General features: G+C 43.7%; 95 protein-coding genes and 4 tRNA genes (1 of these 99 only partly in view). 32 read left to right on the plus strand and 67 right to left on the minus strand.

From position 1 onward, the window contains the following. Positions 1 to 22 precede the first annotated feature (22 nt). The 8 genes from hisS to L4C38_RS05215 form a co-directional block, all read right to left on the minus strand. Positions 23 to 1,291 (minus strand): histidine--tRNA ligase, encoded by a 1,269-nt coding sequence (gene hisS / locus L4C38_RS05180; RefSeq protein ID WP_428796478.1) that lies wholly within the window; start codon positions 1,289 to 1,291, stop codon positions 23 to 25. Positions 1,292 to 1,326: 35 nt separating this feature from the next. After that, entirely contained in the window at positions 1,327 to 2,445 is a 1,119-nt protein-coding gene (ispG, locus tag L4C38_RS05185; RefSeq protein ID WP_428796479.1) for a flavodoxin-dependent (E)-4-hydroxy-3-methylbut-2-enyl-diphosphate synthase, read from the minus strand. Between the two features lie 8 nt (positions 2,446 to 2,453). Beyond that, a complete protein-coding gene (rodZ, locus tag L4C38_RS05190; protein ID WP_428796480.1) occupies positions 2,454 to 3,428 on the minus strand; it encodes a cytoskeleton protein RodZ in 975 nt (324 codons plus the stop codon). A 406-nt stretch (positions 3,429 to 3,834) separates the two neighbouring features. Then, a complete protein-coding gene (gene rlmN, locus L4C38_RS05195; RefSeq protein WP_428796481.1) occupies positions 3,835 to 4,959 on the minus strand; it encodes a dual-specificity RNA methyltransferase RlmN in 1,125 nt (374 codons plus the stop codon). Between the two features lie 186 nt (positions 4,960 to 5,145). Next, positions 5,146 to 5,574: a cysteine desulfurase sulfur acceptor subunit CsdE gene (gene csdE / locus L4C38_RS05200; protein WP_428796482.1), complete on the minus strand. Its 429-nt coding sequence runs from the start codon at positions 5,572 to 5,574 to the stop codon at positions 5,146 to 5,148. An 8-nt stretch (positions 5,575 to 5,582) separates the two neighbouring features. Further along, positions 5,583 to 6,392, minus strand: coding sequence for a tRNA cyclic N6-threonylcarbamoyladenosine(37) synthase TcdA (gene tcdA, locus L4C38_RS05205; RefSeq protein ID WP_428796483.1), 810 nt, complete (start codon positions 6,390 to 6,392; stop codon positions 5,583 to 5,585). 115 nt (positions 6,393 to 6,507) lie between these two features. Then, positions 6,508 to 7,611: a murein transglycosylase A gene (gene mltA, locus L4C38_RS05210; protein ID WP_428796779.1), complete on the minus strand. Its 1,104-nt coding sequence runs from the start codon at positions 7,609 to 7,611 to the stop codon at positions 6,508 to 6,510. A gap of 78 nt (positions 7,612 to 7,689) precedes the next feature. Continuing rightward, positions 7,690 to 8,118 (minus strand): DUF2850 domain-containing protein, encoded by a 429-nt coding sequence (locus L4C38_RS05215; protein WP_428796484.1) that lies wholly within the window; start codon positions 8,116 to 8,118, stop codon positions 7,690 to 7,692. A gap of 159 nt (positions 8,119 to 8,277) precedes the next feature. On the opposite strand from L4C38_RS05215, the gene argA reads away from it, so the two are divergent. Beyond that, positions 8,278 to 9,615: an amino-acid N-acetyltransferase gene (gene argA, locus L4C38_RS05220; RefSeq protein ID WP_428796485.1), complete on the plus strand. Its 1,338-nt coding sequence runs from the start codon at positions 8,278 to 8,280 to the stop codon at positions 9,613 to 9,615. Between the two features lie 203 nt (positions 9,616 to 9,818). Beyond that, positions 9,819 to 9,998 carry a hypothetical protein gene (locus L4C38_RS05225; RefSeq protein ID WP_428796486.1) on the plus strand — a complete coding sequence of 60 codons (180 nt, stop codon included), beginning with the start codon at positions 9,819 to 9,821 and terminating at the stop codon, positions 9,996 to 9,998. Positions 9,999 to 10,053: 55 nt separating this feature from the next. Here L4C38_RS05225 and recD read toward each other — a convergent pair whose 3' ends face one another. The 4 genes from recD to L4C38_RS05245 form a co-directional block, all read right to left on the minus strand. Next, positions 10,054 to 12,186: an exodeoxyribonuclease V subunit alpha gene (recD, locus tag L4C38_RS05230; RefSeq protein ID WP_428796487.1), complete on the minus strand. Its 2,133-nt coding sequence runs from the start codon at positions 12,184 to 12,186 to the stop codon at positions 10,054 to 10,056. Then, a complete protein-coding gene (gene recB, locus L4C38_RS05235) occupies positions 12,183 to 15,818 on the minus strand; it encodes an exodeoxyribonuclease V subunit beta (RefSeq protein ID WP_428796488.1) in 3,636 nt (1,211 codons plus the stop codon). The genes recD and recB overlap by 4 nt, the downstream gene beginning before the upstream one ends. Before the next feature lie 273 nt (positions 15,819 to 16,091). Continuing rightward, complete coding sequence (recC, locus tag L4C38_RS05240) at positions 16,092 to 19,547, minus strand: exodeoxyribonuclease V subunit gamma (RefSeq protein ID WP_428796489.1); 3,456 nt, start codon at positions 19,545 to 19,547, stop codon at positions 16,092 to 16,094. Between the two features lie 163 nt (positions 19,548 to 19,710). Further along, positions 19,711 to 20,682, minus strand: a complete 972-nt coding sequence (locus L4C38_RS05245; protein ID WP_428796490.1) for a TDT family transporter — start codon at positions 20,680 to 20,682, stop codon at positions 19,711 to 19,713. A 108-nt stretch (positions 20,683 to 20,790) separates the two neighbouring features. Here L4C38_RS05245 and L4C38_RS05250 point away from each other — a divergent pair, with 108 nt between their 5' ends. Both L4C38_RS05250 and L4C38_RS05255 read left to right on the plus strand, forming a co-directional pair. Beyond that, a complete protein-coding gene (locus tag L4C38_RS05250; RefSeq protein WP_428796491.1) occupies positions 20,791 to 21,693 on the plus strand; it encodes a LysR family transcriptional regulator in 903 nt (300 codons plus the stop codon). Positions 21,694 to 21,928: 235 nt separating this feature from the next. Further along, positions 21,929 to 22,237 (plus strand): YebG family protein, encoded by a 309-nt coding sequence (locus tag L4C38_RS05255; protein ID WP_428796492.1) that lies wholly within the window; start codon positions 21,929 to 21,931, stop codon positions 22,235 to 22,237. Between the two features lie 77 nt (positions 22,238 to 22,314). On the opposite strand, the gene vexH is transcribed toward L4C38_RS05255, so the two are convergent. Next, on the minus strand, positions 22,315 to 25,434 hold the full coding sequence (gene vexH, locus L4C38_RS05260; protein ID WP_428796493.1) for a vibriobactin export RND transporter permease subunit VexH: 3,120 nt from the start codon (positions 25,432 to 25,434) through the stop codon (positions 22,315 to 22,317). Continuing rightward, a complete protein-coding gene (locus L4C38_RS05265) occupies positions 25,434 to 26,486 on the minus strand; it encodes an efflux RND transporter periplasmic adaptor subunit (protein WP_428796494.1) in 1,053 nt (350 codons plus the stop codon). The genes vexH and L4C38_RS05265 overlap by 1 nt, the downstream gene beginning before the upstream one ends. A gap of 272 nt (positions 26,487 to 26,758) precedes the next feature. Here L4C38_RS05265 and L4C38_RS05270 point away from each other — a divergent pair. The 5 genes from L4C38_RS05270 (at position 26,759) to L4C38_RS05290 (ending at position 28,446) form a co-directional block, all read left to right on the plus strand. Then, a tRNA-Tyr gene (locus L4C38_RS05270) sits at positions 26,759 to 26,843 on the plus strand. Positions 26,844 to 26,935: 92 nt separating this feature from the next. After that, a tRNA-Tyr gene (locus L4C38_RS05275) sits at positions 26,936 to 27,020 on the plus strand. 83 nt (positions 27,021 to 27,103) lie between these two features. Beyond that, positions 27,104 to 27,188 (plus strand) — tRNA-Tyr (locus L4C38_RS05280). An 83-nt stretch (positions 27,189 to 27,271) separates the two neighbouring features. Beyond that, positions 27,272 to 27,356 (plus strand) — tRNA-Tyr (locus tag L4C38_RS05285). 337 nt (positions 27,357 to 27,693) lie between these two features. Then, positions 27,694 to 28,446: a copper homeostasis protein CutC gene (locus L4C38_RS05290; RefSeq protein WP_428796495.1), complete on the plus strand. Its 753-nt coding sequence runs from the start codon at positions 27,694 to 27,696 to the stop codon at positions 28,444 to 28,446. A 53-nt stretch (positions 28,447 to 28,499) separates the two neighbouring features. Here L4C38_RS05290 and phoU read toward each other — a convergent pair whose 3' ends face one another. The 7 genes from phoU to phoB all read right to left on the minus strand — a co-directional run bounded on the left by phoU (position 28,500) and on the right by phoB (position 37,718). Further along, positions 28,500 to 29,198, minus strand: coding sequence for a phosphate signaling complex protein PhoU (phoU, locus tag L4C38_RS05295; RefSeq protein WP_428796496.1), 699 nt, complete (start codon positions 29,196 to 29,198; stop codon positions 28,500 to 28,502). A gap of 173 nt (positions 29,199 to 29,371) precedes the next feature. Further along, positions 29,372 to 30,190 carry a phosphate ABC transporter ATP-binding protein PstB gene (pstB, locus tag L4C38_RS05300; RefSeq protein WP_428796497.1) on the minus strand — a complete coding sequence of 273 codons (819 nt, stop codon included), beginning with the start codon at positions 30,188 to 30,190 and terminating at the stop codon, positions 29,372 to 29,374. A gap of 2 nt (positions 30,191 to 30,192) precedes the next feature. After that, positions 30,193 to 31,839, minus strand: coding sequence for a phosphate ABC transporter permease PstA (gene pstA / locus L4C38_RS05305; protein ID WP_428796498.1), 1,647 nt, complete (start codon positions 31,837 to 31,839; stop codon positions 30,193 to 30,195). A 24-nt stretch (positions 31,840 to 31,863) separates the two neighbouring features. Continuing rightward, entirely contained in the window at positions 31,864 to 34,050 is a 2,187-nt protein-coding gene (locus L4C38_RS05310) for an ABC transporter permease subunit (RefSeq protein ID WP_428796499.1), read from the minus strand. Between the two features lie 682 nt (positions 34,051 to 34,732). After that, the gene (locus L4C38_RS05315; protein ID WP_428796500.1) at positions 34,733 to 35,701 is read right to left on the minus strand and encodes a PstS family phosphate ABC transporter substrate-binding protein; all 969 of its coding nucleotides are present in this window, start codon (positions 35,699 to 35,701) and stop codon (positions 34,733 to 34,735) included. Continuing rightward, a complete protein-coding gene (gene phoR / locus L4C38_RS05320; protein ID WP_428796501.1) occupies positions 35,698 to 36,996 on the minus strand; it encodes a phosphate regulon sensor histidine kinase PhoR in 1,299 nt (432 codons plus the stop codon). Before phoR ends, L4C38_RS05315 begins: the two co-directional genes overlap by 4 nt. A gap of 32 nt (positions 36,997 to 37,028) precedes the next feature. Continuing rightward, a complete protein-coding gene (phoB, locus tag L4C38_RS05325) occupies positions 37,029 to 37,718 on the minus strand; it encodes a phosphate regulon transcriptional regulator PhoB (RefSeq protein ID WP_428796502.1) in 690 nt (229 codons plus the stop codon). Positions 37,719 to 37,987: 269 nt separating this feature from the next. Here phoB and rdgC point away from each other — a divergent pair, with 269 nt between their 5' ends. The 3 genes from rdgC to L4C38_RS05340 all read left to right on the plus strand — a co-directional run bounded on the left by rdgC (position 37,988) and on the right by L4C38_RS05340 (position 40,721). After that, complete coding sequence (gene rdgC / locus L4C38_RS05330) at positions 37,988 to 38,902, plus strand: recombination-associated protein RdgC (protein WP_428796503.1); 915 nt, start codon at positions 37,988 to 37,990, stop codon at positions 38,900 to 38,902. A gap of 161 nt (positions 38,903 to 39,063) precedes the next feature. Next, a complete protein-coding gene (gene trhP, locus L4C38_RS05335) occupies positions 39,064 to 40,464 on the plus strand; it encodes a prephenate-dependent tRNA uridine(34) hydroxylase TrhP (RefSeq protein ID WP_428796504.1) in 1,401 nt (466 codons plus the stop codon). 2 nt (positions 40,465 to 40,466) lie between these two features. Then, entirely contained in the window at positions 40,467 to 40,721 is a 255-nt protein-coding gene (locus tag L4C38_RS05340) for a YfhL family 4Fe-4S dicluster ferredoxin (RefSeq protein WP_075710065.1), read from the plus strand. 53 nt (positions 40,722 to 40,774) lie between these two features. On the opposite strand, the gene L4C38_RS05345 is transcribed toward L4C38_RS05340, so the two are convergent. The 8 genes from L4C38_RS05345 to queA form a co-directional block, all read right to left on the minus strand. Beyond that, positions 40,775 to 41,083, minus strand: coding sequence for a hypothetical protein (locus L4C38_RS05345; RefSeq protein ID WP_428796505.1), 309 nt, complete (start codon positions 41,081 to 41,083; stop codon positions 40,775 to 40,777). A gap of 244 nt (positions 41,084 to 41,327) precedes the next feature. Then, positions 41,328 to 42,200, minus strand: coding sequence for a penicillin-insensitive murein endopeptidase (gene mepA / locus L4C38_RS05350; RefSeq protein ID WP_428796506.1), 873 nt, complete (start codon positions 42,198 to 42,200; stop codon positions 41,328 to 41,330). A gap of 31 nt (positions 42,201 to 42,231) precedes the next feature. Further along, the gene (locus tag L4C38_RS05355; protein ID WP_428796507.1) at positions 42,232 to 42,564 is read right to left on the minus strand and encodes a DUF1904 domain-containing protein; all 333 of its coding nucleotides are present in this window, start codon (positions 42,562 to 42,564) and stop codon (positions 42,232 to 42,234) included. A gap of 138 nt (positions 42,565 to 42,702) precedes the next feature. Continuing rightward, entirely contained in the window at positions 42,703 to 43,650 is a 948-nt protein-coding gene (gene secF, locus L4C38_RS05360; protein ID WP_428796508.1) for a protein translocase subunit SecF, read from the minus strand. Between the two features lie 14 nt (positions 43,651 to 43,664). After that, positions 43,665 to 45,521, minus strand: a complete 1,857-nt coding sequence (gene secD / locus L4C38_RS05365) for a protein translocase subunit SecD (RefSeq protein ID WP_428796509.1) — start codon at positions 45,519 to 45,521, stop codon at positions 43,665 to 43,667. Between the two features lie 20 nt (positions 45,522 to 45,541). After that, a complete protein-coding gene (yajC, locus tag L4C38_RS05370) occupies positions 45,542 to 45,868 on the minus strand; it encodes a preprotein translocase subunit YajC (RefSeq protein ID WP_428796510.1) in 327 nt (108 codons plus the stop codon). Positions 45,869 to 46,061: 193 nt separating this feature from the next. Further along, on the minus strand, positions 46,062 to 47,195 hold the full coding sequence (tgt, locus tag L4C38_RS05375; protein ID WP_428796511.1) for a tRNA guanosine(34) transglycosylase Tgt: 1,134 nt from the start codon (positions 47,193 to 47,195) through the stop codon (positions 46,062 to 46,064). Between the two features lie 327 nt (positions 47,196 to 47,522). Continuing rightward, positions 47,523 to 48,575, minus strand: a complete 1,053-nt coding sequence (gene queA, locus L4C38_RS05380) for a tRNA preQ1(34) S-adenosylmethionine ribosyltransferase-isomerase QueA (RefSeq protein WP_428796512.1) — start codon at positions 48,573 to 48,575, stop codon at positions 47,523 to 47,525. A 238-nt stretch (positions 48,576 to 48,813) separates the two neighbouring features. On the opposite strand from queA, the gene L4C38_RS05385 reads away from it, so the two are divergent. Together L4C38_RS05385 and L4C38_RS05390 are read left to right on the plus strand one after the other, a co-directional pair. Beyond that, a complete protein-coding gene (locus L4C38_RS05385; RefSeq protein WP_428796513.1) occupies positions 48,814 to 50,754 on the plus strand; it encodes a HAMP domain-containing methyl-accepting chemotaxis protein in 1,941 nt (646 codons plus the stop codon). Positions 50,755 to 50,997: 243 nt separating this feature from the next. Then, entirely contained in the window at positions 50,998 to 51,441 is a 444-nt protein-coding gene (locus L4C38_RS05390) for a CBS domain-containing protein (RefSeq protein ID WP_428796514.1), read from the plus strand. Between the two features lie 156 nt (positions 51,442 to 51,597). Here the strand turns inward: L4C38_RS05390 and aceA are convergent, their stop codons facing one another. The 3 genes from aceA to L4C38_RS05405 form a co-directional block, all read right to left on the minus strand. After that, complete coding sequence (gene aceA / locus L4C38_RS05395) at positions 51,598 to 52,908, minus strand: isocitrate lyase (protein WP_428796515.1); 1,311 nt, start codon at positions 52,906 to 52,908, stop codon at positions 51,598 to 51,600. Positions 52,909 to 53,007: 99 nt separating this feature from the next. Continuing rightward, positions 53,008 to 54,645: a malate synthase A gene (gene aceB, locus L4C38_RS05400; protein WP_428796516.1), complete on the minus strand. Its 1,638-nt coding sequence runs from the start codon at positions 54,643 to 54,645 to the stop codon at positions 53,008 to 53,010. Between the two features lie 583 nt (positions 54,646 to 55,228). Continuing rightward, complete coding sequence (locus L4C38_RS05405; RefSeq protein WP_428796517.1) at positions 55,229 to 56,134, minus strand: hydrogen peroxide-inducible genes activator; 906 nt, start codon at positions 56,132 to 56,134, stop codon at positions 55,229 to 55,231. 198 nt (positions 56,135 to 56,332) lie between these two features. On the opposite strand from L4C38_RS05405, the gene L4C38_RS05410 reads away from it, so the two are divergent. The 3 genes from L4C38_RS05410 to mltC all read left to right on the plus strand — a co-directional run bounded on the left by L4C38_RS05410 (position 56,333) and on the right by mltC (position 59,745). Further along, positions 56,333 to 56,941, plus strand: coding sequence for a peroxiredoxin C (locus tag L4C38_RS05410; protein WP_428796518.1), 609 nt, complete (start codon positions 56,333 to 56,335; stop codon positions 56,939 to 56,941). 496 nt (positions 56,942 to 57,437) lie between these two features. Further along, the gene (gene dapD / locus L4C38_RS05415) at positions 57,438 to 58,469 is read left to right on the plus strand and encodes a 2,3,4,5-tetrahydropyridine-2,6-dicarboxylate N-succinyltransferase (protein ID WP_428796519.1); all 1,032 of its coding nucleotides are present in this window, start codon (positions 57,438 to 57,440) and stop codon (positions 58,467 to 58,469) included. 160 nt (positions 58,470 to 58,629) lie between these two features. Further along, positions 58,630 to 59,745 carry a membrane-bound lytic murein transglycosylase MltC gene (gene mltC / locus L4C38_RS05420; protein ID WP_428796520.1) on the plus strand — a complete coding sequence of 372 codons (1,116 nt, stop codon included), beginning with the start codon at positions 58,630 to 58,632 and terminating at the stop codon, positions 59,743 to 59,745. Positions 59,746 to 59,813: 68 nt separating this feature from the next. Here mltC and L4C38_RS05425 read toward each other — a convergent pair whose 3' ends face one another. After that, entirely contained in the window at positions 59,814 to 60,998 is a 1,185-nt protein-coding gene (locus L4C38_RS05425) for an NnrS family protein (RefSeq protein WP_428796521.1), read from the minus strand. A 317-nt stretch (positions 60,999 to 61,315) separates the two neighbouring features. On the opposite strand from L4C38_RS05425, the gene L4C38_RS05430 reads away from it, so the two are divergent. After that, positions 61,316 to 61,873, plus strand: a complete 558-nt coding sequence (locus tag L4C38_RS05430) for a gamma-glutamylcyclotransferase family protein (RefSeq protein ID WP_428796522.1) — start codon at positions 61,316 to 61,318, stop codon at positions 61,871 to 61,873. A 196-nt stretch (positions 61,874 to 62,069) separates the two neighbouring features. Next, positions 62,070 to 62,735, plus strand: coding sequence for a hypothetical protein (locus L4C38_RS05435; protein WP_428796523.1), 666 nt, complete (start codon positions 62,070 to 62,072; stop codon positions 62,733 to 62,735). A gap of 65 nt (positions 62,736 to 62,800) precedes the next feature. Here L4C38_RS05435 and L4C38_RS05440 read toward each other — a convergent pair whose 3' ends face one another. Beyond that, on the minus strand, positions 62,801 to 63,724 hold the full coding sequence (locus tag L4C38_RS05440; protein ID WP_428796524.1) for a LysR family transcriptional regulator: 924 nt from the start codon (positions 63,722 to 63,724) through the stop codon (positions 62,801 to 62,803). A gap of 116 nt (positions 63,725 to 63,840) precedes the next feature. On the opposite strand from L4C38_RS05440, the gene chrA reads away from it, so the two are divergent. Beyond that, on the plus strand, positions 63,841 to 65,001 hold the full coding sequence (chrA, locus tag L4C38_RS05445) for a chromate efflux transporter (RefSeq protein ID WP_428796525.1): 1,161 nt from the start codon (positions 63,841 to 63,843) through the stop codon (positions 64,999 to 65,001). A 40-nt stretch (positions 65,002 to 65,041) separates the two neighbouring features. Here the strand turns inward: chrA and L4C38_RS05450 are convergent, their stop codons facing one another. The 14 genes from L4C38_RS05450 to L4C38_RS05515 all read right to left on the minus strand — a co-directional run bounded on the left by L4C38_RS05450 (position 65,042) and on the right by L4C38_RS05515 (position 77,552). After that, entirely contained in the window at positions 65,042 to 66,058 is a 1,017-nt protein-coding gene (locus L4C38_RS05450) for a tetratricopeptide repeat protein (RefSeq protein ID WP_428796526.1), read from the minus strand. Positions 66,059 to 66,089: 31 nt separating this feature from the next. Further along, on the minus strand, positions 66,090 to 67,034 hold the full coding sequence (locus L4C38_RS05455) for a type II secretion system F family protein (RefSeq protein WP_428796527.1): 945 nt from the start codon (positions 67,032 to 67,034) through the stop codon (positions 66,090 to 66,092). A gap of 3 nt (positions 67,035 to 67,037) precedes the next feature. Beyond that, the gene (locus tag L4C38_RS05460; RefSeq protein WP_428796528.1) at positions 67,038 to 68,006 is read right to left on the minus strand and encodes a type II secretion system F family protein; all 969 of its coding nucleotides are present in this window, start codon (positions 68,004 to 68,006) and stop codon (positions 67,038 to 67,040) included. 11 nt (positions 68,007 to 68,017) lie between these two features. Beyond that, on the minus strand, positions 68,018 to 69,373 hold the full coding sequence (locus L4C38_RS05465) for a TadA family conjugal transfer-associated ATPase (RefSeq protein ID WP_428796780.1): 1,356 nt from the start codon (positions 69,371 to 69,373) through the stop codon (positions 68,018 to 68,020). Between the two features lie 78 nt (positions 69,374 to 69,451). Beyond that, on the minus strand, positions 69,452 to 70,663 hold the full coding sequence (locus L4C38_RS05470) for an AAA family ATPase (protein ID WP_428796529.1): 1,212 nt from the start codon (positions 70,661 to 70,663) through the stop codon (positions 69,452 to 69,454). A gap of 12 nt (positions 70,664 to 70,675) precedes the next feature. After that, complete coding sequence (locus tag L4C38_RS05475; RefSeq protein ID WP_428796781.1) at positions 70,676 to 71,203, minus strand: TadE/TadG family type IV pilus assembly protein; 528 nt, start codon at positions 71,201 to 71,203, stop codon at positions 70,676 to 70,678. Beyond that, complete coding sequence (locus L4C38_RS05480) at positions 71,203 to 71,694, minus strand: TadE/TadG family type IV pilus assembly protein (RefSeq protein ID WP_428796530.1); 492 nt, start codon at positions 71,692 to 71,694, stop codon at positions 71,203 to 71,205. Before L4C38_RS05480 ends, L4C38_RS05475 begins: the two co-directional genes overlap by 1 nt. Position 71,695: 1 nt before the next feature. Continuing rightward, entirely contained in the window at positions 71,696 to 72,976 is a 1,281-nt protein-coding gene (locus L4C38_RS05485; protein WP_428796531.1) for a TadE/TadG family type IV pilus assembly protein, read from the minus strand. 47 nt (positions 72,977 to 73,023) lie between these two features. Further along, on the minus strand, positions 73,024 to 73,257 hold the full coding sequence (locus tag L4C38_RS05490; RefSeq protein ID WP_428796532.1) for a hypothetical protein: 234 nt from the start codon (positions 73,255 to 73,257) through the stop codon (positions 73,024 to 73,026). Positions 73,258 to 73,266: 9 nt separating this feature from the next. Then, a complete protein-coding gene (locus L4C38_RS05495; protein WP_428796533.1) occupies positions 73,267 to 74,736 on the minus strand; it encodes a type II and III secretion system protein family protein in 1,470 nt (489 codons plus the stop codon). A gap of 7 nt (positions 74,737 to 74,743) precedes the next feature. Beyond that, positions 74,744 to 75,496, minus strand: a complete 753-nt coding sequence (gene cpaB, locus L4C38_RS05500) for a Flp pilus assembly protein CpaB (RefSeq protein ID WP_428796534.1) — start codon at positions 75,494 to 75,496, stop codon at positions 74,744 to 74,746. Positions 75,497 to 75,513: 17 nt separating this feature from the next. Then, on the minus strand, positions 75,514 to 76,824 hold the full coding sequence (locus L4C38_RS05505) for a DUF8689 domain-containing protein (RefSeq protein WP_428796535.1): 1,311 nt from the start codon (positions 76,822 to 76,824) through the stop codon (positions 75,514 to 75,516). A gap of 19 nt (positions 76,825 to 76,843) precedes the next feature. Beyond that, positions 76,844 to 77,344, minus strand: a complete 501-nt coding sequence (locus L4C38_RS05510; protein WP_428796536.1) for an A24 family peptidase — start codon at positions 77,342 to 77,344, stop codon at positions 76,844 to 76,846. A gap of 22 nt (positions 77,345 to 77,366) precedes the next feature. After that, positions 77,367 to 77,552 (minus strand): Flp family type IVb pilin, encoded by a 186-nt coding sequence (locus L4C38_RS05515; protein WP_428796537.1) that lies wholly within the window; start codon positions 77,550 to 77,552, stop codon positions 77,367 to 77,369. A 312-nt stretch (positions 77,553 to 77,864) separates the two neighbouring features. Here L4C38_RS05515 and L4C38_RS05520 point away from each other — a divergent pair, with 312 nt between their 5' ends. The 3 genes from L4C38_RS05520 (at position 77,865) to L4C38_RS05530 (ending at position 81,714) form a co-directional block, all read left to right on the plus strand. Further along, a complete protein-coding gene (locus L4C38_RS05520) occupies positions 77,865 to 78,581 on the plus strand; it encodes a helix-turn-helix domain-containing protein (RefSeq protein ID WP_428796538.1) in 717 nt (238 codons plus the stop codon). A 174-nt stretch (positions 78,582 to 78,755) separates the two neighbouring features. Continuing rightward, positions 78,756 to 80,444 (plus strand): AMP-binding protein, encoded by a 1,689-nt coding sequence (locus L4C38_RS05525; RefSeq protein WP_428796539.1) that lies wholly within the window; start codon positions 78,756 to 78,758, stop codon positions 80,442 to 80,444. 364 nt (positions 80,445 to 80,808) lie between these two features. Next, positions 80,809 to 81,714: a LysR substrate-binding domain-containing protein gene (locus L4C38_RS05530; protein ID WP_428796540.1), complete on the plus strand. Its 906-nt coding sequence runs from the start codon at positions 80,809 to 80,811 to the stop codon at positions 81,712 to 81,714. 6 nt (positions 81,715 to 81,720) lie between these two features. Here L4C38_RS05530 and L4C38_RS05535 read toward each other — a convergent pair whose 3' ends face one another. After that, positions 81,721 to 81,924, minus strand: a complete 204-nt coding sequence (locus L4C38_RS05535) for a DUF1127 domain-containing protein (RefSeq protein ID WP_428796541.1) — start codon at positions 81,922 to 81,924, stop codon at positions 81,721 to 81,723. Between the two features lie 98 nt (positions 81,925 to 82,022). Between L4C38_RS05535 and L4C38_RS05540 the strand changes: the two genes are divergently transcribed. Continuing rightward, a complete protein-coding gene (locus L4C38_RS05540; protein WP_428796542.1) occupies positions 82,023 to 82,946 on the plus strand; it encodes a LysR substrate-binding domain-containing protein in 924 nt (307 codons plus the stop codon). 85 nt (positions 82,947 to 83,031) lie between these two features. Here the strand turns inward: L4C38_RS05540 and fusA are convergent, their stop codons facing one another. Both fusA and radA read right to left on the minus strand, forming a co-directional pair. Continuing rightward, a complete protein-coding gene (gene fusA, locus L4C38_RS05545) occupies positions 83,032 to 85,119 on the minus strand; it encodes an elongation factor G (RefSeq protein ID WP_428796543.1) in 2,088 nt (695 codons plus the stop codon). Positions 85,120 to 85,509: 390 nt separating this feature from the next. Then, on the minus strand, positions 85,510 to 86,889 hold the full coding sequence (radA, locus tag L4C38_RS05550) for a DNA repair protein RadA (RefSeq protein WP_428796544.1): 1,380 nt from the start codon (positions 86,887 to 86,889) through the stop codon (positions 85,510 to 85,512). Positions 86,890 to 87,024: 135 nt separating this feature from the next. Between radA and L4C38_RS05555 the strand changes: the two genes are divergently transcribed. Next, a complete protein-coding gene (locus tag L4C38_RS05555) occupies positions 87,025 to 89,367 on the plus strand; it encodes a PilZ domain-containing protein (protein WP_428796545.1) in 2,343 nt (780 codons plus the stop codon). 86 nt (positions 89,368 to 89,453) lie between these two features. On the opposite strand, the gene serB is transcribed toward L4C38_RS05555, so the two are convergent. Beyond that, entirely contained in the window at positions 89,454 to 90,434 is a 981-nt protein-coding gene (gene serB, locus L4C38_RS05560; protein ID WP_428796546.1) for a phosphoserine phosphatase, read from the minus strand. A gap of 152 nt (positions 90,435 to 90,586) precedes the next feature. Between serB and L4C38_RS05565 the strand changes: the two genes are divergently transcribed. Continuing rightward, positions 90,587 to 91,189: a YtjB family periplasmic protein gene (locus tag L4C38_RS05565; RefSeq protein ID WP_428796547.1), complete on the plus strand. Its 603-nt coding sequence runs from the start codon at positions 90,587 to 90,589 to the stop codon at positions 91,187 to 91,189. Positions 91,190 to 91,241: 52 nt separating this feature from the next. Here L4C38_RS05565 and deoD read toward each other — a convergent pair whose 3' ends face one another. From deoD to L4C38_RS05595, 6 genes are all read right to left on the minus strand, one after another. Further along, positions 91,242 to 91,961 (minus strand): purine-nucleoside phosphorylase, encoded by a 720-nt coding sequence (gene deoD / locus L4C38_RS05570; protein ID WP_428796548.1) that lies wholly within the window; start codon positions 91,959 to 91,961, stop codon positions 91,242 to 91,244. Positions 91,962 to 92,023: 62 nt separating this feature from the next. Then, positions 92,024 to 93,244: a phosphopentomutase gene (locus tag L4C38_RS05575; RefSeq protein WP_428796549.1), complete on the minus strand. Its 1,221-nt coding sequence runs from the start codon at positions 93,242 to 93,244 to the stop codon at positions 92,024 to 92,026. Between the two features lie 58 nt (positions 93,245 to 93,302). Then, entirely contained in the window at positions 93,303 to 94,631 is a 1,329-nt protein-coding gene (deoA, locus tag L4C38_RS05580) for a thymidine phosphorylase (protein WP_428796550.1), read from the minus strand. Between the two features lie 235 nt (positions 94,632 to 94,866). Continuing rightward, positions 94,867 to 95,646 (minus strand): deoxyribose-phosphate aldolase, encoded by a 780-nt coding sequence (gene deoC / locus L4C38_RS05585; RefSeq protein WP_428796551.1) that lies wholly within the window; start codon positions 95,644 to 95,646, stop codon positions 94,867 to 94,869. Positions 95,647 to 96,174: 528 nt separating this feature from the next. Further along, positions 96,175 to 97,458 carry a NupC/NupG family nucleoside CNT transporter gene (locus L4C38_RS05590; protein ID WP_428796552.1) on the minus strand — a complete coding sequence of 428 codons (1,284 nt, stop codon included), beginning with the start codon at positions 97,456 to 97,458 and terminating at the stop codon, positions 96,175 to 96,177. A gap of 208 nt (positions 97,459 to 97,666) precedes the next feature. Beyond that, positions 97,667 to 98,434: a TatD family hydrolase gene (locus L4C38_RS05595; RefSeq protein ID WP_428796553.1), complete on the minus strand. Its 768-nt coding sequence runs from the start codon at positions 98,432 to 98,434 to the stop codon at positions 97,667 to 97,669. Between the two features lie 325 nt (positions 98,435 to 98,759). Here L4C38_RS05595 and L4C38_RS05600 point away from each other — a divergent pair, with 325 nt between their 5' ends. From L4C38_RS05600 to L4C38_RS05615, 4 genes are all read left to right on the plus strand, one after another. Next, a complete protein-coding gene (locus tag L4C38_RS05600; protein WP_428796554.1) occupies positions 98,760 to 99,755 on the plus strand; it encodes a BMP family lipoprotein in 996 nt (331 codons plus the stop codon). Positions 99,756 to 99,868: 113 nt separating this feature from the next. Continuing rightward, positions 99,869 to 101,431: an ABC transporter ATP-binding protein gene (locus tag L4C38_RS05605; RefSeq protein WP_428796555.1), complete on the plus strand. Its 1,563-nt coding sequence runs from the start codon at positions 99,869 to 99,871 to the stop codon at positions 101,429 to 101,431. Then, positions 101,428 to 102,552: an ABC transporter permease gene (locus L4C38_RS05610; protein ID WP_428796556.1), complete on the plus strand. Its 1,125-nt coding sequence runs from the start codon at positions 101,428 to 101,430 to the stop codon at positions 102,550 to 102,552. Before L4C38_RS05605 ends, L4C38_RS05610 begins: the two co-directional genes overlap by 4 nt. A 2-nt stretch (positions 102,553 to 102,554) precedes the next feature. Continuing rightward, the gene (locus L4C38_RS05615; protein ID WP_428796557.1) at positions 102,555 to 103,520 is read left to right on the plus strand and encodes an ABC transporter permease; all 966 of its coding nucleotides are present in this window, start codon (positions 102,555 to 102,557) and stop codon (positions 103,518 to 103,520) included. Positions 103,521 to 103,539: 19 nt separating this feature from the next. Here L4C38_RS05615 and L4C38_RS05620 read toward each other — a convergent pair whose 3' ends face one another. The 3 genes from L4C38_RS05620 to L4C38_RS05630 all read right to left on the minus strand — a co-directional run bounded on the left by L4C38_RS05620 (position 103,540) and on the right by L4C38_RS05630 (position 106,071). Further along, positions 103,540 to 103,686, minus strand: coding sequence for a DUF5363 family protein (locus tag L4C38_RS05620; RefSeq protein WP_428796558.1), 147 nt, complete (start codon positions 103,684 to 103,686; stop codon positions 103,540 to 103,542). Between the two features lie 70 nt (positions 103,687 to 103,756). Then, the gene (gene yaaA / locus L4C38_RS05625) at positions 103,757 to 104,530 is read right to left on the minus strand and encodes a peroxide stress protein YaaA (RefSeq protein WP_428796559.1); all 774 of its coding nucleotides are present in this window, start codon (positions 104,528 to 104,530) and stop codon (positions 103,757 to 103,759) included. A 110-nt stretch (positions 104,531 to 104,640) separates the two neighbouring features. Further along, positions 104,641 to 106,071, minus strand: coding sequence for an alanine/glycine:cation symporter family protein (locus tag L4C38_RS05630; RefSeq protein ID WP_428796560.1), 1,431 nt, complete (start codon positions 106,069 to 106,071; stop codon positions 104,641 to 104,643). A 691-nt stretch (positions 106,072 to 106,762) separates the two neighbouring features. Here L4C38_RS05630 and L4C38_RS05635 point away from each other — a divergent pair. After that, a complete protein-coding gene (locus L4C38_RS05635) occupies positions 106,763 to 106,945 on the plus strand; it encodes a DUF3545 family protein (protein ID WP_428796561.1) in 183 nt (60 codons plus the stop codon). Between the two features lie 47 nt (positions 106,946 to 106,992). Here the strand turns inward: L4C38_RS05635 and L4C38_RS05640 are convergent, their stop codons facing one another. The 3 genes from L4C38_RS05640 to nfo form a co-directional block, all read right to left on the minus strand. Further along, the gene (locus tag L4C38_RS05640) at positions 106,993 to 107,544 is read right to left on the minus strand and encodes a hemerythrin domain-containing protein (RefSeq protein ID WP_428796562.1); all 552 of its coding nucleotides are present in this window, start codon (positions 107,542 to 107,544) and stop codon (positions 106,993 to 106,995) included. 148 nt (positions 107,545 to 107,692) lie between these two features. Further along, the gene (gene ung / locus L4C38_RS05645) at positions 107,693 to 108,379 is read right to left on the minus strand and encodes a uracil-DNA glycosylase (RefSeq protein ID WP_428796563.1); all 687 of its coding nucleotides are present in this window, start codon (positions 108,377 to 108,379) and stop codon (positions 107,693 to 107,695) included. A gap of 172 nt (positions 108,380 to 108,551) precedes the next feature. Continuing rightward, positions 108,552 to 109,442 carry a deoxyribonuclease IV gene (nfo, locus tag L4C38_RS05650; protein ID WP_428796564.1) on the minus strand — a complete coding sequence of 297 codons (891 nt, stop codon included), beginning with the start codon at positions 109,440 to 109,442 and terminating at the stop codon, positions 108,552 to 108,554. A 325-nt stretch (positions 109,443 to 109,767) separates the two neighbouring features. On the opposite strand from nfo, the gene grcA reads away from it, so the two are divergent. Then, positions 109,768 to 110,145: an autonomous glycyl radical cofactor GrcA gene (gene grcA, locus L4C38_RS05655; RefSeq protein ID WP_428796565.1), complete on the plus strand. Its 378-nt coding sequence runs from the start codon at positions 109,768 to 109,770 to the stop codon at positions 110,143 to 110,145. A 116-nt stretch (positions 110,146 to 110,261) separates the two neighbouring features. Here grcA and L4C38_RS05660 read toward each other — a convergent pair whose 3' ends face one another. The 3 genes from L4C38_RS05660 to carA all read right to left on the minus strand — a co-directional run. Then, positions 110,262 to 111,044, minus strand: coding sequence for a TSUP family transporter (locus L4C38_RS05660; protein WP_428796566.1), 783 nt, complete (start codon positions 111,042 to 111,044; stop codon positions 110,262 to 110,264). A gap of 115 nt (positions 111,045 to 111,159) precedes the next feature. Further along, positions 111,160 to 114,390, minus strand: a complete 3,231-nt coding sequence (gene carB, locus L4C38_RS05665) for a carbamoyl-phosphate synthase large subunit (RefSeq protein WP_428796567.1) — start codon at positions 114,388 to 114,390, stop codon at positions 111,160 to 111,162. A gap of 16 nt (positions 114,391 to 114,406) precedes the next feature. After that, on the minus strand, positions 114,407 to 115,343 hold the 3' portion of the coding sequence (gene carA, locus L4C38_RS05670; protein WP_428796568.1) for a glutamine-hydrolyzing carbamoyl-phosphate synthase small subunit. It continues 203 nt past the right edge of the window; 937 of the gene's 1,140 nt are visible here — the last part of the coding sequence; its start codon lies off the right edge, out of view — the gene reads right to left on this strand; its stop codon occupies positions 114,407 to 114,409.

Genomic DNA, 115,343 nt, shown 5'->3' on the forward strand with positions numbered 1-115,343 from the left:
ACTTTTTAAAACCTAAATTTAATTAGATAAACTCAGCCAATTTTGCCATAACGTCGGCTTGGCTGTAAGTCTCTTGCGTTCCGCCTACCAGATCTTTCAGTACTACGGTGTTGTCCGCAACTTCGTTTTCACCTAGCACTAGCGCAACAACAGCACCTACTTTGTCAGCACGTTTGAATTGTTTCTTGAAGTTGCCGCCGCCAAAGTGGTTCATTACTCGTAGACCCGGAACATGTTCACGCAACTGTTCAGCCAACTTCATGCCCGCCATCATAGTACCTTCACCCGCCGTGACTATGTAAGCATCAACACTGCGGCGCACTTCGGTCAGTCCTAATGTTTCAAGCATCAAAACAAGGCGTTCAAGACCCATAGCAAAACCGACTGCTGGTGTCGCTTTTCCGCCAAGTTGCTCAACAAGACCATCGTAACGACCACCACCACAAACGGTACCTTGTGAACCTAGGCTTTCCGTGATCCACTCAAATACGGTGCGGTTGTAGTAGTCAAGACCACGAACTAAACGCTCATTGACTGTGTATTCGATGCCTGCTGCGTCAAGAAGTTCACACAGACCTGCAAAATGTTGCGTTGACTCTTCATCTAAATATTCTGAAAGTCGTGGTGCATCACCTAAAATAGCCTGAATGTCTGGATTTTTCGTATCCAGTACACGTAGTGGGTTAGTGTGCATACGACGCTTACAATCGTCATCTAGAACATCCATATGTTGCTCTAGGAACGCAATTAGTGCTTTGCGGTAATTAGCGCGCGCCTCTAGTGAACCGATCGAATTTAGTTCCAGACGTACGTGTTTGTCGATACCAAGTTCACGCCAAAGACGTGCAGTCATCATGATCAGCTCTGCATCAACATCAGGACCATTAAGACCAAACACTTCAACACCACATTGGTGGAATTGACGGTAACGCCCTTTTTGTGGACGTTCATGACGGAACATTGGTCCCATGTACCATAAACGTTGTTCTTGGTTGTATAACAAACCATTTTCAATACCTGAACGCACACAACCTGCGGTGCCTTCTGGACGCAAGCTTAAACTGTCACCATTGCGATCGTCGAAAGTGTACATCTCTTTTTCAACGACATCAGTCACTTCACCAATTGCGCGACTGAATAGATGCGTCATCTCAACGATTGGCATGCGCACTTCATTGTAACCGTATGCGCTAACTACGTTCTTCACTGTATTTTCTAGCTTCTGCCACAGTGGTGATTGAGTTGGGAGACAGTCGTTCATGCCTCGAATTGCTTGAATTGTTTTTGCCACAATAATTACCGTAATTTGAATGACTTCGTTGAGATTTATTTCTGCACTTTAATATCAATGCGGTTGCTCTCATCCATGATGGAGGCTTTCGCACGGATCTTTGCTTCTAGTTGGCGAACGAGATCATCGTTATCAAAACGCTCTTTCTGACGTTTGCCATCTTCGTAAAATGCACTTTTCTTATTGCTGCCCGCCAAACCAAGGTGCGATACCTCTGCTTCACCGGGTCCATTAACTACACAGCCGATGATCGATACATCCATTGGAGTAATGATATCTTCAAGGCGTTCTTCAAGCGCATTAACCGTACTGATCACATCAAACTCTTGACGAGAGCAGCTAGGACAAACAATGAAGTTGATACCACGAGAACGAATACGCAATGATTTTAAAATATCAAAACCGACTTTGATCTCTTCTACTGGGTCTGCGGCTAAAGAAATACGGATCGTATCACCAATACCTTCAGCCAATAACATACCAAGACCAACCGATGATTTCACTGCGCCTGCTCGTGCACCACCCGCTTCGGTGATACCCAAATGAAGTGGCTGATCGATTTTCTTCGCCAATAAACGATATGAATCTACAGCGAGGAAAACATCCGACGCTTTCACACTCACTTTGAATTGATCAAAGTTAAGACGATCAAGAATATCGACATGGCGCATCGCCGATTCAACTAATGCTTCTGGCGTTGGTTCACCGTATTTCACTTGGATTTCTTTTTCCAGTGAGCCGCCGTTTACGCCGATGCGAATTGGAATATTGTAATCACGAGCACAATCAACAACTGAGCGAATACGCTCTTCGCTGCCGATGTTACCTGGATTAATGCGTAAACAGTCAACGCCGTATTCCGCTACTTTGAGCGCAATACGGTAATCAAAATGGATATCCGCAACCAGCGGTATATTCACTTGCTGTTTGATCAGTTTGAATGCTTCTGCCGCATCCATGGTTGGAACAGACACGCGTACAATATCAGCACCGACATTTTCCAGTGCTTTAATTTGTGCAACAGTCGCTTCCACGTCTGTTGTTTTGGTGTTTGTCATGGACTGCACCGCAATCGGTGCGCCATCACCAATAGGCACATCGCCCACATAAATACGAGTCGATGAGCGACGTTTAATAGAGGATTCGTGATGCATAATAATATTTAAGGTAAGGTGAATCGGGCTGCTTTGCCTGCAGTATACCCAGAAAGGTCGACAGGTTCACTCGCTAATGTAATAGAAACGTTTTCCGGCGCACCTAAAATGATGTTGTAAGGCTTCTTACCTTCAACCGTTACCGATTCTCCAGCGCCTTTGATGCCATTAAGTATTGTCTTACCCGTAGCATCTTTAACTTGAACCCAACACTCATCATTAAAGCTCAATTGCATGCTGTTACTGTTATCTACATTGGTAGCCACAGTTGGTGCTTGCGTTTGGGCATCAGTTACTGCTGACTCTTGAGATGTCGCCTGCGCACTATTGACTGGCACGGCTTCTAAACTTGGCAACGTAGTGTCACTACTAGTCGAAGGCGTGTTCTCTTCTGCAGCAGGTGTAAACGCTTCATTGTTTGACGCTGGTTGAACTTCCTCAACAGCATAATCAGAAGGCTGAATTGTTCTTTCAATTTCTAGCGGTTGATTGACCGTTTCGGTAACTAGTGCAGCATCGTCTTCACCGGTCAATTCCACCACATCTTTTTGTTGATTTTGCCACCACCAAATTGATGAAATAGCAACAATAACAATCACAATACCCCAAGTAATCGCCATGATGCGACTATCATGCCGCTCACGATTAGTTTTACGTGAGAAGCTTTTCATCTCTTGTTCTTGTGGCGGTTGAGAACCGATACTTTCGTCTAGTGCTGCCAGCACCTCACGTTCATCGACACTGACGACCTTTGCGTAAGAGCGTAAATAGCCACGAGTAAAGGTTGCAACTTGGTCTGGTTCAAATTCGTTATTTTCGATCTGTTCAATCATCGCGACACGTAAGCGCAGACGATCGGCAACCTGCTTTTTAGATAAACCAAGCTGTTCACGCTTTTGTTTAAGTATCGTGCCTGGTTCAAGATGAACGGTCTTGGTCTCAGTGTTCTCTTCAATAACTGGTGTCGGTTGATCTGTATTCATATTGTTGTGTCTCTCGTTTTACTTTAGGTCAACCAGTCTTAGTTATTTTTAGTTAGTAGCCAGTAAAAACCCAATGTATGTAAATTTGTTAACTTGTTTGTCAATTTAGAGGCATCTTGCTAGCAAGATTGGGGTTACGTTCCCAACAAACAGGTTACACCTATTCCCTATCGTTTGTGAAATTATCAGATATTACGCTAAGGGTATAACTGTTAATTCTAATAGATATAAAACATGAAACAACACAATCAGGTTAGATAAATTACAGCAAGCTCAAGGTTTTTCTAAAAACTGACATTTTTTAGTAAGATAAAACCAACAAACTGCGATAAATATTGATTTTTATAAAAATAATTTGCAACAAAAAAGCCAGAGCATTGCTCTGGCTTAATGACTAAATTCATTTTTATAGCGCTTTAATGTCGATTTCTTCGCCTTTCGCGGCTTTTGCCAATGCGGTACGTTTAGTTCGATCAATTACATCACCTACCAATTGACCACATGCAGCATCAATATCATCACCACGAGTTTTTCGTACAGTGACAGTGAGATCATACTGCATAAGCGTCTTTTGAAAGCGATCAATGCGTGAATTGCTTGGCTTGCTGTAAGGTGAGCCTGGATAAGGGTTAAACGGGATCAGGTTTATCTTACATGGCGTATCTTTCATCAGTTCGGCCAACTCACGTGCATGGTCCATGTCATCATTGACATGATCAAGCAACACGTACTCTACCGTTACTTTACCGCGGTTTGCGTTTGATGCCGCTATGTAACGGCGAACAGAAGCAAGAAAATCTTGAATATCCCATCGGTCGTTAATTGGCATGATTTCGCTGCGTAACTTATCGTTTGGCGCGTGTAATGAAATAGCCAAAGCAACATCTACATTTCCTGTCATCTGATCTAAACCAGAGACCACACCAGAAGTTGATACTGTAACGCGGCGCTTAGATAAACCAAAACCTAAATCGTCCAGCATGATATCTAATGCTGGCAGTAGATTTTTCATGTTAAGCAGCGGCTCACCCATGCCCATCATTACTACGTTAGTAATAGGACGACGCCCCGTCTCTTTGTGCAGACCGACCTCGCGTGCAGCACGCCAAACTTGTCCAATAATCTCAGAGACTTTCAAGTTGCGGTTGAAGCCTTGTTGCCCAGTTGAGCAGAATTTACATTCCAGCGCACAACCAACTTGAGAAGAGACACACAAAGTCGCGCGGTCATCTTCAGGGATGTATACTGTTTCAACATCTTGATCACCAACTCGCATCGCCCATTTGATGGTGCCATCTGATGAGTGCATTGCTTCTGAAACAACTGGCGCTTTAATTTCACAACGCTGTTTCAGCTTTTCACGCAATACTTTATTGATGTTATTCATGTTGTCGAAATCATCAACACCAAAATGGTAGATCCACTTCATCACCTGTTCGGCGCGGAATGCTTTTTCATTTAATTCTTCAGCAAAGAATTTACGCAATCCTTGGCGATCAAAATCGAGCAGGTTGATTTTTTCAGCGGTCATGAAGCCTCTCAACAACGGAACTTTATATAAGGGCGCGAATTTTACTGCCTTTAGCCGATGACAACAAGTGTGACAAGGGTCTGTTTTTGCTAAGACATTAAATTTGCAATGATTAAAATTTGAACAACAACTGTGTACTGCTGATAAATCCCGCAAACTGGCGGGATTTAAAGGGAAATACTGCGATTAAGCAGAAACTTGTTTGATCTGTTGCACGATCGCTTTTAAGCCATTACCACGTGAGGGGCTTAAATGAGCAATCAAGCCTAACTGTTCGAAATAGTTATCGATATCGAAAGCTTGGATTTCATCTTGTTTTTTTCCGTTGTAGGCGGCAAGTACTAATGCAATCAAGCCACGTACAATGCGGGCGTCAGAGTCGGCACAAAAATACCACTGACCATCAACTTGCTCGCTGACTAGCCACACTTGGCTTTCACAACCAGAAACAATGACCTGCTCAGATTTCAGTTCGTCTGGCATCACTGGCAGTTTTTTACCCCATTGGATAACTTGGCGATATCGGTCTTCCCAGCCACGCATCGTTTGCATAATTTCAACAATTTGCACGGCGGTAATTTCAGTACCAAATGGGCTTGAAGGAAACGTTGACATAACCACTCCTACTTCACGTGCTTTTGAACAAGCTTTTCAACAATGCGTGATACCGCGACAAAACCAAAGGTTGCTGTAACAACCGTTGCCGCACCAAAGCCACTAGCACAATCCATCCGCTTAGGACCTTCAGCCGTCGCCTTCACACCACACACAGAGCCATCAGCTTGTGGGTATTTAAGTTGCTCCGTTGAAAATACACAGTCGATAGAAAATTTTCGCTGTGGGTTCTTAGGAAAATTATGATGACGACGCAGGGTGTCTTTAATTTTCTTCGCTAATGGATCTTGAATGGTTTTGGTTAGATCCGCCACTTTAATTTGTGTTGGATCCGTTTGGCCACCAGCGCCACCAGTCGTAATCACTTTAATTTTATTGCTGCGACAATACGCCAATAACGCAGCTTTGGCTCTTACGCTATCAATAGCGTCCAATACGTAATCGAAATCTTTCGATAGGTATTCGTGCTGGTTTTCTGGCGTAATAAAATCGTCAATTAAGTTAACTTTACATTCTGGGTTAATCAGCTTAACGCGCTCAGCCATTACTTCTATTTTGCTTTGCCCTACGGTGCCACTCATCGCATGAATTTGACGATTAATGTTAGTCACACACACATCGTCCATATCAATCAATGTTAGTTCACCAACACCAGTACGAGCCAATGCTTCTACAGCCCATGAACCTACACCACCAATACCAATCACACACACGTGTGCAGCACGGAGAATTTCCACTTCGCTGTTGCCATATAAACGGCGAGTACCACCAAAACGTTGGTTGTAATTATCTGAAGCTGGAGTGTCTAATTCACGCATAATTTGAGCCCGTAAATCGGTTACAAAAACAAAGAGTGCGATTTATACGCACTCTTGATTTAAAAGTCTAGGCTCGCTAAACATTATCCCTAAATACGGGTTGCCTGCCCCTCGCCTAGTTTGCCTTCTCTGGTGGCATAGCCCAAGGCGCTTGAGTTGGTGAGTTCTCTAAGCCTAGCTTCCAAACTCGACCAAAATGCTTATAGTGGCCAGCTTCTGTACCCGCTCGTGGTCCCATACCATGATAGAGGTCTAAGTGGTTTTGTTTTACCGCACCGCCGGTATCCAGCACAATGAGCAAACGCAGCTGATGTGCACCACTCCATGTACCATCTGCATTGAGTAATGGTACTTCGGCTAAAATTGGCGTTCCCATTGGTAGGATAGAGCGATCACCCGCTACCGATGCCATTGCAAGTAGTGGGATTCCTGCAGAACCCGTTACTGGTGCATCAGCCCGCGGTGTAAAAAACACAAATGAAGGGTTTTGTTCTAATACTTCACGAACAGTCGCTTCGTCGTTCGCCAATACCCAATCTTTGATCGCTTTCATCGACATCTTTTCGCGTGGTACTTCACCGCGCTCAATTAAGACTCGTCCAATGCTGACATAGGCTCTGTTATTTTTGCCACCGTAAGCAAAGTATTCCAGCGTATCGTCATCTTCAAAATGAACAAAGCCACTGCCCTGCACTTCCATCAAAAACGGGTCTATCATATTAGGCGCGTAACCAAGCTCTAATCCTTGACCGTCTAATGCTCCTGCATAAATTTCAGCACGAGTAGGGCAGTTGGTGTCACAAACGGGTTTTGCATAGACTGGGTATTTGTAGGTTTCATTAGCCTCATGGCGCAGCTCCATAACAGGCGAGAAGTAGCCAGTAAAAAGCACGTTACCTTTTTTATCGCCGCCGCCTAACTGAGCAGTTTGAATGCCGAATGTCATCAACTGACTCGGGTCACCGCTCTCCAGCGCCCATTCACTCAACTTTTCATACAAAGGCTGATAAATTTTCGCCATGGATGGCGATTTTTCTACCACTTTTTCGGCTTGTTTATCAAACTCTGTAAAGTCTCGAGTAGTGTTTGATTCAACCAGCTCCGTTTGATTGAGAGTCGAATCAAACTCTTGGTCAAAGTATTGCTGTGCTCGATCTGTTGGCTGAGCACAACCAAATAGCAACGATGCGGCTGCTAAAGGGAGGAATTTTTTCATTATTTTAGAATCCATTAACACGATACTCCGAGCATGACAAACTCTTAACATCAACGTCAATGTTATCGGAGTGAATGCGTGTTAATTTAAAGAAGTTTTGACAAAAACAGGCTGATAAGCCCCATCGACTTCCAATGTCATTTCATTCCAGTTTTCAAATTCAAATTTGAATCGACGTTCTTGGTTACCATGTTGATACACCAGATAGTCACCATCAAATTGAAAATCGGTATCCACTACCCCACCTTCAATGATGATACCTGATTGATTTACCAACAATCGATCAGCTTGATAATGAGCGACATCTTTCTCCATCCAAGTGCCATAGATAAGCGATTCTGGATGAGCCATTTGCTGATACTTCCCATGTAACAGCACCGCACATTGAATAATAATATAAGTACCGACAATCACACCGAGCCAAACCGAAACCTCCATCCATCTATTTTTGAATGAAAACAATCCCTGTTTTTTTTCCAGTTCCGTTTTATTTTTTACTGTAGCGTTCATAACACTTATGCCTCACGGAAAAATGCTCTATAGCACGCGTGTTGCAAGGTCTCAATGCAATATTGGGGTTATTGGACATCAATTCCAAAAAAAACCTTGCCTATTTCAGAATAAATTTGCACTATAATTACATACTAATTCATCTAAAATGGACTTTCTGTGAAAATACGTAGTACGGCGTTAGTAAAAGGATTTCGTCAATCAACTCCCTACGTCAACGCTCACCGCGGAAAAACCGTGGTGATCATGTTGGGTGGTGAAGCCGTCGCTGATGGCAATTTTAAAAATATAATCAGTGATTTAGCCCTACTACATAGTTTAGGCGTTAAAATTGTATTGGTTCATGGTGCGCGACCACAAATCAACTCTATCTTATCAAACAACTCCGTAAGTAATGCTTATCACAAAGGGACTCGAGTTACTGATGAGCAATCTTTGCCACTAGTTATGCAAGCAGCAGGGCAATTGCAACTTGCAATCACAGCTCAGCTTTCTATGAGCTTGAGCAATACTCCCATGGCAGGCACGCAACTCAATGTTGTAAGCGGAAACTTCGTTATTGCCCAACCACTTGGCGTGGATGATGGCGTCGATTATTGCCACAGTGGACGCATTCGTCGTATTGATATAGAAGGCATTAATCGCATGTTAGAGCAAGGCTCTATTGTGTTATTAGGTCCTATCGCTAGTTCTGTGACCGGAGAGTCTTTCAACTTACTCTCTGAGGAAGTTGCAACTCAAGTGGCAATTAGGCTCAACGCAGATAAGTTGATTGGCTTTTGCTCTGCACAAGGTGTTCTTGATGAACATGGTGAGGTTATCGCCGAATTGGTACCACCTGAAGCTGAACAAATTTTGAAAAAATTTGAACAAGATATCGACCAAACAGATGACAGTTCATCAGGTACATTACGCTTTTTACGCGCTGCAATCACCGCATGCCGTGCAGGTGTACCACGTAGCCACTTGGTGAGTTACAAAGAAGATGGCGCTTTAATTCAAGAGCTATTTTCTTTGGATGGTATCGGAACGCAAATTGTTTACGCCAGTTCAGAACGAGTCCGGGTGGCTAAAATTGATGATATCGGGGGAATTTTGGATCTCATTCGCCCGTTGGAACAACAAGGCATCTTAGTTCGCCGCTCACGCGAACAGCTTGAACAAGAAATTCACCAATTCACGATTGTCGAAAAAGATGGGCTGATCATTGGCTGCGCGGCGCTGTACCCCTATGTACAAGACAGCATGGCAGAAATGGCTTGTGTAGCAATTCACCCTGAGTACCGTGATGGTAACCGTGGTCTTATTTTACTCAACCACATGCGCCAGCAATGTAAACAACAGGGTATTGATCAGTTATTTGTACTAACCACTCACAGCTTGCATTGGTTTAGGGAGCAAGGGTTTTATGAAGTTGGCGTCGAGTCTTTGCCTTCGCAGAAAAAAAACCTATACAACTATCAAAGAAATTCGAAAATACTCGCGATTCGGACCTGAATTCAGCAAAGCAATCAAAAAAGGACCATTTTGTTATAGTACTTTAGTCTAATGCTGCAATTATGCGCTTTATTTCACGCCTATAGTTGTATAAAATTCGCTCGCTTTCAAATAAGCATGATTGGAATCACATTAACTAGCTATGCTAGACCGCACGGAATGCTTTAAGTAGATATAAATAACGTCAACTAAGAGCTAATATAATGAAAACCGTAATTTGCAACTCACTACAAAGCTTTTGGGATATGGCAGAAAACGAACTGCTAACGGATCTTAATGTCCATTGCGTATTTCCTGTCACCGATAATTTAAAAAGCTTCATCCTCAACTGCCAAGCACAATACAAAATCCGTTACATCTCATTTACTAGCGTATTTAACTAAGTTGTCACCTTCGCTTTGCCAACGATGACCAAGGATGGTTTTTAATCTTCGCTCTTTACCCTTTTAGCCTCTCAACCAAACCACTGGCTCTTTCTGTCATCACTTTGATCCCACGCTTTACCACTTCCGGTTCCGCATACAGCGCTAAACGCTTTTTAGCTCGCGTGATCCCCGTATATATAAGCTCACGAGTTAAGATCGGGCTGAACTCTTTAGGTAAAATCATTAAGGTAAATTCAAACTCACTACCTTGAGATTTGTGAACTGTCATCGCATATGCTGTTTCATGATCGGGAACACGACTCGGCAGAACAGATTTCACGCTGGAATCAGGCAACTCGAAAAACACTTTTAAACGCGGTTCTTCTAACGAATCATCCCAAATACAAATACCGATATCACCATTATACAAACCCAATGCATGATCATTGCGTGTAATCATGACAGGTCTACCGTGATACCAAAGCTCATCTTGCGTTTGAATAAGGTTACGAGCGACCAAAGCACGTTCGATGCGTTGATTCAAACCTGTCACGCCAAAGTCACCTTCACGTATTGCACACAGCAAACGACACTTTGCAAACGCATCTAGACCGGCTTTAGCCAACTCGGTTACCGATTCGATCTGCCCGTTTTCTGGGTGCAATTCTCGTTTGGCAATGCGTTTTAAGTAACCGCTGTACTCAGTTACCATGGTTTGAATCAACTGATTATAGTGCTGCATATCCAATCGATATTGCGCGATATCGTCAAAGCCTCGTTGCCATACCGCATCAAGCTTGAACGCAGAACCAGAGTTAACCGCTTTCGCTAATTGACCAATGCCAGAGCGTGCATCAAAACGGTAGCTCTTTTGCAGCATACATAAGCTATCACCAACTCTGCTGCCCTTGCTATGACTCTGCGACAAACTCGTGTAGCCTGATAGTTGGGCGATCAACTCGCCTTGCTGCGCACTGTAACCATATTGATTAAATGAACAAATATCGCCTAATATTGCCCCCGCTTCTACCGACGCCAATTGGTCTTTATCACCGAGCAAAATCAAGCGAGCGTGTTTCGGTAATGCATCGACTAGCTTATACATCATGGATAAATCCACCATGGATGCTTCGTCCACCACTAAAATATCTAAGTGCAGAGGGTTAGCTTGATTGTGGCGAAACTCGGCACTATTCGGCAACGCACCCAGTAAACGATGTAAAGTACTTGATTCAGTTGGGATCGCCGCTTTAAGTTCAGGGCTCACTGGCAGTTGGTCAACGGCTTTACCAATCGATTCAGTTAGGCGCGCGGCAGCTTTACCTGTCGGTGCCACTAGCTTGATGGTTGGCATGCTGCCAGCGCTCTGAGATTGCTCAATCAACGCCGCCAACAACTTAGTTACTGTCGTTGTTTTGCCCGTACCTGGACCTCCTGAAATCACAGCAAAACGCTTAGTTAGTGCAATCGCAGCCGCGACTTTCTGCCAGTTAACACACACAGCCTGAGGAACGAGCTCATCTAGCGACGACAGTTGCTCAGCGCGTGACGCTTGTAATAAAACTTGCTCTATCGCGTTCCAATCGAACTGACTATCATCAACCACATCCAAATGATCACACACCATTTGCTGCCGCTGAACTTGAGTTAAACCACCTGATTGCGTGGCTTTACTTAGTGCCGAATACAAAAAGTGATAGCTACGGGCAAAGAGATGATCAAGTAACTCTGATAGCTTTTGTACTTCTGTAGGCTTTAAGATCACTGGTGTCCCAAAGCTCACTAATCTCTCTGCTAAGGTAACTTCGTAATGCCAATATCGATGTAAGTAAACTCGCTCACCATCAAACACGAGTGGTAACGCTTCTACCTGATTTGCACTGTCTTGACTAACATAAGATTTCGCCACCCAAGCCGATTGAGTTAACAGCGTTTGCCAATCAATCGGCAGTAATCGTTGATTAATCTCTAATGCCGCCTCACCAAACACACCCAATTTTGCAGCCAGATCTGTCGGTTGCGCCTGCGCATCTCTTAACGGCAAACAAATATGTCCTTTACCCAACTCACTACTAACAACACCCGCTATAAACGCCAACTCAGCGCTTTGCGATTTACTGAAAATAAAGCGAGCAAATTGATAGTCAAGCTGACGGATTGAGCCTTTTTGGGCTAAGCGTTGTAAGGTTTCGAGTAAAATCTTCATAGATCTAGCACCATTTGTCCGGCTGAGTTACCACACACATCAATTGTCTCACCATCAATCAGTTGGTCTAATTCGCTTAAAAATTGCAGGGTTGGTTTGGCGAAGAAAATACCATGCTCCCCTTCGCCATCCAAGCCACGTAAAAACAAATAATAAGCACCGCCGAAATGCTGTTCATACGAGTAATTCGATACTCGGCTACGCAGAAACCTGTGCAGCGCGAGCGCATAAATTTGATACTGGAGATCATAACGATGATCCGCCATCGCATGGCTCAAAGCTTCACCATGATAGTGATAAATGTCGTCGCCAAGATGATTCGATTTCCAGTCCAATACATAGTATTTACCTTGGTGTTCAAAGACTAAGTCTATGAAACCTTTCAACATACCTTGCACCGTTTGAAAACCTAAATCCCCTGCTTTCGCTGACAGTGGGTCGTTACGCTGAATAACTCGGTTAAGCTCTGCCGAAGCAAGTACTTCAATCGGCAGTAGGAATTCCATCTCAACCAATCGTTGTGAAGCACTCTTCTGATTCAATCGTAAATCTTTACCATCTAATGGCGTAGCTAATACTGTATCCACCAGTTGCTGTAAGATTGGTAGCCATTCAAGGTCGAGTTGTTCACTCTCCATTAACGTGAGAATTTTTTGCTGATTACCTTCACTATTGGCAGGCTCAGTAAACTCCACTTCTTCAAACAGTGTGTGTAAGAACGTACCGGGTCTCGCACCACGCGGGAAAGTAAAAATTGAACGCTCTGGCTCAACAAGCTCTTGCTCATCTTGCTCTTGTGATGAATCGACATCCAATCTAAGCAGATCACTCGAAGCGTCATCGCTCAAATATTGTGAGGCATGGTGTGAGCCTTGCTTGATAAGGCCAGAATAACTCGTCATACGCCAACTGCGGTCTATCTCCTGCCCTAACTCACGTGCACATAACGTTTCAATCACAGGGTCATTGGCGACAAAAGACTGTGGGTGTAATTCCGGCACCCCGCTCGATTCAACGCAGTTTAAGCCTTTGGTATGTTTATCAATCGCAGTGGTTAAATCGCTGATACTACCTGCTTGACCGTTTTGCAATAAATAACCCATTGCGCTGTTGTGCACACCGGTAGGCTCTTTGGTAGAGCGACCATTTCGCAGTGGCGCTGCACCAATAAAACAACCGTAAACGGCACGGGTTAACGCCACATAAATAAGGCGTAAATCCTCGGCTAAACGTTCTTTATCTGCTTGCGCAAGAGCCTCTTGGTTGTGAGTAATGTCTAAAATAGTTTGTTCGGTTTGCGCATCGTAATACTTCGCTTCGCTTGCCTCGCGATAGCTCAAAACAAACGGCAAGAAAACCAGATCATATTCCAACCCTTTCGATTTATGGATAGTAACGATCTGCACCAAATTTCGTTCCGACTCTAAGCGCTGAATTTGATCATCACTGCCACCTAACCCATTTTGGGCATCGCTAATGGCTTGCGCTAACCAGCGTAATAAACCGTGGTCACTGTCTAGCTCACTGCTGGCTTGCTGCAACAACTCGCCAAGGTGCATTAAATCGGTCAAGTTGCGTTCGCCACTCTCCTCTTCAAGCAGCCTCTCAGCAATATGACGTTTACTCATCACCGCGCGTAGCATCGGCAATACACCGCGTTGAACCCATAATTTCCGATATTCTTTAAACTCGTTAACGGCGTTTTCCCACGCGGTTTCATCGTTATTCAATGCATCCAAACTGCCTGCATCAAGGGCAAACAACTCAGAAGCTAGGCTCGCTCGTAACGCACGATCATTTTCTGGGGTTAATACAGCTTGCAGCAAGCGTTGAACATCTTGCGCAACTAGGGCGTTGAAAACACTATCTCGGTTAGATAAATAAACACTGGCAATCCCCTGTTTAGCAAGTGCCTGCTTAACCATGCGACCTTCGTTACCAGTACGCACCAATACGGCAATATCTCCCGCTTGAATCGCGTGCTTGCCTTTTGCGGTATTAAAGTGTGCTGCATCCTGCTGAGATGCGCTTAAAATCGTCTGAATTTGATTCGCCGTCGCTTGCGCCATTGCATCTAAATACACGCCTTTCGCTAGCGGTTTGTCTTCCGCTTCTTGTAACCAGTATGTCAGTGCTGGTTGCGTGTTGCCGTTAAGTTGCCAAGTACGTAACTCAGCAGTAGGGCTCGCTGAGACCGGGAGAAATGGAATATCTTGATCGTAAATAAAGGCACTATCTGCTAGAGAAAATACTTGGTTCACAGCCGCGACCATATCAGCACTGGATCGCCAGTTGGTACTCAGCGTGAAATGTGATGAAACCTGGTTTCTCGCTTTGATATAGGTAAAGATATCTGCGCCACGGAAACCGTAAATCGCCTGCTTTGGATCGCCGATCATAAACAAGCCACATTCAGGGTTTTGTAGATAAATGCGGCTAAAAATGCTGTATTGCAGAGGGTCAGTATCTTGGAATTCGTCGATCATCGCGACAGGATATAATTGGCGAATCCTTTGCGCTAATAAGCCCAACTCATCAGCGTCTATTGCCGCTGAAAGATTGGTCAATAAGTCATCAAATGATAACCATTGTTTTTGTTGCTTAGCTTTCGCCAACATTACCCGACATTGCTCAATCGCATGTGCCAACAACGGTGCTTTTAAACTAATTGGCTGAGCGATGAAAACTTCAATCGCCACAAAAACATCGTGTTGTGGCGCGCTTCCTTTGGGGGTTTTATCCAGCAGAATATTTTGTGCGAATTTCTCCAATTGCTCAGGAAAATCATAACCAGTGGTTTCACTGCCCGCCCACGATGTCACTACCTCAAGCCAAGCAGGTAGTGATTTTTTGCTGTAGCTGCGTTTATTAACATCCGAGCTTGAGATCAAAGCGAGTAGATCTTGCTGACAATCACGCCACAGCTGCTTTAACTGATCAATTTTAGCTAGGTTCTCTTGGTGCAACGCTGCTAAATCACCTTGCATTGCCGGCACAGATAACTGCAATGGTACGCCAGTTAGATAACCGGATACCTCTTTAAGTAATGCCGCTGGTGAGCCCCAAATTGATCTAACTTCACCGGCTAATTTTAAGGGCAATGGGTAGAAATTTCGACGCCAGTAATCCGCTACGATCTGCGCTTTCAAGTGACTTTCATCAGTGACAAATTCGTTATCAAAACGGCTGCCTGACTCAAACGCATTTTGAGTTAGCATTCGCTGGCAGAAGCCATGAATGGTATAAACGGCTGCTTCATCCATTTGTCGCTCTGCTTGCAGTAAAATCGCTGCAGCTTGCTGGTGGTCACTAATTTCAGATAGCAACGGCTTAATCACTGGATCACCGCTTTCACCACGCGCAAAAGCAATACGCGCATCATGGATTCTCGCACGAATACGGTCACGTAATTCTGCGGTTGCCGCCTCGGTAAAAGTTACCACTAAGATTTGATCAACGGTAAGCGGCGTTTGATGACGTGTTTCTTCACTGCCATGACCGAGTAATAAACGCAGATACAAACCAGCGATGGTAAAGGTTTTTCCTGTACCAGCCGAAGCTTCTATCAAACGAGCACCATGCAATGGAAACTTCATGGTATCTAGCGATGTGACAACCGACAAAGATGTCATAACAATCAAACCTTTATGTAACTTTTAAATCAAAAAGATCACATATCTCATCGTGATCTAACCCTGATATTGAATTTTTATTGGCGCTTTTCGACAGCCACCCAAAGTTATGCGACGGGACTCACAGAACATCAAACGGTTAGGCTTTACTATCCGCGTCACGAGTTCAGCAAGCGACTATGCTTGACTGCTAACCAACCGAGTAATGGTCCCTCTGACCTGTGGCCGTACAGTAAACGCCCTACACATTAATAATGATTTCCTGGCGGCCACCTACTTTTCCTGTACATCATTTGCTTCTTGCATGTTTAGCCTTGGCGCTTGAATAACCAATGCAGCTAAATGACGAACTTCTTGTGCTAACGACTCATTCCATTGCGGCCAAATACGCGCGATATACGGATCATTGCCTTCGCCTTGGCTAACAAAACCATCGTTAAATACCTCTGCCATTTTTTTCAACGACTTCTCTTCATCATCAGCCCATGCTCCGCCACGGCTAAAGCCAGCTTCAATTGATGCCAAGGAAGTTTTAGGTATATAGGCTAGTGGCTTAGTCATTCCTTGATAAAACAATCCAACTAACTCTGAAAGTAAACTCTGTGCCTGTTGGCGATCTTCCATTGGCGGGTAGATAAGATGAACTACCCCCTCTTTACGATCATAACCCAGCATATGGGTACGCTTTGCTATTCCCATCGCTGACATCGCTAAATGATCTATCCATGCGGATAAATAATCTTGAGCGCGGATCTTGCCGCTGCGGTAACGAACCAATCCTGATTGGTAGTTCTGTGTTAGCCAACCTTGAAGGCAAACTGGCTTATCGTCCCCCAAAACATCCACATTCAGTTTTATTTCAACGTCATCACTCGGCGAATGACAGATAAAGCTTAGCGCTTCCACCAATTGTTCTGCTTGTATTCGATTGGTTTCAAATTCGATATCACCAAACGCAGCAACCGGCAATTTTCCTTGCGCTCTTTGTTCAGCAACAAAGCGTTGCACAATCGGATCTGAATCCCCTCCGGTTGAGAGCAAGTTATTGAGTAGTGCATCGCGCATTTGATAGCTTTCTAAGCCATTAAGAACGAATGGCTCGTCATCAGGCAGTATTGGCAATGGTGGCTCAAAAATGACTTTCAAACGACGATTGAAAAAATACTGAACGGGTAAACGCCAAAAGCGTTGTAACTCGACCATATCCAACTCAAGTGGGAAAGTCGCATCAAGCAAATAGTCACTCAACTCACGATTAAACTCACCACTGCGCTGACCCTGTCGATTTGCCGCGGGTAACCACTCTTTAGCATAACTTGCGTGAGCTAGATTAAATGCGGCAGGGCTAAAAGGCACCATGGTGTGATGGCGATGTAAATGCGCCAGCAATACATCACCCGAGTCATCACAACTCATCTCTTCATTACCGTCCAAGCAGTAATTTTGGTGGCAATATTCCATCAATTCAGAGATTAATACTGAAGGCACTCGCTCAGTGTTATCTTGGATGGAGCGCCCAACATAACTGATATACAAATTTTGCTGCGCAGACAAGATTGCCTCAAGAAAGAGGTAACGGTCATCATCACGACGGGAGCGATCGCCTGCTCGGGTTCGACCATTCATTAAATCAAAACCTTCCGGCGGCATTGAGCGTGGGTAGACTCCATCGTTCATCCCCAACAAGCACACGGTTTTAAACGGAATCGAACGCATTGGCATCAAGGTACAAAAGTTAACTTGTCCGGCTAAGAATCGCTGGCTGACGCGTGTACCCGACAATTTATTATTTAAATACTGGGCAATAATGCTCGGTGCTAATGACTGTTCAAAAGCGGCATCATGCAGCTGCTCCTTCAAAGCAGTTAACGTGTCGCGAATCGATTTAAGCGCTACTTCCCCTTCCAATTCGACACTGAAAAAGTCATCTAACATGGTGGTTAGTAATTTGCGCCAGCTTTCAATATTCTGTGTTTGAGACAAATGGTGGCGATAGTGACTCACCGTTTCAATAAAGTGTGCCAACTTACCTGCCAACTCTGCACCCATGCCTTGTACTTCATTGTAAGGTGCAAGTGTTTGTTCACCGTCATAAAATAACCCCGCCGATTCTGACATTGCATAACCTAACAACATTCGCTCAATGCCAAACTGCCAAGTATTTTGCTCGGTAGCGGGTAAATCAAATTCAATGCCCGTTGTTGGGTTTAATCCCCAGCGAATACCCGACTCTTCCACCCATAATTTAGCTTGTAAGAACTCACTTTCATTCAAACCAAATCGACTCAAAATCGTCGGTGTTTCTAATAGCTCCAGTAGCTCTGAAGCCAGACAACGTGTATTAGCAAGGTTCACCAATTGCATGAATGCTGCCAATATAGGGCTTTCTTGATCCGCGGTTCGGTCAGAAATGGAATAGGGAATAAAACGCTCACCCGGTGCATTACCAAATACCGCTTGAATCGCAGGGCTATAGGCGTTGATATCAGCCACCATTACAATCACATCACGCGGCTTTAGATTGGGATCGGCATCAAACATCGCCAGTAACTGATCATGCAGCACTTCCACTTCACGCATAGGGCTATGACAAGCATGCAGAGTCAATGAGTGGTCACTCGCTTCAACTGCTTGTTTGTGATGGCTAGAGATGAGCAATTGGTCATCTTGATGCTCTTCCAGATTGAGAATATCTGCTTGCAATTGGTGCAGTAGCGAATCACGCTCAATCTCGACAAAGGCTTCGATTTCATGGGATTCCAGCTGCGACAGTAAATACATATTATCGCGACCAAGTTTCCCCATGGAAGCCAGCAGGCTGTTGCCCACCACATCGGTGTGCAGCTCATCATCAAGGTTGTCTTCGATAGTGCCTTTTAGCTGCTCACTTTCACCTTCAATTTGTGACTGCTGATCACGCCAAACCAGATGTTTACGCTGCTTCGCGGCAAGTTTCGCGAGAAATTTTCGGTCTCTAACCTCCCCCCAATAATAACGACAAGGGTTGGTAAACATCAGGTGTACATCGATGTGCTCACCCAATGCTTTGAGCGCATCCATATAACGTGGGGGAAGTGATGAAATACCAAATACAAACAAGCGCTGTGGTAATTCGTCCAGCTTACCTTGATAACTTTCGATGCTATCAATGAAGTGCTCGTACAAGTTCGCTCGGTGGTAAGGAGACTGGTCTAACGCTACGGTGTGATCGTACAAGGCTCGCCACAAAATCGGCTGCCAAGGGTGTTCATCACCAATTTCAGCCACTACTTGTCCGGCTTCCCAGCTTGCAATCCACTCCGGACGGTACACCAAGTAGCCATCAAAAATATCGGCGATTTTCTCCGACAATTGGTACAGCTTGGAACTGTCGTGATCGTCGGTTAAATAACGTTGAAGAGGTGCAAATTCAGGCTCATCGAGCAAGCTAGGTAGAATCTGCATCAACTTCCAACCCATCGACTCTTTATTAAACGCACTGCGTTGTGGAACATCAGGCAAAACCTGAGTAAACATGTTCCAAATAAAAGTCGCAGGAAGGGGGAATTCAATGTTAGCCGCCACACCAAATTCTTTGGCAAGCGCCATCTTCAACCATTGAGACATACCTGGGCTTTGAACCAGAATTTGCTCTTTATCAAATGGATTCTCAAGCGGGTCAATTTTGACTAGCTCAACAAGCAGAGATTTAAGAACATCAACTTGATTGGAATGATAAACAGTAAACAAAATGCACGCTCAAATGGTTTGCTAAGTGAGCCTGAGATTAGCATATTTGATGGCGTTGTACCGCTGAATTTGCTTGAGTTTTCACTAGATTGACGCTTCTTTGTTCGTTAAAAAAACACCATTTCCCACTGCGACTTTGACGAAATATAGTCATTTTACTCAATCACTTATGTTTACGCATTACGACTTTATGTGGTTGATAAAAATGGAAATATCGTGCTGCCACGTAACCAACTACCAATGTAGCTATCCAAAGCTCGGCAATGGCGAGTAGATGCACTTGAGATACGTAATACTCGGAGATATTCATATCGACCATCCACGCACTAAATTTAAATAGTGCAGTTGAACTAATTACCATTGGGAAAGTAAATGCCGCGAAGCCTGCATTAAATGGTAAACGAAGCAACTTAATCAATGCCAAGTAGATCACCACTGTCATTAGCACTGCAATGCCAAATAGTGCACTAATAATAACTGGCGAGGGAGCGGCGGTAACGCTTAAGTAACCAGCCAAAGAGAGGCTTGCCGGTGCCGCCATAATGGCTAAGGTTGGTTTTGCTGTATCAGGAATTTCTGAAGCAAAGATCAAACGGTAAATCATTAACGGCAGCATCACGGCATAAGCTACCAAGCCAAATATAAGCGTACTTTGTGCCACTAGTGCCAAATGCGGATTACCAGAAAACGAAACGTCTGCAACCACGATCCCCACAGGAGGAACAAACCAACTTGGCACCATATGATGAAGTTCGAACTGTTTAGCTCGGTGGTAAATAAAAGTAACTAAAAATACGATATGCAGACCGACTGCAAATGACCAAAGCACATCCCCTGCAATTGGAAACCATAGCGACACTGCATTCGATACCACCATAGTTGCCATGGCAAACGTTGGAACAACACTACCCACCACTGGATGAGCTAAGTCTTCCGCCAATAGGTGACGATGAAATAGAAACTTAACCGTTAAAACTACCAGTAGCAGCGAAGCAATAACGGCACCAATTAATTGTCCATAACCATTAAGCGGGGCTGCATTCTCCCAACACCATCCTAGGCTTGCAATACCAAGCGCAAGACCTGCCATTGGCGTTGGCGCGCCGAATACTTTTTCTTTTGTCGCTTTGATCATGGTTCACACTCTTCATATTCTTTGTTCTGACGCTGATTCTACGCTTGTGTTTTGTTTAGTTATATCTAATTATTTAGAACATAAGTTCAATAATACTAAACACAAACTATGGCTATTAATATCTCACTAAAGCAACTCAAAGTGTTTTCCACTATCAATCACTATGACACTTTGACTGAAGCGGCTGAAGCGCTTTTTTTATCCAAAGCTGCGGTAAGTATGGCGTTGTCTGAGCTAGAGAAACAACTTGGACACTCATTATTTGATCGCGTCAATAAACGCCTTGTCCTCAATCAAGAAGGGATAAAGCTTTTGCCCTTGGTTGATGAACTACTTCACCGCGTGCAAGATATTGAACTAGTACTTGAAGATGATTCGATACTCACAGGGCAACTGCGCATAGGGGCGAGTGATACGATAGGCAATCAAGTCGCGCCCTATTTATTGAGTGATTTTCGCCTGCAAACCAATCACCACGCACAAAGCTTGTTTATTTCCAATTCAGCGCTTATTTGCCAGAAGCTTGTAGACTATGAGCTCGATTTAGCCTTGATCGAAGGTAAAACGCTGCATCCGGAGCTGATCTCCACACAATTTAGCCAAGATGAAATGTGCATTATATGCAGCCCAAACTCGCCACTAGCCAAACTAGCAACACCAACGGTAGGTGACCTCGAAAACAGCGACTGGATCTTACGTGAACCTGGCTCTGGCTCTCGGGAGTTTTTCCTCCGCGCTATCGCGCCACGCATCGAACAATGGCAAGAAGCATTTCAGCTTAATACGACCGAAGCTTTAATCAACTGCGTCTCAGCTGAGCTCGGGCTTGCTTGCCTTTCTCGCTTAGCCGCTAAAGCTGCGATGGAAGATGGTCGTGTCGTCAGCATTGAACTACCACTGGATATGAAACGTCGCTTCTGGCTATTGGTACATAAAGAGAAATATCAAAATCCACTACTCAAAACCTTTATCGATTACTGTTACCAGTGGGATAGCCAGCATAGAAGCTGAGCAGTTGGCTGGCACTTAGGTCGCACTTTGAAACTTTATATTTACCCAAAGCACTTGGAGTTGCAGGTAGGCAACCAGCGAAAAAAAGCCTCTGAGCATAGACACACTACGTGATGAGGTTTTTGAGTGCCAGTAACACAGCTGCAGCTTCAAGTGGGAAGGGTATAGACTTCATTGGTCAAAAACTGTATAAAAAGCCAGTAATCAAACATTCATTAGAGCTAGAGGAATAACCATGGCTGTAATCGTTAAGTATGTGGTGGAACGCAACGGAGAAGAGAAAATGACTTTTACCTCTAAAGCTGACGCTGACGCATACGATAAAATGCTAGATATGGCAGACGAGCTTTTCGGACTATTGAGTAAAAGTGACTTGCTGGAAGACGAAGCGAAGCAAGAAGACTTGGCTATGTTCTTAGCGCAAAACAAAGAAGAAGTGCTTTATGCACTTGGTGCGAAACGTCGCCCTGCGCCTAAGAAAGCGAAAAAAGTGGAAGCAGTTGCAGACGCAGCAGAAGAAACGGCACAAGAAGACGCTGCTTAAGCCGTTCTTTTCGTTCTGATAAAATGAGAAAACCGAGGCTACTGCCTCGGTTTTTATTTAACTAAAATTCCTTCAACTTACATCTCGCCGTGAGAAATTCGCCCCTTCGTATCATGATCTAACTCGCGATTAAGCTCAGCCTCGATATAACCAGGCGACTGCGTGCTAGCAGAAATTAAGCGATACATGGCAGGAATAACAAACAAGGTGACCAGTGTGGCAAAGCCCATACCAAAGAAGATCACAGTACCAACCGCCACGCGACTTTCATAACCAGCACCAGTCGAAACAATCAATGGAATTGCACCCGCTAACGTAGTGAATGCCGTCATCATGATTGGACGAAGGCGACGTGCTGACGCATCAATAATCGCTTTTTCAAACTCAAGACCACGATCCCGCAGCTGGTTGGTAAACTCTACAATCAAAATACCATTTTTAGTCACCATACCAATTAACATGATCATGCCAATCTGACTATAGATATTGAAACCTTGCCCCATTATGAACAAACCCAAAAATCCACCAAATACGCCCATAGGTACAGTCAACATCACCACCAGCGGGTTAATAAAGCTTTCAAACTGCGCCGCCAATACTAAATACGCCACCAGTAGTGCCAAAGCAAACACGATTAACACACTCGATTGGTTCTCTTTGTAATCTTTCGATTCACCTGAGTAACTAACACTGATGTCATTGGGTAGATTATCAATGGCTTGTTGATCAAGAAAATCTAACGCATCCCCTAAGGTATAGCCATCCGATAAGTTAGCCGAAACAGTGACCGCTTTTTGTTTGTTGTAGTGCGACAATCGTACCGCTGATGCTACTTCTTCAATCTTGGTTATCGCGTCTAACGTTACGAGTTCACCCGAAGCAGTGCGCATGTAGATTTGTGTTAAATCGGCAGCATTGTTGAAGCTGTTTTCATCACCGCGTAAATAAACATCGTACTCTTCACCACGTTCAACAAAAGTCGTTTCGCGCTTACCGCCTAACATAATCTCTAAGGTATCTGAAATTTCAGCTACACTAATACCGAGTTCAGCTGCACGCTTTTTATCAACCGTGACCAACAATTCAGGTGTTTTTTCAGAGTAGTCAATCTCAGCACCTTCCATATAAGGTGACTCGTCAGCCAGCAATTTTAGCTTTTCCGCCCACAATTTCAGCTCTTGATAATCCGAACCACCCAACACAAATTGTACAGGCTCACTTGAACCACCTCTAAAGCCTGGCGTGAATGGGAACACGCGTACATCTGCCATTCCATTTAGCGCCTTGCGAACTTCACCAAGCGCTTGCTGCGCCGTTACCGTTCGATCATTCCAGTCATCTAGAATCATGATCACAAAGCCCGTTTGGTCACCTGCCATACCACCAAATGCAGGAGACTGAATCGAGAATGATTTTAAGAAACCTTGCCCCAATAATGGCATCAAGCGATTCTCAACTTCCTCCATGTTGGTCGACATACGGTTGTAACTGGTGGCGTCCGCTCCGCGAACAAAAGCAAAAATTACCCCTCGGTCTTCATTTGGTGTGAGTTGCGCGGGTACCTGCTGCATTAAACCATAACTACCACCCATGCAGGCGAGGATCACCAGAGGAGCAACCCATTTTACTTTTAGTGCATAACCAAGCGATTTACGGTAACCGCCTTCCAAACGTGAAAACAGTCGATCAATAAATAAATTAAAACGTCCCGGCTTTACGTTGGCTTTTAAGATTTTACTGCCCAGCACGGGGGTCAATGTTAGTGCAATCAATGACGAGAAAATCACCGACATTGCAAGTAATACCGAGAACTCGGTAAACAGCAAACCAACCATACCATCCATAAACGAGATTGGCAGGAATACCATCACCAATACCAGCGTAGTGGCAATAACCGCAAAGCCGACTTCTCGGGTACCTTTAAACGCCGCTAGTAGCGGTTTTTCACCCCGTTCAATATGGTGGAAGATATTTTCCACCACCACGATGGCATCATCTACCACCAAACCAATTGAAAGAATCAACGCCATCAAAGTGATCAGGTTAATTGAAAAACCAAAATAATATGCCGCGATAAAAGAAGAAATCAGTGATACTGGCACCGTAATCGCAGGAATCAACGTTGCACGCGCCTGGCCAATAAACACATACAGAACGAGGATAACTAAGCCACCCGTTACAAATAGCGTGCTATACACCTCTTCAATTGAACGTTCGATAAATACCGTTGAATCGTAATCAACCGCTAAACGTGTACCATCAGGAAGAAACTTCTGAATCGCTTCAACCTCACTATGCACCTGCTCCGCCACTTCCAGCGGATTAGCATCAGATTGCGGCACAATGCCCAAGCTAACGTTGACCACACCATCACTTTTGAAGGTCGAATTTTCGTTCTCAGCACCGATATAAACATCGGCCACATCTTTCAGGTAGATTGGCGTATTTTCGCTCGCGCGACGAACCACCAAATACTCAAAATCTTCGACTTGCTGATAAGTCCGCGCCGTACGCACAGACATCACGGTTTGGTCGTTACGAACTTCCCCACCTGGGCTTTCTAAGTTCTCACTGCGCAGTGCTTGAGTAATGTCAGCGGTTGTTACACTGCGCCCAGCCATCAGTTCAGGTTTTAACTTAACGTACATCACTTTGTAGAGACCGCCTGATATATCGACGGAGCTTACTCCAGTCAGCAAACTGAAGCGATCCATCAACACACGTTCTACGTAATCGGTTAATTGAGTGCGGTCCATCTCAGATGAACTTAAATTGATGTAGAGAGATGCCTCACCAGAGCCATTATTTTTGTAAACAATCGGATCATCCGCTTCCTCAGGCAAAGAACGCTGCGCGCGCGATACTGCATCACGTACATCACTAACGCCTGAATTCAAATCGTATCCGAGATCAAAGGTTATCGTGATGCGCGACATACTGTTGCGCGTCGTTGAGGATATCTCATCAATACCACTAATACCGGATAGCTGATCTTCCAATATCGAGGTAATTTGGCTCTCGATGATGGTTGCCGATGCCCCTTCATAGCGGGTACTGATCGATACGACTGGGCTTTCAATATCCGGCATTTCACGTACGGCAAGTTTCGAGAAAGATACAATACCGAACACGCACAAAAGCAAGCTTAAAACCAGTGCTGATACTGGTCTTTTCACCGACACATCAGACAACCACATTATTTGTCACCTTTTTGTTTTGGTACGCTACCTTGCTCTTGTACGCTTGCACCGTCGCGCATATTTACAATACCCTGCACAACAATCTTATCGCCGATGCTCAACCCTTTATTGATCACTACTTGGTTTTCAATACGAGCCCCTAAAATAACTTCGGTGCGTTGAGCTACATTCTCGGAATCAATCACGTAGACGTAACGTTTAGTACCTGAATACTCAAGCGCTTGTACTGGAATAATCGGCGCGTTAATTGCTGGAAAATCCATATCAGCCGAAACCAACATGCCCGGTTTTAATTTGAGGTCATTATTTTGGAAGTTAATACGTACACGGAGGTTCAAGGTTTCTTGGTTGATGCGTGAATCAATACCGACGACTTCACCTTGAAATACTCGCTCACCCCACGCACTGGTTGTCGCTGTTACCGTCATACCGTTTTCGACTTGTGCTAAGTAACGCTCTGGCACTTGCAGATCTAACTCCATTACTGAAAGATCATCTAAAGATAAGAGCTCTGTACCTGCCGAAACCATTTTTCCTCGGCTAAAGTCGATAAAACCGACGGTGCCACCAAATGGTGCGCTAATATGCAGATCTTTAAGATTGGCGTTGGCTGCATCTAAGCGCGCCTGAGCTATCTCCACATTAGTTTTTTGTGCATCAATTTCAGTTTGAGTAATGGCATTGCGTTTGACCAAACGCTCAAATTCTTTCAACTTACGCTGTTCATCCTTTAAATACGCTTTGGCTTCTTTTACTGCTGCGGAAGCTTTGTCATCATTCAGTTGGATAAGTAGTTGCCCTCTTGTCACCACTTGATTAGCTGATACGGCGATCGTTTCAACTTTACCTGTCGCTTCAGGAGAGACCATGACCGATTGAGCTGCTTCCAATTTACCCACTAAAGAGAGTGATTGTGAAACTTGATGGGTTTGAACTTGCTCGGTAACGACTGTTATAGCCTGAGGACCTTGAGGGCGTTTTGCCAACACCACTGGTGAGACGCTTAAAATAGAGACCGTCAGTAAGCTTAAAATCAGTTTGTTTTTCATCGTTAAGTATTCTTCCAGAAATATCTATTGATTATTTTACTCGTAAATATCAGTAAATAACGTCAAGGAATGTAAATCCTCTTACGCTATTCGTAAATTAATTCGGTCAATTAGCGAGCAAAATGTTTATTTACCAACTCCTTTGTCCAAAAAGGCATCATTCAAGTCAAAATTAGGAGAAAAACGCTTTACAGTGTTTATGAGTTTGCTATGATGCGCTCCGCACTTGAGGGATGTGTTGGGAAATCATCACTTAAGTATAAAAACACCCTGGAGGGGTTCCCGAGTGGCCAAAGGGAGCAGATTGTAAATCTGCCGGCTCTGCCTTCGATGGTTCGAATCCGTCCCCCTCCACCATATTTCTTCTTGTGGTTCTTGATTAAGAGATATCATGAGAAACAACTTGGTTATTGCGTTGGGAAATCAACAACTAAGTATAAAAATACCCTGGAGGGGTTCCCGAGTGGCCAAAGGGAGCAGATTGTAAATCTGCCGGCTCTGCCTTCGATGGTTCGAATCCGTCCCCCTCCACCATATTTTCTCTGCTGTTTTATTAGAGTATGAGAGTAACTTGGTTGTCGCGTTGGGAAAACAGCAATTAAGTATAAAAATACCCTGGAGGGGTTCCCGAGTGGCCAAAGGGAGCAGATTGTAAATCTGCCGGCTCTGCCTTCGATGGTTCGAATCCGTCCCCCTCCACCATATTTTCTCTGCTGTTTTATTAGAGTATGAGAACAACTTGGTTATTGTGTTGGGAAATCAACAGCTAAGTATAAAAATACCCTGGAGGGGTTCCCGAGTGGCCAAAGGGAGCAGATTGTAAATCTGCCGGCTCTGCCTTCGATGGTTCGAATCCGTCCCCCTCCACCATATATTAGAAGCCAGCTCATTGAGCTGGCTTTTTTCATATCTAACTCTCGCTTTATGCTGCCTAATCTCTTTTATTAATCACTAGTCATTATAAGCCTGCCTTACGTACTCACACCCACAACAATAGTGGAAAGCTATAACCAAGAAACTTGAAGATGCAGGTAGGCGGCAAGTAAGAAAGCCCCATGAGCATAGGTGAACTATGTGATTGGGGCGCACGAGCACAGCCAACACCGCTGCAACTTCAAGTATGACGGGGATATTTGCTTATCTTTACCCTATTCAACGCCTACACCTAGGCTACAATGATTCCATCAAATTTATGCGGGTGCTTAACATGACTTATCAAATAGAAGTTTGTATTGATAACTTAGAATCTCTTCACTACGCCATCTCTGGTGGTGCTGACCGTATTGAGCTTTGCTCATCATTAGCACTTGGTGGTTTAACACCAAGTTTTGGTTTTATGCAACAAGCTGCCAAGATATCCACTATTCCCGTTTATGCCATGATTCGCCCTCGCCAAGGTGACTTTCTTTATAGTGAAGAGGACATCGAGTTGATGTTATTGGATATTGATGCAGCAGCTCATGCTGGCTTGCAAGGCGTCGTGTTTGGCGTGCTGACAGCAGATGGCGATATTGATATGCAGCAAGCAACTCGATTGGCACAGCAGGCAAAGAGTCATAATCTGGGTATCACTTTCCACCGCGCGATTGATCAATGTCGAAACTATATCAACGCCATCGAAGCGGTTGCTGAACTGGGCTGTGAACGCATCTTAACTTCAGGGCTTGCCTCAAATGCCGAGCAAGGCATTGAGGTTTTGGCGAAAATGGTAGAATTGGCGAATGGTCGCTTTGCCATTATGGCTGGAGCGGGAGTAAATGCAGGCAATATTGCGCATATCGCACGATCAACAGGCATAACGCAGCTACATCTGTCTGGCAAAACAACCCGTCAAAGCCAAATGAATGTAATCGCTGAACAAGCCAAAATGGGCAACCAAGAGCTCGATGATTTCATTGTTCCAATCACCTCAACACAAACCATTGAAAAAGTTATGAAAGCGCTCAGAACCTTAATTTAAGATGCGAAGTCTCGTTAAGATTACCCGCATTCCATTATGAATAAGGTTGGTGTTTAACGCAGTGCATCATCAATGCTTTGATCACCTAAATGCCTGACATCTTTACCTTTAACAAAGTAGATGATGTATTCACAGATGTTTTGACAGCGGTCGCCGACACGTTCAATCGCTCGCGCTGACCACATCACTTGTAAGATCTGTGGAATATTCTTCGGATCTTCCATCATATACGTCATTAGCTGACGTATCACAGCTTCATACTCGGCATCCAAGCGATCATCCATCTTGTACACTGCTGCTGCCGCATCTACATCCATACGTGCAAAGGCATCCAACACTTGATGCAGCATGTTCACCGCTTGGCGACATAGCGGCTCTAAGGAAACATTAAATTGCTTGTCTTGAGAAGATGGGTTCTCAATCGCCACCTTAGCAATACGAGCGGCAACATCACCAATGCGCTCTAAATCCGTGATGGTTTTTATGATTGCCATAACTAAACGCAGATCTTTCGCCGTTGGCTGACGTTTAGCAATAATGCGCGTGCACGCTTCATCAATGGAGACTTCCATTGCATTCACTTTATGATCATCACGCACCACTTTACCAGCCAACTCAACATCTTCATTGTGCAATGCTTGCATCGCAAACGAGAGTTGCTGCTCCACCAAGCCTCCCATAGTTAAAACATGGGTACGAATCGATTCCAATTCGGCGTTAAATTGCCCAGAAATGTGACGTCCAAAGTTCATGAATGAGGTGTAACTCCCTTTAAGGTAAGAACAGGGATAAAGAGTACCCCCTAAATAGTTGGAGTTGCAGCTAGGCAATCCATAAATTCAGCCTTATGAGCATAGATGTACTATGTAATTAGTGCTGGATTTATGCAATTAACGACGCTGCGCTTCAAATATGACGGAGAAGCTTAGCCGTATCGACCAGTAATGTAGTCTTCGGTCTGTTTTTTCAATGGGGAAGTGAAAATAGAATCGGTATCTGAGTACTCGATCAATTTCCCCATATGAATAAAGGCAGTATGGTCACTCACCCTAGCGGCCTGTTGCATATTGTGAGTAACGATAACCACAGTGTATTGGGTTTTCAGCTCATTAATCAGCTCTTCAATCGTCAAGGTTGAGATTGGATCAAGTGCTGAAGTAGGTTCATCTAATAACAGAACTTCCGGCTCGATCGCGATTGCTCGCGCAATGACCAAACGTTGCTGCTGCCCCCCTGAAAGCCCAAATGCATTTTCATGCAGACGATCTTTTACTTCGTCCCAAAGCGCTGCTGCACGCAATGAGCGCTCAACTGCATCATCGAGTTGACGGCTATTTTTTAAACCTTGCAACCGTAAGCCATAAACTACATTTTCGTAAATCGATTTAGGAAACGGGTTAGGGCGTTGGAATACCATCCCAACTCGACGGCGCAACGTGGCAACATCGACATCTGGATGGTATACATTTTTACTATGCAACTTCACTTCCCCTGTCACACGGCAACCGTCAACCAGATCATTCATCCGGTTAATGCAGCGCAACAAGGTTGATTTACCACAACCTGAAGGACCGATAAACGCGGTCACTTGCCCTTTAGGAATACGCATCGAGATATCACTTAATGCCTGGCTGCTGTGATAAAACAAATTCAGCCCTTCAATAGCGATAGCCGTTTGCTCGTCGCTCAAATTGTTCACATCTAAAGGGGCTTGATAACCCAATGTATGATTAACTGAAAACATGCTTAATCTTGCCCCAATGTTCGATATTTCTCGCGTAAATTATTCCGAATACTAATTGCCGTTAAGTTTAGCCCGACAATCACTGTCACGAGTAAAAATGAGGTTGCATAAACCAATGGTCTAGCACTTTCAATATTGGTGGTTTGGAAGCCTACATCATAAATATGGAAGCCTAAATGCATAAACTTACGCTCTAGATGTAGGTAGGGAAACTGTCCATCCACAGGCAAGCTTGACGCCAATTTTACGGCTCCGACCAACATTAATGGGGCAACCTCTCCCGCCGCACGTGCTACCGCAAGGATCAATCCAGTAATTATCGCAGGGCTTGCCATAGGCAATACAATTCGCCACATGGTTTCAAATTGCGTTGCACCAAGAGCAAGAGAGCCATGGCGAACTGAAGTTGGAATACGAGACAAACCTTCTTCGGTTGCGACAATCACTACAGGTAATGTCAGAACGGCTAAGGTCAACGCTGACCATAAAAGCCCCGGCGTACCAAACGTCGGCGTTGGTAAGCGCTCTGCATAGAAAAGATCATCAATCGATGCACCTAGGGTGTAAACAAAAAAACCGAGCCCAAACACACCATACACAATCGATGGAACACCGGCTAAATTAATTACCGCAACTCGGATAATACGGGTGAGCATATTGTTCTTCGCGTATTCATGGATGTAAATTGCGGCAACTACACCTAGCGGCATCACAATCACCGACATGATCAGCACTAGCAGTACTGTACCGAACATGGCTGGGAAAACGCCACCTTCGGAGTTCGATTCGCGAGGCGAGCTGGAAAGAAACTTCCACATTTCCTTCGCCCATTGAGCTACTTTATCGACAGCGGTCATCTGATTTGGATACCACATATCCAAAATATGACTGAGTGGGATAAGGACTTGTTGCCCAGTCATATCTTCAACAATCAAACCTTGCTTGGCAAGTTTCTCACGCAAATCATCCAACTTGGCTTCCGCCTCTGAAAGCTGCTGGCGAAACTGCTTTGATTGCGCATTATAGATTGCCAGATAGTTTTCATCTAAGTTGCTGTTTAATTCACGTTTACGTTTTTCCAAACGTAAATCGTTGGCTTGAACGCTGATAGCTTGCACTTCTTGCTCAATGATACGTTCTATCTCATTACGCACCAATTGACTCAATTTAAGTGACTCACTCAAACGCGGCTGGAAATCAGCATGGCTTTGCCCAAGAGCATCTTGATACGCTATTGGCTGACCATAGAAATCGCCACTGCGAATACGCTCTATCACCGCCCAATGTGGCGGTTTTGAGCGGCTTTTAATATCGACATCTAAAATGGAGATAAAATCTGCTGGATAAATATCACGATTAGCCACTTTAATATTGAGTCGTTCTACCTGCTCTTTTTGCTTATCTAATTGAGGAAGGTGGATACCTAACTCTTGTAAATAGTCAATCGACACTGACTCTTGCGCGTATAGCTGTCCAACTAGAATCTCACCATCATTTGTAGTCCATTGGTAGAGAGGAGCAGGCCAAAAATAAGACAGCCCTTTCCAACCAATAAGCAGCAGTAGCCCAAGCACAGATAGCAAACTAATGCTAACTGCTCCACCGGTTAACCATATCCAAGGTGCACCTGATTTTAGCCACTTAAACACAAACGTGAATTCCTATAATTAAACTTACAATGCTCGATATTTATCACGCAAGCGCTGGCGCACCCACTCCGCTATCGAGTTTACGGCAAAGGTAAACACCAACAAAATCAAAGCCGCTAAGAAAAGAATACGGAAGTGCGAACTGCCCACTTCAGACTCAGGCATTTCAACCGCAATAGTTGCCGACAATGTGCGCATCCCTTCTAGGATATTCCAATCGAGAATCGGCGTATTGCCCGTAGCCATCAGCACGATCATCGTTTCACCGACTGCCCGCCCCAGCCCCATCATAATCGCAGAGAAAATACCGGGACTTGCGGTTAACAATACGACATGAGTTAAGGTTTGCCATGGCGTTGCACCTAAAGCAAGCGAGCCATCAGACAGGTGCTTAGGCACCGAAAAAATTGCATCTTCTGCGATAGTGAAGATGGTAGGTATCACAGCAAAACCCATCGCAAAGCCAACGACCAGAGCATTACGTTGATCAAAGTCGATACCAAAGTCAGCAAGATAGATGCGTACATCTCCTGCAAAAAGCCAAGCTTCAATCGCGTTACTTTGATTAAGAATAAAAGCCGTCACTAACACCAAGCACGGCATTAAAACCAATGCATGCCAACCGTTAGGTAACCGGCGTGTCCATTGCACCGGTAACCAGTGCCACAGCGCACCCACTGCCACTATCGATATTGGCAAAAACAACAGCAATATCATCACCGAGGTTAAATGAGTCTCGACAATAGGGGCAAACCAGAGCCCTGCTAGAAAGCCAATAATGACCGTCGGCAGTGCTTCCATCAATTCAATTGACGGTTTTACCAATCGACGCATTCTTGGGGTCATAAAATAAGCAGTATAAATAGCTCCGAACACCGCAATAGGTACCGCGAACAACATGGCGAAAGCGGCGGCTTTTAAAGTACCAAAAGCAATCGGTACTAAGCTGAACTTAGCCTCAAACTCATCACTAGCCGAGGTGGTTTGCCAAACATACGCTGGCTCTGGATAGCTCTCGTACCACACCTTTTGCCATAGCGAAGAAAGTGACACTTCAGGGTATGGGTTATCAAGATGGGCGACGTTCAATACATCATCAGACAGAGCGATCAAGTATTGTTCGTTGTTCGACATCGCAGCTAACCACGGAGCTTTGCTGTAGGCGCGTTCGAAAATAACCAGCTTCTCACTTGTGGTGTAGTGACTTTGCACCATGCCATCAATATAAAAACTATAGAAACCTTTACGGTAAGAATCTGGCAATAAAAACTGCAATTCAGACGCTAACTTAAACTCACGGATAAACGTCAGTTTTCGCTCTCCCGTTTTAAGTACGTCAAACCATTGCGACACTAAACCATCTTTGTGGGTAGCCAATATTGACGAAGCACCTGATAGCACATCAATCTTCGTCACTGAATGCTTACCGCTACCTTGGCTAAGATCAACAATTTCACGCACAACAAACCGATCTTCTTGCTGTTTAATCACAATAAGCTCGGAACCTTGACGCAAATAGAGTGTTTTACCATCTGGGGTGAGGAGCATTTGTTCCGGCTCAGGCATTAACTGGTCAAAAACAAAACTATGCACTTTTTTATCGAAGCTTTGCCATCGAATACGGATACGTTCATCATCAAAGTAACCCACCAATGCCGTCTGTGTACCGACAGAAAAGGCAAACTTTTCTAACTGAACATCCTTGAACGATAAGTTGATATCATCCTCTAGTTGCTTCAGTTTTGGCGAAAATGTTCGGCGATCGTTTTTGATAACATTGGTCATTTGAGGCTGAAAGAGCGTGACATCACCTTCTTTCGTAGCAAAACCATACCACTCTAGCGCTCCGGGCATTTGTGCAAACAAGGTAAATTGCTGAGTAAAATCCACTGAAAATTCAGGTAATGAATTACCTTTATTTAACGACCAAAAGTCTACTTGTCCGTGTTGGGAAACAACAAATGCGTGTTCACCATAATCATCAATACCTGCCGCGATGGGTTGTGGGGTCGTGATGATTTGAGAAGCAATATTCGGCGTTAACTTGGCATCAGAAAATAGTGGTAACACCATCATAGCGAGATAAACAAAGATCAATACGAGTGCAGCCAACACACCCACTCCACCAGCAGACACAGCAAACCTGACGAAGCGATCTTTCATGAATCGCTTTCTATCTTTTTCCTTCAATGAAAAATCGGCTTTAGCCATGTATCCAATACTCTGTTGTTAGTGCGAGATCTCGCGATTTAACTCTATTTAAGCGCAGATTGCGCGCTGACTAGTCCAACAATCTCTTTTAGTGAAAGCTATACGTCATCTACCACTATCTCACGCATAGTTGATGCCGAGATGGGCGTAACTCGAATCGTGATGTGAATGGTACGAGAAACTGAGCACTGAAAACACAATGCCCTTTAATGCACCAAGGTTCTAATTCTGCCCAAGAGTATACTATTTTACTTTGATGACAATTATATTACAGCTAATAATAAATAATTGAATACAATGGAATATTATCAAGTCACCCGCCAACAACATTCGCTGTTGTTATTATTGCAATTGACACTGATAACATAACGAAAATAGGTTAATTTTCTTAATCTAACTTCTATTTTTCTCTCGTTAGCGAGGAATAAATCGCTGAATGAATTCGGAAACGCTAGACACACCATTAGAGCGTATACCCTTTCTGGGTATTTACTCAAATAACCCCAGTGCACTTTGTCAATGTTCCTAAGGTGGGAAGCTTCATATTCTATGTGTGTGAGTACGTGGTCGTGATAGCAAGGATATGTAGTTACTTAAATGGGAGTAAAGCAACTAATGACTGCCGATAGTTCGATTGAACCCGCAGATTGGCGATAGTTGGCGTTAAAAATTCGTCCAACTCTTAATTGACGAAAATGCCAACTTTAGCTAATTCCTGTAGCGCTATTTTTGGCGAGATCGCTACATAACCATCTTTTTCGACCAAACTCTGTCCCTGTTCGGAATAGATAAAGCGAATAAACTCTCTTTGTAATGGCGACAACGCCTTACTCGGATGCTTATTTATATATACATATAAGTAACGCGATAGTGGGTACTTACCTGACAATATATTATCACGCGTTGGCTCAACGTAATCATTGCCCGTTTTAGCAACAGGAATACGCTTTACTCCCGAAACTTGATAACCAACACCTGAGTATCCAATGGTGTTGATTGATGAGGCAATAGATTGAACCACTGAAGCGGAACCCGGTTGCTCATTCACATTATCGCGAAAATCACCACCGCATAGGGCGATCTTCTTAAAGTAACCATAGGTACCCGATACCGAGTTACGACCAAACATTTGAATCGAACGTTGTGCCCACGAGTAATCCAAACCTAAATCAGCCCAAGTTTGCACTGGCTGAGTCGCACCACAGCGTAACGTGGCAGAAAAAATACTGTCGAGCTGGACAAAGTTCAGCCCTTTAACTGGATTGTCCTGATGGACAAAGAGACCAATCGCATCTATCGCCACCCGCAGCGCAGTCGGTTTATAACCATGAGCACGTTCAAATGCTTCAATTTCACTATTTCGCATCGGTCGACTCATTGGACCAAATTGTGCAGTTTGTTCAGTCAATGCTGGCGGTGCTGTTGAAGAGCCAGATGCTTGTACCTGACCATTAACACCTGGATATAACTGTTTAAATTCTTCCACCCACAATGTCGTCATACCCGCGAGAGTATCTGACCCCACACTGGTCAAAGCACCGCTGATCCCTGGCACTTTTTTGTACGGAAGAAACTGCTCTTTAGCGCTTGCGGAAAAGCTCAAGAGTCCAATAATCAATGACGCAGCTAAACTTGTTATTATTCTCATCATTTCACTACTAACCGCTCTGGAAGCAGGAAAGAGAACTTACTCCCCACCCCAACTTCACTGATAATATTTAGCTGTGTATCGTGGTGAGTAAGTGCGTGCTTGACGATCGCTAAACCTAAGCCACTGCCACCGGTATCTCGTGAGCGTGCCTTATCAACGCGATAGAAGCGCTCTGTGAGTCGATGTAAATGCTGAGGCTCAATCCCTTCCCCGCTGTCTTCAACCGACAAACAAGCGCCTTGTGCCGTCAAATACCAACGTACATTCACCTTTGCTCCGGCAGGCGTGTATTTCACCGCGTTGTAGACCAGATTGGAGATAGCACTGCGCAATTGGTCGTCGTCACCCAGAACAAGTAAAGATTCATCAACATCGAATTTAAGTTTGTGCTTTTGCTCTCCACTCAAGCTTATCGCTTCTTTTTCCAGTACCTCTAACATCGCCGGAACATTGACTACTTCGTCCAATTCATGCATAGGTGCAGCTTCAATTTTTGACAGCGTAAGTAGTTGATTTACCAGGCTATTCATACGATTCAACTGCTCTGTCATTACGCCATGAGCACGGCTCCACATCGGACCAACCAACATATCTGGGTCTTCCGTCATTTCAAGGTAGCCTTGCAGTACCGTCATTGGTGTACGAAGTTCATGCGATACGTTGGCAAAGAAGTTACGACGCATTCCTTCCAACTGTTTGAGCTGAGTGACATCACGAACCACCATCAAGTGTTCACCTTCGGTGTACGGTACTATGCGTAGCTCAAGCATTCGTTCTACGTTAAGTGGTGAACGCATCTCTAGCGGTTCTGCATAGTCTTGCTTGGTCAGGTACTTGATAAAATCTGGCGTTCGGATCAAATTGGATATGGGTTGCCCTGAATCATCCGGCCAACGAAACCCTAGTAGATGCTGGGCAAGCTTGTTGCACCAAACAATATTGCCTTCACTACGAAAAACCACCACCGCATCGGGCAGTGATTCCGCACCGTTGCGGAATCGACGGATCAGGTTAGTCAACTCTTTGCGCTTTTTCCGCTGACGCTGTTGCAGGCGATAGATACCATTAAACAGCTCTTCCCAGTTTCCCGTACCTGCAGGTGGTGTTAGACGCTTCTCATCCCACAACCATGCAGAAAAACGCATCTGGTTATGTAAATGCCAGACAAGCTGCAAAGCCGTGGCAGCTAAAAGCAACCACGGCATGTAACCGAAAATCCAACCGATAATCACCCAAGGGGTGTAAAAAAAGGCTAACTCCCAGACCAGCCTTTTCCAAGTTAACCTTGCAACCACTTACTTCTCCATAGAACGTTAAGCATGGGGTACTAAGCTTTGGTTGAAAAACGATAGCCTGCACCGCGAACCGTTTGGATCAGTTTATCATGACCTTCCGTTTCAAGTGCTTTACGTAAACGACGAATATGTACATCAACTGTGCGATCTTCCACATACACATTGGTTCCCCACACATTGTTTAGTAGCTGTTCACGGCTATAAACACGTTCTTGGTGAGTCATGAAAAAATGCAACATCTTGAACTCTGTCGGTCCCATATCCAATGGCTGATCGTTAGTCGTCACGCGATGTGAAACCGGATCCAACCTCAAGCCTTGAACATCAATAACGTCTTCAAGTGCTGTTGGTGTAACACGACGTATTACCGCTTTTAATCGAGCAACCAACTCTTTTGGCGAAAAAGGTTTGGTGATGTAATCGTCCGCCCCCACTTCCAGCCCTCGAACTTTATCTTCTTCTTCGCCGCGTGCTGTTAGCATCACAACTGGAATATTACGGGTCAGTTCTTCACGTTTCATATGCTTTATGAAGTTGATGCCACTACCACCCGGTAACATCCAATCCAGCAATACAAGATCAGGGAAGGGTTCAGCTAGTTTAGTTACAGCAGTATCGTAATCTTCCGCTTCAACTGCTTGGTAACCTTTTTGTTCAAGAACAAAGCACAGCATTTCTCGAATTGGTGCTTCATCTTCAACGACTAGAATCCTTCTCGACATAACAATTAACCTTCTTGATAAAGCTGAATTAAATGAAAGGATCCACGACCCTCAATGCATAAGCATTATTACTAGCAATTATGACACTTTTGTGACCTTTGCAAACAAATTTTCATCGAACTGTCTTATTATATTGCTTGGAATTCAATCAATAAATGCTAGCAATTCACTCATGGATGACGAGTCGATTCATATTTTTAATTTCGCGACAGACAAGTGAATAAAATTTGCTAAGATGGGCGTCATCAACGTCTAAGTAGAGAAAGAATATGTGGTTTAAAAACTGTCTGGTATATCGCGTCAACCGAGACATAGACTTCAACGCGGAACAGCTAGAACAGCAACTGGCTGAATTCCGTTTTACACCTTGTGGTAGTCAAGACAAACAAAAATTTGGTTGGGTATCAGCAATGGGCAGACATGGCGATATGATGACCCATGTGTCCGAAGACCATATTCTTATCTGCGCAAAGAAAGAAGAAAAAATGTTGCCAGCTTCTGTGATTAAAGAATCACTCAATGCCAAAGTTGACGCATTAGAAATACAAGAAGGTCGTCCTCTTAAGAAAAAAGAGAAAGACAACCTAAAAGACGACATCATCATCGATCTTTTGCCACGTGCATTTAGTCGCAGTAACCATACATACGTGCTGATTATGCCAAAACAAGGATTTATCCTAGTTGATGCAAGCAGCTACAAAAAAGCCGAAGATGTGCTGGCTCTACTTCGTAAAACCATGGGCAGCTTACCTGTTGTACCTGCTATTCCAGAAAGTGCGGTTGAATTGACTCTTACTGAATGGGTTAAGACTGGTAATACACCAGCAGGAATTACCATGCTAGATGAAGCCGAGTTGAAATCTGTGCTTGAAGAAGGCGGCGTGATCCGCTGTAAAAAACAAGAATTGACCGCTGATGAGATTCGTAGCCATATCGAAGCCGATAAAATGGTGACAAAACTGGCGTTAAATTGGCAAGATCGTATCGAGTTTATCGTGGCGGAAGATAGCAGCATCAAGCGCCTTAAATTCTCCGATGAACTGAAAGATCAAAATGATGATATTCCACGTGAGGATCAAGCTGCTCGCTTTGACGCCGACTTCTCTCTTATGTGTGGAGAATTAAGTGCTTTCTTACCAAATATCTTCGAAGCGCTAGGTGGTCTACCTCACCCAAATGCGTAAGCAAAATTTGAAAAAGCCTTCTTCGGAAGGCTTTTTTGATCCTCTCAAAACAGCATACTGAGTTTTTCCTAGTCACATATCACAATTTGACGTAAAATTTGCGCCCAATTCCATTAGGTGGAATGGCCCTGACTTGAGATCAGATAACAGAGAATTGAGCAATGACAACAGAGAAAGTATTCGTACCAGAGCTACTATCACCAGCTGGTAGCCTTAAAAACATGCGTTACGCATTCGCTTATGGCGCCGATGCCGTTTACGCGGGTCAACCTCGCTACAGCTTGCGTGTACGTAACAACGAGTTTAACCACGAAAACCTGCAAGTCGGAATCGATGAAGCGCATGCGCTAGGTAAACGATTCTACGTGGTATGTAATATACAGCCACACAACTCAAAGCTAAAGACCTTCATCCGCGATCTAAAACCAGTTGCTGATATGGGTCCTGACGCATTAATCATGTCTGACCCGGGTCTTATCATGATGGTTCGCGAAGCTTTCCCAGATATGCCTATCCATCTATCGGTTCAAGCGAACGCGGTAAACTGGGCGACAGTAAAATTCTGGGCAGCTTACGGCGTTGAGCGAGTGATTGTATCTCGCGAGCTTTCTCTGGAAGAAATCGAAGAAATCCGTGAACACTGTCCTGATACAGAACTAGAAGTGTTTGTTCACGGTGCACTATGCATGGCGTACTCAGGCCGTTGTCTACTATCAGGTTACATCAATAAACGTGACCCTAACCAAGGCACTTGCACCAATGCATGCCGTTGGGAGTACAAAGTAGAAGAAGGCAAAGAGAACGACTCAGGTCAAATCGTTGAAGCATTCGACCCTAATGAAGCACAAGCGGTTGAAGTACAAGATGAACGACCTGAAACCACTATCGGTCGCGGCAAGCCAATTGACGATGTAGTTCTGCTTTCTGAAAGCCACCGCCCTGAAGAAAAAATGGCGGCATTTGAAGATGAGCACGGCACTTATATCATGAACTCAAAAGATCTACGTGCGATTCAACACGTAGAGCGTTTAACTCAGATGGGTGTGCACTCACTGAAAATCGAAGGTCGTACCAAGTCTTTCTACTATTGTGCACGTACCGCACAGGTATACCGCAAAGCGATTGATGATGCCGTTGCGGGTAAAGCATTCGATGAAACATTGATGACAACCCTAGAAAGCCTAGCACACCGCGGTTACACCGAAGGTTTCCTACGTCGTCATACCCATGATACATACCAGAACTACGACTACGGCTACTCCGTTTCAGATGCGCAACAGTTCGTTGGTGAGTTCACTGGCAAACGCAATGAAGGCATGGCTGAAGTTGAAGTAAAGAATAAATTCCTTGTCGGCGATAGCCTTGAGCTAATGACGCCAAAAGGTAACGTAATCTTCAACCTTGAAGCAATGAAAAACCGTAAAGGTGAAGCGATCGATGATGCAAAAGGCAACGGTCACTTTGTTTTCATCCCGGTACCAGAAGATTTGGAACTGGAATACGCACTCATCATGCGTAACTTGAACGCAGGTCAGGACACTCGTAACCCAACTGGTAAATAATCATGGCGTTACTGATTACTGATAAGTGCATCAACTGTGATATGTGTGACCCGGAATGTCCAAATGGGGCGATTTCTATGGGTGACAGCATTTTCGAGATTGATCCTAATCTATGTACTGAATGTAAAGGGCACTATGACAAACCAACCTGCCAGTCCGTTTGCCCGATTACCAAGTGTATTATCACTGACCCAAATCATGTTGAAACAGATGAAGAACTGCTTGAAAAGTTTGTCATCATTCAAGGTTTAGCATAAAAACGAAAGGCTCATCTATTGATGAGCCTTTTTTATATTGATGCTCTGTGCATCTAACCGGATTTAATAATGGGGAAAATATTACAGTACAACTCTTTTTCAAACTGATACTCCAAATGTTCACGCCAATTTACCGCCTTACCAATGGGTATGAGATAAAACATCTCTCGTGAGGTATCAGTTACAAACGCCAATCCATGCGCCATCAATTCATAATGGACGTCATGGACAAATCCAGGATCTAATCTTTGCCTTCCAGTAAGATGATTTACCTCCTCACGGGAGATCGTTACTGATTCTGTAGCACTGCTAAATCTCAGCTTTAGCCACTCGGCAAAATCTTTTGCACATACCATAGTCATGGGAGTGTCCTTGCTTTCACTATCATAGGAAGTAAGCCGAGCATCCTATTTATTATGTAAACGTCAATTAACCAACTTTTTATTATTTGGAACTGTGCGCGGCTATTAAAATACCTAGCAAGCGCATCTAGATACATATCATTGTATAGACCTTTTAAATCTAGGTGAGGATGCTGTGATTCTCCAGCCCAAAAGTATTAAAACTAACCATTACAATGAATACTATAAAGGGGACATACAAAATTTAACGAGTGCTATCAACAATCTGTAGACATTGTTGAGGAAGGATTTTTTTTGATTTTGACTTGGTTTTGTTTGGAGAAACGCCACTCTCTTTGCTTTTAAGCTTCGCTTTCGGCTGAGGTCGATACTCTTTTACGTTATGCTTTGGTCGCCAACTGACCACTTCTTTACCGCAACCATCACCAACTGGTGGTGGATTTTGCTCTATACAGTTCATCTCACCATCTGGGCAGCGCAGGCGAATATGCATATGATAATTATGCCCTCGCCATGGTCTGATCTTGCGCAGCCAATTTCGGTCTCCACCTTCAAGACTACACAACTTTTCTTTTATCACCGGATGAACAAATATTCGTGCGACCTTGTTATCGTCCGACGCCATTTTAATCAATCTGAAATGACGATTATCCCAATTCGATTGAATAATTTGATACGCAGGTATATCGACTAAACTTTGAGGTTTAGGGACTCTCAACGAAGATTTAGAAAGCTTCATGTCGGCAAGTCGAAACCAAATATCGATATCTAGCCCTGTTTGATGGCTAGTATGCCCTGATGTGAAACGCCCACCTTGAGGAAGAGACATATCCCCAATGAGAAGATGAGTGCGGAGATCTTCGCGCGCTTTTGCAGACAAACGCTCGATGAATTCAATCGTATCTGGATGACCATAGTAGCGTTTGTTTTGACTACGTAAGACTTGGTATCCATAGCCATTGAGAGGCAGCGCTTTAGCGCCAAATAAACAGCCATTGGCATAGCTGCCAATGGCTTCCGGTGAGAATCGATTCGGCTTAGAAAAAGATTCCCATGGTGAAGCAAATAATGAAAATGACAGAAACGATAGAAAGATAACTAACCCTGTCGTTTTCATTGCCCCACCTTACTATTGCGTTTTATTCAGCTTAGTAATGCTCGCCGTTATCGTAGTAACCGCTAGCATTTAGCGCGGTGAAAATAACGGCAACGTTAACATCTTCGCCCATCACACCTCGAACCTGTTCAGTAACAATCTTAGCCACTGCATCTTGCTTGTCTTGACCACGATCGAACCACAGCACCTCAACAAATGGGTATGCAGCGTTCACTTCCCCTTCATGGTAGAAGGTCGTGTAGACATATTCAAAAGTGAAGTCTTCACGAGGACAATCCATATATGATTGCAGTTCATCAATCAGAGGTTTCGATAGTGCTTGTACCATTTGCGGTTCGACTGCTCTAAAACGAAAATGTGGCATCTTTTGTTTCCTAATTATGGTTATGTTTTGCTTATGATACCCATTTGCTAAACAAAGGGCACTGCCAAAGTCACACTGCTGTCGCAGAGAGGTAAAAAAAAGCCGCTGATATCAGCGGCTTTTCGGAGATTAAATGCGTTATGGCATTTCGTCGAACTCTGCACCCTCTTTTTCAATTTGAGGTGGCATTAAGTGTTCTTTAGTAATACCCAGCTTCCATGCAAGTGCCGAAGCCACATAGATAGATGAGTATGTACCAACCGTAATACCAAGCAGAAGTGCCGTAGCAAAACCGTGAATCATCGCACCACCTTGGGAGAACAACGCGATTACTACGAATAGCGTGGTCGCCGAAGTAATCAGCGTACGGCTCAAAGTTTGCGTAACCGCACTATCAATGATATCTCTCGGACCGCCCTTACGCATACGACGGAAGTTCTCACGAATACGGTCAAATACAACAATAGTATCGTTGAGCGAGTAACCAACAACCGTCAACAGCGCGGCGACAATCGTCAGGTCGACTTCAATCTGCATCACAGAGAATACACCCAATGTGATGATGATATCGTGCGCCAATGCCATTACAGCACCAGCCGCCAAACGCCACTCAAATCGCACCGAAACGTAAAGCAAAATACAGATAAGCGAAACTAAAATCGCCAAACCGCCAGCTTCGGTCAGTTCATCACCCACATTAGGACCAACAAACTCGATACGACGCATTTCAACTTCTTCGCCTGTACCATCTTTGATGGCTGCAATGATTTGGTTGCCTAATGTCTCACCTGACATATCTTCACGTGGACTTAGACGTACCATCACATCACGAGCACTACCAAAGTTTTGTACAATCGCATCACCAAAGCCGTTCGCTTCTAATGAGGTACGAATTTCATCCAGTTGAGCCGGCTGTTCAAAACCCACTTCAATTAGCGTACCACCGGTGAAATCTAGACCCCAATTCAACCAGTTAGTTGAAAGTGTATAGAACGACGCACCAATCATCAGCAGAGAGAACATAAAGGCAAACTTTGACCAACGTAAAAAGCCGATCGTACCTTCTGCTTTTAGAATCTGAAACATATTAATTCCTAGCCTTAGATCGACAATTTATCAACGCGCTTACCACCATACAATAGGTTAACCACACAGCGGGTACCTATGATTGCAGTAAACATCGAGGTCAAAATACCAATAGATAGCGTAACCGCAAAGCCTTTCACAGCACCAGTACCCACTGCAAATAGAATGATTGCAGTCATTAGTGTTGTAATATTGGCATCGGCGATAGTACTAAATGCATTGGCATAACCTTGGTGAATAGCTTGCTGTGGCGAACGCCCCTCAAGCAGCTCTTCTCGAATACGCTCAAAAATCAGTACATTGGCATCAACTGCCATACCGACCGTCAAAACAATACCCGCAATACCAGGCAAGGTCATTGTCGCCCCAGGGATCATCGACATAATACCAATAATCAATACTAGGTTTGACATCAGTGCCATGTTGGCAATCAGACCAAATTTACGGTAGTAAATAGCTGTAAATAGCATTACTGCTAACATACCCCAAATACACGCTTGAATACCCATGTCGATGTTCTGTTGACCCATAGATGGACCAATCGTACGTTCTTCAACAATTGAGATAGGTGCAATAAGAGCACCAGCGCGAAGTAGCAACGCAAGGTTATGAGCTTCGGCAGTGGAATCAATACCAGTAATACGGAAGTTTCGACCTAGCGCAGATTGAATCGTCGCTTGGTTAATCACTTCTTCATGCTTAGACAAAATAACTTTGCCTTCAGCAGTTTTACGACCACTGTTTTTGTATTCCGTAAATACCGTTGCCATTAGCTGCCCGATATTCTTCTTCGAGAATGCCGACATCTTGTTACCACCTTCGCTATCTAGCGTGATGTTAACTTGAGGGCGACCGTATTCATCCACACTTGAGCTTGCATCAGTAATGCTTGCACCGCCTAGGATGACACGTTTCTTCAAAACAACAGGGCGACCATCAGTATCTAATTTAATCTCAGAACCTGCTGGCGAACGACCATTTGCCGCGGCGGCTAGATCCGCTTTAGAGTCCACTTCACGGAACTCTAGAGTTGCCGTAGCACCAAGAATCTCTTTCGCACGAGCAGTGTCTTGAACGCCTGGTAGCTCAACCACAATGCGGCTTGCACCTTGGCGTTGAACCAATGGTTCAGCAACACCGAGTTCATTTACACGGTTACGGAGAATAGTAATGTTCTGTTCAACAGCGTAGTTACGGATCTCGGTAAGGCGTTGCTCTGTGAAAGAGGCTAATAGAGCAAAACGACCATTGCTATCTGAGGTAGAAAACACCATGTCTGGGTGATTCTTTTCAAGCAAAGATTTTGCCTGCGCGAGTTGCTCTTCATTACGAAGTAGCACTTCAACAGCTTCTTTTCCTGAAGGACGAATCGCACGGTAGCGAACCTTCTCTTCACGTAATTCACTGCGGAACGCTTCTTCCTGCTGACCAACCAATTTCCCCATTGCCGCGTCCATATCCACTTCCATTAAGAAGTGAACACCGCCACGTAAGTCGAGGCCAAGCTTCATAGGTGAAGCGCCAATTGCTTCAAGCCAGTTTGGTGTTGCAGGTGCAAGATTGAGCGCCACGATGATTTCTTTACCGAGGGCTTCACTGATCAAATCACGCGCACTGATTTGAGTATCAGTGTCGTTGAAACGCACAAGAATCGATCCATTTTCTAAAGCAATGGATTTGAAAGGGAGGCTCTGGGTATCTAGAGCTTGAGTGACAGAATCCAGCGTAGCAATATCTACAGAGGCGCCGCGCGCCCCTGTAACTTGAATTGCCGGATCTTCACCGTATAGATTAGGAAGTGCATACAATGCAGCAATAGCGATGGCGATCATCACCATCAAATACTTCCATAACGGATAACGGTTTAGCACAGCGAGGATCCTTTAGCTGTCTATAGAGATTTCAGCGTACCTTTTGGTAGCACTGCTGATACAAAGTCTTTCTTGATAACAACTTCGTTGTTTAGGTTTAGCTCGATAGTGATGTAATCGTTATCTTCAGCCATTTTAGTGATTTTACCCACTAAACCACCGCTAGTAAGTACTTCATCGCCTTTGCCCATTGAAGACATTAGCGTTTTATGTTCCTTAACGCGCTTAGATTGTGGACGGTAGATCATGAAGTAGAAGATCACTGCGAACATCGCTAGCATGATAATCATTTCGAAACCGCCACCAACTGGTGATTCTGCTGCTGCGTGAGCTTGAGAAATAAACATGAAAATATCCTCTATTATATTTTTGATAATCCAACAAATTGGGCTTTCGCTTTTTATATTCAAGCATGCACATCTGTATTAGAGACCGCACTCTCAAAAATATCGAGCTTTTGCTCATTTATTCAGCGGGGATGTAGATAACATATCCGCCATTAATAAAAGCCTTAGGCAGTGACCTAAGGCTTAATATTGATTACTGCTTGCCGAGTGCCGGAACCTCACGGTCACGGCGAGCGTAAAACTCTTCTACAAACTGGTCGAAGCGATCTTCGTCGATCGCTGTACGAATGCTTTCCATCAAACGCTGATAGTAACGCAAGTTATGGATAGTATTTAGTCGTGAACCTAGGATTTCGTTACAACGATCCAAATGATGTAAGTACGACTTAGAGTAATGCTTACAAGTGTAACAGTCACAATGCGGATCTAATGGTGTTGTATCTGTTTTATGTGTCGCATTACGGATCTTGATCACACCACCAGTTACAAATAGGTGTCCATTACGCGCATTACGCGTTGGCATTACGCAGTCGAACATGTCGATACCGCGACGTACACCTTCTACTAAATCTTCTGGTTTGCCAACACCCATTAAGTAACGAGGTTTGTCTTGTGGAAGTTGTGGGCAAGTGTGCTCAAGAATACGGTGCATGTCTTCTTTAGGTTCACCAACGGCAAGACCACCAACTGCGTAGCCATCAAAACCAATCTCCGTTAGCCCTTTCACTGATACGTCACGTAAGTCTTCGTAAACACCACCTTGAATGATACCAAAAAGGTTATTTGGGTTATCAAGCTTATCGAAGTGATCGCGTGAACGCTGTGCCCAACGTAAAGACATTTCCATCGATTTTTTTGCTTCATCGTGTGTTGCTGGGTATGGCGTACACTCATCGAAGATCATTACGATGTCTGAACCTAAATCTTTTTGGATTTCCATCGACTTTTCAGCGTCCATGAAAACTTTGTCACCGTTTACAGGATTGCGAAACTGTACGCCTTCTTCTGTAATTTTACGGATATCACCCAGGCTAAATACTTGGAAACCGCCTGAATCAGTCAAGATAGGACCTTGCCAGTTCATGAAGTCATGCAAGTCGCCGTGCAGCTTCATCACTTCTTGTCCCGGGCGTAACCATAGATGGAAAGTGTTACCCAACAGGATTTCTGCGCCCGTCTCTTTCACTTCTTCTGGCGTCATACCTTTTACTGTACCGTAAGTACCAACAGGCATGAATGCAGGTGTTTGAACACTGCCGCGCTCAAACGTTAGCTGACCACGGCGTGCATTACCGTTGGTCTTTTTTAAATCAAATTTTAACTTCACGAAGCCTCCAATGTCAGAGAAACAGTCTGACGATGATGTGGGCAATTAGCCCAGTAAGGAGCGGTCGCATTTTCCCTGCGAGATATGAGAAGTCGCCCTCTCACCCCTAGCCTACTGCTAGCACTCGTAAATTTACTTTAAGTTCTCGTTATTTAACCAAAACTCAATAACTATTGTACAGTTACCACTGCGCATCGCAGCTAATGGCATGCCACATAATACTGGAAAAAAACACGAACGAAATATTACTTTTAATGACAAAGAAAAAGTGCGCACTTTACAGACAAAATGAGCACTTTTAATACCGCTAAAAATTGTAGGGCAACGCTAGATTGTCTTCTTGCTAATAAACATCGAATCACCGTACGAGAAGAAACGGTATTGGTTCTCTACCGCATGCTTGTATGCATTCATTGTATTCTCATAACCTGCAAATGCGCTCACTAACATTATGAGCGTCGATTCTGGTAGGTGAAAATTAGTGATCAAACCGTCGACTAACTGATATTCGTAACCAGGGAAAATAAATATTTCCGTGTCACCAAAGAAAGGAGCCAACTCGGTACCTTTTTTCAATGCGTCTTGCGCAGCACTTTCAAGTGAACGAACAGAGGTGGTACCTATGGCAATCACACGACCGCCGCGCGCTTTCGCCGCATTGATAGCATTCACCACGTCTTCATTTACTTCCACATACTCAGCATGCATGTGATGATCGTGAATATTGTCCACTTTCACCGGCTGGAAAGTACCCGCGCCCACATGCAATGTGACATAGGCGAGTTCGGCACCTTTTTCTTTGATTTTCTCAAGCAAGATTTCATCGAAATGCAAACCCGCTGTTGGCGCAGCTACTGCACCCGGTTTTTGATTATAAACCGTTTGATAACGCTCTTTGTCCGCCTCTTCATCAGGACGATCGATGTACGGCGGCAAAGGCATATGACCAATTTGTTCTAAGATCTCGAGAACAGTTTGATCTGAATTAAACTTTAGTTCGAACAACGCATCGTGACGCGCCACCATTTGTGCTGAAAATTCATCATTATCGCCAACAATAATAGTCGAGCCTGGCTTAGGTGATTTAGAACAGCGCACATGGGCAAGAATGCTCTTGTCATCTAGCATTCGCTCCACCAACACTTCTAATTTACCGCCTGATTCTTTACGACCAAACATACGTGCTGGAATAACTCGGGTGTTATTAAATACAACTAAATCACCCGCTTCAATGTGGTTTAAGACATCGGTAAATCTGCCATCAGCTAATTCGCCGCTGTTGCCATTTAGTTGTAATAAACGACTCGACGTACGCTCCGGTTGTGGATAGCGCGCGATCAATTCATCAGGAAGGTCGAAATGGAAATCAGATACTTGCATGTCTTTAGTCTTAAATCGGGTGAACAATAGGTGTCACGAAGCTTTTCGCAGCCGACTAGTATATGTCGAGAAGGCGCAATAGCAAGGAGAGATATTGTAATCAATATTGAACAGACAGCAAAAAATGAATTGAGACTGGATGAAATATGAATTTAAGTTAGAAACAAGCTAGTGCCGTATCGCACCTTGTAACAGAATGCATTAAGGATTAGCTAGTAGATAAGTATTAGGTGGAAGTATGACACTCAGGAAGCAACTTACATATGGATTTGGTAGTATCATCGTACTACTGATTATCGTTAGCGCATTATCTCTATTTCGTTTTAGCGATACCAGCCAAGGGTTTAACAATTACCGCAATTTAGCACTTGTCAGCGTCAACAGTGGTCGTGTTCAAGCAAACTTACTCGAATCACGCTTAGCCGTTGTTAAGTACATTAAGTCACAAACCAGCGAAACTCTCGAACAGTTCGATCAAAGAATCATATCCACCACCGAATTACTTGATCAAACCATCGAGCTAAATCTCATCGAATCTCAAAAAGAAGAGCTGAAAAAAATCAAAGATCAGATACTCACCTATCAAGGTCAGTTTGGGCTGGTTGTTGGGCTGATTAGCCAACGTAATGATTTAGTATTTAACCAACTTGATCCTAATGGTCTAAAAATGCGTGAATCAATTTCAACATTGATGAAACGAGCTCATGAGTCCGATGATTCAACGGTTGCAATGTACGCTGGCGAACTACAAGAAAGCACCCTTATAGCGCGCCTATTCGCGATTAAGTTCCTCATCAATAATGATATTCAAGACGCTGCCGCTGCAGAAAATGAATTTAAACAGATGGTCGAACGCCAGAAGTTACTAGAAGCAGAACTCGTCACACCTGAACACAAAGCATTGCTAAAACAATATCAACAAGCCTTTTCACTATATACCAGCGCTTTTCGCAATATCGTAACAACGATTAACCAACGCAACGATGTGATCAAAAATCAGCTTGATGTAATTGGTGCGCAGTCAGCAAACGCGATTGAAAGCATTAAACTAGAAGCCAAAAATGAGCAAGATAACGTTGGTCCATACATGGTCGATAAGCTAGAAAGTGCTCAGTACATTATTTTCTGGCTATCGATCGTAGCCGCTATCATCGCGATTGGTGTTGCAACTAAGATTTTCGCCAGTATCCGCGCAACGGTAGGAGGCGAACCTCGTGATATTCAAAGAATTGTTCAGCAAGTCTCACAAGGTGACCTATCTAGTGAGATTTCTGTTACCGGAAAAGAAACCGGTATTTATGCCAATATGATTTCTATGCGTGCCGAACTTCGCCGTATTATTGATCACTCGCACAACATATCAGAAAGCGTTTCTGCCGCCTCAGTCCAGCTAGTCTCTGCAATGAAACAAACTCACAATAATGCACAGCAAGAACTCAGTCATATTGAACAGATTGCTACTGCTGTCACAGAACTTTCTAGCACAGCAAGTGAAGTGAGCTCAAATGCCTCCAACGCCGAACATGCAGCAGCAGGAGCCACATCAAACGTCCAAGAGGGTCAATCAGCACTTCGCTCGTCCGATGAAGTAGCGAAACAAATTGAACTGTCGATTGCTGAAAGCACCGACATCGTTAACAAATTGCGCGAGTATTCAATTGAAATTGGCAGTGTGGTTGAGGTGATCAGTGATATTTCAGCACAAACGAATCTACTCGCTCTTAACGCAGCTATAGAAGCAGCGAGAGCTGGTGAGCAAGGTCGAGGATTTGCAGTCGTGGCTGATGAAGTGCGCTCTCTAGCGGCTCAAACACAACAATCTACTGTCAGTATTCAAGACATTATTACTCGCCTTCAAGCTCAAGCTGAACAAGCCAATAGCGGCATGGCGACTAATATGGAGCTAGTCGAAAACTCACGCACCATTAGCCTAGAGCTAGCACGATCATTCAATGCGATTAGCAGCTCCGTCAATCAAATTTCTGATATGAACACCCACGTTGCTACTGCATCAGAAGAGCAGTCTTGTGTCACTCAAGAAGTCTCCGAAAATATTACGACCACCTTTGAGATAGTCAATAACAACGTAACTGGCGTTAAAGAAAGTGAACAAGCCAGCGAAAAACTCTCATGTCTTGCCAGTGAGCAGCGGCAATTACTCGGCTTCTTTAAGCTCTAGATTTTAATCTCTCTATACCTCTACTGACACCCACCATCATGGTGGGTGTTTTCTTATTTATCAAAGTCATTTAAGTGCCCAGACAGACAAACTCCCTTACTATTATTAAGGAAATTTTCATTAAATATTGGCTCAGCTCCCAAAACAAAGCGGCAAATACTCCTATAGTAATTAAGAGAAACGACTTATCTTTCGCTATTACCTTTGCGGTAACAGATTGCAAAAAAAACTAAGGAGGTGACCATGATAACAGTCGAAGATATGATGACTCGTAACCCGCATACTTTGTTACGCTCTCATTTGCTTGTCGACGCTAAACACACCATGGAAGCGTTAGACATCCGCCATATTCCTATCGTAGATGGCGACAGACATTTACTTGGTATCATTACCCAACGTGATGTACTTGCAGCTCAAGATTCAAGCTTACAAGATGTATCTGAAGAGGAATCCTTTACACTTAATACTCCTTTGTACGAAATAATGCGCACCAGCGTTATGAATGTCACACCCAAAGCTGGATTAAAAGAAACTGCCATGTATATGCAAAAGCATAAAGTGGGCTGTTTGCCAGTTGTCGACAAAGGTCGTTTAGTAGGCATTATTACCAATAGCGACTTCGTATCGATTGCGATCAGTTTATTGGAACTGCAAGAAGAGGTTGAACCAGAAGAGATTGAAGATTAGCGAATAAAAAAGAGAGCGGCGAGAGCCGCTCAAAGAACATCAAATTTATGCCTAAATAATAGGGGTGTAAATCGGAACAGAAATGCATAGCCATCTCGTTAAGTGGTTGTTTACATCCGACTCGAACAATCACCTAACCAGACGCACTATTTTTGACTAAAACTGGTCTTCTTCAGTTGAACCAGTTAGAGCTGTTACAGATGACTGACCACCTTGAATTGTGTTGGTCATCTTATCAAAGTAACCAGTACCCACCTCTTGTTGATGAGCAACGAAAGTATAACCTTTCTCAGCCGCTTCGAATTCTGGACGTTGAACTTTCTCAACGTAATGACGCATGCCTTCACCTTGAGCGTAAGCATGTGCCAACTCAAACATGTTGAACCACATATTGTGGATACCCGCTAGAGTAATAAACTGGTATTTGTAACCCATGTTTGCAAGTTCTTGCTGGAACTTCGCAATCGTTTCTGCATCAAGGTTCTTCTCCCAGTTAAACGATGGAGAACAGTTGTACGCCAGCAATTGATCTGGGAACTCAGCGTGAATTGCTTCTGCAAATTTACGTGCCTCTTCCAAACAAGGTGTTGCCGTTTCACACCAAATAAGGTCGGCATAAGGTGCATAAGCTAAACCGCGAGAGATCGCTTGGTCGATACCAGCACGAACACGATAGAACCCCTCTTGAGTGCGTTCGCCATCAACAAAGTCTTTATCATATGGATCACAATCTGACGTTAGCAAATCGGCGGCATTTGCATCAGTGCGAGCAATAACCAGTGTTGTCGTACCGCAAACATCGGCGGCAAGACGTGCCGCAACTAATTTTTGAACCGCTTCTTGAGTCGGAACAAGAACCTTGCCACCCATGTGACCACATTTTTTCACTGACGCTAATTGATCTTCAAAGTGAACACCCGCAGCACCAGCATCAATCATAGACTTCATCAACTCGTATGCGTTTAATACGCCACCAAAACCCGCTTCTGCATCGGCTACGATTGGTAGGAAGTAATCAATTCCACCTTCGTCTTCAGGAGACTTACCGCCTGACCATTGAATTTGGTCAGCACGACGGAATGAATTATTAATGCGTTTAACTACCGAAGGTACTGAATCAACTGGATACAGTGATTGATCTGGGTACATGGTTGAAGCAGTGTTATTGTCTGCTGCGACCTGCCAACCTGATAAGTAAATCGCTTCAATACCCGCTTTGGCCTGCTGTACGGCTTGACCGCCAGTGAGTGCACCAAGACAATTTACGTAACCTTTCTTTGAGCTGCCATTGACGAGTGTCCAAAGTTTATCAGCACCACGTTGAGCTAGGGTATTGGCCGGAACGACTGAACCACGTAGCTCTACTACTTCTTCAGCAGTATAAGGACGTTTTACATTGTTCCAGCGTGGATTGGTTGCCCAGTCTTTTTCTAGAGCTTCGATTTGTTGGCGTCGAGTAAGTGTCATTATTCTATCCCTCATTTAATGCGCTTTGCGCTTTTTATCTTTGCTGGTGGTACATCCCTATCCACCAGAATTCCTTCACGTTATTAGTTCGTTACGGCGCTAATCTAAGTAGTCGTAACCTGGAATGGTTAAGAAGTTGGTTAGTTCATCGCTAGTGGTTAAATCAGCCATCAACTTAGCCGCATCATCAAAGCGCCCAGCGCGATAGCGGGCTTCACCCACTTCTTGCTTCACAACCTCAATCTCTTCAGATAAATATTGTTCAAACAGAGCTTTTGTGACGACCAGACCGTTATCAAGATCTTTACCGTGTTGAATCCATTGCCAAATAGATGCACGAGAAATTTCAGCAGTTGCCGCGTCCTCCATTAAGCCGTAAATCGGTACACAGCCATTACCAGAGATCCACGCCTCAATGTATTGCAGCGCCACTCTAATATTATGTCGCATGCCCTGCTCTGTACGTTCACCAGTACAAGGTGCTAATAATTGCTCTGCCGTTATTGGTGTGTCATCAGCACGGCTTACATCCAATTGGTTGATGCGCTCACCCAGAACTTTGCTAAATACATCTATGGCAGTGTCTGCAAGTCCTGGATGAGCAACCCATGTGCCATCATGACCGTTGTTGGCTTCTAATAGTTTGTCGTTATAGATTTTGTCGAGTACTTGCTGGTTTTGCGCAGGATCTTTAACTGGAATCAGTGCAGCCATCCCACCCATTGCAAATGCACCACGCTTATGACAAGTTCGAACCAACAGCCTTGAGTACGCATTAAGGAACGGTTTTTCCATCGTCACCACCTGGCGATCCGGCAGCACGCGATCTTTGTGTTTTTTCAGCGTTTTGATGTAGCTAAAGATATAATCCCAGCGACCACAATTTAGCCCAACAATATGTTCTTTTAGACAGAACAGAATTTCATCCATTTCAAAGACGGCTGGTAGCGTTTCAATCAAAACCGTCGCTTTGATTGTGCCAGTGTTGAGAGCAAAGTAATCCTCGGTAAAGTGAAATACTTCACTCCACCATTTCGCTTCATGGTACGACTGCAACTTGGGAATATAGAAGTACGGTCCACTGCCTTGCTTCAATAGTGCTTGATAGTTGTTGTAGAAATAGAGCGCAAAATCGAATAGAGCACCGGGGATGATCTGGTCATTAAACGTGACGTGTTTTTCTTTCAAATGAAGACCACGCACGCGACAGATTAATACTGCAGGGTCTTGTGCCAGTTCATAATGCTTCCCGTTATCAAGGTTGGTATAACTGATGCTGCCGAGAATAGCGTCACGCAAATTCACTTGCCCATCTAATACCTTTCCCCAAGCTGGTGACATTGAATCTTCAAAATCAGCCATGAACACTTTCACGTTCGCATTAAGCGCATTGATCACCATTTTACGGTCTGTCGGACCAGTAATTTCTACGCGACGATCTTGTAAGTCACTTGGGATACCGAGGATCTTCCAGCTACCTTCGCGAATGTCTTGCGTCTCTGGTAAAAAGTCTGGCAGCACCCCTGCATCAATAGTCGCTTGTTTTTGTTCTCGTGCTGAGAGCAACCCCTCAATTTCTGGCGCAAACTGCTCACAAAGTAAGGCGAGAAAAGTTTGGGCTTCCGTAGGGAAAATCTCTTGATGTTGCAAAGACAACTCACTGGTTATCTTTAACAACGATAAAGTCTCTTGGGCTTCCTTAGCGGATTTTGTTTTATCAGGCGTTTGAGCAAGCATGGTTTCTTCCTTTAAATACGTCACTATAGTTACATTTGTAATTAATAGACGACATTTATATTATTTTTCCCAACTTTATAATTCGACTTCGACTTCGCTTTCTGACTCTACAATTCAATATTATTTTGATAAAAGCAATCTAGACATAAGTCTTACCGAGCCTTTAAATAACTTACATCATAGAAATTAGTAGCGAAAGAGGGAGAGCGAAGTTTGAAGTTTTATTCGGTAGAGAGGAAACCTATTCCAGACACCCGCATCATGTAGGTAGTTACGTAATTTAATTACAGTGAAATTTAAGGTGTGAATTTTTTTCAAACAAGCGTTTAAATGAGATTGGTTCGATTTTTATCCTACAATTTCAAAACTTTAGTTATGGAATAATTAGATAATTCAAACAGAGCTAAAATAATTACGTGTAAAATTAACAGTGTGAAATTGCACAATTTCATGAAATCTTCAAAAATTATTTTCTGTAAAATTTCACAAGTCAAAGTTCACCAGCAGAATTAAAAACCAAAAAACGCACTTAAAGTAGTGCGTTTTAGGTATGAATAGGCAAATTATCGGCTAATACTTATTGCTAAAGTAACTCTGATACCACATCCGCTAACTGATTAAATGTGTTAACTCGCGAAGAACTTGGTCGCCAAACTAAGCCAATATGTCGATGAGCTTGCTGACCAGGAGGATCAACCACTACCAAATTCTGATTGTCGATCAGCCCATGGTCGATTGCCATTTGCGGAATAAACGTCGTACCAAGACCGTTAGCCACCATCTGCACTAAGGTATGTAAGCTCGTTGCAGAGAAAGGGTTAATCTTATCTTTATCAGTCAACTTACATGCCGATACGGCATGCTCTGTTAAACAATGCTCTTTCTCTAATAAGAAAACGTACTCATCGGGTAAATCAGCATAACGAATTGGTACCTTAATAGCCTCCACTTGGTTGCGGCTGATAACCATACGAAACGGATCGCTGCCAACAATTTTACTCTCCATGCCATCTATATCAACGGGCAAAGCCAAAATAAGTACATCAAGCTCACCATGACGCAAAGCCGCCAACAAATTAGTAGTCGTATCTTCGCGAAGCAACATATTCAAACTAGGAAAACGTTGGTTGACCTCTTGGACTAAATCGCACAACAAAAACGGAGCAATAGTGGGAATACAGCCAACTTTCAGTTGCCCTTCCATATCTCCGCCTTGGCAAAGAAGACCCAGTTCAACTAAATCTTGCCCTTTCGCTAGCAAATCTCTGCCTTGCTGCACGACTAACTCACCGGCGTGAGTAAATACTAACGGGCTTTTTTTGTCTTTCTTTTCATAGAGAGGACACCCGATCAACTCTTCAAGGTTTTGAATACCTTTACTTAACGTTGATTGGCTAACAAAGCATTTATCCGCAGCATCACCAAAATGACGGGTTTCATGCAAAGTAACTAAGTAATGTAATTGCTTAAGACTGGGCCATTTATTCATAGTTTTATCGTTATTTATTACTCGGATAGTGATCAAATCTGCAGATTATGTCTTATCGCTTTTTTCGATTAACCTAATCTATTTAATTCGCTTTTTCCAATACTACAATCTGTACTATAGTTTGTCTCGTACAAACACGGACCGAACCGTAACAGTGTTTACAGGTTTGGATCTAACCATATATTTAGGAGCAAAAAAATGGTACTAGTTGGTCGTCAAGCCCCTGACTTTACTGCAGCAGCTGTTCTAGGTAACGGCGAAATCGTTGATAACTTCAACTTTGCAGAATTCACTAAAGGTAAGAAAGCGGTTGTTTTCTTCTACCCACTAGATTTCACTTTCGTTTGCCCATCTGAGCTAATCGCGTTCGACAACCGTTTTGAAGATTTCAAAGCGAAAGGCGTAGAAGTAATCGGTGTATCTATCGATTCTCAGTTCTCTCACAATGCATGGCGCAACACGCCTGTTGAGAACGGCGGTATCGGTCAAGTTAAATACCCTCTAGTTGCTGACATTAAACACGAAGTTTGTAAAGCTTACGATGTTGAGCATCCAGAAGCAGGTGTTGCTTTCCGTGGCTCTTTCCTAATTGACCAAGACGGTCTTGTACGTCACCAAGTAGTTAACGATCTACCACTAGGTCGTAACATCGACGAAATGCTACGCATGGTTGACGCACTTAACTTCCACCAAACACATGGTGAAGTTTGCCCTGCACAATGGGAAGAAGGTAAAGCAGGTATGGACGCATCACCAACTGGTGTTGCAGCGTTCCTATCTGAACACGCAAGTGACCTAGCTAAGTAATTTAGCGCAACCTGTCCACGCTCACGGACAGTTGGTTGGACGAAGTAAAGCATAAGCGCGAAAAGCGCAACGCCAATCAGTTAAGTAAAGTCTCAAGCAAAAGCCCGATGCATCTCATCGGGCTTTTTTTCTTTTATCCCACCGAATAATAGATGAACGTTATACCTAAGAAACTTGAATATGCAGGTAGACGGCAAGTAAGAAAGTCCCCTGAGCATAGGTGAACTATGTGATTGGGGCGCACGAACACTGCCAACACCGCTGCAACTTCAAGTATGACGGGTATATATCGCAAACATTTTAGTATTGGATAACTAGTTCGACTTCCAATCAGACAAAACTATCGCTATTAAGACAAAACGTATCCTTCTACAGACTTTCTCCTTTTTAGCTCTTTTATCTACCCGGTAGTGTCACTATGATGGCTATCAACTTATTCCAAGTTCTTGCCACTAAATCGGCGAGAATAAAAAAGACTCAACAGATGGAGATGACTATGGCTTTCTTTTCCCTAGCTTTCGGTACTGCAACAAAAAATCGTGACGGCAAAATCATTGAAGCGTTTTTCCCACATCCAGTGCTTAACCCTACTGACGCACTTGTTAATGCGCTCGCTGCAGTAGCAGGCTACGAACAAGGCAACCAAGCAATTGAAATCTCTGCGACGCAAAGTGCCGAGCTAGCTGCTGTGTTTACCGCAAACGGTGATGCTGAAAACGCCTCTTTTGCAACAAAAGCAGCCGCGTCAACACAGCCTCTAGTACTGGTTATTCTCGCAACAGATGAGCAATCGCAATCTGTTGCAGAAGGTTTCCTGAAGCTACAGCTGATCTCTAACCGTCTAGTTAAACCTCACGGCACTGTATTAGACGGTATCTTTGGTTTGTTGCACAACATCGCATGGACGAACGAAGGTCCGATCGATCTTCCTGAGCTAGCGGAGCGTCAAGTAGAAGCTCGCTTAGCAGGACGTGCATTGAGTGTAGATTGTGTCGACAAATTCCCTAAAATGGTTGATTACGTTGTACCAACAGGCGTACGTATTGCCGATACTTCTCGCGTTCGTTTAGGCGCACACGTGGGTGAAGGTACTACCGTCATGCACGAAGGCTTTATCAACTTCAACGCTGGTACAACAGGTGTAAGTATGGTTGAAGGTCGCATCTCTGCGGGTGTGGTTGTTGGTAACGGCTCAGACATCGGTGGTGGCGCATCTATCATGGGTACACTCTCTGGCGGCGGTAAAGTGGTTGTTTCTATCGGTGAAAACTCACTGCTTGGCGCGAACGCTGGTCTTGGTTTCCCTATGGGTGACCGTTGTACTATCGAGTCAGGTCTGTACGTTACCGCTGGTTCTAAGGTACGCATGCTAGATTCACAGGGCAATGAAGTTGAAATGGCGAAAGCTCGTGATCTCGCTGGCGTCTCTGACCTGCTATTCCGCCGCAACTCTGTAACTGGTCAAATTGAATGTTTGGCAAACAAGAGTGCTGTTGAGCTGAACGCAGAACTGCACAAAAATAACTAATTTTCTGCCTAGATAAATTAGATTAAGATCCCTGCGCTTCGGTGTGGGGATTTTTGTTATCACAATAGAAAAAATTGATTATCGTAACTCCCCTTCGCTACTTATTATCAATCCGCTTAACGTTGGCTATAACTTAGGATTTGATAACCTCATCAATACAATGAAAAAAATAACCTATCTACTGCTTATGCTACTTGGAGGATGTTCTCTTTCTCCTGAGCAAGGTCAATCTTGCTATTGCCCGTCAACATCAACGCCACCTCCGGTTGTTTATCCACCAGCAAATAATAAAGAGAGCATCAACCAGCTACTAGCTTATGTCGCAAAGCTCGCCAAAGATCGCTGGGGGGAGGATGAGTTTCTTGAAGCTGGTAAACATCGCTACGTTAAGTATCTTGATGGTTACAACACCCGTGCTCATATTGATTTCGATACAGGTAAGATCTATGTATCGACTATCTCCCAATATCAGCCACAACAAAAACTGCGCAAAGCGATCGTGCAAACTTTATTAATGCCTGCCGATCCAGCGCACGCAGAGTTATTTAGCGATAAAGAAGCCATGCTGCGCGGCAAGCCTTTCTTGTTGGGACAAGTATTGGATCATGAAGGGCAAGCGATTGAATGGGAATGGCGTGCAAATCGTTACTCAAACTACTTGCTTGAGAACGCTCTGCGCACTAAATCCATCAAGCAAGGCCAAGCTCACTATGTTCAAATAAGCATGGTGAATGACCACTTAGAACAGCGCGAATACCAATATGCAGGGCTCATTCGTGATGCGGCAAAACGTTATGACATACCTGAAGATTTGATTTACTCGATTATAAAAACCGAGAGCAGCTTTAACCCATACGCGGTAAGCCACGCGGGTGCTTATGGTTTGATGCAGGTCATCCCGAGAACCGCTGGGGCTGATGTCTTTAATTTGGTGAAAAACAAACCGGGTATTCCAACAAAAGAATATTTATTTGATCCGGCTAGTAACATAGATACTGGTGCTGCGTATTTCTATATTCTTAAAAATCGTTACTTAAGAGATGTGAAGAACCCAACATCGATGCACTTTAGTATGATTTCAGCATACAACGGCGGTACGGGAGGGGTACTTTCAGCCTTCGACAGTGACCGTAAGCGCGCAATGGTTAAACTGAACAGTTCGACACCTCGACAAGTGTACGACACCTTAACCACCAAGCATCCGAAAGGCGAAGCTCGTCGTTACTTACAAAAGGTTCTCTATTTCCAAAAAGATTTCAACCTCGGCAACCTCTAACCTTTTGTGACTCAACATAAAAAAGGCCTGGCGAAGTGCCAAGCCTTTTTTGCATCTAAAAAGAGCAATTAACCAGGATGCCCATCGACCCGAGGCGTAACGAGCATATAACCGAACTTGACAATAAACAGCGCAAACGCCAATGCCCACAATGCACCGCTGATATCGATCATAAGTAGCATATGCGCAGGGAACATGGCAACCCCAAAGCTACGAATCAGTGCAGCCAGTAATAAAACTCCAAAAGCGACGCCCATTTTTGGACCTTGGTAAATAGCTCGCCCAGTATGCCCCATGGTAACACGCGTGATCATCGCCAGAATCAATCCACTCAACGCACCAATCGCAAACAGATGGATCATATTATGTTGTGCAAACGCATTTTGCCAAAGCCCACGAACCAACAAACTAGCAGGAATACACAGATACGCCGCATGTAGCGACCAAACTAAAGGTTCTTTAAGCGTCTTCCAAGGCTTCCAACGTAACATGCGTATCAACTGCGCAATACCGGCTATAACCATAAGCCAAGGGCCAAGTTGTCCCATAACCAATGGGAAGAAACTTAAAATAAACAACGCCAATAATGGTAGGTTTGCCAAACATTCCAACCACAGTAGCGGTTGAGGCTTTTCAAAATTAAACCTTTTTGCGGTAAAGAACGGGATCACTCTGCCGCCCATGACCGAAAGCAATAATGTGAACCACCAAAGCATGGCTTGCCAAACCGCTAACGCAGAGAAAGGCGGCATACCTTTTATGCATGCGTAACTGGCAAAATTCGCAATAATGGCTAGAACAAATAACGGTACAAAAAATAGATTCTTATACCCTTTTACCTTAATCACTCTCCATGCGACTTCATACGCCGCAACAGCTAGAAATAGCGCATCAATAATAGAGATTAGCCAAAGTGGCGCAGGCGTCCAGAGCAGCAAGCGCGGTGTCAACCAGAGCACCACAATGGCTAAAAGTCGATAATTTTTAGTCCCGTTAACCCCAGTCCAGTTTTGAACCGCAGTCAAAACGAAACCGACAACGATGGCCATAGCAAAGCCAAAAAGCATTTCATGTACATGCCACCATAAAGCTGGGACCGCCAGCGCTTGTGGCTGACCGGAATTAAACATCCAAACCCAAAGGGGAATAGCAATAAAGGCATAAATTGCACCCAAAAAGAAGAAGGGGCGAAATCCAAGACGCAAAATGGCAGGTATTTTTTCTTCAACCTGCTTATCAGTAATATTGAGCACTACAAGACTCCTATAGTCGTACTAGTCTTTCTTTTGCAGTTTTTGTGCCAAATTAAAAACAACCAATTATCAAAGCTTTAAACTAAAAACACACAACAAAAAGGTCAATATGACACTCATAAAATCGAGTCATATTGACTCGAAGAAATCAATTTAACTTATAACGCATTGCGATATCAATGAACACAAAGCACTTTGGCGTTAAGCACTTAACCCGATATCATTGCTCTATACCCAGAAGCCTTGGCAATGCTGCTCGACAACAGCGCAAAGGATTCAATTCGAACGGGAATATCATTCATCATAAGAGTAGCAGTATGACGCAATATATCTTTGGCTATGGCAGTTTAATGAACTCCGCATCACGTCAATTAACGGGGCAAACCTCCGCTGCAACACCAGCGGTAGCACATGGGCTTTGTCGTTATTGGGGAAAGGTCGACGAGAGCTATATTCTAGCACCACTGGTCGTAACTAAAGGAGATGGACTCGTCAACGGAGTGCTTCTTCAAGTTGATGACGATCAATTAGTCGAATTTGACCGACGCGAACGTGGCTACCAACGTATCTCGATTGTTCATCAAGAATTGGACACACTACTAACACTAAACGAGCAAGACCAAGTGTGGATCTATGTCACCGATCAAGCCACCCCGCCCTGCTCGATGAGCCCTATTGTTCAAACGTATGTTGATACTGTTTTAACCGGATGCTTAGAAGTCTCAGAAAATTTTGCGAGGCAGTTTATTGAACATACTATTGGTTGGCATCATCCATTGGAAAATGATCGCGCCAAGCCCAAATATGGCAACTTAGCTGGTGTGACACCAGAGCATCGCCAGAGGATAGATCAATTACTCACTGCTAATCGTTGATCCTTATTCTAATCAAATATCTCTATCCATTGAGATAACACAGTGTACAGCCTTAAATACCAGTGCCGCTGATATTTATATCGATAGGACTGTTATCAACAATTGTACATTGTTCGATTGATAACACTTCCATGACAATTGATAGATTAATAAACAATAAACTGGCGGTACATTGTTCTAATAATTGATTGCAGCTATGAAAACGACCACCTATACCAATGAAAAAGCATTCGATAGTGAGATCTCAGGTCATCGTTCGACTTCAGAGATCATTCAAAAACGTTGCCTAACGGCATTGATCGGTGTTGCTATCTGCTTTCTCGTCAACCTAGTGCTGCGTGTTGACTATATTCTGCTAGGTAATCAAATTGGTGAACTTTCTTTAACTGAAATGCTCGAGCAACTCATGCTCATCATCTCGGCTGGATCGTTCTACTGGTTAGTTAAGACTCAACCGACACTAAAACATGCTGCTGTGTTGGTTGGTACGTTTTTCTTAGTGATGTTGATTCGTGAAAATGATGCTTTTTTTGACTATATTAGTCACGGATTTTGGCTTTACCCTGCCCTTGTCGCCACCTTTACTGCGCTAGTTTATGCAACCCGCAATGGAAAACAGACATTAGATCAACTTGCCGTACTCCTCGGGGCTTCTTATATGAATATGCTCATTTTGGGAGTGATTATGTTATTGGTCTATTCTCGCCTATTTGGCATGGGCAGTTTTTGGCACGGTGTCATGGGGGAACATTATGTTCGTGACGTGAAAAACATCGCCGAAGAAGGTTCCGAACTTTTGGCTTATTGCATCATCGCCTTCTCTTCATTTAAGATTCAACGCCACTTCAAAGCCGCTCGCTAGATCTCTGCCCAATGTAGCGGCTCATCACCCGTGCTATCGATTTATATTGATGGCACAAATAATGGCTAGTTTGACGCTATCACCCCTTCTACCAACTCGCGCAACCAACTATTCTTATCTTCACTGCTACGGCTAATATGCCATAACATAGCAATATCAAAATCTGCGACAGCCACAGGTGGCTGGAAAGTTGTGAGGTTGTCATCGAACCCTTCTGCCTGCGCCATTTTTTCAGGCACAATCGCTATCAAGCGACGCTGTTTTAGTAGATTTCGCACTGTTAAAAAATTTCGCGATGCCAGCGTTACTCTGCGAGACAATCCATGTTCGGCTAACTTCCTATCAACCTGAGTTGATAGGCTACCATCAGGGCTTACCAGCGCATGTTCAATGCCTGCGAATACCTCTTTGGTTAACTCTCCTTGCAAAGCGAGTGCTTCAGGGTCAGCGAGACAAACGTGCTTTTCGGTATAAAGAAAATGGCTTTCAAACTCATCATCCAAGGTTGGCATACTGCCAATCACTAAGTCCAACTTCTCTTGCTCCGTCAGTGATACATAGTTATTGCGATTAACGTTAATAAAACTGATCTGGGCGTTCGGGGCTTGCTCACGAATACGATCGTAAATTGCTGGAGCAAAAATAAACTCAGCGTAATCAGTCAAACCAATACGACACACTCCTGAATAGTTTACAGGCTCAAAGTGCGACTTTATCAATAGGTTATTAGTAATGGTATTTAACAATTGACTGATCGTCGGTGCAATGTGATGAGCATGTTCTGTCGGATCCATTTTGTGTCCTTTTCGCACAAACAATGGATCATCCAGCAGTTGACGTAGCCGAGCCAAACTGTGGCTCATCGCCGATTGGCTAATAAAGCTCTTCTCTGCTGCGGCACTCACACTGCGATAACGGTATAGATAAGAAAAGGTTACCAATAAATTCAAATCAATGTTTCGCCATTGAATATTTTCAGAGTTCGACATCCACCATCCCATTTCATTCATAAATAAAATTAAAACTATCAATTTGAATCATCTTACTATTATTCTTATTCTAGCGTCAGTAACGAGCCGTATTAAATAAGAAGGAAATGGCACTCATGCTCTCTGTTTTTAAAACCTTTTTCTGGCTAGGCTGTATAAGCTTTGGTGGTCCGGCGGCACATATTGGTTACTTCCGCCAAACATTTGTCGAAAAACTAAAATGGCTCGATGACAGCGAATACGCACAGATTGTCGCGCTTAGTCAGTTTCTGCCAGGTCCCGGCTCAAGCCAAGTTGGCTTTGCCCTTGGTTATAAACGCGGTGGGCTAATGGGCGCATGTGCAGCGTTCATCGGCTTTACGCTGCCTTCTGTTCTTATCATGGTTTTACTTGCTGTCGCATCAAGCCAATTGACCGAAACCAGCGCATTTCAAAACATAGTCCACGGATTGAAACTGCTTGCGGTTGTGGTCGTTGCCGATGCTACTTGGGGCATGTATAAGAATTTTTGTAAAAATACCCTCTCAGTTAGCCTGTGTATGATGACGGCCATCGCGCTGTTAACGTTACCAAGCATCGCAACTCAAATGATCGTATTGGTAATTGCTGCTCTTATTGGCGCGAAGTACCTAAAGGGCGAAGCCCCAAATGAACCAAAGCCGTTTAAACCCAGTATATTACCGCTGGCATTATTTGTTACTCTGCTGGTCGGCTTACCATTGGTTGCACACATATCTCCAAAAATCGGCTTATTTAGCGACTTTTTCCAAGCAGGCAGCTTAGTGTTTGGTGGTGGTCACGTAGTACTTCCACTACTGCAGAATATTGTTGGAGATCAACTGAGCCAAGATGCGTTCTTAACCGGATACGCTGCTGCACAAGCCGTACCGGGACCTATGTTCACCTTTGCTACTTACATTGGTTACGAGCTACAACCTAATGCACCAATCACTAGTGCACTGGTCGCCACCATTGCAGTCTTTTTACCAGGATTTTTATTGCTACTTGGTGTGTTGAAAAACTGGCAATCATTGGCACAAAAACCACAAGTAGCTGGGGCCGTGAGTGGCGTCAATGCCGCGGTCGTTGGCTTACTAATTTCAGCACTTTACCAACCTGTCTTTACTAGCGCAGTTATGAGCCCATTGGATATATCGCTAGTACTGATTGGTTTCTACTTAATGAAGCAACTAAAACTGCCTATCATTTGGATGGTAATTTGCTTCATTGTCGCAGGCTTTATGAGCGGATTACTCTCTCCAATACTGAGCTTATAGATGATAAAAGAGACGCACAATGCGTCTCTTTTAATTGCTCTTATTGAAGCGTAATTGATGAAGTTGAACCTCCTTGCCTAACCATAGAGAGCGCTCGCTCTAGGTTTTTATTTGCTACTTCATAGTAAGAAGGGTTTTTATCAATCGCTTGCTGTAGATATGGGATCGCCTGTTCCGCTTTCCCTTGTAAAATCAGGAAATAACCAACATTGTTCAATGCTTTCGGCGTAGAAAGATGGCGACTAAATACGTTGAGCGCTTGGCGCACTTGATTTTGAGCTAAGTAAATAAGCGCCAAGTTATTAATCGCCTTTTCACTATTATTGTCTCTCTTTAGTGCCGCTTTGGTGTACACCAATGCTTTTGGATAATCTTGCGACATATAGTAGGAATACCCCAAATTGACTAACGCATCGAAGTTACCATTGTTGATTTCGATTGCATCAACAAAAAGTGATTGAGCAATCTCTTGCTGACCTTGCACGTCATACAGCACCCCCAGTCCATTGTAGGCACTATCCGGTGACATATCGTCATACTTCAATTGTGATATTTGCTCTAAACTGAGTGACTCTTGATTTAGATCTGGCTTAGCCCCTAAGCGAATTAAATCTGCATTAATAGCTTTAATGAAATAACTCATCCCCTCATCCGTTCGACCACTACGGCTATATAGAGCCCCCAACTCCTCTAAAGCTCCAACATTATCTGGGTTCTCTTGCAATGATGCTTTAAAAGCACGTTCTGCCAACTCAAAATCTGGTTTTGATAGATGAATTTTCCCAACCGTATAGAGCGTTTTATCTTTGTATTGCGAATTAGAAAAACTTAATGAACGTAGGTATTCATACAGAGCCAAGTCGATATCTTTATTGGCCAATGCCATGTCTCCACGAGCAAGTGCTTCCTTCTCATTTTTCGGAGGTTCGGCATTGGTTAAACTTTCAATCGGTTTACCTGCATACAAAGAATTATTAAATTCATCGGTATTATCTGATGACGCACAGCCTGATAGTAAGGCGATGGTTAGCGCTATCGTTTTAATTTTTATCCACATAATCTTCCCTACCTTTCTGCATTGCTTTGCCCTAGTTGGCAAATGCATCCATCAATGAAATTAATGCCGGTCCAATCGCCACAATGAAAAAACATGGCCAAATGCACATGACCATTGGAAACATCATTTTAACGGGCATTTTTGCAGCCACCTCTTCAGCGGCTTGATATCGCTTATCTCGATAATCTTCGGTGTATTCTCGCAGCGACTGCACTAAGCCTCCCCCTATACGCGAAGCATGGCTAAGCATACTGACCAAACCACTGAGCTCTTCAATCCCAGTGCGTACCACTAACTCACGCAATGCTTCTGGCATGGTCTTACCTGCTTGAATTTTCACACACACTGTATCCAGTTCGTCAGCAAGTTCAGGATGTGATATCACCAGTTCATCGGCTACTCGTCGAAGAGCGGCATTGAATCCAAGCCCAGACTCAGTACATACCACCAATAAATCCAACATATCAGGTACACCCGTTCGGATTTGACCTTGGCGTTTTTTCACCATCCTTCGTAGCAGATAGTCCGGAATAAACAGCCCAACCCCAACAGCAAGACATAGGTAAACGTAAACGTGCTTAGAGTCAGGAACCGTTAAATAAATTAGCGTGGCAACAAATAACCCCAAAATAGTAGTGACAAATTTAAGCGAATAGAAAAGCGTCAGAGCGTTGTTTTGATGGTAGCCAGCGTGCATTAAGTGATGACGTGCCGTTTGGCGTTCTTTCTCGTTTCTTGGTGTCATTATCGGTGCGGCGAATGACTCTAACGTGTCGACCATTTTATTTGAGTTCGTCACACCTTCCTTATTATCACCAGAGATCTGCATCAAACGACGTCGCAATGGCGAGTTGATGCCCATGATGATAGAACCGACAGTTAACACAACCAAAATAGTTGTCACCAAAACTAAAGCCATGATTAGCGTTTCTTGATTAATGCTAATGCTGTTAACCCAATCGAGTAGTTCTTCCATATGCTATACCTCGATATTAACTATCTTACGAATCCAGAGCGTGCCGATAGCCAAAGCGATCATTCCTGCACCAATCATTTTCAACCCACGAGGGTCAGAATGGAGTGCTTGAATATAATCAGGATTAATTAGGTAAATAACGGCATACATACCAAATGGCGCGAGTACTAATACCCAAGCTGACATCCTCGATTCGGCAGAAATAGTTCGAATTTTTCGTGTCAGTTTGAAGCGAGCGCGCAGTAGGCGAGATAATTTATCTAAGTTCTCAGTGAGATTACCACCGGTCTCTTTTTGCAGTAGTACAGCACTTGAAAACGCCAACATTGAAACCGTCGGTGTTCGCTCCGACATTTGCATAATCGCCAAGCGCAAATCATAACCATAGTTAAGTAAGTTATAGGTATTTAGAAACTCCGGACCTAATGGCGCGGGCATTTCCTGCCCAACTTCATAAAACGCATGGTTAAGTGGTTGTCCGGCTTGTAACACTCGTTTGATGATATCTAAAGCTTCCGGTAACTGTTCTTCAAATGCCTGCAAGCGATCGTTAATCATTTTCTGAATGACAAAGTATTCTACAATCCAAACTACAAACATGACGCCAATACTAAGGTACCAAATCTGATTTAACAGCAGCAGTATCAACAACAAAACAAGCCCGGCTAAAAAAGATAAAAGTAAAAATTTACTAAAGCCGACAGTGATACCCGCTAAATCCAATTTCTTTTTCACACTTTCGAAAAGCGGAAACTTAACCAACCATTTTTCTAAAGGGTTTAGATCTTTTAAAGCGTTTTCACGCAGTAAGTTAATGCTTTCTGCGTCAATATTTTTGTGACTCTCTCGCAGTCGTTTCATCAACTGCTTATGGCGTACTTTTTTACCAACTGATGGCAGAATTAACGCTTGGCTTATCAAAAAAACCGATAGGAAAAGCAGCAAGAAAAACAGTGGCATCTGACTTTGCATAATGGACTCCTTTAAGGTTTCTCATTGAACAATTCAAACGGTACATCCAAGCCACGTTTAATCAATTGGTCATGACAGCTCGGTACAATCCCTGTCGCTACATAACGACCAACCACATTGCCATTCTCATCAACGCCTTGACGTTTGAAAGTAAAGATTTCCGACATGGTAATGATTTCACCTTCCATGCCATTAATCTCTTGCACACTCACCATTCGACGTTTACCGTCTTCTTGGCGATCCATTTGCACAACTAAGTGAATTGCAGACGCGATTTGCGAGCGTAAATTTTTGGTCGATATATTCCAGCCAGCCATCGAAAACATATTCTCAATTCGACTAAGCGCGTCTCGTGGAGTATTAGCGTGTATTGTAGCGAGAGATCCATCGTGACCAGTATTCATTGCTGACAACATATCAACCGCTTCACTACCACGAACCTCACCAACGACGATTCTATCTGGGCGCATACGCAATGAGTTTTTCACCAATTCACGCTGAGTTATCTCCCCTTTACCTTCTATATTGGCAGGGCGAGTTTCTAAGCGAATAATATGCGGTTGTTGCAATTGTAATTCTGCTGAGTCTTCGATGGTAACAATACGTTGGTCGCTGGGTATAAAGCTCGATAGGATGTTAAGTGTGGTGGTTTTACCTGAACCGGTACCACCAGAAATGAGAATGTTCATTTCACCGACCACTGCCGCATTTAAAAAGCGTGCCATAGGCTCGGTAAGCGAACCTAATTCAAGTAAATTGTCCATGGTTAAGCGTTCTACTGCAAAACGACGAATTGACACAGAAGGTCCGTCAATCGCAAGGGGCGGAATAATGGCATTAAAACGAGAACCATCTTTCAACCGTGCATCCACCATTGGCGAAGACTCATCAATACGTCGCCCTACTTGACTCACTATGCGGTCGATAATGTTACGTAAATGGCGATTATCTAGAAAGGTATGTGCCGTACGCTCCAACTTACCAAAACGCTCAACATAAATGTTCTTCGGACCATTGACCAAAATATCCGAAATCGTACCATCGTCTAACAACGGCTCTAATGGACCTAAACCAAACACTTCATCTTCAATTTGTTTGACGATTCTGACCCGAGCTTCTGAGCTTAAAGGATGAGTTTTATCTTCATTAATCAAACGACTGATCGCTTCACGTAACTCTTCTCTACCTCTTTCTTCCTGCAACTGAGACAGCACGCCAAGATCGAGAGTGTCCAATAACTTTTTATGGTAGTAATGCTTTATTTCTTGCTCTTGTTCAAGCTGCCTAGATTGCTCAGCAATGACTTTCAGCTTGGCATCCATTGGAGACAATTGATCGTGCTTTTTGATATCAACAGGACTCAGCATTTCAGGCTCTTGGTTTGGCTGAACATCCTGTAGGTTCTGACTGACGTTTTTACGCTTAAAGAACATGGTGATCCCTCACTAACTAAAAAGCTTGCCAAACCAACCCGGTGCATCTTTGTTAGGTTGCTCGATTTTGTGTGATAACTCCGCTAATGCCGATTTAATCGCGCTATTTCGTTTTGCTTGGACAATCGGGCTGCCTAAGTTGGCGCACTCCATTGCCAACTGAAAGTTATTAGGAATAAGCAACACCGATTTCCCCTCTAATGTCTCTTCAATATCTTTGAGTGAAATTGGCGCTTTTTTCTCATAACGGTTTACCAGCAAATCTAACTGCTCTATTTTTAAACCATAGTCGAACTCCAGACTTCTTACTAACTCTGTTGCATGTTTCACTGACGTGATATTTTGCTGAAGAACCAAATAAACATGCGTTGCTGGTGATATAATCTGCTGGAACGTATTCTCTATGCCACGAGACATATCAATCACTATATGACTGTAATATTGACGTAAAACGGGCAATAATTTACTCACCTGAGTCGCTAGCTTGTAGTTTTCTTGGCGAGAATCTGGACTAAAACTCAAACAATTCAACCCTGATGAGTGCTTGTGTACTAATCCTTCAAGTGACAACTCATCCAGATCACCAAGTGAGCTAATAACATCATTGATGCTGTATTTGGGGCGGCAATTAAGATAATCCGCAACGTCACTGAACTGCCGATCAAGATCAATCAGTAAAACATTCCCTTTCGAGTATGACGCTAACTCAATAGCGGTATTGGTTGCTAAAGTGGTAGCCCCAGCCCCACCTTTAGTATTTATGAATAGAGTTAATGACCCCATTTTCCTCGCGGCGACTTTATCTTCAGCCGTGATTTTTAGCATTGGGTACAGCTCACCAAATTCAGCTGTTTGCGAAAAATAGTCCGACGCCCCTAAGCGCAACGCCATCTTCAGAGAGGCGGTATCATTCTCTTCACCAAATACTATTAAGGTACTGTTTTCATTGGAAAGATACTTATTTGATGAGAATACATGCGCCACTTTTTGTGCCCAACCATCTCCAACTTCGATGTAAACCAGATCTGGCGAAGGTTTGTTCTCCAATAGATCAGAGGCAAAGTGGTTTAATTCAATCCATTCAATATTGAGATTTATACAGTCTGATAACTCCTTATCAATATGTTGCTTGAACGAAGAACTCGCATACACTACCCATAGCGTTAAGTTGGTTTTTAGCGTTTGATAACTCTTTTTCTCAGTAATATTAACGGGCTTTAGCATCACGCTTCTCCTTTAGCAATCCGTCCTTTCATCACCTGTCGATGTTGCTTGCCTTAAAATTCCAAGGCTTTCTGCAGGTAGAATGGTTTCAAACGCTGGTGTGTTACCCGTTATGCTCAATAATGTTGAAAGCACAACAAAGCTGTAGGTGTAGTTAATCGCGCTAACTTTTATGTAACGAATATCATTAAATGTGTCTTGCAATATGTCATCTTCGGCCGGCGGAGTGGTTAGAAAACCGGATACATCCACTGGTCCACCGTCTGCATTCAAATAAGAAATTTCTAGGTTGTCGGAGGTGAAACCCGCTGGATATAAAGCAGTCAAAGATTCAAGTTGCGGAATATCATCTCGGTCACTGATATGGCATACCGTTGCTAAACGCGCAGCTCGTCGCGTCACTTCATTGACCATTTGGGTGGAATAAAAATAGGCGGCAAATTCAAGTATCGCGAACAACAACAATAAGACGGTAGTAGCAATAATAATGAACTCCACCTGAGTCACGCCTTTTTGTCGCTTTGTCGCTATTCGATTCATCATGGAGCTGTCCTCATTTTAGCCGCGGCATCAAAGGAAAAGGCCAACGGCGTATCCGTAAATGGCAACTCTGAAAAAAAAGGGGTATAGGTGAATGAAGCGTTTAATGTCACTTCTTTTGTTATTGGTGTTGGAGGAACAAGCGATACATCATCCAATCCGAGGAAATCCAATGTAGGATCGGGAGTACCTGAAACCGTCGGTGTCCCATACACCACGACATTTTTAATTTTGTCTTCATCGGCAATCGAGCCAAAATCTAACGTGCCGTAGGTATCAACCACTGCATAGCGAATTCCATTTTGCAATGCCTTGTTAACTTGAGTGTACTGAATCAAGGCATGACCCACATCAATGACCAGAACTGCCAGCATTAGCAATACAGGCAGAGTAATAATAAACTCCAGCGCAGCTAGCCCTTTTTGTTTGCTCGTCACAACCGCACTAGCATGACAATTTATCGTAGCTCTATTAGATGGTATTTTTTTCATATTACGACGCCCCACTAAATGGGTCTTTGTAGAGCTGAATGCGATACAAGCCCGCATCCTCTGGGTCTAGGCCCGTTGAACCATTGTTGATCATGCACTCATAAAGAAATTGCCCAAACACCGAACTATGCCCAGATTGCCCAACACTCTGAAGTAAGAAAAAGCAACTGAAGCCGAGTACGTCAAAGGTCGTTTTTCCTCCGGCATCAGTACAGTCAACGATGGGAATACGCAAAATTCGACGCCCACTTGAACCGGTATCAGGTAAATAACTTCCTTGATCGCAATTGCCACCTGCGCCTTGGCAATTAGCTAGCTCTTGAACATAATTACTGTAATAGAAATCACCGGCATAGCTTTCACCCTCTTCCGCTAGAGTACTCGGCTCTTTGACATATTTATCGGGTGGAATCGTGCCATCATCTTTCATTGGACCTTGAAACTGATTGAGGCGTGTATTTAAACCTTGGGCAACCGGACCAATACTGTTACCTGGTTTCGTTAATACTGTTTCACCAACAGCCGCACACCCGTTATAGGCACCAGATAATCCATCGCGAACTAAAGAAGCCCCTCCGCCACCGCCATTTCCCTGACCAAAATCAAGCAAATGAAAATTTCCCGGTCCCATCTCTGTGCCACTTTGCGAGCCAATTTTTACTTCATAGATTTGATCCGGTGAGTTATCTGCGATATCTAGTACGTCTAATCCTTCTTGCTGATAGCCCCATGCATCATCAACACTCCCTAATGGGTCACCACACATCGCGATTGGCGTTATATTGCAGACCTCGTTGATCGCCGCACTTCGACCAGCAACCGCACTGGCGGAAACATTTTTATCAAACCCAAATAGGTAACTTAGATATTGCTGCAATTCGATGTCTTGCACTAAAACTCTGACATAAATGTCGTCATCACCTTCAGGAGGAGCAAATGCACCTGCAGCGACAAAAGATTCCAAATCAAATGAGAACGTCACTGTGGTCGATGCTTGTGTGATCGCAAGTTCATCATTACCAGATTCTCCGATGAAACTCGCTAAGGTCGCTCTTGCCGCCGTCTCTGCTAACGAAACATCCCCAGTTTCATCGACCACCACCGCCGCAGATAAAGCGGCTGAATCAACCGCATTTTGCAAGCGTGTTTTGTTCAATACCTGGTGATTTAGATCGATACTAAACCCTGCCATTCCTAGTAAAAACAGCATGACTAAACTTATTAGCACCAAGGTGATACCACTTTGTTTTCTTCTTGGTGCTTTTCGGTTAACTACCATCATTGCCCCTCCCAAGTGAATTATTCACTGGTCTTTCTTACTTGCGTTTTTTACTTGTCTTTTTTCACTACCCCAGCGCTAGGGTACCCCTCAAGGCTAGTTTGACTGCGCTGCCCATGCCCATCAGGCACGTACCCCATATTTTCCTGCCACGCATTAGGATTGTAAGTTTGCTCTGCCCTTAACTGGCTTACGGAGATACCAAGCTCAGATTCGTTGTCATTCGCACACCCCGCAAGACCTAGCGAGATGAAAACCATGCTTATTGTGATTGTGTTTTTCATAATCGCTTCCTATAAGCTGTGTCCAAATTTACCTTCTGAACCACCATCAGCCGAACTGAATTCCATTGTGTCGTCATTGTTGTTATTTTGCGTATTAGTCGGTAATCGGTACTTATCGAAATCGAGACGAGCGCCCTGACCAAGTAAATAGAACTCCACATCATTGGGGCTAACAAAACCATCGGTTGGCAAGGTGATATTGCGGCGATCTATTGGTTTCGCTAACCTTGGCGTAACCAAAATGACCAACTCCGTTTCACCAGAGGTGTATTCTTCTGATTTAAACAATTGTCCAAGAACAGGGACATCTGATAACCCCGGAATACCATCAGACACATTACGCGCATTTTCACTTAGCAAACCGGCGATACCGATAGTTTGCCCATCTGCAAGTTCAAGAGTGCTGCCAGCACTACGTTTGGTGATTGGTGGAACAAAAAACGTCGCATTAACATCACTCGGGTTATAAGTCAGTACCCCTGAATTCGCCACCTCGCTAACATCGACCATCATTTGTAAATTGATTTTCTGGTCACTCAAAACAAATGGAATGAAATCTAACGCAACACCAAACTCTTTATAATCAATGGTAATGCCATTTTCATTGGGTACTGGGATCGGGAATTCTCCCCCTGCCAAAAACTCGGCTTTAGTGCCACTCAGTGCGGTTAAGCTTGGCTCGGCCAGCACTTTTGCTACACCATTTTGTTTGGCAATATCTAATGCAAAAGTAAACAATGTATTGCTATCAACAAACGAGCCTAGAAAGCCGAAATCATCCACTGCGGGTATATTCAAGATGGGTCCGATATCCGTGATCCCTCCCCCAGTAGTGGTCGCTCCCCAAGTAAAATCACCACTGCGCTGGAAGAAATGAAAGTTTGAATCAAAACGACGAACTAGAGAGCGTTGAACTTCAGCAACCGTTACTTCTAATGTGACCTGTTGAGCCCCACCAATACTCAATAAGTTAATAACGGAGCTCTCTTCTTCATCTTCTTTACTATCTTCATCTTCTTCATCTGCGGCTTCACCCAATGAGAATGTTTCCGCCAATTTAATTGCGGTATCCATGCTTTGCTGGCTGGTGACTAAACCTTTTAAAACAATCTTATCTTGCGAGCTGTGAACCTCTATCCGTTCGTTAGGTAAGAATAGGAACAATTTGGCTTTCAGAGAATTGATGTCATGGGTCACTTCAACACTAAACGATTCGATAATTCTGCCTCGAGAATCCCAGACGGTAATATTGGTTGTGCCTAGCCGCTTACCAATTAAAAAAAGTTCATTGGAGCGCAATATAACCATGTCCACGACAGCAGGATCGCCTAAGGTCACTTTCTTGGCTTTACCTGAAATCATCACCTGGGTCGACTGATGATGGGGCACGGCGACTACCTTGCCTGACTGAGCCGTTACCGCCTGAGCAGAAAAGCTAATCAAAATCAGTTGAAATAAGAGAAATATTGTTATTTTCATAAGTCACCTAGTTGCTTACTCTGACTCTTGAAGTCTGAGATCCTTTAATTACGGTCACGCTCGGCGCTGGTGCCCTGCGTTTCGCTACAACAGGCTTATCCACTTCATGCGGATTACGTAGAGCAAGTTGAATATCACCTTTACTATTTTCAGTAAGCAGCTTCTCTGCTTCTTTCGGTGTTACTTCTAATGTGACTGCGCGAACAATCACGGGCTTGTTGTCATTAGTTTTTGCCGTTTGGTCGACAGCAAGCACCTTAATATTTTTCAATATTGTCTTCGTGTTCGCATGACCGCCCCGAGTGCTGATCGTATTGAGTACATCTACTTTGTTTCCCGGCAGTAGGAAACCAGCCACACCAACTACATCATTAACACGAATAGTGACTGCGCGTTTATTCTCAGGAATTAACGCAGCTAAAGTCGCACCTTCGCCCTTTAAAGCTAAGCGATCAGGGTTAATTAACTCCCCGTCATAAATGGTATTGGCAACAATTTTACCTACCGCTTCTTCAGGGGTTTTGAGGGTTTTCTCATTGATCCAATCCACTTCCATTTGCTTAGTGGTAAAATGCTTTTCCTCTAAAATCGTACCTGGTTCTAATTCACTAGCAGCAATCAGTACTGGGTGGCGCTCTACTTCCTCTAACTCAACGGTGGGCTGAGATTGAGTATCCATCCAACTTTTCGCTACGTAAACTGCACCTAACCCGAAAACCACTGATAGGAGCAATAGCATTAAAATTTGACTTCGGCTCATAAGGCGAAATCTCCCTGTTAATCAATGGTAAAATACAATCCCCAAGCACTACGCAGTATCATTGGAGACACTAACTTGTCTTTTTCATCAAACACTAATATATCTCGACTGATACCGAGTAAGTCTTTGGGTAGACATGGGTAAAACTCCACTTGACGATCGCGGTGAAGTTCAAAAAGCACCTCAAAAAAACCGTCACATAGCTCAAGTTGTTTTTCCTTCGCAACTGATTCCCAAAGCTCTATGTAGTCCGATTCATCAAGTGGACTAAATTCAATTTTGTAACCAATACGGCGTAAAAATGCAGGGTCTGCAATTGAGCTTGGTGGCAAGTTTGATGAAAAGGCGAGTGTTAAGTAGAAAGGCACACTAATTTGCTGACCATTAGGCAAACTTAAGTGATCAACCATATATTCCATTGGCACTATCCAGCGGTTAAGCAGCGCCTCTACTGGCATAGTTTGTCTGCCCAGATCATCAATGACCAAAATGCCATTGTTTGCCATCATCTGTAGTGGGGCATTCCAAACACGGTTATGCTCATTCTGGTTTACCTCCAGCATTTCCATGGTCAATTCACCACCAACCTGAATATTGGGTCGCTCACAAAGCACCCAGCGTTTATCGTAGTGACTCTCTAAACTGGCAAAATTCTGACTGTGATTGTCATCCAGTCGCCGATGATGCTGAGCAGAAAAAACACGAATAATATTTCCATCGGCATACACAGCATATGGAATAAAGACTGAGGTATTCAGGGCATTAAGAACTTTGGAAGCAACAAAGCTTTTACCCGTACCTGCATGCCCATAGAGAAGTAATGCTCTACCTGAGTTAATCGCTGGACCTAATATTGGCACCAAATGTTGTGAGCCATAAACCTCTTCTAAAGCTCGATTCACATCACTGCGGGTAATTGGGTTTATGCGGATATCTTGCGCTTGTACAGCATCAATATATTCAGTCAATGCAATTGGTATCGGACCTAAATATGCGTCTTTATGGTAGGCGATATCCGCTTCTGAGATACCGAGCTCTGTTAATCCGTATCGCACATCAGAATAGACACTACTGGAGAAGTCCGTTGTCGGCTGATAAACAGTGACTAGGTTTCGATTCCTCAGTTGCACTAAAGCATCTTCAACAATATGTGAAACAACACCTAAACGTTGGGTCAATTCGATCAAGTCGCTTTTAGGGTAAGCGTATAAAAACTTAAGCAGTAGGTTTTCTATAACCACCGCAGGAATGCCTAATGCTTTACTATTCGCCGGAACTTTGGGAGGTGATATCTGCGGTACCAGTTCATTTTTTAACGATGATCCCATCACTTCCTCCTCGGTATACCTAATAAAAATAGTAGTAACTCGCTAGCCCTATCACCACAGCTGGAGCAAAAGGAATAACCAACTGAGTTTTGTGTTGATACTTAAAACTCACTCTTTGGTAGTAGTAACTCCTAACGTTGTGTTGCAAGGAGATCCCTGAACAAGCAAGATATTGTGCTAAATAAAAGCAGCTGATCACGCCACCAGCTAGAATGATTGCAATCGATGCAGCTGCTAATTGGCTTAATCCGAGCCAAAGCCCAACCACAAACAGCAGCTTTACATCTCCGGCAGCCATGGCTCGCTTCCAATAAAGTAGCAATGTCACCGCGAAGGCTGTCAGTCCACCCAATAAATGTTCAAGCCACTGTCCGCTATTAAAAGTTGCAATAAAAACAACCGTTACAAGCAGTAGCAGCAATACCATTACGTTAGGAATTCGGTGTCTCTGTGCATCCGAGACACCGATAACTAACAACAACCCCCAAAAGAGAAGTGCTATAACGTGTATTGAATTCATATCCTTGCTATTTTCACATAACTTAAGGCGTTGGGTTTACGGTGCTTATTGCTGTAGCGACCGTTGTAAATTTTGCTGCCAATGTGCTCCAGAAACCAATCGATAATAATGCAGCTACGATGAGTGCAGCGCCCAAGATGTACTCTAAAAGAGTTAGACCTTCTTCATCTTCAATAAACTTTTGAATTTCATTGCGTATTGCTTTCATATCCATATCCTCAACTTAAACAAAGTATTTTTTAACAGCTCGCTTATCTCTCGGTGCTGTTAAATAACAGTAGGACATCAGGAAATTCTAGGGTTAGGATTATTTTGCCAACTCATTGCACATTCTTGCCATCACCTAAAACAGCACTGTCAAGTAAATAAGATCACGTTTTTCGGTATGTTTACTAAAATAGTTATATGCAATGAATAATTGAACTATTCAATTAGACACTTAAAAAAATAACTACAACAAACAATCCACTCTCGTCAGCATTGGTTAGGAGGGAATAATAAAATAATCTGGAGTCTAGGTATGAGAGAGAATTTAGCCACAGTTCACTGGCTTGGGGCACCCATTCGACATTGCTCTCCCTATTTTGTCAGCATGATTGAGAAGCGCTTTAATGTGATCGACTGTCAGCAAGACACCGCTGTATTGAGCGAAAAAACAGTTCGATACTGTTTCTTTTTTTATCGTCCTCAATATTCACAGTGCTTAAATAGCGCTATCTTAATGTGCCAAAATCTTGATAAACAATTGATTGTTATTCACGCAAACGACACCAATAGAGAATCCTTATCTAGCCCAGTTATTGTTGAGCGCTATCAACTCAATCCACGCAGCGCACAAGAATGGCTAAATAAAATCGAAATTCGTTTCTTCTTGGATGTTTCCTCTCACCCGAGTTTACGCACTTTCCAAGGCAATATTGATCTTGATATCAGCCCTGCTCTTCTTTATGTCTCTGAAAATATTCAAAAAGAAATTCGTGAGGAAAAAGCCGCAGCGCTATGTCATTACTCAGTGACTTATTTTTCAAAAATTTTCAGTAAAAAAGTAGGCATGTGTTTTAGGGATTACGTCATTCATCAAAGAATTGAAATAGCTAAGCGTATGTTGACAGTGAATGCCAATACCAAAATAGCTTATGTTGCCTATTTGTGTGGTTACCAAGATGTGTCTTATTTCTCTCGAATATTCAAAAAGAAAACGGGTTCAACACCCGGGGAATATCGACAGAATTACTAGCTCACACTTATCCTCGATAAAATTCCCTTAATGTCTATCATCATGCTAAAGTTAACAATGTGTTAACAAAAATTCCTCCTTTTAGTTTGATTACGTTGTACGCATGGTCCGCTCTCTACTCTGTGGTGAGTATCAATACTTAAAGGAGTATCACTAATAACAGGGAGTTAACCAATGAATCAACCTAACGAGTTGAAAATAAAGGGATGTACTTTACCAACACCAAATGAAATGATTTTAAAGTGGGCGTCAGAGCGCCCCAATGAAATCTATCTAAAACAAATCATCAATCGCCAATTTGTTGAATACACCTATGCGGAGGTGGCTGATAAAGCACTGCGCCTTGTAACGGCACTGCGCGAACTAGGGATTCAACCCGGTGATAAAGTGGCACTGATTTCGAAAAACTGTGCTGAGTGGTTTATTTGTGATATAGCAATGATGCTAGGCGATTACATCAGTGTGCCAGTATTCCCAACCGCTGGGGCAGAAACTATAGAGCACTGTGTCACGCACAGTGAAAGTAAGGTTTTGATTGGTGGCAAACTCGATGATGCTAAAGCAACTGAGCAAATCATTGATAAGTACCATAACTTAATCACCATTAGCTTAGCTTACGATAGTGCACCCCAAAATTGCCAATATCAGTTTAATCAGTTAATTGAAAATGCTGAACCGAGTCAAGAACGACCAATTCATTATGACGATAAACTGATGTCTATCGTTTACACTTCAGGCACCTCTGGGCTTCCAAAAGGAGCGATGCTCACTTACGGGGCTTTCTCTTGGTCGGCACAGCAATTAATCAATCATATTGGGATTGAAAAAGGCGATCGCCTTTTCTCCTATCTACCGCTTGCTCACATTACCGAGCGGGTGTATATCTTCGGTTCTTCAATCCTCGGAGGGGTGCAAACCGCATTTCCTGAGTCACTTGAAACCTTCATTGAAGATGTAAAGATGCAGCGCCCGACACTGTTTATCTCCGTGCCTCGTTTATGGACGCTATTCCAGCAACGTATTCAAGATAAATTGCCACAGAAAAAACTGAATATTCTGCTTAAAATTCCATTTGTGAACTCATTAATTAAGAAAAAACTCGCAGACGGTTTAGGGCTAGATGAAGCACGTGTTTTAGGTTGTGGCTCTGCACCAGTTTCACCTGCGCTACTCAATTGGTATCACAGCATTGGCTTAAACATTACTGAAGCTTGGGGGATGACGGAGTCTTTTGCGTACAGCACACTCAACTACCCCTTCCGCGCCGATAAGATTGGCAGTGTCGGCAATGCAGGCCCAGGTATCGAGCTAAAAATCGCCACCGATGAAGAGATCATGGTACGCGGTAAAGGGTTTTTCTCTGGCTACTACAAAAATGATGAAGCCACTGAAGAGTCATTTGATGCTGACGGCTGGCTGCATACTGGTGATATCGGCTTTTTAGATGATGAAGGTTATCTCACAATTCAAGGACGCAAGAAAGACACCTTTAAGTCTGCCAAAGGGAAATTTGTTGCCCCTGTTCCAATTGAAAAAAAGCTATTTGAATATAGCCGAGTTGAGATGATGTGTTTGATAGGCTCCGGTCTTCCTGCGCCTATTCTTTTGGTCGTACCGCATGATTTCCCCCACTTCGACCGAGAGCGTTATGAACGCACAACTACAAGAGTTGTGACTAGAATGAACAAAACTCTTGAGTCTCATGAACAAATTAAAGGGGTTCTGATGATTAAAGATCCTTGGAGTATCGAGAATGGTATTCTTACCCCTACCTTAAAAATCAAACGTCATGTGTTAGAGAAAAAGTACCATGACACTGGTGCGAGCTGGCCAAAAGATCAATTAGTGGTTTGGGAAGAGTAGCAACATAAAGGGGCATCCGCCCCTTTTATTTATACCCAAGTAACCTCAAGATGCTTGGGTATATAAACCATAATTATAAATACTTCTGATAGTTGGGCTTACTATCTCTATGTATGGTTAACCCTATATCTTGTCTCATATGCGCACTTAAATTTGGTAGAGTTTCCACCTTCTCAAGTAATAAGGGCTTGCCAAAATAGTACTTCCTCTCAAATTTCCATAATTTAAGCTCAACATGCAAATTCCAATGTAACGTCAGTAACAATGGCTCCTCCTATTGCCTCTACCATCTTGATTAGTATTATGTAAATAGCAACTCTTGGTTTCCAACCATCATTTCTTACATTAGATATAATAGAGGCTTATGGATAAGCGATTACGTCATCTAGCAGCATTACGCTACTTTGAATCTGCCGCACGTTTTCAAAGTTATAGCAAAGCTGCTATAGAACTGTGCGTTAGCCAAGCTGCTGTCAGCCAAACCATTCGACGCCTTGAAGATGATCTCGCCTGTAAGTTATTTTTACGCAAAGGGCGTAATATGATACTCACGGCAAAAGGCGAAACTTTGCAAAGTCACGTATCATCTGGCTTTGCTCAGGTTGCTCTCGGTCTTAACAAAATTCAAAATGAGCCTAGAGATGGCTTATTGAAGGTGAGCGCTCCGACATCATTTGCCGCTCGTTGGTTACTTCCTCGGCTTTGGAAATTTTCTTTGGATTACCCTGGTATCCCCATTCGAATCATTAGTACCTGCGAGTCTCTCGACATTCAGCATGGGGAAGTCGATGTTGCTATATGGCAAGGAGATAAGCAGGAAAGTGATGATTCATTGCATAAAGAGCTATTATTGGAAGAAGCTATCTATCCATTTTGCTCGCCTGCACTCGCCGATTCACTAAAACTCTCTAAGCCTGAACAATTACTGAGTTGTTGGTTAATTCATTTTGAAAATTCAAATATTCAATGGAGTAATTGGTTCGAAAAAGCTTCTTTAACCATGGATAAAGAAGCCATTCAGTGGATGGAAGTTGGCACATTTGATATGGCAATGAGCGCTGTCATCGCGGGTCACGGCGCGTGTTTGGCTAGCGATTGTATCGCGGCAGATTTTGTTGATCGGGGTCTATTAATCAAGCCATTCAATATCGAACTCACCCCAGGAATCGCCTTTCATTTATTTACAGCGAAAGAGTCGCCACGTCGAGAACGCATACAGGCATTCTCGCGTTGGCTTCATGATGAAGTATCACAGGTAGGCAATAATTAACCGCCGTTATCGCCAAAAAGGGCGAGCACATTCAATTTTGACTTGCTCCCGGTTTAGCCCTATATCTTGCAGTCGATCCTCGGATAACCTAGCCAATTGCTTTCTTGTCTGATAATTTTGTACCCACAAACGCAATTGAGATAAGAATTTCTTTACCAAACCTACGACGTTTAGCGACCTTTGTTGAGTATATTTGTTGGTAGCGTCCATAAAAATCCCTTATTAATTAGTTCCAGCAAAGGGATAATGGGATACAGCTATGGTTTTCTCAAACGACTAAGATTGACCTTCAGTTAAGGAAAACTAAAGTGAATGAACGTTTACCCCCACTGCAAAGCCTGTACTATTTTCAGATAGCGGCGAAACTTGGTAGCTTCAAACTCGCCGCTGAAACGCTTTTTGTAACCGCAGCAGCGGTTAGCCAGCAAATCCGCCAACTCGAAGACACATTAGGAGTTGAGTTATTCGTACGTCAGCACAGAAAGGTGGTTCTGACTCTAGAGGGGCATCTGCTTTTCCAACACACTGATAAAGGATTTAACCAACTACAACAAGGCGTAAGGCAAATAAATCAAGATCCTCGTCCCAATCAACTTTCAATTTCTACACTGCCATCTTTCGCCCAACACTGGTTGGTTCCACGTATTGGTCACTTCCGCAGCCAAAACCAAAATCAAGAACTGACTATCGAGCCAACCAATCAATTGGTTGATTTCCAAAATTCAAATATCGATTTATGTATTCGATATGGTAGAGGTGATTACTCGAATGTCACCTCTATACATTTAATGGATGAACTCATCTATCCTGTGTGCCACCCCCTATACCAGCAACAACATGCCATTTATCACTTAAGTGACTTGTCTCACGCCGATTTAATCGAAGACACTTGGCCAGACTTCGACTGGAGTAAGTGGTTACTAAATGTTGGTGTCACTGCTTCAAAACCAACTTTACAATACGATGGCTCTCACTTTGTCATCGAAGGTGCACTCGCCGTACAAGGTGTCGCGTTGGCTAAACACACGTTGGTGCAGCGTTATATACGTGAAGGAAAATTAGTCAGAATTGGGCAAATAGCGCAAAAGGCAAATTACAGTTACTATCTCTGCGCGCCTAATGGCTATTTTAGGCGGGAAAAAATACAACAATTTCGCCAATGGATCTTCAGCCAAGTAGAGGAATTTGAAACCGATGCCAAACTCGATGGAGAGATTTTTAACCTAGAGTAACTCTTTGATTTTCTCCATCCACAAACGAAAAAAAACCCTTAAGCATTCGCTTAAGGGTTTATCAATTATCGAGTTAACTTAAGAATTACTTCTTAGCATTACGCTCTTTAACTTCTGCAATCACTGTCTCTGCCACGTTGCTTGGACATGCTGAGTAGTGAGAGAATTCCATTGAGAACTGACCACGGCCAGAAGTCATTGTACGTAGAGTACCGATGTAACCAAACATTTCTGAAAGAGGTACATCACCCTTGATACGTACGCCAGTTGTACCAGCTTGTTGGTCTTTGATCATACCACGACGACGGTTAAGGTCACCGATTACATCACCAACATGGTCATCTGGAGTGAACACGTCAACTTTCATGATTGGCTCAAGAAGTTGCGCGCCTGCTTTAGGCATAGACTGACGGAATGCGCCTTTAGCTGCGATTTCGTAAGCGATAGCTGAAGAGTCAACTGCGTGGAAGCCACCGTCGAATAGTTCAACTTCTACATCTAGAGTAGGGAAGCCAGCTAGAACACCGTTGTCCATCATGCTAGCGAAGCCTTTCTCTACTGCAGGCCAGAATTCTTTAGGTACGTTACCACCAACTACTACAGAGCGGAACGTGAAACCTGAATTTGGCTCACCTGGTTTGATACGGTAGTCGATCTTACCGAACTGACCTGAACCACCAGACTGTTTCTTATGCGTGTAGCTATCTTCAACTGCTTGAGTGATAGTTTCACGGTAAGCAACTTGAGGAGCACCTACTTCTAGTTCAACACCGTAAGTACGCTTAAGGATATCAACTTTGATGTCTAGGTGAAGTTCGCCCATACCTTTAAGGATGGTTTCGCCTGAATCTTCGTCAGTCTCAACTTGGAAAGATGGATCTTCTGAAACCATTTTACCAATCGCAACACCCATTTTCTCAGAACCGTTTTTATCTTTAGGCTTAACAGCGATAGAGATTACTGGTTCTGGGAAGATCATTGGCTCAAGAGTTACTTCGTGCTTAGGATCACATAGAGTGTGACCAGTCTTCACGTTCTTCATACCAACAACAGCGATGATGTCACCAGCTTGTGCTGAATCGATCTCGTTACGCTCATCTGCGTGCATCTCAACCATACGGCCGATACGTTCTGTTTTACCAGTTGCTGAGTTAAGGATCGTGTCACCTTTCTTCAGTTTACCAGCGTAGATACGGATGAAGGTTAGTGCACCGAAACGGTCGTCCATGATTTTGAACGCAAGCGCTTTTAGTGGCTCGTCTACTGATACAACAGCGAATTCGCCAGTTGGTTCACCAGTTTCTGAGTCAGTTAGTGGTTGAGGATCTACTTCTGTTGGAGAAGGTAGGTAATCAACTACTGCGTCAAGAATAAGCTGGATGCCTTTGTTCTTGTATGCTGAACCGCCGTAAGTTGGGAAGAACGCTAGGTCACGTGTACCTTTACGGATACAACGTTTGATGTCTTCTAGAGAAGGCTCTTCACCTTCCATGTAAGCCATCATTAGCTCGTCGTCTTGCTCAACTGCAGTTTCGATTAGCATTTCACGGTATTCTGCCGCTTTCTCAACCATATCCGCAGGGATATCTAGAACTTCGTAATTCTCAGGTTGACCAGACTCGTCCCATACGTAAGCTTTTTGGCTTAGTACGTCTACAACACCAACGAAATCATCTTCGATACCGATAGGTAGAGTCATTACTAGTGGAGTAGCACCTAAAACTTTTTCTACTTGGCCACAAACTTTGTAGAAGTCTGCACCCATGCGGTCTAGTTTGTTGATGAAGATTAGACGAGATACATGAGATTCGTCAGCGTAACGCCAGTTGGTTTCAGACTGAGGCTCAACACCACCAGAACCACAGAATACACCGATACCACCGTCAAGTACTTTTAGAGAACGGTAAACTTCAATTGTGAAGTCAACGTGTCCAGGAGTGTCGATGATGTTTAGGCGGTAATCGTTCCAGAAACAAGTAGTAGCAGCAGACTGGATTGTGATACCGCGTTCAGCTTCCTGCTCCATGAAGTCAGTAGTAGTTGAACCGTCGTGTGTATCACCGATCTTGTGGATTTTACCAGTTAGCTTAAGGATACGCTCTGTAGAGGTAGTTTTACCCGCGTCTACGTGAGCAAAAATACCAATGTTTCTGTATTTTGATAAATCAGTCATTGTCTTACTCTGTTAATAAGGTATAAAGTGCGCGCAGAGTATATCATATTCTGTCAAGACTGATAGCCTCGCGTGCGGTTGCGTGAAAAAAAATGTTTTGACCGCTTTGCCCCTGTCAAAGGATAGCTAAGTTTATTTAATTCAGCTTAAAACCACTCGATTTTGAAACCACACTTTCTTAACTATTGTGGGATCTCAACATCATCGTGGGGCAAAAAACATTCTTCAATAGAATTTACTTATCCGAATGGATGGATTGCTATTCATTTTCGATCGAGATGATCAAGTATGAAGCAACTCTGCTTTTAGCTCAATATCTAGCAACCGAACAAATTAATATTGTTCAGATTAACGTCAATCTTGTGTTGGATGTTTGTACGGTATTGTCACTTATAATTCATCAAAAGCTTCAATCGCCTCTGAGAGTTTCTTTACGCCATGTATTTGCATACCCGCAATCCCACCTTTTGGCATATTAGCGGCTGGAACGATCGCTTTCTTGAAACCATGTTTAAACGCTTCATTCAAGCGCTCTTGTCCACTTGGTACAGGGCGAATCTCTCCCGCAAGACCGACTTCACCAAAGACCACCACGTCTTTCGGCAAAGGGCGGTCTTTAAAACTAGAGAGTAGCGCCATAACTAACGCTAAATCTGCGCTGGTTTCAGTCACTTTTACGCCACCGACTACATTAACAAACACATCTTGATCTGCCATTTGCAGACCACCGTGCTTATGCAATACGGCAAGTAGCAATGACAAGCGGTTTTGCTCTAAACCTACTGCCACACGTCTTGGATTTGCCAATTGTGAATAATCGACCAAAGCTTGGATTTCGACTAACAGTGGGCGGGTACCTTCCCAGACCACCATAACGGAGCTACCTGATGTTTCTTCCTCACCACGCGAAAGAAATATTGCGGATGGATTACTCACTTCACGTAATCCTTGCCCTGTCATGGCAAATACACCCAACTCGTTCACGGCACCAAAACGGTTTTTGTGGCTGCGTAATGTTCTAAATCGACTATCTGTTCCACCATCCAATAAGACCGAACAGTCGATGATATGCTCGAGCACCTTAGGACCAGCCAAAGTTCCATCTTTAGTTACGTGACCCACCATAAACACCGCTACATTGTTTTGCTTGGCGTATCGCGTGAGCGCCGTGGCTGATTCTCTTACCTGAGCCACAGTGCCCGGAGAGGACTGTACATCTGCTACGTGCATGACCTGAATCGAGTCAATCACCATTATTTTAGGCTGTTCTTTCTCGGCAATCTGGCAAATACGATCAACGTTGGTTTCTGAGAGCATCTTAAGATTATCTTTAGGTAACCCCAAACGTGATGCTCGCATCGCAACTTGTTGTAACGATTCTTCACCGGTGACGTAAAGTGTTGGCATTGTTGATGACAACTGACACATTGTTTGTAGCAATAACGTCGATTTACCTGCGCCCGGGCTACCACCAATTAAAATCGCAGCCCCCGGCACGACACCACCACCAAGTACGCGATCCAACTCTTTAAAACCACTGGTGAAACGCGGCACTTCTTGTAAATCAATTTCAGACAAAGTTTGTACTTTGCTTTCCGTCACGTCACCAGCGTATCCCATTAGGCGCTCATTTCTCGCCACTGAGGGAGAGGCAGCGAGCCTAACTTCACTAATCGTATTCCATGCGCCACAGGCGCTACATTGACCTTGCCAGCGAGGAAAGTCTGCACCGCAATCATTGCAAACATATGCGCGTTTTGCTTTTGCCATGTAACCTCAATTGAATTTTGTGATGGTGGCAGCTTAATAAGCCAAGTTATGGGCTTGATTCGCCGTAACATATCACTAAAGATCTATTAATCAAGGCCGATATCATTATGACCGGGAAGGATACTCCAAAAAAACATGCATCAGACTGAAATTTTATCCATCGCAGAAAGACTGATTCCCGTCTATAACACGGCGGATTTTAAGTACCTACTATCCAAGCTGACGGATGGCGAGCCTCCATCATTAAAAATCTTGGTTAAGATGGAATTGAAACGTTTGATGTCACCTTGTTATCGCTCTATCGATTTACGAGGTCGAGTAAAAGGAGAATGTCGGGAATACGAATTAGACGGCATCATTCATTGGCTGGATGATGTGGCATTTAATACCTATCACAAAAATGTTCGTAAATTTGATGGTTATACTGAAGGTGTTTTTGACGCTTTATGTAATACTCGTAATAGCTTTAAAGTCATGAACCAGAAAGGCAAGCCGCAAGGCGCAGACCTAACTAACACCTCAATTAACTTTAATGCTGAACCCATAGTCATGGGTTATGACTTAAAACGTAAAGAAAACCGCCTTAAGCTTTCTACTCAAATAGAAATGCATCTATCCAACGATCAACTGGTGCACGGCATTACTGTCGATGTTTCCCCTTCAGGTGGAAAATTCAAAGTACCTTCTGCATTTGATTACAAACTCGGTGAAATCATTTCCGTTCAATTTTCAGAACTGGCACGCTTAAGTAAAATTCCCAATATTGAACAGCCGATTAACTATCGTATCGTGGGAATCGATGAGTCATTTGAAAATGATGCTGTTAATTTTCTGCGTGTCATCAAAATTGATGATATTAAGCTCATTGACGATATCATGGCGTATTGCCTGCAAAATGATGCCCAAAGAGCACGGCATGATAATCAAGACAAAGTCATACGCGCACGCTCCCGAGGTTACGAGCACAACCACCTAAAGCATACCTGTAACTTACCCATTTTCTTCAGTGGTAACGAGTTAAAACTCGTATTAATGACTGAAAACAATCAAAGCATCTGGCAATACTGGAACGATGAGCGCAATCAACTCACTTTATCCAATCTGTTTAGTCCTGAGCGCATGGCGCAACTCACTCAGCCAGGCGTTCGCGGAAGTAATAGTGTACTTTATTCATTCAAGCACCAACACGGCAGGAAAGATCTCTTCTTTTCAATGATGATCCCTGAAGCGAACCGTGAACTACGCCAGTTGTTTTGGCATGTCGGGGCGCGAAAAGAGAGCTGGAAGGTTTTTCGAATTTCTGTTTTTGAGTTGTCCGCTGAAGAGCGAGAGATGTTTAGTGACTTAGCAGAAGAATCTCTCGAATTAACCAAAGGTTTAACGCACTTTGCTATGTTGCAAGAAATCTCTGACGCCTGCTCAGGCAAAGACTATTTACTCAGTGAAAAACCTAGACTCAACACCTCAGAGCTCAATCAATTCCGCCATAAACGTAACTGCACCCATGTACCTGTTAGCTTATATTTTGATGCGCAGAATCGTCGTAAAGAACCTCGCTATCAATTTCGTTCCCCGCTATTTTTAACCTCTGATGAACAGCAAGCATCAGGGGTAACATTAGATATTTCAAAGCACGGGCTTTATGTCGCGTTAAGTTCACCTATTGAGCTCAAAGCTGGCGATCTATGCACCATCAACTTCAGTGAGTTACAACTGTATGACAAATCTTTACCGTTAAACAACGTCCCCTACAAGGTTATTCGCATTAGCCCTGGCGGGAAACGGGTTCAATTAGTAATTGACAATACAGTACAAACTTTAAAGACCATGGCGTTTTTTGGCAGCTTAATAGAGCACAATCAAAGTAAATTGGTTGCTAAGCAAGAAACACTACCAAGCCATGAAATGCTAGAGAACTTACATAATATTCTCTTGGATAAGATGATAAGCACACCATTATTTATAGAGAAAAAAGGACCCAGTCTCAAACCTAAGGTGATTGGGGTTAACTACCCGCTACCAGCTTATCTCACCTTGTTCGCTAAGATGGGACAAAACAACCGATTTTCATTGGAAACGATCTATAAAGGTAGAACGACCACTCTACTTGCCGCGCCAATGAAACGTATCGAAGGTGCCCAACGTCAAGCGCAAGAACTTTATATCTCAGCGATAAAATTCGGCACTCGCATTCAATCGCTGGAAGTAAAGTTATGCTCAGATTTCGAATCCACCAAAGAACGAATCGAGTTCATTAAAAAGAGCCAAAATATGGGTGAGTTCCATTCACTGAGAGTATGCTCAACACCCGTATTTGATCCCATTACGGCTTTGCTCCGCAAAGATCTCGAAGAACTAAGCAGTATCAGCATGCACCAAGCCCGTAGTTTAGAGAAAGAGATTTGTATGATTGTTGGTTACAGTGAATACATTGATATCACTGAAGAAGTGCTTATTCGTTTAGAACTGACTCAATAAATAACTGATCTATTTCCTTACTTATCAAAAAAAGCGAGCTAAACTCGCTTTGTTCCACTTTCTTGCTCCATCACTTTATTGTCAGCTTATGGTAATGGTTTAAAACTGATTTTTTGCTGCTTGATCAATTGAGCGGACAAGATACACAACACCCCCCCTAAACCAATGTATCGCACCGACGTTTGCGCCTGCTGCTCTACTTTCGGTTTGGCATGATAGGCAATTCCTAATCCCGCCACTCCCATCATGACAAGATCATTCGCTCCATCGCCAACAGCAACGGTATTGTGAGGCTCTATCTGATATTGTTCAGCCAACTGAAGCAATATATCCGCTTTGGTTTGCGCGCTGACTACATCACCGAGCACTTGTCCGGTAAGTTTGCCGTCAATGATTTCCAATTGATTCGATTGAGAATGGTCGAGATCAAGCATCTGTTGCAAGTGATCAGAGAAATACGTAAAACCACCAGAAGCGATCGCAGTTTTCCAGCCAAACTTATGTAAAGTTGCCACCAACTGAGGTAGATCAGGCATCAAAGGCAAACCTTGGCGCACTTGTTCTAAAATAGACTCATCAGCCCCAGCAAGTTTACCCACACGCTGGCGAAGGCTTTGCTCAAAATCAAGCTCACCTTGCATCGCTCGCTCAGTAATTTCGGACACTTCCTCCCCGACGCCCGCCAGCTTGGCGATCTCATCAATACACTCAATTTGGATCGCCGTAGAATCCATATCCATCACAATCAAGCCCGGCTTAGTGAGATCAGGGAACTCTCGCAAAGGCGCATAATCCAACTCTAGCGCCTGTAAGATCTCTTCTCTCGCACTTGTGAGTTCCCCTGCCATGAGCGCGACTTCGTATGGTCCAACTTTCCACACATCAACAATGGCATTGAACTCACCAGTAAAGAAATCGATATCTTCAAACTGTTTTGGGCTTAAATAATGTCCGAAAATGATCCAACCGGCTTTGGTTCGGTCGAAATTGGTTGAAGCTTGAGTCTCGGGCAGACGGTTAAGTAGCGTCGTATGACGTCTTATCGCTAATGAATTCAACATATCCATGTAAAATATTCCTATTAAAGTTGCAACCAAGTTACCCTATTGCAATTTGGTTGCGCAAGTCTCAATATGCGTACTGTACGCGATAAATTTAGATTTTTGCCCATTTATCACTACTATTGATAACAATAGTAGTGAGGTTTAGAAGGTAACTCATGGACGCTTCTTTGTTTTCATTTCGTATGGCAATGCGTGTGCTAGCAATTCTTTCCCTGCTTGCTGGCGGTGTCATGATTGCGGTCAACAGTGTCAAGATCACGAAAGGTAATGAACAGATCCAAACTAACCAGCTTGAAACGTTAACTAAAGTACTCATTTCCCAAACATCACTTTCTGCAGGCTCGATGATTGCAGAAGCAGATCAAGAACGCTTGCTCAATCTAACCAACCAGTTAGCACAGGATAATTTAGTATTTGATGCCACCATCTATGATGCCGAAGGTATTCGTTTAGCCTCGAGTGATAAGGCGAAGTCAGTCAGAGAGATTCTCGGTCTCGATACGCCGTTAGAAACAGCTCGAATTGGTCGCCAACAGTTGGTCGAACCCATTATGCACGACAACTCGATTGTGGGCTTCATTCGCATAACGTTTGAAACAGGCAAACTGACCGCATTCTCTGATCACTACTATCGTAAAAGTGATCGCTATATGTATACGATGGTTGGAGTAAGCTTCATCGCGGGTTTCTTGTTGGCATTTATTATTCGTCGTAAACCGCAAAAGAAGGGCGAAAACCAATTGCTCAAAAATGTCTAATTAAAAAAAACCTCAGTTATTAACTGAGGTTTTTTTCGTTTGAAGCAAGAGATTAATCTGCGTCACCAAGTAGAACTGAATCTAGGGCTATTAACATCATATCGTTGAACGTATTTTGACGCTCTTCTGATGTAGTTTGCTCACCCGTTTTAATGTGATCAGAAACGGTACAGATAGTCAGGGCTTTTGCACCGTATTCAGCAGCAACACCGTAGATACCCGCAGCTTCCATTTCAACACCCACAATACCGTATTTGTCCATAACATCGAACATATCTGGATCTGGTGTGTAGAACAATTCAGCCGAGAACAGGTTACCAACTTTTACATCAACGCCACGCGCTTTTGCTGCTTCTTCAGCTGCACGCACCATTTTGTAGTCAGCAATAGCAGAAAAGTCATGACCTTTGAAGCGGATACGGTTTACTTTAGAGTCAGTACAAGCACCCATGCCGATCACTACGTCACGTACTTTGATGTCTTCGTTCACAGCACCACAGCTACCCACGCGAATCACTTTCTTCACACCGAAGTCTTTGATTAGCTCAGTTACGTAGATAGAGCATGAAGGAATGCCCATGCCGTGACCCATTACAGAGATTTTACGACCTTTGTAAGTGCCTGTGTAACCAAACATATTACGAACATCACATACTTGAACTACGTCTTCTAGGAAGGTTTCAGCAATGTATTTAGCACGTAGCGGGTCACCCGGCATCAGTACTACATCTGCAAAAGCGCCCATTTCAGCGTTAATATGTGGAGTTGCCATCGTGTTTTCCTTTTCAAAATAGAAGAAAGGCGTTGCGGCTATCCGCAACGCCATTAAGTAATTTACAAGAAGCTCTTACCGTAATCCATTGGAGATGTAGCAAAATATTCTGCTAACGTCTGTCCAATATCAGCAAACGATTCACGCAAGCCCAATGAGCCTGCTGGAATCTTTTGCCCATAAACCAACACTGGAATATGTTCACGAGTATGATCCGTACCTGGCCATGTTGGGTCACAACCATGGTCTGCGGTTAAGATCAAAATGTCATCTTCTTGCATCAATTCTAGTACTTCGTTGATACGACCATCGAAGTATTCTAATGCAGCAGCGTAACCAGCGACGTCACGACGGTGCCCATAAGCGGAGTCAAAATCCACAAAGTTAGTGAATACTATCGTGTTATCACCAGCAGCTTGAATTTGCTCTAACGTTGCTTCAAACAGCGCAGGGATACCCGTAGCTTTCACTTTCTTAGTGATACCGCAGTTGGCATAGATATCTGCAATCTTACCAATAGAGATCACTTCACCTTGCTTCTCTTCCGCTAGCTTTTGCAACACTGTCGTAGCAGGAGGCTCAACCGAAAGATCGCGGCGGTTACCCGTGCGTTCAAACTGACCTTTACCCGCTCCAATAAATGGACGCGCAATCACTCGACCGATGTTGTAATCAGCCAATTCTTCACGTGCGATTTGGCAAAGCTCTAATAAACGGTCCAAACCGAATGTCTCTTCATGACATGCGATTTGGAACACTGAGTCAGCAGAAGTATAGAAGATCGGCAAACCCGTCTTCATATGCTCTTCGCCCAAATCATCCAGTACTTGCGTACCGGAAGCGTGGCAGTTACCTAAGTAATCGTCTAAACCAGCACGGGCTAAAATGCGGTCCGTCAGCTCTTTAGGAAAGCTGTTGTCCTTATCGGTAAAGTAGCCCCATTCAAACAAAACCGGGACACCAGCGATTTCCCAGTGACCAGACGGTGTGTCTTTACCTGAAGAAAGTTCAGCTGCGTGACCGTAAGCACCAATGATTTCAGCATCAGCATCAAGGCCCGGAGCAAAGCGACCCGTTGACTCTTTGTGCGCCATTGCCAAACCCAGTTTTGATAGGTTTGGTAGCATTAGTGGACCACTGCGCTTATCGTTATCCGCTAAGCCTTTGTCACACTGATCAGCAATATGACCTAAGGTGTCAGAACCAACATCACCAAATTTATCAGCATCAGCGGTTTCGCCAATACCAAATGAGTCTAGGACTAAAATAAATGCTCTTTTCATTACTCATACCTCAGACCCACTTGGCTGTCATTATTACGTTAAGCAGGTCGTGTTAAAATTAAACGTCTTCGGCGCGAATTTGGCAGTATACGTTTGGTGTTGGCGTGTATTCGCCACCAATGATAATGGCTTTGCGCAGCGCCGTTGCGGCTTCTTGCCATTGATCTTCACTACGAGCATGAATAACGGCCAGCGGCTTGTTCTCATCCGCCACTTCGCCTAAGCGGATAAAGCCATCAAAACCAACTGCGTAATCAAGCGTATCAGTCGCTACTCGGCGACCGCCACCCATAGAAACCACCGCCATACCAATTGCGCGAGTATCCATTGCTGAAACCATGCCACTTTGCTCAGCAAACACGGCCTTAATGATTGGTGCTGTTTCTAGGTAGTTGTCGTAGTTTGTAATGAAATCCGCTGGACCACCAAGACCGGCAACCATTTTGCCGAAACATTCAGCGGCTTTGCCATTATCGAGCACTTCCATTAACTTAGCGTTTGCTTCGTCAGTGTCTTTGGCTAACTTGCCAAGTACCAGCATTTCTGCGCAAGACGCTAGCGTCACTTCAAGTAAACGAGGGTTGCGGTATTCACCCGTAAGGAAGCGAACCGCTTCACGTACTTCAACGGCATTACCTGCAGATGAAGCCAATACTTGGTTCATGTCGGTTAAAATTGCAGTGGTCTTAGTACCCGCGCCATTGGCAACAGATACGATAGATTTTGCTAGCTCCTCAGACGCTTCATAAGTTGGCATAAATGCGCCAGAACCCACTTTTACATCCATCACTAGCGACTCAAGACCCGCCGCTAATTTCTTAGATAGAATAGAAGCAGTGATCAGAGAGATGTTGTCGACTGTTGCTGTGATGTCGCGCGTTGCATAAACACGTTTATCTGCCGGAGCTAAGTCCCCCGTTTGGCCAATAATGGCCACACCTGCATCTTTGGTCACTTGACCAAACACTTCATTGGTTGGGGTAATGTTGTAGCCTGGGATCGATTCAAGCTTGTCTAGCGTACCACCAGTATGACCGAGACCTCGACCAGAAATCATTGGTACAAAGCCACCACACGCCGCTACCATAGGACCCAGCATTAGCGATGTTACATCGCCCACGCCACCTGTCGAATGCTTATCAACGATTGGACCCGAAAAATTCATGTGGCTCCAATCAATCACCATGCCTGAATCACGCATTGCACACGTTAATGCAATACGCTCTGGCATCGACATTTCATTGAAGAAAATAGTCATCGCAAACGCTGCGATCTGACCTTCCGATACAGTGTTATTGGCAACGCCTTGAATAAAGAAGTTGATTTCGTCAGCGGTAAGCTCTTCGCCATCGCGCTTTTTACGAATGATCTCTTGAGGTAAATACATTAGATCCTCCCATACTCTGGCGAGTAAGGTTGTAAGATAAAGAGGTCAAAGATAGGACGGCGTTCTACCGACCTATCTTTAATGCAGACATAAACTGATTTGGTCAGTCATACCCTAAATAGTTGGCGTTGCAGCTAGGCGACAAGTAAATTCATTCCTATGAGCATAGACTTCTATGTGATTAGGATGAACTTGCGAAGTCAACAACGCTGCAGCGTCAAATATGACGGGTATGTTAGTAAGCTGCTGGATCAGCTGTTTCGTCTGTCACTTCTAATGTATTCAGAAGACTAGTTAGTAGGCTTGATGCACCAAAACGGTAATGACGAGCGTCAACCCAGTTATCACCAAGAATGTCATCCGCCATTGCTAAGTATGCTGCTGCATCTTCAGCGGTACGTACACCACCAGCTGGTTTGAAACCAACCGTTTCTGCGACGCCCATATCACGAATAACTTCAAGCATCATGCGTGCGTATTCAGGTGTCGCGTTTACTGGCACTTTACCCGTAGAAGTTTTAATAAAGTCAGCACCCGCTTCAATACAGATTTGCGATGCTTTCTTGATTAGCGCTTCTTCTTTAAGTTCACCAGTTTCAATGATTACTTTTAGTAGTACGCCTTCACTACACGCTGCTTTACATTGCTTAACTAGCTCAAAACCAACGTTCTCATCGCCCGCGATTAGCGCACGATATGGAAATACTACATCTACTTCGTCTGCACCGTATGCCACTGCAGCTTTTGTTTCCGCTACTGCAATATCGATGTCATCGTTACCGTGTGGGAAGTTTGTTACCGTTGCAATACGCACTTCAGGCGTACCTTGCTCGCGAAGTGTCTTCTTAGCAATAGGAATAAAGCGAGGGTAAATACAGATTGCAGCCGTGTTGCCTACTGCTGTTTTCGCATCATGACAAAGTGATATTACTTTCGCATCTGTGTCGTCGTCATTTAACGTCGTTAGGTCCATCAGTTGAAGTGCACGTAACGCTGCTGCTTTTAAATCGCTCATTTCTATCTCCGATCAATATTCAAAAATGTGACTGCTTCTTTTGCTCTCTAATTATAGGCAAAGAAGACAGTTATTAATGAACGGACTTGGTTCCTTGAAGACTCGGTGGCAAACAGCAAATTTGCCCCAATTGCTTTCCTTGTCACCGCACAGTACCAGTTTGGCCTATGGCACAACAATCTATGATTGCGGTGTCTTTAATAGCATAGAAAACAGCGCGAGGCATGTTCAATGTGCTGAGTCAGGTAATTCATTTACCCGATAGTGAGAATTAATCGCCAAGTTGAACGCAATTTAATCCAATTTCTATCAATGACTATTACTTTATAAAGAAACCTCTCAAAACTGTAGCAGCAAATAGAACGCAAACGGTTTGTATCTCAAAAAATTTTATTATCGTTTCGGTTCATTTCTGCAACGGTTTAAATCGCTACGAGATAACTATGCCAAAACAAAAAAAGCCCCGCAGCAAACAAATGCTACAGGGCATGATTTAAACGGCGTCTATAAACTAAAAGCCGGTTCTATTTAAAATGCCGCAAGGCTTAGACAGAAGCCTGCAATTGTCGCTGCCATAAGGTTAGACAACGTACCAGCAAGTACGGCTTTAATACCCATACGCGCGATATCATGGCGGCGGTTTGGAGCAAGACTACCTAGACCACCCAGTAGGATAGCGATAGAAGACAAGTTCGCAAAACCACACAGTGCGAATGAAATGATTGCCGTTGTCTTCTGGCTCATCACTAGACCCGTTGCTTCAAGGACTTGCGCATTCTCACCAATGTATGGCGTGAAGTTTAGGTACGCTACGAATTCATTAATTACCAGTTTTTGACCAATAAATGAACCAGCAACGATCGCTTCATCCCATGGTACACCGATTAGGAATGCCAGTGGAGAGAACAGGTAACCAAGGATCAGCTGAAGCGTTAGTTCAGGCATACCGAACCAATCACCAATGCCGCCTAGCATACCGTTCACTAGAGCGATTAGACCTACGAATGCGATTAGCATTGCACCTACGTTTAACGCAAGTTGTAGACCTGATGCCGCACCACCTGCTGCTGCGTCAATAACGTTTGCAGGTTTGTCGTCACCACCATCCATTGCTTCAGCGAAGTCTTCATGAGGAGTGTCAGTTTCAGGGTGAAGAATTTTAGCGAAAAGTAGACCACCCGGTGCTGCCATGAATGATGCCGCTACAAGGTACTCTAGAGGTACACCCATAGATGCATAACCCGCTAGTACACCACCAGCTACTGATGCCAAACCACCACACATTACTGCAAATAGCTCAGACTGGGTCATCTTAGGAACAAACGGACGAACCACTAGTGGTGCTTCAGTTTGACCTACGAAAATGTTCGCAGCTGCAGACATAGACTCGGCGCGAGACGTACCCAATGCTTTTTGTAGACCACCACCAAGGATTTTAATAACCCATTGCATGACGCCTATGTAGTAAAGCACTGAAATTAGCGCAGAGAAGAAGATCAGTGTTGGAAGTACACGGAATGCGAAGATAAAGCCGCCGCCGCCAAATACTTCGAACATCTTGTCAGAAACAAGACCACCGAATAGGAAAGAAATACCATCGTTACCGTAGTTGATAACGTTGGAAACACCCTGAGAGAAACCGTTTAAAAGGTCACGACCCCAAGGAACGTAAAGAACAAATGCACCAAGTACAAATTGGATAGCGAATGCGCCACCCACAGTTCTAAAGTTGATAGCTTTACGGTTATTTGAGAATGCAAATGCAATAGCAAGAAGCACTACCATACCGACTAGGCTCATAAACAGGCTCATAGTTTATGACTTCCTTATATAATGTTGGCGTGTAACAAAATGGAGCTCAAAAGCGCGATGGATTATACTTATCGAATCAATTAAAAATAGTGTCTAACTCGCATTTTTTACTACACAACACTTGATGTACATTTATTAATGAGATATTAATCACAAAAAGCAATCGATTAAACACCTCAATTAACAAAAAGAACACCTTAAACACTCATTATTCAAACAATGAAACGACTGATTCACTCAGTTTAAGAGTAATCGTTTGCTCCGATTCATTTCGCAGCAATATAAGAGAAGATAGTACATTTTTTATGAACTTGGGCTGATTCGGCAACCCTTGATAGCCATTAAGAGGCATATCTGGCGCGTCCGTCTCTAAAAGCAACTTATCAAGCGGGAGGCGAGCTACCGCATTTCGCGTTTTCTTTGCTCGCTCATAAGTAATTGAACCACCGATACCGAGAAACAAGCCCTGTTCTATATACTGCATTCCCTGCTCATAACTGCCAGTGAATCCATGCAATACCCCTCCCCTTGGCAGCGGATATTGCTTTAAGACTTGGATGAGTTCCTGATGAGCTTTGCGTACATGAAGCAAAACCGGTAAATGATAATGCTGGGCTAATTTCAACTGTTCAATTAACACTGATACTTGTAACGCTTGGTTGTCCCGACCATGGTAAAAGTCCAGTCCACATTCACCAATCGCAATACAATCCTCACCTCGCTCTAGTCGTGTTTTCATTTGCTTAATATGTTCGATGCTGTGCTCAGAAACAAACATCGGATGGATACCCATAGCCCAATCTACCATGGGGTATTTATGGGAGTATTGTTGAATAACATTCCAGTTACTAGCGTCTATCCCTGGCACTAAAATTCGCTCAACACCTGCTTTACTCGCTTGCTGCAAAGCCGTATCAATATCAATGCCTTTTTGCACCATCAAGTCCAAATGACAATGCGTATCAAACAAGCACATAGCCTTTTTTACCTCTCTAACAAAACAAATACCATTTACCAACAAATGCGTACATCACAATTATGATGATAGCGTTACCAACGATAACGTTTACCCTTGACGCAGCTCACACTTTTAAACTATTGAGTGGTGTTAAACAAACCAAGCAAACGATAAAATGGGTATTTGATGGTCGGCGCTAAATTTAACTATCGCCAGTCCTATGACAAAAGTCTGACCTAATTACTCCCTGTAGCGAAACATTGATTTTCATAATTGTTAAAAAAAAGTGATAACAGAGCGCCGCTACTTTCATGTCGCATTTTGCACTACTAAGGATTTGATAGTGAAAAACCAAATTTTGAAACTTTCTGCTCTAGCCCTTGCCATGTCGTCATTCAGTGTTTTCGCAGCGAAACCAGCTGTAGTTTATGACACCGCAGGTAAGTTTGATAAATCATTCAACGAAGCTGTTTATCAAAATGGTGTAAAAAAATTCAATGCGGACAAAGGTGTTACTGTACGTGAATTTGAACCGCAAAATGAAGCTCAACGTGAGCAAGGTCTACGTCGTTTAGCAAGCCGTGGCTTCACGCCTATCGTTGCTGTCGGTTTCAACATGGCTTCTGCTGTTGAGAAAGTCGCGACAGAGTTCCCAGAGACACAATTTACAATCATTGACATGGTAGTAGATAAACCAAATGTTCAATCAATTGTATTTAAAGAACATGAAGGCTCATTCCTTGTTGGTGCACTTGCGGCTAAAGCATCGGCTAACGGTAAAGTAGGCTTCATTGGCGGTATGGATATTCCTCTAATCCGTAAGTTTGAGTGTGGTTACCGCCAAGGTGCTAAATACGCAAATCCAAATATCGAAACTTTCCAAAACATGACTGGCTCAACTCCAGCTGCATTCGCTGACCCTGCAAAAGGTTCTGAGCTAGCAAAATCTCAGTTCTCTAAAGGTGTTGACGTAATTTACGCAGCGGCAGGCGGTACGGGTATGGGTGTATATCAGGCAGCGAAAGACGCAGGTAACTTCGCTATTGGTGTAGATGCAAACCAAAACCACCTACAACCTGGCACTATGCTAACGTCAATGGTGAAAAAAGTTGGTGTAGCAGCATACAACTCATGGGACCAAGCTGAGAAAGGCTCTTGGACTGCTGGTATTAAAGTTCTGGGTCTAAAAGAAGGTGCCGTTGAGTGGGCATACGATGAATACAATAAAGATCTAGTTTCAAAAGAAGATCGTGCTTACTTGGATAAAATCCAAGCGGACATCGTAAGCGGTAAGGTTGCTGTCCATGATTACATGTCTAATAACTCATGTGACATCTAAACCTATCTGTAACGCATAAAGCCAGTGCCGTATCGGGCTGGTAACATTGCAATACGATAAACGCCGCTGCTGAAGTTGTAGCGGCGTACTATTATCTAAAAAGGCTTTATCCTGTGACACAAACTATTGCGATAGAATTGAGCAGTATCAATAAACGATTTGGCTCAGTACATGCAAACCGCGACATCGATTTAAAAGTCCCTGCAGGCACAATTCACGGCATTATTGGTGAAAATGGGGCGGGTAAATCGACTCTTATGAGTATTATTTACGGCTTTTATCACGCTGATTCTGGCACTATGTCAGTCAATGGTACCCCCTTTAAACCTAATAATTCTCAAGATGCGATTCGAGCAGGTATCGGCATGGTTCATCAACATTTTATGTTGGTTGAGACCTTTACAGTTCTTGAAAACATCATTTTAGGGGCAGAAGAAGGCTGGAAGCTAGAAGACACGCTATCAAAAGCGCGTGAGAAGCTCGAGGCGCTCGCTAAAGACTACGGGCTTGATGTGCCATTAGATACACCTGTTGGACTTCTCCCTGTTGGGCTGCAGCAGCGTGTTGAAATACTGAAAGCACTCTATCGTGGTGCCAAAATCTTAATTTTGGATGAACCCACTGGCGTATTGACACCACAGGAAGCAGATCATTTATTCCGAATTCTCGATAAACTAAGAGAGCAAGGAACTACGGTGATGATCATCACCCACAAGCTACGTGAAGTACTGGCTATCACCGACAACATTTCAGTGATGCGTCAGGGAACCATGGTTTCTCATGTTGTCACAGCTGAAACAGATAAAGAACAGCTGGCTGAATTAATGGTCGGTCGTAAAGTGCGACTCAAAGTAGATAAAGAACCATCACAGCCCAAAAAAGAACTGATCTCAGTGCGAGATCTTCAATATTTCGATCAATCTGGTGTTGAGCGCGTTAAGAAAGTGAGCTTTTCTGTTCGTCAAGGCGAAGTCGTCGGCATTGCTGGCGTATCAGGAAATGGTCAATCTGAAATACTCAACTTGCTATCAGGCATTATTTCACCAAGCTCGGGAAGCATTGAGTTAAACAGCCATGAGCTCTCAGCTGAAGCCCCGCTCGATCCACAACAAATACGAGCTATTGGCGTCAGCCATATTCCTGAAGATCGTCATAAGCAAGGACTTATCAATAAATTCTCTGCCAAAGAAGCTTTTATCCTAGGGCACCAACATCTTCCTCAATATAACCAAGGTTTTCTGCAAAATAAAAAACATATTGAAGAAGCTTGCCAATCGAGCATGGATAAATGGGACGTGCGCCCAAATGACCCATCATTGAAAACGGCTAACTTCTCAGGCGGTAACCAGCAAAAACTGGTGATAGCTAGAGAAATGGAGCAAGACCCAGACGTGATCTTAATTGGTCAGCCAACTCGTGGCGTTGATATTGGTGCTATTGAATATATCCATCAACAAATCATTAGTGCTCGTGATGCAGATAAAGCCGTGTTGCTTGTTTCTGTTGAGCTGGATGAGATCCTTGCCCTTGCCGACCGTATTCTTGTGATGTTTGATGGCAGTATTGTTGGCGAAGTTCCCGTATCACAAGCAGATGAAAAAACCTTAGGCTTAATGATGGCAAACATTTTACCCGACCATCTTAAACAGAATGATACGCAAGGAGAGCAACGATGAGTCAAGCGAAAGTACCCGCTTGGGTAACGATGGCGCTACTGCCTGCCATCAATGTACTAGTTGCATTCCTCGTATCAGCATTACTGTTTATTTACATCGACATCAACCCGATTGATGCCGCGAAAGTAATGTGGACTGGTGCATTTGGCTACGCGGAAGGCTTTGGCTACACCTTGTACTATGCAACAGGTTTTGTTTTTACTGGTTTAGCCGTTGCGGTCGCTTTTCACGCTGGGCTATTTAATATCGGTGGTGAAGGGCAAGCCTATATCGGTGGTCTTGGTGTCGGTCTTGTCTGCTTAACTCTTGGTGAATACGTTCCTTGGTGGATCGCCTTCCCTGTGGCGATAGTTGTTGGCGGCGCTTTTGGTGCGGCGTGGGCGTTTATTCCTGCCTACCTACAAGCAAAGCGCGGTTCACACATCGTTATCACCACGATTATGTTTAACTTTATTGCTTCATCTATGATGGCTTACTTACTGGTTGATGTTCTCAAACCAGATAACACCATGGCGACAGAGAGCCGTGTTTTTGCGGTTAGTAGTTGGCTGCCAAAAATGCATGAAATTCTTGCTGTGTTTGGTATCGAAAGCGCACCTAGCCCACTCAATTTAAGCTTTATCTTTGCATTGCTTTGCTGTGTGTTTGTTTGGCTGTTGATGTGGCATTCACGCTGGGGTTATGAAATACGCTCTGTTGGTGCAAACCCAACAGCGGCTGGTTATGCCGGTATAAAATACGTAAAAGTGATCGTACTGACAATGCTGGTATCAGGTATGCTCGCTGGTTTCTTTGGCTTAAACGTTCTTCAAGGTGAACTGCACCAAATCAAACTCAACTTTGTTGAAGGGTTTGGTTTTACAGGTATCGCTGTTGCTCTGATGGGGCGTAACCACCCTATCGGCGTACTATTGGCGAGCCTACTGTTTGGTTTCTTATACCAAGGCGGTGCAGAACTGAGCTTTGAGTATGGCGTTGACCGTAACATCGTAGTGGTATTACAAGGGCTTGTGATTCTGTTCTCAGGCGCATTAGAGCATATGTTCCGACCTCACCTAGAACGCGCATACCTCAAGCTTGCGGCTAAAAAGTCACAACAACCAGCTGAGCAAGGAGTCTGAGCATGTTTGAAACTATCATCTTAATGCTGGATGCAACCCTACGAGTTGCGACTCCACTTATTCTTGCGGCATTAGCAGGTATGTTCTGTGAACGTGCAGGTATTGTAAACATTGCTTTAGAAGGTAAATTGCTGGCTGCAGCATTCACTGGTGCAGCAATGGCTCATGTGACAGGCTCAGCTTGGCTTGGTCTTTTGGCTGGTATCGGTATTTCTGTGCTGCTTTCATTACTGCATGGCTTTGCTGCAATCACCCACCGTGGCGATCAAGTGGTTAGCGGTATGGCAATCAACGTCCTTGCCGCTGGGTTAACCGTCACCTTGGGACGCCATTGGTTCCATCAAGGTGGACAAACACCAGCACTATCAGGCGATGCCCGTTTTGCGCCAATCAATCTACCGGGTGCAGAAGCATTGAGTGATGTGCCTGTGATTGGCTTGCTCTACTCTGAGCTAATCAGTGGTCACTCAATTTTGATTTACATGCTGATTGTGATTGTACCAGCAACTTGGTATTTACTGTTTAAGACGCGCTTCGGTTTGCGTTTGCGTGCTGTAGGCGAATCGCCTTCAGCAGTCGACACTGCTGGTATTTCAGTTGCCAAAGTTCGCTACTCTGCCGTGATCATTTGTGGTGTATTAGTCGGCATTGGTGGTGTTTATCTATCGGTAGCTCAAACGGCACAGTTCATCCCGAACATGAGTGCAGGTAAAGGCTATATGGCTCTTGCCGCGCTGATTTTTGGTAAATGGCGTCCATTTACTGCCATGTGGGCATGCTTGCTGTTTGGCTTCCTTGATGCATTAGCAATTCGTATGCAAGGGGTTACCATCGGTGATTTCCCTATCCCAGTTCAAGCAATTGAAGCCATCCCTTATATCTTAACGGTATTTCTACTGGCCGGTTTTATCGGTAAAGCGATAGCACCTAAAGCCATCGGTGTACCTTACAGTAAGGAACGCGAATAAAAGAAAAGGGAGTGAAATATCACTCCCTTTTTTCTTTCTCCGGTTGGTCTTTGTTTGCTGGATCAGAGCGATATGGTACACAGCTGCGTTTTTGATCCGGTGTCAGCCCCATTGATTGACACCACGCATCGTACTTAGCTACCAACGCTTTAATCCATGCCCACATAACCTATCCCTCGGAAGTCGATCCCTTAAGTAAGCGAGGTTACTTAAGCAACCATTATATTGTTCTGCTGCTACTGCTCTTCGCGTTTAAACACCAACTCCGTTGGTGATGATTCATCTTCGACAAAGTAGTAGCCCGCAATATCAAATTGAGTCAGATCTGCCACGCTTCTAATACGATTTTCAATAATGTAACGCGCCATCATGCCGCGTGCTTTTTTCGCATAAAAGCTGATCACTTTATATTGTCCGCTCTTGCAATCTTTAAAGATCGGAGTAATCACCTGCGCGTCTAACGCCTTCGGTTTTACCGCTTTAAAATATTCATTTGATGCTAAGTTTATCAACACATTATCACCTTGCTCTACAATCGCTTGATTGAGCTTTTCAGTGATCACATCCCCCCAGAAATGGTATAGGTTGCTGCCTTTCTCGTTGGCAAGCTTAGTGCCCATTTCCAAGCGATATGGCTGCATCAGATCAAGCGGTTTTAACAACCCATATAAGCCTGATAACATGCGCAAATGCTGCTGAGCGTAAACAAAGTCCTCTTCTGTCAGCGTCTCCGCCTCTAAGCCTGTATATACGTCGCCCTTAAAGGCGAGGATAGCTTGGCGAGCATTATCTTGAGTAAAGACCTCACTCCACTCTTGAAAGCGACCTACGTTTAAATCAGCGATTTTGTCGCTCACCTTCATCAAACGCGCAATATCAGCCGGAGTAAGCTTGCGGCAAATATCGATCAACTGCTTTGAGTGCTCAATCAATTCTGGTTGGGTGTACTTTTCAGTCGCAAGAGGAGACTCGTAATCAAGAGTCTTGGCAGGAGAAACAACAATCAGCATGACTTTACTCTATCCTTATCTATTATGAGTTATAGAGTACAAAAAAAGCCATGCATTGTCTGCATGGCTTTTTTGATTAATTCAATAGCTTCAATCTATGATTTCTTGCATCACTCTTTTTTGCTGTGATACCAAATACCATCTTCTAGCTGAGACTTCAGCTCAGGATAATCATTCGCATCGAAAGTTGGCAATTTGCCTTCTTTCAACTGGCGATTGTAATCCTTAGCCAACTTTATCACAGTGCCTGACAGCAGGATTATTGCAACTAAGTTTACCAGCGCCATTAAGCCCATTGATACATCAGCCAATGACCATACTACTGGTAGCGAGGCTAACGTACCAAACATAACCATGCCAAGTACCACCACACGGAAGAGACCTAACCCAGCTTTATGATTATGTTCTAAGAATAACAAATTCGTTTCAGCGTATGAGTAATTCGCTATGATTGAGGTAAAGGCAAAGAAGAAAATAGCCACAGCGACAAAAATGCTTCCCCACTCACCAACTTGCGAACTCAACGCCGCTTGTGTTAACTCAATACCAGTAATCTCACCACCTGGAACATACTCGCCAGACATTAAGATGATCGAAACTGTTGCAGAACAAATGACTATTGTATCCATAAATACGCCAAGCATTTGAACATAACCCTGTGATGCAGGGTGTGGTGGGTAAGGTGTCGCAGACGCTGCCGCGTTTGGCGCAGAACCCATACCAGCTTCGTTTGAGAATAACCCGCGCTTAATACCGTTGATCATCGCTTGTGCAATCGCATAACCAACACCACCAGCAGCGGCTTCTTGCAAACCGAATGCACTCTTCATAATCAAAGCAAGGATTGCTGGTAATTTTTCGATATTAGAGAACATCACGAACAGAGCTAGGGCCAAGTACGCCAGCGCCATGATTGGCACCACAAGCTCAGCCACTCGAGCAATACGCTTAATACCACCAAAAATAATTATTGCCGATAACGCAACTACGCCGATGCCGACATATTTGTCTTCCCAACCAAATGCAGTGTGCATAGCACTAGCAATCGAGTTTGCTTGAACAGCATTAAACACAAGACCAAAAGCGATGATCAGGAAGATGGAGAACAGTACTCCCATCCAGCGCATGCCCAAACCTTTTTCCATGTAGTAGGCAGGACCACCGCGATAGTTACCATCGTCGTCTTTTGTTTTGTATAGTTGAGCTAATGTGCTCTCAGCAAATGCGGTAGCCATACCCAACATGGCAATCAACCACATCCAGAAAATGGCCCCAGGTCCACCAGCAGTTAATGCAACCGCAACACCCGCCATATTCCCGGTACCTACACGTGCAGCAAGACTAGTACAAAGTGCTTGAAAAGAGGAAATGCCCGCTTTATCTGCTTTTCGGCTGTTCTTCAGAACAGAGAACATATGACCAAAATGACGGAACTGTATAAAACCAAGACGGACTGTAAAGTAAACGCCTACACCGACTAAAAGATAAACAAGAATAGACCCCCAGAGCAGGTCATTCATTAAATTGATTAAATCTGTCATAACATCCTCAAAGTGAGTTTCGCCAATCCTCGCGTCCCTGCCATCCATCTAGCTGCGTACTAAGTGTCAATTTATTCTCAGTAGTTATTTTTATTTTCTAGCAGCTGAGATCTGTAAAACTCGCTTCTTGCTTCCCTTTTACGTATCGACGTATTTTTTGACGGGCGGATAATGCAGCGAAGTATAGCAAAAATCAATATGAACACAGTTTCATTTAAATGTTGTTTGTCACTATAAAATCACTATCGATTAACACAAGGAAGGGCAATAATTTAACACATTTATCTCATAGCCATTAACCATTAACAACAATATGCGTGGTGCTTGGATATCAAGAGTGCAAGTTTCAAATAAGGCATCAATCCCTTGTTGAATCTAGTAGTTACGAGCACATTGCGCCTAACATTATCCTATCTGCTGCGTACTTTCCTTAAGATACTTGCTTCAACACACTGCACTTAAGATTGAAAGCAATTTAAACCAGCTAGTTAACATCAAAAATAGACAAGATTAGCGAAATTAACATTACTGAATGGTTATTTTTTATTCATTAGTCACCCATAAAAAGTTAGCTGAAGCACAAAAAATATAAAAAATTCATTGAATCGCAACAAATGAGAAACCAGTCATAGATAGGCTTTGGTCGCAGTGGTATTAAACAGAAGATAACAACGTAGAACAGAGGTAGCATATGGATGGCTTGAACTTTGACGATATGATAGAGATGAATTTCTCAAGAGGACGCTCAACTAGAACTAAACCCGTAAAGCGAAAATGGCGTGAGATAGAAGCAATCAACGACCGACGTCGTTTGGAAAAAGAATTGAGAGACATGGATATTGGTCTCGACAGTACATTCGATTTAGAGCTGTAGAAAAAAGAGGCGCTATCGCCTCTTTTTTATTTCCTAGCTTTTACTTTCTAAGTCATTTCATTATCGGTATCACGCACTCTCTGAGCAAGCTGGGCATAGCGCTCTGCAATCGTGTCGCCAAAAACTGGATCATCATCATCACTAGAGAAGAGTTGCTCTACTTGCTGCCAATCTTGCACAGTGAAGCACTCGCATATCATCGGGATAATGCGCCGCTCTTCAAACTCAAGGTGATCACGCTGCGCTTTGATAAACTCTTCAAGTTGCTCCACAAACATTTCATGGGGCACCACTGCATCTTGTAAAATCATCTCTACCGTATTTTGAAATGAAGTCGTTTTGCACTCCAATAACTTATGTTCAAACGCCAAGTTATCCATCTCATCTTTATCGCCATAATGATCTTGGTAGTAATGATAAAGGATGTCTTCTTTGGGATGATGTGAGTTCTCTGAATGCTCAGATAAATAATCAACTATCTCTTTAATTAAACTATAGTTGATCGGTTGTTCTTGCTTCAAACGTTCAACTTTATCAGCCAAAATAGCAAGTAATCTGACCATATAGCCATGTTCACGCCTGATTCTTTCAATCATCATCGCGACTCTCCTTAAACACACAATCCTAGTAAGTGTATTAAACATTCAGAGAAAAGGCTTCGAGTGTGTTCAAGAAAAATGAATAAATATTGAACAGCCGCCAATTAGGTCTAATCGTTATATAGGCAACATCGATAGTTGAAATGCATTATGAAATAGACGCCGGCAACGTCCAGTCAATCGGTTGAAAACCTTGTTTATCAAGAATCTTATTTGTTTGAGAAAAATGCTTGCATCCAAAAAAACCACGATGAGCAGAAAGAGGGGATGGATGTGGCGCTTCCAAAACATGATGCTTATTACGATCAATAAAACGTCCTTTCTTTTGAGCGTGCGCTCCCCAAAGTAAGAATACGACCCCAGAATTATATTGGTTAATCGCCTCTATAACTTTATCCGTATAAGTTTCCCATCCCGTGGTTTTCGCGTGAGAATGCGCCTTACCTTGCTCAACGGTCAGTACTGTATTCAGCAACAGCACCCCTTGCTCTGCCCATTTTTGCAAATATCCATGGGATGGAATCGTAAAACCTGGAATGTCTTGAGCCAACTCTTTATACATGTTGAGTAGCGATGGTGGCGTCTTAATGCCAGGGAGAACTGAAAAACACAAGCCATGCGCCTGATTGGGTCCGTGATACGGATCTTGACCGAGAATCACCACTTTGATTTGATGAAACTCCGTGGCTGAAAATGCATTAAACACATCATCCGTGGCAGGAAAAATCATCTTGCCACTTTCACGCTCTCGCTCAACATAAGCGACTGTTTGTTGGTAATATTCTTGTTGTGTCTCACTACCTATCACGTCAGACCAAGTCACCGTTGAAGCCATGATTTTTCCTTCTATTATATTGATCAAGCCAATGCCAGTGTATTGTCGCAAAAATAAACAACAGAACAAAGCCTTGCTTAAAAGCACAAATCAGAACAAAAAAAAGAGAATACCCACTATGATAGGTATTCTCTTTAATAAAAGAACGATGCCACCTAATAACGAGTCGCTACTAGCTATCAGTTCCTGAGAGCGCTTGCTGATGATAAGCCCGAAGTTGCTCTATTTCTGCCTTCCAAGCATCAGGCTCGATAGTCTCAAGAATCAACGGCATTCCATCAAATCTGGGATCTTTGGCGATATACTCAAAACAACTCCAACCGATTTCACCTTTACCCAATGCATGATGCCTATCAACTCGGCTACCTAGCGTTGATTTTGAATCATTGATATGCATAGCGCGTAAATAGTGCATACCCACAACACGATCGAACTCGGCAAATGTCTGTTCGCAAGCATCTAACGTTGATAAATCATAGCCAGCAGCAAAGGTGTGGCATGTATCCAAACAAATACCGACTCGAGATTTGTCCTCGACCAGCGCAATGATCTCCGCCAATTGTTCAAACTTCCAACCTAAGTTAGAGCCCTGCCCTGCCGTATTTTCAATAACCGCAACCACATCCGCAACGGCTCGATGAGCCAAATTGATTGATTCCGCAATTTTCGCCAAACACTCTTTCTCTGAGATTTTGTTTAGATGGCTGCCAGGGTGGAAATTCAATAACGTCAGGCCAAGCTGATGACAGCGTTCCATCTCATCAATAAATGCGGCTCTCGATTTTTCTAACTTATCTTCTTCTGGCGCACCCAAGTTAATAAGATAAGAATCGTGAGGAAGAATATGCTCAGCGGTAAATCCCAACATTTGACAATTTGCTTTGAACGCACTAATCGTGTTCGCTTCTAGAGGTTTGGCTGCCCACTGTCGCTGGTTTTTAGTAAACAGTGCAAATGCGTTTGCTCCAATCTCACGCGCTCTCATTGGCGCTTGATCAACACCACCAGCCGCAGAAACATGCGCACCTATATACTTATTTTGTGAGCTATTTCTCATTGTCATTTAACCACTTTTCTCTTTCAGTTTGCCAACCTAAATACAGGAAGTTAGCGTAATACGTCATCACCAAAACAGTCATTTTGTAGTAAATTTACAACAAAATGACTGTTTAACTATTTTTTAATTTATAAACTATTTTGTAATTGGCAGTTTTTAAAGGATTTATTGATTTAACTCAATTAAATCACCTTCAAAAAAACGAGGTTTTTAGTTGTAATTTGACCTAAATCAATATTATTATAATGGATATTAGCTATACAATACTTAGCTCAACAAAAACTGAAAAATAACACCATTAAATCCACTCTAAGTGGAAAAGGAGAAAGTTATGATCCAAGGTATTCAAATTACTAAAGCAGCTAACGACGACCTACTAAACTCAATCTGGCTACTAGACGGCGAAAAAAATGAAGCACGTTGTGTTGCTGCATCTGCAGGCTACGAAGCTGACCAAGTAATCACTATTTCTGATCTAGGTGAATACGAGAGCCGTGAAGTGGCTATCGAAATGGCACCACGCATTGAAGGTGGTCAACACCTAAACGTAAACGTACTACGTCGTGAAACTCTAGAAGACGCAGTTGCTCACCCAGAGAACTACCCACAGCTTACTATCCGTGTATCTGGCTACGCTGTGCGTTTCAACTCTCTAACGACAGAGCAACAACGCGACGTTATCGCGCGTACTTTTACTGAGTCTCTATAATTTATCTCGCCTTGGCGAAATCAATTTGACCCCAGTTTTTAAAAAGCAGGCTTATGCCTGCTTTTTTTATATCACTAGTAGGCTAGAAATAATCAGACGCTAAAGCCCTACAACCCTCAACTTAACCAACTCATAATCAGCGCTTGATTTTGATCCCAGAGTAATTTGATAGCCATTGCCATCGACATGGTAATCACAAGAGGACGGATCCATCTTTGCCCTTTCGTCACGACAACCTTAGCGCCCATTCGCGCCCCAATAAAACCACCAACGGCCATCACTAAGCCAACCTCCCAAACTGGCAGCCCAGCAAATATGAAGAACAATAGAGCAGAGATATTTGAGGTGAAGTTTAGAACCTTAGTTCTCGCGGTAGCATCAATCAATGAAAAATGACCAATCGCGACGAAACAGACGGTAAAGATCGAACCGGTTCCTGGACCAAAAAAACCATCATAAAATCCCACTCCCCCACCAACAAAGAACGCAAAAGCAGCTTCAGATAATGAGCTCTCTTTTTGTTCTGATTTAGTTGCTGGAGCAAGTAAAAAATAGAGTGAAATAGCAATCAAGAGCAATGGAATTAGACTGGTCAGTAATCCCGCATCCACATGCTGCACCGCCTCCGCACCGACAGCTGAACCCACAAAGGTACAGATGATAGCTAAGCGCATCTCTTTAAGACTAACGATGCCCTTTGTGACGAAATACCATGTCGCGGAGAAGCTACCAAATGAACTTTGTAATTTGTTCGTTGCAAGAGCTTGAGTTGGGCTCATACCTGAAGCTAATAGTGCTGGTAGAGTCAATAACCCTCCTCCACCAGCCATTGCATCAATAAATCCGGCAGCGCTAGCGACAACAAATAGCGCAAGTAATAACTCTATCGTGACTTCCATGCTCGATACTTTAATTGGGTGAAAGCATCAGTATGACATGTTTATTATCGACACTAGACTGATTTCCATAAAAAAAGCCCGCTCATTTGAGCGGGCTTTTTAGTTAAATTTACGTTTACGCTAGGCTTTTTTCCACTTTTGCATGAAGCTCTTGTAATGATGTTACTGAGCTTTTAGCATCCGCGGTGTGTCCCATACATGTTGCAAACGCTGCATTTAGTGTTGTTGTATAGTTCACTTTTTCTGCCAAGGCACCACGACGAAGTACTTTCGAGTCTTCTATCGCTTGGCGACCTGACGCTGTGTTAACAATGTAGGTGTATTCATTGTTCTTGATACGGTCAAGAATATGAGGACGCCCTTCATGTACCTTGTTAACTAGGCGAGGGTTAATGCCCGCTTCACCTAGAATGACAGCGGTACCATGGGTGGCATCAAGCTGGTAACCTAATTTAGTTAGCTTGGAGGCTAAATCAACAACACGTTGCTTATCATCTTCGCGAACAGACAGTAGCGCACGACCGCCTTCTGGGTACACATTGCCACAACCTAGCTCTGCTTTTGCATACGCTTCAGCAAATGTTGCACCGACTCCCATCACCTCACCAGTAGAGCGCATTTCTGGGCCTAACAACGGGTCAACTCCTGGGAATTTGTTAAACGGTAATACCACTTCTTTCACTGAGTAGTAAGGTGGAATAATTTCTTTAGTAAAGCCTTGCGACTCAAGAGATTGTCCCGCCATTACACGTGCAGCGATTTTCGCTAGTGGTGCACCTGTCGCTTTAGATACAAATGGAACCGTACGTGCAGCACGAGGGTTTACTTCAATGAGGTAAACTTCGTTATTTTTCACAGCAAACTGTGTATTCATCAAACCACGAACACCCAACTCAAATGCTAGCTTTTCAACTTGCTCACGCATCTTGTCTTGGATTTCTTGGCTTAGCGTGTATGCAGGAAGCGAACATGCTGAGTCACCTGAGTGAACGCCCGCTTGCTCGATGTGCTCCATGATACCGCCGATGACGACACGTTCACCGTCACAAATTGCATCAATATCCACTTCTGTCGCATCATCTAAGAAGCGATCCAGTAGTACTGGTGATTCATTCGATACGCTAACCGCTTCATTGAAGTAACGACGTAGGTCTTGCTCATCGTATACGATTTCCATCGCACGACCACCCAGTACATATGAAGGACGAACAACCAGTGGAAAACCGATTAATTTCGATTTTTCAATCGCTTGATCCATCGCTGTTACTGTCGCATTTTCTGGTTGTAGTAAACCTAAACGCTCTACAGCGGCTTGGAAACGCTCACGGTCTTCAGCACGGTCAATAGCGTCTGGGCTAGTACCAATAATTGGAACACCTGCCGCTTCAAGAGCTCGCGCCAATTTCAATGGTGTTTGGCCACCGTACTGAACAATAACGCCCTTCGGCTTCTCGACACGAACAATCGCTAACACATCTTCTAGCGTTACAGGTTCGAAGTAAAGACGATCTGACGTATCGTAATCCGTTGATACCGTTTCTGGGTTACAGTTCACCATGATGGTTTCATAACCATCTTCACGCAGTGCTAGTGATGCATGAACACAACAGTAATCAAACTCGATGCCTTGACCGATGCGGTTTGGACCACCACCCAGTACCATGATTTTGTCTTTATCTGTTGGATTCGCTTCACACTCTTCATCATAAGATGAGTACATGTAAGCCGTATCTGAAGAGAACTCAGCCGCACAAGTATCTACACGTTTGTAGACTGGATGGATATCGAATTGGTCACGCAGGCGGCGAATTTCACTTTCAGCCACACCAAGTAACTTAGAAAGACGCGCATCAGCAAAACCTTTGCGTTTCATTTGGCGAAGTACATCTTCATTTAGACCAGCGAAGCCACCGGCTTTCACTTGTTCTTCAAGCTTCACTAGCTCTTCAATTTGAACGAGGAACCAGCGATCAACATTAGTTAGATTAAATACCCCATCAACTGACATGCCCGCGCGGAATGCATCAGCAATGTACCAAATACGCTCAGCACCAGCTTCTTTCAGTTCATAGCGAATCTTAGTTAGTGCATCTGGTGAATCCAAATCGACCATTTCGTCAAGACCATCCGCACCTATCTCTAGACTACGCAATGCTTTTTGTAAGGATTCTTGCTGGTTGCGACCAATGGCCATAACCTCACCGACTGACTTCATTTGTGTAGTTAAACGGTCATTAGAACCGGCAAATTTCTCGAAGTTAAAACGAGGAATCTTAGTTACTACATAGTCGATAGTTGGTTCAAATGATGCAGGAGTTGCACCGCCAGTAATGTCATTTTGTAGTTCGTCTAGCGTAAAACCAACCGCCAATTTCGCAGCGATTTTTGCAATTGGGAAACCTGTTGCTTTTGATGCCAATGCAGAAGAGCGAGACACACGCGGGTTCATCTCAATGATAACCATACGGCCATCTTTCGGGTTAATACCAAACTGTACGTTTGAACCACCAGTTTCAACACCGATTTCACGAAGTACCGCTAGAGATGCATTACGCATCAATTGGTATTCTTTATCCGTCAATGTTTGTGCTGGTGCAACCGTGATTGAGTCACCTGTATGAATACCCATTGGGTCGAAGTTTTCGATAGCGCAGACGATAATACAGTTGTCCGCTTTATCGCGTACCACTTCCATTTCGTACTCTTTCCAACCGATTAGTGATTCATCGATCAGCAATTCATTAGTCGGCGATAAATCCAAGCCGCGACGACAAATTTCTTCGAATTCTTCTTTGTTATAAGCGATACCACCACCAGTACCACCCATTGTAAATGAAGGACGAATAATACATGGGAAGCCAACCATCTCTAAAACTTTGTAAGCTTCTTCCATGGTTTTCGCAGTGTCTGCCGTTGGACATGCCAGACCAATCGATTTCATCGCTTTATCAAAACGAGAACGGTCTTCCGCTTTATCGATAGCGTCGGCAGTTGCGCCGATCATCTCTACACCAAACTCAGCCAGTACACCGTGTCTCTCTAAATCTAGAGCACAGTTCAGCGCCGTTTGACCACCCATGGTAGGTAATACCGCATCAGGGCGCTCTTTCTCAATGATCTTACGTACCACTTCCCATTGAATTGGTTCGATATAAGTTGCATCCGCCATTTCTGGATCAGTCATGATGGTTGCAGGGTTCGAGTTCACTAAGATGACTCGATACCCTTCTTCACGCAGTGCTTTACATGCTTGTGCGCCAGAGTAGTCAAACTCACATGCCTGACCGATAACGATCGGACCAGCACCTAGAATAAGAATACTTTGAATGTCAGTACGTTTTGGCATTATCTACTACTCCGAATTAAGCGCTGTGTTTTTTAATTAGTTCGATAAAGTGGTCAAATAGCGGTGCTGCGTCAGTTGGACCAGGGCTCGCTTCTGGGTGACCTTGGAAGCTAAATGCAGGCTTATCGGTACGGTGAATACCTTGTAAAGTGCCATCAAATAGCGAGACGTGAGTAGCACGTAGGGTTTGCGGTAATGTTGCTTCATCAGCTGCGAAACCGTGGTTCTGAGCTGTAATCATCACAACGTTACGATCCAAATCTTTCACTGGGTGGTTCGCACCGTGGTGACCAAACTTCATCTTCACCGTTTCAGCACCAGAAGCTAAAGCAAGAATTTGGTGACCAAGACAAATACCAAAAATAGGCAGTCCTTTTTCAAGGAACACTTTGGTTGCTTCAATTGCGTAGGTACAAGGTGCTGGATCTCCCGGACCATTCGACAAGAAGATGCCATCTGGATTTAGCGCTAAAACCTCTTCTGCTGATGTTTGAGCTGGAACCACTGTTAGGCGGCAACCTCGGTCAACCAACATGCGTAAGATGTTACGTTTTGCGCCGAAATCGTAAGCAACAACGTGGTATGGCAGCTCGCTGTCATCTTTCGCTTCAGGAAGTGCACCCTCAAGCGTCCACGAACCTTGTTTCCATTGATACGCTTCTTTTGTTGTAACTTCTTTCGCAAGGTCCATACCCTTTAAGCCTGGGAATTCTTTCGCTTTTGCTAACGCTAATGCTTCATCGAGGTTGTTACCTGCGACGATGCAGCCATTTTGGGCGCCTTTTTCACGAAGAATGCGGGTGAGCTTTCGAGTATCAATGTCTGCAATGCCGACAATGTTTTGCGATTTTAGGTAATCAGAAAGGGACTGTTCGTTACGGAAATTAGAAGCGATAAGAGGGAGATCGCGAATCACAAGGCCTTGAGCATGAATTGAAGAAGATTCTTCGTCT

The sequence above is a fragment of the Vibrio kasasachensis genome (assembly GCF_050337565.1).
Lineage (GTDB): Bacteria > Pseudomonadota > Gammaproteobacteria > Enterobacterales > Vibrionaceae > Vibrio > Vibrio kasasachensis.

Excerpts from the sequence above, each read along its gene's own strand:
- L4C38_RS05595 (WP_428796553.1), bottom strand. The coding sequence starts at position 98,434 with ATGTGCTTGTTTGATACGCATTGTCATTTGGACTTGATGGTGCAAAAA.
- L4C38_RS05475 (WP_428796781.1), bottom strand. The coding sequence starts at position 71,203 with ATGAATCGAATAGCGACAAAGCGACAAAAAGGCGTGACTCAGGTGGAG.
- L4C38_RS05505 (WP_428796535.1), bottom strand. The coding sequence starts at position 76,824 with ATGGGATCATCGTTAAAAAATGAACTGGTACCGCAGATATCACCTCCC.
- L4C38_RS05575 (WP_428796549.1), bottom strand. The coding sequence starts at position 93,244 with ATGAAAAGAGCATTTATTTTAGTCCTAGACTCATTTGGTATTGGCGAA.
- deoA (WP_428796550.1), bottom strand. The coding sequence starts at position 94,631 with ATGTATTTACCTCAAGAGATCATTCGTAAAAAGCGCGATGGCGAAGAG.
- tcdA (WP_428796483.1), bottom strand. The coding sequence starts at position 6,392 with ATGCGTGAATTAGACACTCCAGCTTCAGATAATTACAACCAACGTTTT.
- phoB (WP_428796502.1), bottom strand. The coding sequence starts at position 37,718 with ATGTCGAGAAGGATTCTAGTCGTTGAAGATGAAGCACCAATTCGAGAA.
- L4C38_RS05435 (WP_428796523.1), top strand. The coding sequence starts at position 62,070 with ATGAAAACGACCACCTATACCAATGAAAAAGCATTCGATAGTGAGATC.
- mepA (WP_428796506.1), bottom strand. The coding sequence starts at position 42,200 with ATGAAAACGACAGGGTTAGTTATCTTTCTATCGTTTCTGTCATTTTCA.
- recD (WP_428796487.1), bottom strand. The coding sequence starts at position 12,186 with ATGAAGATTTTACTCGAAACCTTACAACGCTTAGCCCAAAAAGGCTCA.
- L4C38_RS05450 (WP_428796526.1), bottom strand. The coding sequence starts at position 66,058 with ATGTGGATAAAAATTAAAACGATAGCGCTAACCATCGCCTTACTATCA.
- L4C38_RS05390 (WP_428796514.1), top strand. The coding sequence starts at position 50,998 with ATGATAACAGTCGAAGATATGATGACTCGTAACCCGCATACTTTGTTA.
- yaaA (WP_428796559.1), bottom strand. The coding sequence starts at position 104,530 with ATGCTGATTGTTGTTTCTCCTGCCAAGACTCTTGATTACGAGTCTCCT.
- L4C38_RS05555 (WP_428796545.1), top strand. The coding sequence starts at position 87,025 with ATGCATCAGACTGAAATTTTATCCATCGCAGAAAGACTGATTCCCGTC.
- rodZ (WP_428796480.1), bottom strand. The coding sequence starts at position 3,428 with ATGAATACAGATCAACCGACACCAGTTATTGAAGAGAACACTGAGACC.
- L4C38_RS05485 (WP_428796531.1), bottom strand. The coding sequence starts at position 72,976 with ATGATGGTAGTTAACCGAAAAGCACCAAGAAGAAAACAAAGTGGTATC.
- L4C38_RS05225 (WP_428796486.1), top strand. The coding sequence starts at position 9,819 with ATGAAAACCGTAATTTGCAACTCACTACAAAGCTTTTGGGATATGGCA.
- L4C38_RS05455 (WP_428796527.1), bottom strand. The coding sequence starts at position 67,034 with ATGGAAGAACTACTCGATTGGGTTAACAGCATTAGCATTAATCAAGAA.
- L4C38_RS05530 (WP_428796540.1), top strand. The coding sequence starts at position 80,809 with ATGGATAAGCGATTACGTCATCTAGCAGCATTACGCTACTTTGAATCT.
- csdE (WP_428796482.1), bottom strand. The coding sequence starts at position 5,574 with ATGTCAACGTTTCCTTCAAGCCCATTTGGTACTGAAATTACCGCCGTG.
- trhP (WP_428796504.1), top strand. The coding sequence starts at position 39,064 with ATGACAACAGAGAAAGTATTCGTACCAGAGCTACTATCACCAGCTGGT.
- L4C38_RS05535 (WP_428796541.1), bottom strand. The coding sequence starts at position 81,924 with ATGGACGCTACCAACAAATATACTCAACAAAGGTCGCTAAACGTCGTA.
- L4C38_RS05460 (WP_428796528.1), bottom strand. The coding sequence starts at position 68,006 with ATGCAAAGTCAGATGCCACTGTTTTTCTTGCTGCTTTTCCTATCGGTT.
- L4C38_RS05635 (WP_428796561.1), top strand. The coding sequence starts at position 106,763 with ATGGATGGCTTGAACTTTGACGATATGATAGAGATGAATTTCTCAAGA.
- L4C38_RS05215 (WP_428796484.1), bottom strand. The coding sequence starts at position 8,118 with ATGAACGCTACAGTAAAAAATAAAACGGAACTGGAAAAAAAACAGGGA.
- L4C38_RS05520 (WP_428796538.1), top strand. The coding sequence starts at position 77,865 with ATGAGAGAGAATTTAGCCACAGTTCACTGGCTTGGGGCACCCATTCGA.
- L4C38_RS05495 (WP_428796533.1), bottom strand. The coding sequence starts at position 74,736 with ATGAAAATAACAATATTTCTCTTATTTCAACTGATTTTGATTAGCTTT.
- L4C38_RS05465 (WP_428796780.1), bottom strand. The coding sequence starts at position 69,373 with ATGCTGAGTCCTGTTGATATCAAAAAGCACGATCAATTGTCTCCAATG.
- L4C38_RS05245 (WP_428796490.1), bottom strand. The coding sequence starts at position 20,682 with ATGATCAAAGCGACAAAAGAAAAAGTATTCGGCGCGCCAACGCCAATG.
- L4C38_RS05515 (WP_428796537.1), bottom strand. The coding sequence starts at position 77,552 with ATGAAAGCAATACGCAATGAAATTCAAAAGTTTATTGAAGATGAAGAA.
- ung (WP_428796563.1), bottom strand. The coding sequence starts at position 108,379 with ATGGCTTCAACGGTGACTTGGTCTGACGTGATAGGTAGTGAGACACAA.
- L4C38_RS05480 (WP_428796530.1), bottom strand. The coding sequence starts at position 71,694 with ATGAAAAAAATACCATCTAATAGAGCTACGATAAATTGTCATGCTAGT.
- L4C38_RS05355 (WP_428796507.1), bottom strand. The coding sequence starts at position 42,564 with ATGCCACATTTTCGTTTTAGAGCAGTCGAACCGCAAATGGTACAAGCA.
- L4C38_RS05315 (WP_428796500.1), bottom strand. The coding sequence starts at position 35,701 with ATGATGAGAATAATAACAAGTTTAGCTGCGTCATTGATTATTGGACTC.
- vexH (WP_428796493.1), bottom strand. The coding sequence starts at position 25,434 with ATGTGGTTGTCTGATGTGTCGGTGAAAAGACCAGTATCAGCACTGGTT.
- cpaB (WP_428796534.1), bottom strand. The coding sequence starts at position 75,496 with ATGAGCCGAAGTCAAATTTTAATGCTATTGCTCCTATCAGTGGTTTTC.
- secF (WP_428796508.1), bottom strand. The coding sequence starts at position 43,650 with ATGTTTCAGATTCTAAAAGCAGAAGGTACGATCGGCTTTTTACGTTGG.
- L4C38_RS05660 (WP_428796566.1), bottom strand. The coding sequence starts at position 111,044 with ATGGAAGTCACGATAGAGTTATTACTTGCGCTATTTGTTGTCGCTAGC.
- deoD (WP_428796548.1), bottom strand. The coding sequence starts at position 91,961 with ATGGCAACTCCACATATTAACGCTGAAATGGGCGCTTTTGCAGATGTA.
- L4C38_RS05345 (WP_428796505.1), bottom strand. The coding sequence starts at position 41,083 with ATGACTATGGTATGTGCAAAAGATTTTGCCGAGTGGCTAAAGCTGAGA.
- L4C38_RS05385 (WP_428796513.1), top strand. The coding sequence starts at position 48,814 with ATGACACTCAGGAAGCAACTTACATATGGATTTGGTAGTATCATCGTA.
- radA (WP_428796544.1), bottom strand. The coding sequence starts at position 86,889 with ATGGCAAAAGCAAAACGCGCATATGTTTGCAATGATTGCGGTGCAGAC.
- L4C38_RS05340 (WP_075710065.1), top strand. The coding sequence starts at position 40,467 with ATGGCGTTACTGATTACTGATAAGTGCATCAACTGTGATATGTGTGAC.
- deoC (WP_428796551.1), bottom strand. The coding sequence starts at position 95,646 with ATGAGCGATTTAAAAGCAGCAGCGTTACGTGCACTTCAACTGATGGAC.
- L4C38_RS05470 (WP_428796529.1), bottom strand. The coding sequence starts at position 70,663 with ATGCTAAAGCCCGTTAATATTACTGAGAAAAAGAGTTATCAAACGCTA.
- fusA (WP_428796543.1), bottom strand. The coding sequence starts at position 85,119 with ATGACTGATTTATCAAAATACAGAAACATTGGTATTTTTGCTCACGTA.
- serB (WP_428796546.1), bottom strand. The coding sequence starts at position 90,434 with ATGGATATGTTGAATTCATTAGCGATAAGACGTCATACGACGCTACTT.
- L4C38_RS05310 (WP_428796499.1), bottom strand. The coding sequence starts at position 34,050 with ATGGCTAAAGCCGATTTTTCATTGAAGGAAAAAGATAGAAAGCGATTC.
- L4C38_RS05265 (WP_428796494.1), bottom strand. The coding sequence starts at position 26,486 with ATGAAAAACAAACTGATTTTAAGCTTACTGACGGTCTCTATTTTAAGC.
- yajC (WP_428796510.1), bottom strand. The coding sequence starts at position 45,868 with ATGTTTATTTCTCAAGCTCACGCAGCAGCAGAATCACCAGTTGGTGGC.
- nfo (WP_428796564.1), bottom strand. The coding sequence starts at position 109,442 with ATGACAATGAGAAATAGCTCACAAAATAAGTATATAGGTGCGCATGTT.
- aceA (WP_428796515.1), bottom strand. The coding sequence starts at position 52,908 with ATGACACTTACTCGACGCCAACAAATCGAAGCTCTAGAAAAAGACTGG.
- L4C38_RS05440 (WP_428796524.1), bottom strand. The coding sequence starts at position 63,724 with ATGTCGAACTCTGAAAATATTCAATGGCGAAACATTGATTTGAATTTA.
- L4C38_RS05510 (WP_428796536.1), bottom strand. The coding sequence starts at position 77,344 with ATGAATTCAATACACGTTATAGCACTTCTCTTTTGGGGGTTGTTGTTA.
- recB (WP_428796488.1), bottom strand. The coding sequence starts at position 15,818 with ATGACATCTTTGTCGGTTGTCACATCGCTAGATACCATGAAGTTTCCA.
- pstB (WP_428796497.1), bottom strand. The coding sequence starts at position 30,190 with ATGTTTTCAGTTAATCATACATTGGGTTATCAAGCCCCTTTAGATGTG.
- L4C38_RS05250 (WP_428796491.1), top strand. The coding sequence starts at position 20,791 with ATGGCTATTAATATCTCACTAAAGCAACTCAAAGTGTTTTCCACTATC.
- L4C38_RS05565 (WP_428796547.1), top strand. The coding sequence starts at position 90,587 with ATGGACGCTTCTTTGTTTTCATTTCGTATGGCAATGCGTGTGCTAGCA.
- L4C38_RS05610 (WP_428796556.1), top strand. The coding sequence starts at position 101,428 with ATGAGTCAAGCGAAAGTACCCGCTTGGGTAACGATGGCGCTACTGCCT.
- L4C38_RS05525 (WP_428796539.1), top strand. The coding sequence starts at position 78,756 with ATGAATCAACCTAACGAGTTGAAAATAAAGGGATGTACTTTACCAACA.
- queA (WP_428796512.1), bottom strand. The coding sequence starts at position 48,575 with ATGCAAGTATCTGATTTCCATTTCGACCTTCCTGATGAATTGATCGCG.
- L4C38_RS05640 (WP_428796562.1), bottom strand. The coding sequence starts at position 107,544 with ATGATGATTGAAAGAATCAGGCGTGAACATGGCTATATGGTCAGATTA.
- ispG (WP_428796479.1), bottom strand. The coding sequence starts at position 2,445 with ATGCATCACGAATCCTCTATTAAACGTCGCTCATCGACTCGTATTTAT.
- L4C38_RS05290 (WP_428796495.1), top strand. The coding sequence starts at position 27,694 with ATGACTTATCAAATAGAAGTTTGTATTGATAACTTAGAATCTCTTCAC.
- aceB (WP_428796516.1), bottom strand. The coding sequence starts at position 54,645 with ATGCTTGCTCAAACGCCTGATAAAACAAAATCCGCTAAGGAAGCCCAA.
- dapD (WP_428796519.1), top strand. The coding sequence starts at position 57,438 with ATGGCTTTCTTTTCCCTAGCTTTCGGTACTGCAACAAAAAATCGTGAC.
- phoU (WP_428796496.1), bottom strand. The coding sequence starts at position 29,198 with ATGAACTTTGGACGTCACATTTCTGGGCAATTTAACGCCGAATTGGAA.
- L4C38_RS05405 (WP_428796517.1), bottom strand. The coding sequence starts at position 56,134 with ATGAATAAATGGCCCAGTCTTAAGCAATTACATTACTTAGTTACTTTG.
- L4C38_RS05490 (WP_428796532.1), bottom strand. The coding sequence starts at position 73,257 with ATGAAAAACACAATCACAATAAGCATGGTTTTCATCTCGCTAGGTCTT.
- mltC (WP_428796520.1), top strand. The coding sequence starts at position 58,630 with ATGAAAAAAATAACCTATCTACTGCTTATGCTACTTGGAGGATGTTCT.
- L4C38_RS05615 (WP_428796557.1), top strand. The coding sequence starts at position 102,555 with ATGTTTGAAACTATCATCTTAATGCTGGATGCAACCCTACGAGTTGCG.
- L4C38_RS05620 (WP_428796558.1), bottom strand. The coding sequence starts at position 103,686 with ATGTGGGCATGGATTAAAGCGTTGGTAGCTAAGTACGATGCGTGGTGT.
- carB (WP_428796567.1), bottom strand. The coding sequence starts at position 114,390 with ATGCCAAAACGTACTGACATTCAAAGTATTCTTATTCTAGGTGCTGGT.
- rlmN (WP_428796481.1), bottom strand. The coding sequence starts at position 4,959 with ATGACCGCTGAAAAAATCAACCTGCTCGATTTTGATCGCCAAGGATTG.
- rdgC (WP_428796503.1), top strand. The coding sequence starts at position 37,988 with ATGTGGTTTAAAAACTGTCTGGTATATCGCGTCAACCGAGACATAGAC.
- grcA (WP_428796565.1), top strand. The coding sequence starts at position 109,768 with ATGATCCAAGGTATTCAAATTACTAAAGCAGCTAACGACGACCTACTA.
- L4C38_RS05410 (WP_428796518.1), top strand. The coding sequence starts at position 56,333 with ATGGTACTAGTTGGTCGTCAAGCCCCTGACTTTACTGCAGCAGCTGTT.
- L4C38_RS05255 (WP_428796492.1), top strand. The coding sequence starts at position 21,929 with ATGGCTGTAATCGTTAAGTATGTGGTGGAACGCAACGGAGAAGAGAAA.
- L4C38_RS05590 (WP_428796552.1), bottom strand. The coding sequence starts at position 97,458 with ATGAGCCTGTTTATGAGCCTAGTCGGTATGGTAGTGCTTCTTGCTATT.
- chrA (WP_428796525.1), top strand. The coding sequence starts at position 63,841 with ATGCTCTCTGTTTTTAAAACCTTTTTCTGGCTAGGCTGTATAAGCTTT.
- L4C38_RS05430 (WP_428796522.1), top strand. The coding sequence starts at position 61,316 with ATGACGCAATATATCTTTGGCTATGGCAGTTTAATGAACTCCGCATCA.
- L4C38_RS05630 (WP_428796560.1), bottom strand. The coding sequence starts at position 106,071 with ATGACAGATTTAATCAATTTAATGAATGACCTGCTCTGGGGGTCTATT.